Origin of the sequence: Pseudomonas sp. G166 (assembly GCF_037027455.2) — a bacterium.
Lineage (GTDB): Bacteria > Pseudomonadota > Gammaproteobacteria > Pseudomonadales > Pseudomonadaceae > Aquipseudomonas.
Map to the genome: position 1 here is coordinate 3,207,361 of NZ_CP146985.1, position 115,343 is coordinate 3,322,703.

The 115,343-nt window shown below is 60.4% G+C and carries 99 protein-coding genes (2 of these 99 only partly in view); 45 read left to right on the forward strand and 54 right to left on the reverse strand.

Annotated elements, in window-relative coordinates:
• The 6 genes from SGN16_RS13925 to SGN16_RS13950 form a co-directional block, all read right to left on the reverse strand.
• Positions 1-681, reverse strand: the 5' portion of a protein-coding gene (locus SGN16_RS13925) for a LacI family DNA-binding transcriptional regulator (protein ID WP_335944733.1). The gene continues 312 nt to the left of window position 1, outside the view; the window shows 681 of its 993 coding nt (coding positions 1-681); the start codon lies at positions 679-681; the stop codon falls past the left edge of the window.
• A gap of 75 nt (positions 682-756) precedes the next feature.
• Positions 757-2,259 carry a glycoside hydrolase family 32 protein gene (locus SGN16_RS13930; protein ID WP_335944734.1) on the reverse strand — a complete coding sequence of 501 codons (1,503 nt, stop codon included), beginning with the start codon at positions 2,257-2,259 and terminating at the stop codon, positions 757-759.
• On the reverse strand, positions 2,256-3,401 hold the full coding sequence (ugpC, locus tag SGN16_RS13935; protein WP_335944735.1) for a sn-glycerol-3-phosphate ABC transporter ATP-binding protein UgpC: 1,146 nt from the start codon (positions 3,399-3,401) through the stop codon (positions 2,256-2,258). The genes SGN16_RS13930 and ugpC overlap by 4 nt, the downstream gene beginning before the upstream one ends.
• 27 nt (positions 3,402-3,428) lie before the next feature.
• Positions 3,429-4,271 (reverse strand): carbohydrate ABC transporter permease, encoded by an 843-nt coding sequence (locus tag SGN16_RS13940; RefSeq protein ID WP_210644919.1) that lies wholly within the window; start codon positions 4,269-4,271, stop codon positions 3,429-3,431.
• Entirely contained in the window at positions 4,268-5,230 is a 963-nt protein-coding gene (locus tag SGN16_RS13945; RefSeq protein WP_210644922.1) for a sugar ABC transporter permease, read from the reverse strand. Before SGN16_RS13945 ends, SGN16_RS13940 begins: the two co-directional genes overlap by 4 nt.
• Positions 5,231-5,251: 21 nt before the next feature.
• Positions 5,252-6,526 carry an ABC transporter substrate-binding protein gene (locus tag SGN16_RS13950; RefSeq protein ID WP_335944736.1) on the reverse strand — a complete coding sequence of 425 codons (1,275 nt, stop codon included), beginning with the start codon at positions 6,524-6,526 and terminating at the stop codon, positions 5,252-5,254.
• Positions 6,527-6,693: 167 nt separating this feature from the next.
• On the opposite strand from SGN16_RS13950, the gene SGN16_RS13955 reads away from it, so the two are divergent.
• Entirely contained in the window at positions 6,694-8,256 is a 1,563-nt protein-coding gene (locus SGN16_RS13955) for a carbohydrate porin (RefSeq protein ID WP_335944737.1), read from the forward strand.
• Between the two features lie 39 nt (positions 8,257-8,295).
• Here SGN16_RS13955 and SGN16_RS13960 read toward each other — a convergent pair whose 3' ends face one another.
• A complete protein-coding gene (locus SGN16_RS13960) occupies positions 8,296-9,276 on the reverse strand; it encodes a helix-turn-helix domain-containing protein (protein ID WP_335944738.1) in 981 nt (326 codons plus the stop codon).
• A 94-nt stretch (positions 9,277-9,370) separates the two neighbouring features.
• Between SGN16_RS13960 and SGN16_RS13965 the strand changes: the two genes are divergently transcribed.
• Positions 9,371-9,829, forward strand: a complete 459-nt coding sequence (locus SGN16_RS13965; RefSeq protein ID WP_335944739.1) for a tautomerase — start codon at positions 9,371-9,373, stop codon at positions 9,827-9,829.
• 100 nt (positions 9,830-9,929) lie between these two features.
• On the opposite strand, the gene SGN16_RS13970 is transcribed toward SGN16_RS13965, so the two are convergent.
• Entirely contained in the window at positions 9,930-10,499 is a 570-nt protein-coding gene (locus tag SGN16_RS13970) for a TetR family transcriptional regulator (RefSeq protein WP_335944740.1), read from the reverse strand.
• A 193-nt stretch (positions 10,500-10,692) separates the two neighbouring features.
• Here SGN16_RS13970 and SGN16_RS13975 point away from each other — a divergent pair, with 193 nt between their 5' ends.
• The 3 genes from SGN16_RS13975 to SGN16_RS13985 all read left to right on the forward strand — a co-directional run bounded on the left by SGN16_RS13975 (position 10,693) and on the right by SGN16_RS13985 (position 13,766).
• Entirely contained in the window at positions 10,693-11,478 is a 786-nt protein-coding gene (locus SGN16_RS13975; RefSeq protein WP_335944741.1) for an SDR family oxidoreductase, read from the forward strand.
• A gap of 280 nt (positions 11,479-11,758) precedes the next feature.
• Positions 11,759-12,745, forward strand: a complete 987-nt coding sequence (locus SGN16_RS13980; protein ID WP_210644930.1) for an MDR family oxidoreductase — start codon at positions 11,759-11,761, stop codon at positions 12,743-12,745.
• Positions 12,746-12,767: 22 nt separating this feature from the next.
• Entirely contained in the window at positions 12,768-13,766 is a 999-nt protein-coding gene (locus SGN16_RS13985) for an NADP-dependent oxidoreductase (protein ID WP_210644932.1), read from the forward strand.
• Positions 13,767-13,829: 63 nt separating this feature from the next.
• Here the strand turns inward: SGN16_RS13985 and SGN16_RS13990 are convergent, their stop codons facing one another.
• The 12 genes from SGN16_RS13990 to SGN16_RS14045 all read right to left on the reverse strand — a co-directional run bounded on the left by SGN16_RS13990 (position 13,830) and on the right by SGN16_RS14045 (position 23,056).
• The gene (locus SGN16_RS13990) at positions 13,830-14,654 is read right to left on the reverse strand and encodes a DUF4198 domain-containing protein (RefSeq protein WP_335944742.1); all 825 of its coding nucleotides are present in this window, start codon (positions 14,652-14,654) and stop codon (positions 13,830-13,832) included.
• 8 nt (positions 14,655-14,662) lie between these two features.
• The gene (locus tag SGN16_RS13995) at positions 14,663-14,986 is read right to left on the reverse strand and encodes a hypothetical protein (RefSeq protein WP_335944743.1); all 324 of its coding nucleotides are present in this window, start codon (positions 14,984-14,986) and stop codon (positions 14,663-14,665) included.
• 22 nt (positions 14,987-15,008) lie between these two features.
• Positions 15,009-16,004, reverse strand: coding sequence for a zinc ABC transporter substrate-binding protein (locus SGN16_RS14000; protein ID WP_335944744.1), 996 nt, complete (start codon positions 16,002-16,004; stop codon positions 15,009-15,011).
• Complete coding sequence (locus tag SGN16_RS14005; protein ID WP_210644941.1) at positions 16,001-16,906, reverse strand: metal ABC transporter permease; 906 nt, start codon at positions 16,904-16,906, stop codon at positions 16,001-16,003. The genes SGN16_RS14000 and SGN16_RS14005 overlap by 4 nt, the downstream gene beginning before the upstream one ends.
• The gene (locus SGN16_RS14010; RefSeq protein WP_246883124.1) at positions 16,903-17,583 is read right to left on the reverse strand and encodes a metal ABC transporter ATP-binding protein; all 681 of its coding nucleotides are present in this window, start codon (positions 17,581-17,583) and stop codon (positions 16,903-16,905) included. The genes SGN16_RS14005 and SGN16_RS14010 overlap by 4 nt, the downstream gene beginning before the upstream one ends.
• A 14-nt stretch (positions 17,584-17,597) precedes the next feature.
• Entirely contained in the window at positions 17,598-18,530 is a 933-nt protein-coding gene (locus SGN16_RS14015; RefSeq protein ID WP_335944745.1) for a zinc ABC transporter substrate-binding protein, read from the reverse strand.
• Complete coding sequence (locus SGN16_RS14020; RefSeq protein WP_335944746.1) at positions 18,527-19,291, reverse strand: hypothetical protein; 765 nt, start codon at positions 19,289-19,291, stop codon at positions 18,527-18,529. The genes SGN16_RS14015 and SGN16_RS14020 overlap by 4 nt, the downstream gene beginning before the upstream one ends.
• On the reverse strand, positions 19,261-19,749 hold the full coding sequence (locus tag SGN16_RS14025) for a DUF6644 family protein (RefSeq protein ID WP_210644951.1): 489 nt from the start codon (positions 19,747-19,749) through the stop codon (positions 19,261-19,263). The genes SGN16_RS14020 and SGN16_RS14025 overlap by 31 nt, the downstream gene beginning before the upstream one ends.
• Before the next feature lie 39 nt (positions 19,750-19,788).
• A complete protein-coding gene (locus SGN16_RS14030) occupies positions 19,789-20,271 on the reverse strand; it encodes a DUF6644 family protein (RefSeq protein WP_210644954.1) in 483 nt (160 codons plus the stop codon).
• 21 nt (positions 20,272-20,292) lie between these two features.
• Positions 20,293-21,789, reverse strand: a complete 1,497-nt coding sequence (locus tag SGN16_RS14035) for an alpha/beta hydrolase domain-containing protein (RefSeq protein ID WP_335944747.1) — start codon at positions 21,787-21,789, stop codon at positions 20,293-20,295.
• Between the two features lie 44 nt (positions 21,790-21,833).
• The gene (locus SGN16_RS14040) at positions 21,834-22,598 is read right to left on the reverse strand and encodes a hypothetical protein (RefSeq protein ID WP_335944748.1); all 765 of its coding nucleotides are present in this window, start codon (positions 22,596-22,598) and stop codon (positions 21,834-21,836) included.
• A 74-nt stretch (positions 22,599-22,672) separates the two neighbouring features.
• On the reverse strand, positions 22,673-23,056 hold the full coding sequence (locus SGN16_RS14045; protein ID WP_335944749.1) for a DUF6152 family protein: 384 nt from the start codon (positions 23,054-23,056) through the stop codon (positions 22,673-22,675).
• A gap of 237 nt (positions 23,057-23,293) precedes the next feature.
• Between SGN16_RS14045 and SGN16_RS14050 the strand changes: the two genes are divergently transcribed.
• Positions 23,294-24,631 (forward strand): alginate export family protein, encoded by a 1,338-nt coding sequence (locus SGN16_RS14050; protein WP_335944750.1) that lies wholly within the window; start codon positions 23,294-23,296, stop codon positions 24,629-24,631.
• Between the two features lie 99 nt (positions 24,632-24,730).
• On the opposite strand, the gene SGN16_RS14055 is transcribed toward SGN16_RS14050, so the two are convergent.
• The 3 genes from SGN16_RS14055 to SGN16_RS14065 all read right to left on the reverse strand — a co-directional run bounded on the left by SGN16_RS14055 (position 24,731) and on the right by SGN16_RS14065 (position 28,272).
• Positions 24,731-25,294 (reverse strand): cytochrome b/b6 domain-containing protein, encoded by a 564-nt coding sequence (locus SGN16_RS14055; RefSeq protein ID WP_335944751.1) that lies wholly within the window; start codon positions 25,292-25,294, stop codon positions 24,731-24,733.
• A 106-nt stretch (positions 25,295-25,400) separates the two neighbouring features.
• Positions 25,401-26,855, reverse strand: coding sequence for an aldehyde dehydrogenase family protein (locus SGN16_RS14060; protein ID WP_335944752.1), 1,455 nt, complete (start codon positions 26,853-26,855; stop codon positions 25,401-25,403).
• A gap of 43 nt (positions 26,856-26,898) precedes the next feature.
• The gene (locus SGN16_RS14065) at positions 26,899-28,272 is read right to left on the reverse strand and encodes an aspartate aminotransferase family protein (RefSeq protein WP_335944753.1); all 1,374 of its coding nucleotides are present in this window, start codon (positions 28,270-28,272) and stop codon (positions 26,899-26,901) included.
• A gap of 215 nt (positions 28,273-28,487) precedes the next feature.
• Here SGN16_RS14065 and SGN16_RS14070 point away from each other — a divergent pair, with 215 nt between their 5' ends.
• The 3 genes from SGN16_RS14070 (at position 28,488) to SGN16_RS14080 (ending at position 31,888) form a co-directional block, all read left to right on the forward strand.
• Complete coding sequence (locus SGN16_RS14070) at positions 28,488-29,450, forward strand: helix-turn-helix domain-containing protein (protein ID WP_210644965.1); 963 nt, start codon at positions 28,488-28,490, stop codon at positions 29,448-29,450.
• 44 nt (positions 29,451-29,494) lie between these two features.
• Entirely contained in the window at positions 29,495-30,235 is a 741-nt protein-coding gene (locus tag SGN16_RS14075; RefSeq protein WP_210644967.1) for an IclR family transcriptional regulator C-terminal domain-containing protein, read from the forward strand.
• Between the two features lie 204 nt (positions 30,236-30,439).
• Positions 30,440-31,888 carry an APC family permease gene (locus SGN16_RS14080; protein WP_335944754.1) on the forward strand — a complete coding sequence of 483 codons (1,449 nt, stop codon included), beginning with the start codon at positions 30,440-30,442 and terminating at the stop codon, positions 31,886-31,888.
• Between the two features lie 168 nt (positions 31,889-32,056).
• On the opposite strand, the gene SGN16_RS14085 is transcribed toward SGN16_RS14080, so the two are convergent.
• From SGN16_RS14085 to SGN16_RS14115, 7 genes are all read right to left on the reverse strand, one after another.
• Positions 32,057-33,349 (reverse strand): methyl-accepting chemotaxis protein, encoded by a 1,293-nt coding sequence (locus SGN16_RS14085; protein WP_335944755.1) that lies wholly within the window; start codon positions 33,347-33,349, stop codon positions 32,057-32,059.
• A gap of 18 nt (positions 33,350-33,367) precedes the next feature.
• On the reverse strand, positions 33,368-34,624 hold the full coding sequence (locus tag SGN16_RS14090; RefSeq protein ID WP_335944756.1) for a GTP-binding protein: 1,257 nt from the start codon (positions 34,622-34,624) through the stop codon (positions 33,368-33,370).
• A complete protein-coding gene (nthB, locus tag SGN16_RS14095; protein WP_335944757.1) occupies positions 34,621-35,277 on the reverse strand; it encodes a nitrile hydratase subunit beta in 657 nt (218 codons plus the stop codon). The genes SGN16_RS14090 and nthB overlap by 4 nt, the downstream gene beginning before the upstream one ends.
• Positions 35,278-35,318: 41 nt before the next feature.
• Positions 35,319-35,912: a nitrile hydratase subunit alpha gene (nthA, locus tag SGN16_RS14100; RefSeq protein WP_335944758.1), complete on the reverse strand. Its 594-nt coding sequence runs from the start codon at positions 35,910-35,912 to the stop codon at positions 35,319-35,321.
• A 73-nt stretch (positions 35,913-35,985) separates the two neighbouring features.
• Positions 35,986-37,500, reverse strand: coding sequence for an amidase (locus SGN16_RS14105; RefSeq protein ID WP_335944759.1), 1,515 nt, complete (start codon positions 37,498-37,500; stop codon positions 35,986-35,988).
• Between the two features lie 181 nt (positions 37,501-37,681).
• A complete protein-coding gene (locus tag SGN16_RS14110) occupies positions 37,682-38,548 on the reverse strand; it encodes a transporter (protein ID WP_335944760.1) in 867 nt (288 codons plus the stop codon).
• 83 nt (positions 38,549-38,631) lie between these two features.
• A complete protein-coding gene (locus SGN16_RS14115) occupies positions 38,632-39,690 on the reverse strand; it encodes a phenylacetaldoxime dehydratase family protein (protein WP_335944761.1) in 1,059 nt (352 codons plus the stop codon).
• 566 nt (positions 39,691-40,256) lie between these two features.
• Between SGN16_RS14115 and SGN16_RS14120 the strand changes: the two genes are divergently transcribed.
• Positions 40,257-41,192, forward strand: coding sequence for a helix-turn-helix domain-containing protein (locus SGN16_RS14120; protein ID WP_335944762.1), 936 nt, complete (start codon positions 40,257-40,259; stop codon positions 41,190-41,192).
• A 489-nt stretch (positions 41,193-41,681) separates the two neighbouring features.
• Here the strand turns inward: SGN16_RS14120 and SGN16_RS14125 are convergent, their stop codons facing one another.
• From SGN16_RS14125 to SGN16_RS14135, 3 genes are all read right to left on the reverse strand, one after another.
• Positions 41,682-42,335: a hypothetical protein gene (locus tag SGN16_RS14125; RefSeq protein ID WP_335944763.1), complete on the reverse strand. Its 654-nt coding sequence runs from the start codon at positions 42,333-42,335 to the stop codon at positions 41,682-41,684.
• 133 nt (positions 42,336-42,468) lie between these two features.
• The gene (locus SGN16_RS14130) at positions 42,469-42,816 is read right to left on the reverse strand and encodes a chorismate mutase (protein ID WP_335944764.1); all 348 of its coding nucleotides are present in this window, start codon (positions 42,814-42,816) and stop codon (positions 42,469-42,471) included.
• Positions 42,817-42,904: 88 nt separating this feature from the next.
• Positions 42,905-44,767 (reverse strand): alpha/beta fold hydrolase, encoded by a 1,863-nt coding sequence (locus tag SGN16_RS14135; RefSeq protein WP_335944765.1) that lies wholly within the window; start codon positions 44,765-44,767, stop codon positions 42,905-42,907.
• 119 nt (positions 44,768-44,886) lie between these two features.
• On the opposite strand from SGN16_RS14135, the gene SGN16_RS14140 reads away from it, so the two are divergent.
• On the forward strand, positions 44,887-45,747 hold the full coding sequence (locus SGN16_RS14140) for a LysR family transcriptional regulator (protein WP_335944766.1): 861 nt from the start codon (positions 44,887-44,889) through the stop codon (positions 45,745-45,747).
• 1 nt (position 45,748) lies between these two features.
• Here SGN16_RS14140 and SGN16_RS14145 read toward each other — a convergent pair whose 3' ends face one another.
• Positions 45,749-47,206 (reverse strand): MFS transporter, encoded by a 1,458-nt coding sequence (locus tag SGN16_RS14145; RefSeq protein ID WP_335944767.1) that lies wholly within the window; start codon positions 47,204-47,206, stop codon positions 45,749-45,751.
• A gap of 222 nt (positions 47,207-47,428) precedes the next feature.
• Here SGN16_RS14145 and SGN16_RS14150 point away from each other — a divergent pair, with 222 nt between their 5' ends.
• Together SGN16_RS14150 and SGN16_RS14155 are read left to right on the forward strand one after the other, a co-directional pair.
• Positions 47,429-48,187 carry an SDR family oxidoreductase gene (locus SGN16_RS14150; RefSeq protein WP_335944768.1) on the forward strand — a complete coding sequence of 253 codons (759 nt, stop codon included), beginning with the start codon at positions 47,429-47,431 and terminating at the stop codon, positions 48,185-48,187.
• A gap of 79 nt (positions 48,188-48,266) precedes the next feature.
• The gene (locus tag SGN16_RS14155) at positions 48,267-48,773 is read left to right on the forward strand and encodes a nuclear transport factor 2 family protein (protein WP_335944769.1); all 507 of its coding nucleotides are present in this window, start codon (positions 48,267-48,269) and stop codon (positions 48,771-48,773) included.
• 58 nt (positions 48,774-48,831) lie between these two features.
• Here the strand turns inward: SGN16_RS14155 and SGN16_RS14160 are convergent, their stop codons facing one another.
• Both SGN16_RS14160 and SGN16_RS14165 read right to left on the reverse strand, forming a co-directional pair.
• Positions 48,832-50,226 (reverse strand): heavy metal sensor histidine kinase, encoded by a 1,395-nt coding sequence (locus SGN16_RS14160; RefSeq protein ID WP_335944770.1) that lies wholly within the window; start codon positions 50,224-50,226, stop codon positions 48,832-48,834.
• Entirely contained in the window at positions 50,199-50,894 is a 696-nt protein-coding gene (locus SGN16_RS14165; protein WP_109755453.1) for a heavy metal response regulator transcription factor, read from the reverse strand. The genes SGN16_RS14160 and SGN16_RS14165 overlap by 28 nt, the downstream gene beginning before the upstream one ends.
• A 216-nt stretch (positions 50,895-51,110) precedes the next feature.
• Here SGN16_RS14165 and SGN16_RS14170 point away from each other — a divergent pair, with 216 nt between their 5' ends.
• From SGN16_RS14170 to SGN16_RS14185, 4 genes are all read left to right on the forward strand, one after another.
• Complete coding sequence (locus SGN16_RS14170) at positions 51,111-51,722, forward strand: hypothetical protein (protein WP_335944771.1); 612 nt, start codon at positions 51,111-51,113, stop codon at positions 51,720-51,722.
• Between the two features lie 71 nt (positions 51,723-51,793).
• Positions 51,794-52,417 (forward strand): cytochrome b/b6 domain-containing protein, encoded by a 624-nt coding sequence (locus SGN16_RS14175; RefSeq protein WP_335944772.1) that lies wholly within the window; start codon positions 51,794-51,796, stop codon positions 52,415-52,417.
• Complete coding sequence (locus SGN16_RS14180; protein WP_335944773.1) at positions 52,410-53,180, forward strand: molybdopterin-dependent oxidoreductase; 771 nt, start codon at positions 52,410-52,412, stop codon at positions 53,178-53,180. Before SGN16_RS14175 ends, SGN16_RS14180 begins: the two co-directional genes overlap by 8 nt.
• Positions 53,181-54,315: 1,135 nt before the next feature.
• Positions 54,316-54,708 (forward strand): RidA family protein, encoded by a 393-nt coding sequence (locus SGN16_RS14185; RefSeq protein ID WP_335944774.1) that lies wholly within the window; start codon positions 54,316-54,318, stop codon positions 54,706-54,708.
• Between the two features lie 67 nt (positions 54,709-54,775).
• On the opposite strand, the gene SGN16_RS14190 is transcribed toward SGN16_RS14185, so the two are convergent.
• Positions 54,776-55,690, reverse strand: coding sequence for a LysR family transcriptional regulator (locus SGN16_RS14190; protein WP_246883128.1), 915 nt, complete (start codon positions 55,688-55,690; stop codon positions 54,776-54,778).
• Between the two features lie 244 nt (positions 55,691-55,934).
• Here SGN16_RS14190 and SGN16_RS14195 point away from each other — a divergent pair, with 244 nt between their 5' ends.
• The 5 genes from SGN16_RS14195 (at position 55,935) to SGN16_RS14215 (ending at position 65,111) form a co-directional block, all read left to right on the forward strand.
• Positions 55,935-56,960 (forward strand): zinc-dependent alcohol dehydrogenase family protein, encoded by a 1,026-nt coding sequence (locus SGN16_RS14195; RefSeq protein ID WP_210645032.1) that lies wholly within the window; start codon positions 55,935-55,937, stop codon positions 56,958-56,960.
• 685 nt (positions 56,961-57,645) lie between these two features.
• Complete coding sequence (locus SGN16_RS14200; RefSeq protein WP_335944775.1) at positions 57,646-59,121, forward strand: hypothetical protein; 1,476 nt, start codon at positions 57,646-57,648, stop codon at positions 59,119-59,121.
• 96 nt (positions 59,122-59,217) lie between these two features.
• Entirely contained in the window at positions 59,218-60,615 is a 1,398-nt protein-coding gene (locus tag SGN16_RS14205; RefSeq protein ID WP_210645036.1) for a PLP-dependent aminotransferase family protein, read from the forward strand.
• A 90-nt stretch (positions 60,616-60,705) separates the two neighbouring features.
• Complete coding sequence (gene pgm / locus SGN16_RS14210; RefSeq protein ID WP_335944776.1) at positions 60,706-62,352, forward strand: phosphoglucomutase (alpha-D-glucose-1,6-bisphosphate-dependent); 1,647 nt, start codon at positions 60,706-60,708, stop codon at positions 62,350-62,352.
• Between the two features lie 287 nt (positions 62,353-62,639).
• On the forward strand, positions 62,640-65,111 hold the full coding sequence (locus SGN16_RS14215; RefSeq protein WP_335944777.1) for a UvrD-helicase domain-containing protein: 2,472 nt from the start codon (positions 62,640-62,642) through the stop codon (positions 65,109-65,111).
• A gap of 46 nt (positions 65,112-65,157) precedes the next feature.
• On the opposite strand, the gene SGN16_RS14220 is transcribed toward SGN16_RS14215, so the two are convergent.
• Both SGN16_RS14220 and SGN16_RS14225 read right to left on the reverse strand, forming a co-directional pair.
• Positions 65,158-65,436 carry a DUF1652 domain-containing protein gene (locus SGN16_RS14220; RefSeq protein WP_003201764.1) on the reverse strand — a complete coding sequence of 93 codons (279 nt, stop codon included), beginning with the start codon at positions 65,434-65,436 and terminating at the stop codon, positions 65,158-65,160.
• Between the two features lie 193 nt (positions 65,437-65,629).
• On the reverse strand, positions 65,630-67,093 hold the full coding sequence (locus tag SGN16_RS14225) for an MFS transporter (protein WP_335944778.1): 1,464 nt from the start codon (positions 67,091-67,093) through the stop codon (positions 65,630-65,632).
• Between the two features lie 129 nt (positions 67,094-67,222).
• Here SGN16_RS14225 and SGN16_RS14230 point away from each other — a divergent pair, with 129 nt between their 5' ends.
• The 9 genes from SGN16_RS14230 to SGN16_RS14270 all read left to right on the forward strand — a co-directional run bounded on the left by SGN16_RS14230 (position 67,223) and on the right by SGN16_RS14270 (position 80,723).
• A complete protein-coding gene (locus SGN16_RS14230) occupies positions 67,223-68,128 on the forward strand; it encodes a LysR family transcriptional regulator (RefSeq protein WP_210645044.1) in 906 nt (301 codons plus the stop codon).
• 331 nt (positions 68,129-68,459) lie between these two features.
• A complete protein-coding gene (locus SGN16_RS14235) occupies positions 68,460-69,917 on the forward strand; it encodes a serralysin family metalloprotease (protein ID WP_335944779.1) in 1,458 nt (485 codons plus the stop codon).
• A 58-nt stretch (positions 69,918-69,975) separates the two neighbouring features.
• A complete protein-coding gene (locus SGN16_RS14240) occupies positions 69,976-70,413 on the forward strand; it encodes an AprI/Inh family metalloprotease inhibitor (protein WP_210645048.1) in 438 nt (145 codons plus the stop codon).
• A gap of 117 nt (positions 70,414-70,530) precedes the next feature.
• Positions 70,531-72,309: a type I secretion system permease/ATPase gene (locus SGN16_RS14245; RefSeq protein ID WP_335944780.1), complete on the forward strand. Its 1,779-nt coding sequence runs from the start codon at positions 70,531-70,533 to the stop codon at positions 72,307-72,309.
• Complete coding sequence (locus tag SGN16_RS14250) at positions 72,306-73,640, forward strand: HlyD family type I secretion periplasmic adaptor subunit (protein ID WP_210645052.1); 1,335 nt, start codon at positions 72,306-72,308, stop codon at positions 73,638-73,640. Before SGN16_RS14245 ends, SGN16_RS14250 begins: the two co-directional genes overlap by 4 nt.
• A gap of 14 nt (positions 73,641-73,654) precedes the next feature.
• A complete protein-coding gene (locus SGN16_RS14255; RefSeq protein ID WP_335944781.1) occupies positions 73,655-74,998 on the forward strand; it encodes a TolC family outer membrane protein in 1,344 nt (447 codons plus the stop codon).
• 183 nt (positions 74,999-75,181) lie between these two features.
• Positions 75,182-78,202, forward strand: coding sequence for an autotransporter domain-containing protein (locus SGN16_RS14260; RefSeq protein ID WP_335944841.1), 3,021 nt, complete (start codon positions 75,182-75,184; stop codon positions 78,200-78,202).
• 121 nt (positions 78,203-78,323) lie between these two features.
• The gene (locus SGN16_RS14265; protein WP_335944782.1) at positions 78,324-80,177 is read left to right on the forward strand and encodes a polyurethanase; all 1,854 of its coding nucleotides are present in this window, start codon (positions 78,324-78,326) and stop codon (positions 80,175-80,177) included.
• Between the two features lie 159 nt (positions 80,178-80,336).
• The gene (locus tag SGN16_RS14270; protein WP_335944783.1) at positions 80,337-80,723 is read left to right on the forward strand and encodes a hypothetical protein; all 387 of its coding nucleotides are present in this window, start codon (positions 80,337-80,339) and stop codon (positions 80,721-80,723) included.
• 42 nt (positions 80,724-80,765) lie between these two features.
• On the opposite strand, the gene SGN16_RS14275 is transcribed toward SGN16_RS14270, so the two are convergent.
• Entirely contained in the window at positions 80,766-80,990 is a 225-nt protein-coding gene (locus SGN16_RS14275) for a YgdI/YgdR family lipoprotein (protein ID WP_058543094.1), read from the reverse strand.
• A gap of 222 nt (positions 80,991-81,212) precedes the next feature.
• Between SGN16_RS14275 and SGN16_RS14280 the strand changes: the two genes are divergently transcribed.
• From SGN16_RS14280 to SGN16_RS14295, 4 genes are all read left to right on the forward strand, one after another.
• Positions 81,213-82,892 (forward strand): VRR-NUC domain-containing protein, encoded by a 1,680-nt coding sequence (locus SGN16_RS14280; RefSeq protein WP_335944784.1) that lies wholly within the window; start codon positions 81,213-81,215, stop codon positions 82,890-82,892.
• Positions 82,893-82,959: 67 nt separating this feature from the next.
• Positions 82,960-85,302 carry an ATP-dependent DNA helicase gene (locus SGN16_RS14285; RefSeq protein WP_335944785.1) on the forward strand — a complete coding sequence of 781 codons (2,343 nt, stop codon included), beginning with the start codon at positions 82,960-82,962 and terminating at the stop codon, positions 85,300-85,302.
• A 116-nt stretch (positions 85,303-85,418) separates the two neighbouring features.
• Positions 85,419-87,350 carry a PAS domain S-box protein gene (locus SGN16_RS14290; protein ID WP_335944786.1) on the forward strand — a complete coding sequence of 644 codons (1,932 nt, stop codon included), beginning with the start codon at positions 85,419-85,421 and terminating at the stop codon, positions 87,348-87,350.
• A 427-nt stretch (positions 87,351-87,777) separates the two neighbouring features.
• Positions 87,778-88,314, forward strand: coding sequence for a hypothetical protein (locus SGN16_RS14295; RefSeq protein ID WP_210638681.1), 537 nt, complete (start codon positions 87,778-87,780; stop codon positions 88,312-88,314).
• A gap of 31 nt (positions 88,315-88,345) precedes the next feature.
• Here SGN16_RS14295 and SGN16_RS14300 read toward each other — a convergent pair whose 3' ends face one another.
• On the reverse strand, positions 88,346-89,683 hold the full coding sequence (locus SGN16_RS14300) for a sodium:proton antiporter (RefSeq protein ID WP_335944787.1): 1,338 nt from the start codon (positions 89,681-89,683) through the stop codon (positions 88,346-88,348).
• A gap of 244 nt (positions 89,684-89,927) precedes the next feature.
• On the opposite strand from SGN16_RS14300, the gene SGN16_RS14305 reads away from it, so the two are divergent.
• The 4 genes from SGN16_RS14305 to ligD are packed head-to-tail and all read left to right on the forward strand — an operon-like array spanning position 89,928 to position 96,074.
• On the forward strand, positions 89,928-91,313 hold the full coding sequence (locus SGN16_RS14305; protein ID WP_335944788.1) for an iron-containing redox enzyme family protein: 1,386 nt from the start codon (positions 89,928-89,930) through the stop codon (positions 91,311-91,313).
• A gap of 9 nt (positions 91,314-91,322) precedes the next feature.
• A complete protein-coding gene (locus SGN16_RS14310; protein ID WP_335944789.1) occupies positions 91,323-92,324 on the forward strand; it encodes a class I SAM-dependent methyltransferase in 1,002 nt (333 codons plus the stop codon).
• A complete protein-coding gene (locus tag SGN16_RS14315) occupies positions 92,296-93,459 on the forward strand; it encodes a carboxylate-amine ligase (RefSeq protein WP_335944790.1) in 1,164 nt (387 codons plus the stop codon). Before SGN16_RS14310 ends, SGN16_RS14315 begins: the two co-directional genes overlap by 29 nt.
• A complete protein-coding gene (ligD, locus tag SGN16_RS14320) occupies positions 93,456-96,074 on the forward strand; it encodes a DNA ligase D (protein WP_335944791.1) in 2,619 nt (872 codons plus the stop codon). Before SGN16_RS14315 ends, ligD begins: the two co-directional genes overlap by 4 nt.
• A gap of 86 nt (positions 96,075-96,160) precedes the next feature.
• On the opposite strand, the gene SGN16_RS14325 is transcribed toward ligD, so the two are convergent.
• The gene (locus SGN16_RS14325; protein WP_210638687.1) at positions 96,161-96,772 is read right to left on the reverse strand and encodes a Yip1 family protein; all 612 of its coding nucleotides are present in this window, start codon (positions 96,770-96,772) and stop codon (positions 96,161-96,163) included.
• 167 nt (positions 96,773-96,939) lie between these two features.
• Between SGN16_RS14325 and SGN16_RS14330 the strand changes: the two genes are divergently transcribed.
• Both SGN16_RS14330 and SGN16_RS14335 read left to right on the forward strand, forming a co-directional pair.
• Positions 96,940-97,440 (forward strand): CinA family protein, encoded by a 501-nt coding sequence (locus SGN16_RS14330; protein WP_210638688.1) that lies wholly within the window; start codon positions 96,940-96,942, stop codon positions 97,438-97,440.
• A gap of 102 nt (positions 97,441-97,542) precedes the next feature.
• Positions 97,543-97,947 carry a VOC family protein gene (locus SGN16_RS14335; protein WP_210638689.1) on the forward strand — a complete coding sequence of 135 codons (405 nt, stop codon included), beginning with the start codon at positions 97,543-97,545 and terminating at the stop codon, positions 97,945-97,947.
• A 65-nt stretch (positions 97,948-98,012) separates the two neighbouring features.
• Here SGN16_RS14335 and SGN16_RS14340 read toward each other — a convergent pair whose 3' ends face one another.
• Positions 98,013-99,161 (reverse strand): PatB family C-S lyase, encoded by a 1,149-nt coding sequence (locus tag SGN16_RS14340; protein WP_335944792.1) that lies wholly within the window; start codon positions 99,159-99,161, stop codon positions 98,013-98,015.
• Positions 99,162-99,345: 184 nt separating this feature from the next.
• On the opposite strand from SGN16_RS14340, the gene SGN16_RS14345 reads away from it, so the two are divergent.
• The 4 genes from SGN16_RS14345 to SGN16_RS14360 all read left to right on the forward strand — a co-directional run bounded on the left by SGN16_RS14345 (position 99,346) and on the right by SGN16_RS14360 (position 103,627).
• Positions 99,346-100,815: a methyl-accepting chemotaxis protein gene (locus SGN16_RS14345; RefSeq protein WP_335944793.1), complete on the forward strand. Its 1,470-nt coding sequence runs from the start codon at positions 99,346-99,348 to the stop codon at positions 100,813-100,815.
• 408 nt (positions 100,816-101,223) lie between these two features.
• The gene (locus SGN16_RS14350; protein WP_335944794.1) at positions 101,224-102,300 is read left to right on the forward strand and encodes an alpha/beta hydrolase; all 1,077 of its coding nucleotides are present in this window, start codon (positions 101,224-101,226) and stop codon (positions 102,298-102,300) included.
• A gap of 20 nt (positions 102,301-102,320) precedes the next feature.
• On the forward strand, positions 102,321-102,827 hold the full coding sequence (locus SGN16_RS14355; RefSeq protein ID WP_335944795.1) for a cytochrome P460 family protein: 507 nt from the start codon (positions 102,321-102,323) through the stop codon (positions 102,825-102,827).
• A gap of 23 nt (positions 102,828-102,850) precedes the next feature.
• Positions 102,851-103,627, forward strand: coding sequence for an alpha/beta hydrolase (locus SGN16_RS14360; protein ID WP_210638694.1), 777 nt, complete (start codon positions 102,851-102,853; stop codon positions 103,625-103,627).
• 53 nt (positions 103,628-103,680) lie between these two features.
• Here the strand turns inward: SGN16_RS14360 and SGN16_RS14365 are convergent, their stop codons facing one another.
• The 11 genes from SGN16_RS14365 to SGN16_RS14415 form a co-directional block, all read right to left on the reverse strand.
• Complete coding sequence (locus SGN16_RS14365) at positions 103,681-105,921, reverse strand: xanthine dehydrogenase family protein molybdopterin-binding subunit (protein ID WP_335944796.1); 2,241 nt, start codon at positions 105,919-105,921, stop codon at positions 103,681-103,683.
• 12 nt (positions 105,922-105,933) lie between these two features.
• Positions 105,934-106,407, reverse strand: coding sequence for a (2Fe-2S)-binding protein (locus SGN16_RS14370; RefSeq protein ID WP_210638696.1), 474 nt, complete (start codon positions 106,405-106,407; stop codon positions 105,934-105,936).
• 201 nt (positions 106,408-106,608) lie between these two features.
• The gene (locus SGN16_RS14375) at positions 106,609-107,928 is read right to left on the reverse strand and encodes an OprD family porin (protein WP_335944797.1); all 1,320 of its coding nucleotides are present in this window, start codon (positions 107,926-107,928) and stop codon (positions 106,609-106,611) included.
• Between the two features lie 178 nt (positions 107,929-108,106).
• Complete coding sequence (locus SGN16_RS14380) at positions 108,107-108,937, reverse strand: phosphodiesterase (protein WP_335944798.1); 831 nt, start codon at positions 108,935-108,937, stop codon at positions 108,107-108,109.
• A 25-nt stretch (positions 108,938-108,962) separates the two neighbouring features.
• Complete coding sequence (locus SGN16_RS14385; protein WP_335944799.1) at positions 108,963-109,994, reverse strand: ABC transporter ATP-binding protein; 1,032 nt, start codon at positions 109,992-109,994, stop codon at positions 108,963-108,965.
• Complete coding sequence (locus SGN16_RS14390) at positions 109,991-110,785, reverse strand: ABC transporter permease subunit (protein ID WP_335944800.1); 795 nt, start codon at positions 110,783-110,785, stop codon at positions 109,991-109,993. The genes SGN16_RS14385 and SGN16_RS14390 overlap by 4 nt, the downstream gene beginning before the upstream one ends.
• On the reverse strand, positions 110,782-111,600 hold the full coding sequence (locus SGN16_RS14395) for an ABC transporter permease (protein WP_210645272.1): 819 nt from the start codon (positions 111,598-111,600) through the stop codon (positions 110,782-110,784). The genes SGN16_RS14390 and SGN16_RS14395 overlap by 4 nt, the downstream gene beginning before the upstream one ends.
• Before the next feature lie 51 nt (positions 111,601-111,651).
• Entirely contained in the window at positions 111,652-112,656 is a 1,005-nt protein-coding gene (locus tag SGN16_RS14400; protein WP_335944801.1) for an ABC transporter substrate-binding protein, read from the reverse strand.
• Entirely contained in the window at positions 112,640-113,659 is a 1,020-nt protein-coding gene (locus SGN16_RS14405; protein WP_335944802.1) for a LacI family DNA-binding transcriptional regulator, read from the reverse strand. Before SGN16_RS14405 ends, SGN16_RS14400 begins: the two co-directional genes overlap by 17 nt.
• A gap of 159 nt (positions 113,660-113,818) precedes the next feature.
• Positions 113,819-114,598, reverse strand: a complete 780-nt coding sequence (locus SGN16_RS14410; protein WP_335944803.1) for an SDR family NAD(P)-dependent oxidoreductase — start codon at positions 114,596-114,598, stop codon at positions 113,819-113,821.
• A 16-nt stretch (positions 114,599-114,614) separates the two neighbouring features.
• Positions 114,615-115,343: the 3' portion of an MFS transporter gene (locus SGN16_RS14415; RefSeq protein ID WP_210638715.1), read on the reverse strand. The gene runs 588 nt beyond the window's last position; 729 of the gene's 1,317 nt are visible here — the last part of the coding sequence; its start codon lies off the right edge, out of view — the gene reads right to left on this strand; the stop codon is at positions 114,615-114,617.

Genomic DNA, 115,343 nt, shown 5'->3' on the forward strand with positions numbered 1-115,343 from the left:
GGTTTCACCGTAGGCATCGTGATCAGAAAGGTCGTATTGCAACAGTGCCTCAGGCGCCAGCCCGAATGCCTGGCAGGCGCGCTGCAGACCTTCTTGTCGAAGGCCCCAGGCCAGGCTCTTTTTCGGCAGATTGATACACAACGGGCGCCGATAGCCTTGGCTCAAGGCATGATGCACGGCTCGATACTGCCCCGACGCATCATCTGGCACATAACTGACCAGGCGACTGTCATCGGCCAGGCAATTGGCGAGTACCAGCGGCTTGCTTTTCAAACGCTCGGGAATGCTCACCTGGCGCAACCCCATGGCACTGAAGATCAACCCGTCAGGACGATGCGACAGCATCAGGTCGATGTTCTGGTCGGTGGGCGGGTTGCTCAACAAGTTGAGGATAAATACGTTCCAACCGGCTTGCTGCGCGGTCTGTTCGATGGACAGCAGCAGCTCGACCGCGAAGGGGGTGGTCGCGGTGTCCAGTGCGAACACCCCGATGGTGCGCGACTGCAAGTTGTCGCCGCGCATCTTGCGCGCCGACAGGCTCGGTACGAATTGCAGTTCGTCAATGGCGCGGCGCACCCGCTGAAGGGTTTCGGGGCTCAGCTTTTCCGGGTTGTTGAGCGCTCGAGAAACCGTCATCAGGGATACGCCGGCCAGCTGTGCAACGTCTTTCACTGAAGTCATGCGAGGTGAGGCCAGTCAGGTTGACGCCGAATCATGACACAGGGCCCGGGCTTCTCGCGACTCGAATGACGATGCTCATAACCACCCTGAAGCCAGCGGCCAAGCGCTGCTGATCCAGACGCGCCCGCCGGCCCCACTGCCCAGCAATTTCACCCCCAGGCTGTCGGGCCGCGGATAGAGGCGGCTGCTGAGGCTGAAGAGGCCGTTTTCCTCAAACACCTCGATGGACGAGCGATCCAGGAACACTCGCAGTTGCAGGTGTGCTTGGGCCCGGTCGACCGCCACGCTGCGCTGACCGCTGACCTGCGCCCCCGAACGACTGCGGTCGAGTACCAGGCGCTGCAATGACGCATCGTAATAAAGCAGGGTTTGTTCATCGCCCTCGGCACTGCACCGCAAGGCAATGCCCAGGTGGCCTTCGGTGCAGTCGAGCAAATCCAGATGCACATGGATCTCGAGTCTGTCGCCGTTGATCTGTGGCACCCACTGGCTGCCCGATTCATCCCACGCCGGTGTGCCCGGCAGCGGCGCCTTGCGCAACGCCGCCAGTTCCCGGGCCGGAAATACTCTGAGGCGATCGGCCTGCAACTGCAGCTCACGGGGTAAACCGAGCATGCCGCACCAGTGATGAGCCTGGCTCGGCATCGGGCTTTCCCACATGTCGAGCCAGGCCCAAACCAGGCGTCGACCATCGGCGGCCACCAACGTTTGCGCAGCATAGAAGTCATGACCGTTATCCAGTTCGATAAACGGCCCGCCGCTGAAGTGCCACTGGCTATCGAGTCGGCCCACGCGATAACCGGTCTGGTACTTGTTGAGCCGGTCATAACCCTCAGGTTGCATGCCTTGGGGGGAGTACAGCAGCACATCGCGACCATCGAGGCGAAACAGATCCGGGCACTCCCACATGTAGCCATCACCCTCGCTGCCCCTGGACACATAGTCGAGGAACTCCCAGGCGTGAAGATCGGTGGAGCGGTACAACGGCAGCAGGGGGGTATCGCCCAGGCGTGCGCCGGCAATCAGGTACCAATAGTCATCTTCTTTCCAGACCTTGGGATCACGAAAATGCATGATCGCGTCTTGCGGTGCGCGCTCGATGACGGCGCCATGTTTGATGAACCGGATGCCATCGACGCTGGTGGCCAGGCATTGGACTTGACGGATCAGGCGTTCGTCACCCACTTCCCCCAGCCAGGTGTGCCCGGTGTAGATCAACGCCAGGGTGTCGCCACACACCACCGCGCTGCCGGAAAAGCAACCGTCGCGGTCAAAGTCATCGCCCGGCGCCAGCGCGATGGGCAGGTGTTGCCAATGGACCAGGTCGGCACTCTTGGCATGCCCCCAATACATCGGGCCCCATTTCGCATCGAAGGGGTGGTGTTGATAGAACACGTGATACTCGCCCTGGAAGTACACCACCCCATTCGGGTCGTTCATCCAGCCCACCGGTGGGGCCAGATGATAATCGGGGCGATAGTCGTCGGTGACGCGAGACAGGCCATCTCTCAGCGCCTGCTGCGCAAGTTCAAGGGACGCGGACATTGGAGCACTCATGGCATTTACAGACACAGTCATAGGGCGCCTGCTCGTACCGAGCGCAAGGTGGCGTCATCCGACGAGTTTTTTATGGCTTGTGGCGGGCGACCCAGGGCCGTGCCGTCGGCATCGAACAGATGCAGATTGGCGATCTCCAGCTGCAATTCGACCCGATCGCCCACCCGCCACCCGGCGTTGACCTCACAGCGACAGATCAGCGGCTCTTGCTGACCGGTATCGAGGTGCACATAGGTTTCGCTGCCCAGGTATTCGACAACGGTCACGGCAATGCCAGCGGCGCCTTGCGCCGCTTTGAGCGCAACATGCTCCGGGCGAACTCCCAGGCTCAGTTGCGTGTTCGCGGTCATGCCCGAGCTGTCGAAGGGCAGGGAAGTCCTCCCCAATACGAGGCTTTCAACCAGGCTGGTTTCACCCGGCGTATGCAGGAATGCTGGAAGGAAATTCATTTTGGGCGAACCCAGGAAGCCGGCGACAAAGCGGGTGGCGGGGCGCTCATAGAGCTCACGTGGCGAGCCGACCTGCTCGATGCGACCACCATTGAGCACGACAATTTTGTCAGCCAGGGTCATCGCTTCGACCTGGTCGTGGGTGACGTAGATCATGGTCGTGCCCAGTCGAGCATGCAGCCGGGCGATTTCGTTACGCATTTGCACCCGCAAGGAGGCGTCCAGGTTGGACAGCGGCTCATCGAACAGCAAGATGTCCGGCTCCCGCGCCATGGCCCTGCCCATGGCCACTCGCTGACGCTGTCCGCCCGACAGCTCCTTGGGTTTACGCTGCAGCAGTTTGTCCAATTGCAGGATTTGCGCGGTTTTCAACACGCGCTCACGCAGGCTGGTCTTTTCGGTCTTGGCCAGTTTGAGACCAAAACTGATGTTGTCGTAGACGCTCATGTGCGGGTAGAGCGCATACGATTGAAACACCATGCCGACGCCACGTTCGCGTGGCTCCAGGTCATTGACCCGGCGCCCGTCGATCAGCAGGTCGCCGGCGCAGATCGAATCCAGCCCGGCGATCAGACGCAGCAGGGTCGATTTTCCACAGCCCGAGGGGCCGACGAACACCACGAATTCACCGGCGGCGATATCCAGGCTGACATCACGGAGAATGCGCACGCCGCCCAATTGCTTGTTCACGTTGTCTAGCTTCAACTTGATCACGATGCTGTTCCTTGTCTTTGTTGGGCATCAACCCTTTAACGCGCCGGTAGTGAGGCCGGAAACGATTCGGCGCTGGAAGATCAGCACCAGAATCACCAATGGGACGGTGACCAGCACCGAAGCGGCCATCAACAGCCCCCAGGGCAGTTCATGGGGGCTGCCGCCGGAAATCAGGGCGATGGCCACCGGCACCGTGCGTTGTGTGTCAGTGAGGGTGAAGGTCAGGGCAAACAGGAACTCGTTCCACGCGGCAATGAACGCCAGCAGGCCGGTGGTGACCAGTGCGGGCCAGAGCAGCGGGAGCAACACGCGGGTCAGGGTGACCCAGGGCGAAGCGCCGTCCATGATCGCCGCCTCTTCCAGTTCATGGGGTAGTTGGCCCATGAACGTGGTCAGCACCCAGACGGTGAAGGGCAGGGTGAAAATCGTGTAGCTCAGGATCAGTGCCCAAGATGTGTTGTACAGGCCCAGGGCACGGATCACTTCGAACAACCCCGACAGCACCGCGACCTGGGGAAACATCGACACGCCAAGGACCATCATCAGGACCGTACCGCGGCCACGAAACTTCACCCGGCCCAAGGCATAAGCCGCGGTCAGGCTGAGGAACAGCGCCAGTGTGACCACACATAGCGCAACCACCAGCGAGTTACCGATCGCCCGCAGGAACGAGGCCTGGTGGAGCACGGCGGCATAGTTGGAGAAGTCGGGGTTGTCGATCCAGTAGCTCACTTGGAACAAGGCGCTGGAGGGCTTCAACGAAGTCACAATGGCGTAGTAGAAAGGGAACACCGCATACAGCAGCAAAATCCCGATCAGGCACCAGAAGCCGAGGCGCAACAGTGCTTTTTTCAATAGGCGTGGGCTCATGAGCGCACCTCCATTTGCCGGCGTCCGAGGTACAGATAAACCATGGCGATCACCGCAACCACCAGAAACAGCAAGGTCGAGGCCGCGCTGCCGTAACCGACGTCCTGGAACTCCACCAGGTGCTGGCGGGCATAGACCGACATGCTCATGGTGCTCGACGAGTTCGAGGTCAGCACATAGATGACGTCAAACACGCGCAATGAGTCGAGAATGCGGAAGATCGCCGCCACCAGCAGCGCGGGCATCAGCAGGGGCAGGGTGACCCGCCAGAACACCTTCAGCGGGTGAATGCCATCGACCCTGGCGGCTTCGTAGCAGTCGCCCGGCAACATCTGCAAGGCTGCCAACATCAGCAGCGTGACAAAAGGCACGGTCTTCCAGACGTCGACGATGATCACGGCCCACATCGACAGGTCGGCGTCCGCCGTCCAGGCCAGGGGGGCATCAATCAGGCCGAGGCTGAGCATCAGATGATTGATGATGCCGAACTGGTCATTGAGCATCCATGACCAGATCTTCGCCGAGACAATGGTCGGAATTGCCCAGGGAATCAGAATCAGCGCCCGCACCAGGGCACGACCGCTGAAGTTGACGTTTAGCAACAACGCCACCAGCAATCCCAGTACGATCTCCAGCCCCACTGACACCACGGTGAAATGCAGGGTGTTGCGCACCGCATTCCACCATTGAGGGTCGACCAGGATGCCGGACCAGCCGGTGCTGCTGTGGAACAGATAATTACTCAGGCCGATGAAGGTTGCATCGCCAGTGTCGGCCAGGCTGGCGTCGGTCAGGCTGAACCAGAATGTGCGCAGCAGCGGCCAGGCCGCCACCAGGGCCAGGCACAGCAACATCGGTGTCAGGAACAGCCAGGCGGCGCGGACCCGACGGCGTTGTACTGGCGTTTCCCGGACGAGCAGCAGCTCGTCACTGGGGGCCAGGGTAGTGGAGACAGACATGGTGATTTCCTTCCTTGTGGCTTACCAGTTCCGGCGTTTGATGCGCGTCAGCTCGCTTTCCAGTTCGGCCAGCGCCTGATCGACCGGCAACTCGCCGGCCAGCACGCCATGCACCTGATCGAAGAAGGCATTGGAAACCCGTGGATAGCGATCGGCGGTAATTGAGGCGGGGCGCATGACCCCATCATTGAGGATGCTGTGCAGCTGGCTGTAGTAAGGCATTGCCGCGAGCAACTCCGGATCTTGATAAAGCGACTCGATCACCGGGTTATAGGCGCCGACCAGGGCACGATGTTTCTGCTGTTGGGCGCTGCTCAGGTAGCTCACCAGTTCTGCGGCCAGCTTGGGGTTGGCGCTGTATCGCGACACCGCCAAGCCCCAGCCACCGAGGGTAGACGCGTGGGTGCCCGTCTCGCCACCGCGGGGCAGGGGGGCGACGCCGACCTTGTCTTTTACGGCGCTGTCCGGGCTTTGCACCAGCGCCCAGACATACGGCCAGTTGCGCATGAACAGCGCATTGCCCGACTGGAATACGCCACGGCCTTCTTCCTCGGTGTAGTTGAGTACGCCACGCGGGGAGATGTCGCCCACCCAACTCTTGGCCAACGTCAACGCCGCTCTTGAGGCCGCGCTGTTCACCACGATGTCGCCTTGTGGATTGACCAGCCCACCGTGCGGTTGGCTGCTGATCCACTCCAGTGCATTACACGTCAGGCCTTCGTAGGCACGGCCCTGAAAGATGTAACCCCAGGCATTGGCGTTTCCGGCGGTGCGCTCGGCCTGCTGGACATCCCGCGCGATGACAGTCATTTCCTCCCAGGTCTGGGGTACTTGCTTGTGGTACTTATCGAGCAAGTCCTTGCGGTAATACAGCAGGCCCGAATCGGTGAACCAAGGCATTGTCACCAGCCGCCCATTCACCGTGGCGTTATCCACCTGGGCTTGGAAATAGCCCTGGGTCGCGTTGGCGGGGAGCACTTCGCGCAGGTCCATCAGATGTTTGGCCAGCATCCCCGGCCACACCATATCGATTTGAATGATGTCGATGTCGCTGGACTGGGCACTGAGGATCTGTTGGTAGAACGACAACCTTTCGGTGGCCGAATTAGGTGTGGAAACCACTTCGACGTTGTTGCCGGTCTGTTTCGACCACGTCTCGACAGCCTCCTTGCACAGTTGCAGTTCGGCACCCACCGCACCGCAGGAGATCGTCAGATTGGCAGCAGTCGAAAGGGATGGAAGCCCGGCACAAAGGGCGAGCAGCGTGGCCGGAAGGAGCGATTTGAGCTGTTTCATAAAGCCCTCTTTATTTTTGTTTTTAGAAAAGTTAACGTTAACATCGCCAAATGTAGCAGTGTATTTGCGATGAGGCATCCTTTTTTTCGCGGTTTTTGACAATTCAAATACCGAGAAAAAAGACCGTTGCTGGAACAGAAAAATAAAAACAAAACAGGGAAATCCACATGCAGAAAGCATCAAGCTGGCTTCTCGCAGGCGTGCTCGGCACCTCGGCGGCCACCTCTCACGCTGCGACGCTGGAAGAGCGCATGGCTGCGTTCGAGGCCCGCGCCAGCGCCGCGGAAAAACGCGCCGCTGCCGCCGAACAGCAAACCCAGGCCCTGGCCAGGGAACTGCAACAACTCAAACTCGCCGCTCCCGCCGTCCAACCGGTGGCGTCCACTGCTAACGTTGCCGCGCCGACGCTGGACACACGACTGGCAAAGCTCGAAGCCCGTCAACAAAACCTGGAAAAACAGGGCAGTGGGGCACACCTCACGGACGGCTTCAGCTTCAAGGGCTACGCTCGCTCCGGATTGCTGGTCAATGATGGGCTGGGAGGCGGTCGTGGCGGCCCTTATACCACCCCGGCCGGTTCCGTCGGCGGGGCTGTCGGGCGACTCGGTAACGAGGACGACACCTACATGCGTATCGACCTGTCGAAAGAGCAGTACGCGCAGAACGGGACCCGCTCAAAATTCACCGTATCCATCGCCGATGGCGTGGAAAGCTCCAACGACTGGACGGCCGACGAAAGCGACCTGAACGTGCGCCAGGTGTTTACCGAACTGGACCATATCGCGGCGTTCAAGGGTAACTCGGTGTTCGAGAACTCGACCCTGTGGGCAGGCAAGCGCTTTGACCGGGACAATTTCGACATTCACTGGTTGGACTCGGACGTCGTCTACCTGGCTGGCACCGGAGGTGGCATCTACGACGTGCAGATGAACAAGAGTTGGCGCTCGAATTACTCATTGATCGGGCGTAACTACGGCGAGTTCAGTGAGGGCGGCGTCAATGCCGATGTGGAGAGCTACATCCTGACCTCCAACCAGTTTTTCGATAACGGGCAGTGGCAGTGGATGTTCAATGCCATCGGCGCCAAGGAAAACGACATCGGCACTCGCAACAATGAAGCGGGCCTGACGCCTGCCGACTCCGGCTTGCACAGCATGGTGGCCAATCACCAGAAGAACTTCTTCGGCAGGGAAGGCTTCTTCAAAACGGCATTGCTCTACGGGCAAGGTCTGGGGGCCGAGGTCAAGAACATCGGTTCGGACGGTGAACTGATCGATGATGCTCGCGCTCTGCGCCTGGCGCTGTACGGCGAAACCCCGATTGCTCCCGGTTGGCGCATCGGCCCCAGCTTGCTGGCCGAACAGAGCAAGGATCGGTACGTCAAGGGTGACGATTACCGCTGGATGACACTGAACGTGCGCTTGGCCAATGAAATCAACAGCAATTTCGAGATGGCCTACGAGATGAGCTGGCAAACCATGGACCTCGATCCCAAGGGCTACCTGCAACGGAATGCGGTCGACGGTAATTTCTGGAAGTTCACGGTCGCCCCGACCTTCAAACCTGATTTCGGGGACCTGCTCACACGTCCCGAACTGCGAGTGTTTGCCAGTGTCATGGACTGGTCTTCGGACCTGGACAGATACAGCACCTCAGATTCCTTCGGCAAGTCTGACTTCAATGCCGGCGGCGTTTGGCAATACGGCATACAGATGGAAACCTGGTTCTAAACGGCCGGGGGCATCTTCTTCGCAAGCAGAGGATGCCCCTCAACCCTCGATCAGCGCCAATCGGAACTTGCTCGGGTTGGCCCCGAACACCTTCAGCATCAACCTACGCAGGGCGGTAGCGTCCTCGTAACCCACCTGCGCGGCGACCTGTTCAATCGTCATTCGGCTGGTCTCAATCAACATGCGGGCGCGATTGAGCCGCACGCTTTGCACCAGCGCCAGCGTGCTCTTGCCCGTGGCTGCCTGCACGTGCCGTGAGAGCGTTCGCGTAGACATGGCAAATTCATCCGCCAGCGCAGCCACACTTGGAAGGTTCGGCAACGCTGATTCGATGCGTTGGGTCAGGCGGGCAATCAACTCGTTGCCGTTGGAAAGCATCATCGGAACGATGAACGGTGACTGGGCCTGGCGACCATCAATCAAGAGCATTCGGCCCACTTCGCCTGCCAGCGGGGCTCCGAAGCGCGAGCGCAACAAATGAAGCATCAAATCGGTTTGGGCGAAGGCCGCTCCCGCTGTTATGACCGGACCATCGGCGCACACCATCCGATCCACGTCGACAATGCAGCGCGGCTCGAGTCGGCGCAACTCAGCGGCCAACCACCATGAAGTTGTCACCCGACGGTCCACGAGCAACTGCGCAGCCTGTAGCAGAAAAACTCCCGTGCACGATGCCGCCACTGAGCCGCCATGAGCTCCATGCGCCTTGATGGCCCGGATCGCGCGTTGCGCATCGTCGCTCGCCAGGCGTCCTGCTACGTCACGGGCGCTCTCGACACCCAACCCTGGAACGATCCAGATGCTCTGATCGATGGACACCCTGCGGGGCATTGGTGTCGCTTCAACACTCAGTCCACCACTCAACGATACCGATTTGCCGTGCGCAGAAACGATGCGCCAGGTCGGACGAGTCACCTTAAGTCGCGGCGCTAGCGTGACCGCGGCGTTCAAGATATCCAGGGTCGCCGCGACGCTGGTCGCATAGGCTCCAGGAAGGACCAGGATGGTGAAGTCGTGCATTGTCTTAAAAGGCCTGAAAGGAGTCGAATCGGACGCTGTAAGCCTACAGGTTCTGAGCGCCTAATGCCGTACCTCTCATCCACTGGAGCTGTTCATGCCTAACATCATTTTAAAAATACCGAAGGGTTCTTTCCCTGGTGAAGCGCGAGCGACCTTGGTGCGCAGCATTAACGATGCCGCCGTCCTTGCAGAGCAGATTGCGGATGATCCGAAGAAGCGATTCTTGTGTTGGGTGGTTGTCGAGGAGGTTGAGCCAGGGGCCTGGACCTGTGGCACCGTCGATATGACCTCGCAAATGCTGCCCTGCATGGCCATGGTCTATGTCCCCGCGGGGGTGCTGGACGCGGCTTCAAGGGCCAACTACGTCGAGTTGATGCACAGCGCGTTCATGCAAGCGCTACCTGTCGATGACAAACGCCAATTGATGACGTCGATCGTGCTGCACGACGTGGCTGACGGCGCTTGGGGGGCTAATGGTGTCATCTGGAACTTGCCCCTCTTCGCTAAAGCAGCGGGGTTTGAACATCTCCAGCACCTGGCTGCGGCGATCTGACAAGCCCTCGGGCCTTCGGATCTGGCGACCTCATGCACCTTGACCTGTCTTGGGCATCCCGGATTCCAAAGAACACTTAATCCAGGGCGCTCACGGTTGCCTACGGCGCCAGGGATTCGAGTAATTGCCGATGGCAGACCTCGAGAATTTCATCTGCCAGCGGGGATTCATCCGGACAGGCTCGGGACAACACCACCGCGCCGACGGCGCGGGCCAGCCTGTCGATCATCTTGGCCCTGGCGGCTTGCCGCTGCTCATCATCCTGTTGCGCAGCTGTGCGCCCGAGGGCCGTCAAGGCGTTTTCAATGCCCTCGGCGAACGTCGCCTTGACCTCATCTGATTGGCGCGCGGCGTCCCCGCAGAGGGCCGCCATCGTACAGCCAACGCTGCGGTCATCACGATGTTCCCGGGACACGTAATGATCGAAAAATGCTGCGGCACCCAGGCCTGCATAGTTGGTCATGGACTGGGAAAGCCCGCACGCAGCAGCTTCAGCCATTAGATCGGCCTTGGAGCGGAAGTGCTTGTAGAACCCCCCATGAGTAAACCCGGCCGCCGCCATCAAATCGGCCACGCCGACGCCGTCGTATCCACGCTCACGAAACAGCCTGGACGCGGTTTCGACGATGTGTGCCCGGTTTAATTGCGCCTGCGCCTTGGTGACTCTCATAACCCGATGCCTCGTTTCTACCTTGGTTTTCAGGGGCCAATATACATTGATGTTGATCAACATCAAAACCGTTGACGATTAAGATTATGATCGTCATCCTATAATTCAGGCACCGATCACTCGAACTCAAACCGCGCCCGATCGCTGCCGCAAACCCACACAGCAGATTCCCATCGAGCAAGAGAGCAAAGTCATGAGCCATTCCCCAGCCGTCCTCATCACCGGTGCGTCCAGCGGCATTGGTGCCACCTACGCCGAACGATTTGCCCAACGCGGTCACGACCTGGTCCTGGTGGCGCGCGACAAGGTGCGTCTGGAAGCACTCGCGGCGCGTTTGCGCCAGGAGCACGACATCACCGTCAACGTCCTCCAGGCCGACCTGACCCAGCCAGTAGACCTGGCTACCGTCGAGGCACGCCTGCGCGATGACGCTCGCATCGGTGTTCTGATCAACAATGCCGGTGCAAACCACACGGGAAACTTCGTCGAGCAAACGCCTGAGAGTATTGAGCAACTGGTGGCGCTCAACATCACCTCGCTGACCCGGCTCGCCCACGCGATCATTCCCAGGCTGGTGCAGGCCGGCGAAGGGGCGATCGTCAATATCGGTTCGGTCGTTGGCCTGGCGCCCGAGCTCGGATTCACACTCTACGGCGCGACCAAGGCGTTCGTGCAGTTCCTTTCCCAGGGGCTGAGCCTGGAGCTCTCTTCCAAAGGCGTCTACGTACAGGCAGTACTCCCCGCTGCCACTCGCACCGAGATTTGGGAGCGCTCCGGCATCGACATCAATACGCTGCCCGAGGTCATGGAAGTGGGCGACTTGGTGGATGCGGCCCTGGTCGGTTTCGACCGTCGCGAAGGCGTGACCATTCCGCCCTTGCATGACGCCGCCAGCTGGGACGCCTTCCAGGCCGCGCGCCAAGGTGTCCTGGGTGGTCTGCGGCAGGCTCAGGTAGCGGAGCGGTATCGCAACCTTTGATGGGGTCCGGCGATACCCCATCGCCGGACTCAAGACCGCCCACCGAGCCAACGTCGAGCATTGAAGGGTTTTTTCAGGACGGTCAATAAATCTGTAGCGCTGCTGACGGGGGCCTCATCGGGCAAGCCACGGCTAACACGCTCGTTGCGGCAGGCTACATTTATGGCACCAGTCGAAAGGGGCCCCAGGCCCCTCAACTGGATTTTGAAAAGGCACTGCTTGCCTGATGCATCTACTAAGTGTGCAGCGGATAACCTGCTCATCCGAACCGGAGAAAACAATGACATTCAAGGCTCTGCTCGCTACCAAAACCGGCGATGCAATCGCGACTCACCTGGTTGACTTCAAGGACGAGGACCTGATGCCAGGCGACGTGACCGTTGTGATCGAATACTCGACCGTGAACTACAAGGACGCCTTGGCCCTGAGCGGCCGCTCGCCGGTCATTCGCCAGTTCCCATTGATCCCGGGCATTGATTTCGCCGGGATCGTCGAGACCTCCAGCCATCCCGGTTTCGCAGCCGGCGACCGGGTGCTGGTCAACGGTTGGGGGCTGAGCCAGACTCACCACGGTGGCTTCGCGCAGAAAGCGCGGGTGAGTGGCGACTGGCTGGTGAAGGTCCCGGAGGCATTTTCAACTCAACAAGCCATGGCCATCGGCACGGCAGGCTACACGGCAATGCTCAGCGTACTGGCGTTGGAGCATGGCGGCCTGTCCCCCGAGCGCGGCGATATCCTGGTCACTGGCGCCAGTGGCGGTGCCGGCTCGGTGGCGATTGCGCTGTTGTCGGGCCTGGGGTATCGCGTGATCGCCTCGACCGGGCGTCAAGAGGAAGCCGACTACCTGCACGCGCTCGGCGCGGAACAGGTCATCGACCGCCGGACCCTGTCCGAGGCAGGCGCCCCGATTGGCAAGGAGCGCTGGGCGGGCGTTATCGATTCTGTGGGTAGCCATACCCTGGTCAATGCATTGGCACAAACCCAATACCGGGGCGTTGTCGCTGCTTTCGGGCTGGCCCAGGGGGCAGATCTGCCAGGGTCGGTGCTGCCGTTCATCCTGCGTAACGTGACCCTGGCCGGTATCGACTCTGTCAATGCTCCCCAGAGTGCCCGCGTGCAAGCATGGTCACGACTGGCGCGTGACCTTGATGTGGATAAGCTTGCCCATACCACTCAAGTCGTGGGCTTGGCTGAAGTTCCAGCAATCGCCGGCCGAGTGCTGGAAGGGAAGGTTCGCGGGCGCACCGTGGTGGATGTGAACGCATGATTCTTTCAACGAGTCGATTCCCATGAAGGCATTTTTCATCGAACGCTATAAGGACACTGGCCACATTGGCCAGTTGCCCGACCCTGAAGTCGGGGAGGACGAGGTACTGGTCCAGGTACATGCCGCCAGTATCAACCCGCTGGATTTCAAGATAAGGAGCGGCGAGTTCAAGCTGATCCTGCCGTATTCTTTCCCGCTGGTCCTGGGTAATGACTTGGCTGGCGTGGTCGTTCGCGTTGGTCCAAAGGTTTGCCGCTTCAAGCCTGGCGACGAGGTTTACGCGCGCCTCGGCGAGGATCGTATCGGGACCTTCGCCGAGCTGGCTTGCGTGAAGGAAGATGCGCTTGCGTTCAAACCCGGCAACCTCGATATGGCGCAGGCCGCCTCTCTGCCTTTGGTCAGTTTGACGGCGTGGCAGGTTTTGGTGGAGACCGCCAAACTGACAAAAGGCCAGAGGGTGTTGATTCACGCAGGTTCTGGCGGTGTGGGAGCGGTCGCCATTCAGCTCGCCAAGCACTTGGGCGCCTTCGTCGCCACGACAACCAGCACGAGCAATGTCGATTGGGTGAAAGCCTTGGGCGCTGATCTTGTCATCGACTACAGCAAGCAAGACTTCGAATCCGTCCTGCAGGACTACGATGTGGTTCTCAACAGCCTCGGTTCCGACGTACTTGCCAAATCCCTCAAGGTCCTCAAACCCGGTGGCCACCTCATTTCCATCTCCGGCCCGCCGACTCCGCAGTTCGCTGAAGGGCAAGGATTGTCCTGGGGACTAAGGCAGGTCACGCGTTTACTGAGCTACGGCATTCGCAGCAAAGCGCGAAAACGCGGTATCAACTACACGTTCGTTTTCATGCGGGCAAGCGGCCGGCAGTTGCATGAAATTACCGCGCTCGTCGAGTCCGGGGTCATTAAACCCGTGGTGGATCGATCGTTTGCGTTGGAGGCGACGGCGCAGGCCCTGGCCTATGTCGAGAAAGGACGGGCGAAGGGAAAAGTTGTGGTCAGCGTTATCGATTGATTGCATCGGTGGCCCCCTCGGAACGTTGTCCGAGGGGCCATTGCAAATACCCACGAACGTTGATCACTTCATGTCTCTGGCCTGTACCCACAGCACCGCGTCTTGCGACAAGGGCTTGCCCATGTGGGTCTTCGTTGCACCGATGTCGAGCGCCGCGATGCCCCACCAGCCGGACCGGGGCAGGCCAATGGTCACGATGCCTTGAGCGTCCGCGTAGGTGCTCAGGGCTTTGAATGACGCTTGAGGTGCCGTCACATAGTCTTGCTGGCCGAAGGCGTTTTTTTCGAGATCAACGGAATGGTTGACGTATTCGATTTCGATTTCGGCGAACGGAACAGGCTTGCCATCGGCCAGCACCACGGCGCGGAACACGCCTCCCGTCCAGTTGGCATAAGGTTTGTTCAGTGGCTGGATCTCCACTGGCAACCCTTGTGGCTCTGACCAGTTTCCGGGGACTCCACCCACGTTCACGATCAACTTGGTGAACTGTTGGATGTAGACATCTTCTTCAGTTTCCAGGTAAGGCTCGGGTTCGAGTACGAAAATATGGTCACCCAGTGAACGCACCAACTCCCGTGGAATCGAGGCACGATAGGCCGTCGTCCGGTTGTCGCGACTCTGCCACTCGACGGGACGCAAGTATTTGCGCAGGTCGATTTTCTCCTCGCCGTGGGAGCTGCTGTGGTTGAAGGCGCGAGGTGTACCCATGGCCATGGTGGGGCCGCCGGAGAAGGGGTGGGTGAACACCAGCGCGAACTCGAGGTTTTCCGCTCGCTGTAGCGCCGTTTCTTCCACGTAGAGCATCTGGAAATGGGCGTGTGCAGCGCCGGCCAAGCCAGTGAATGTCGTAGCGGCAAGGGCTTGGAGCAGTTTTCGTTTGAACGTCATGGTCGCTTTCACCTTGAAATGTCGGAAGACTGAATCGTGAGTTCATGGCCGGCGCCACCGAGGAACACCACGGAGTAGTTTCCGGTGGGGGGCTGGAATGCGTAGGTGTTGTCCTTGCCGACTTCGCCTTCGAGCAACACCTTGTTGCTTGGGTCCTGAACATGGATTTTTCTGCCGGCGGCCGAGCTGCCATCGGTGAAGCCCGCCTCGCACTTCACCTGGTTATCGCCCTCGATGTAGCAATCGAAGACCGGGCCATGGGCGAAGCTCGCCTGGCAGAACGCCAGAGCGCCCGCCATCGTTATGCGCAGTGCTGAACCTATGGGTTTCATAACGCCTCGTCGTCAAGATCGATCATTGGGCAGGCGACTGGCCGTCGCCTCTCGTGTTGTCGTTGCCAGCTGCGGCGAAGGCCGCCAGCAAGGCTTCCAGGTTCGAGCCCAGGAGTGCTTCGTATCCGTTGGCCGTGTCGGCGAGTACTCCCGGGTTGCCCGTATCGAGTACCAACAACCGCGCGCCCCCGTCCTCGATGGCTTTGACGATCCTGGCGTCCGGTGCCCACTTGTGGACCACCACGCGAATGTCGCGCTCGCGCAGGTAGTGGGTCAGCGCGGCGTAGTCAGCGTCGCTCCAGTCGATGTCCTGTCGCACGAACCAGCCGTCGACAAATACGCTGAATTCGCCGAACAGGTAGATGAACTCATTGGCCAGCGACAGCACGCGCAGATCCGGCACCGCGTTCAGGCGGGCACCGTAGTCGGCCTTGAGCCGGCGCAAGCGGTCTTCAAGTGCGGCGAGGTTGCGCTGTATTCGCGGCGCATCGGCGGGGGCCAGGCGCGACAAGTCGGCGGCGATCAGTGCGGACATGCGCATGGCGTTGACGGGACTGAGCCAGGCGTACGGCGACGGGCTCTCATCGACATCGCTCGCCGCGGCCCAGGGAACGTCGCGCGACGGTATGCGGGTCACCGCCACGCTGGGTTTGGCCGTGTCCCATGAGTGCGAGGCATCGATCTCGATGATCCGCAGGTTGTGGTGGCGCGCCGCCGCATACAGCGGGTCGGCGCGCCAGAGACTGCTGAGGGTGACCACGGCTTCGGCTTGCTGGAACACCTTGGCATCCAGGCGTGACAGCGCGTTGGCCTGGCTTTCCATGGGCACCGCAGCTTGCGCTGGAAGACGGACGACCTCAAGGTTCGTGCCGTCGCTGAGTGCCGAGGTGAGCGCATACACGGCAGGCAGGGCGACAAGCACCTGCTGCCTTGCGTTATCGGCAAAGGCCGAAAACGGCAGGCCCAGCAACAGGGCCAGCATCGTCAGCCAGGATCTGTAGAACCCTTTCCTATTCATACGCTGGCCCCCCTGAACCGGGACGTGGTGGCGCGCATGACGGTGGTGGCGACAAATACCAGGGCGGCGACTATCACGATTGCCCCGCCCGTTGGTACGGGGATGTGGAATTGCATCGGCACCAGGATGCCAACCACGCAGGAAAAGGTCGCAATCAGGATGGCGCGCGCGACCAACCCCGGGAGCGAACGGCTGATGTTGCGTGCCGCCGCCGCCGGTATGAGCAGAAGGGCTTCGACGAGCACGGCGCCGATGATTTTCAGGCAAGCGACCGTCACCAGGGTGACCAACACCACAAACAGGTACTCGACGCTTCGCACTCGCACACCGCGAGCATGGGCCAGGCTCGGATTGAGGCTGGCCAACAACATGCCGTTGTACAACGGCAGTCCGAGCAAGGCACACAGCGCCGTTACGCCAAGCAGCACGTTCATATCGGTGTGGTCCACCGCCAGGATGGAGCCGAACAGCACGCTTTCCATCACGTGGGTGTTGATCTTTGCCGACACGAACAGCAACAGCGAGGCACCGACCGCCAGCGAGATGGACAGGAACACACCGATCAGCGTGTCATTGGCCAACGTGGTGCGATGCTGCGTGTACTTGAGCGTCAGCGCGAACAGCAGGCAGAAGCCGAACATCGAGAAGTAGGGGGAGGTGTAGGATTCGCCGATCAGCACGCCAATGGCGACGCCGGTCATTGCCGCGTTGCCGACAGACTGACTGAAAAACGCCATGCGCTTGATCATTACCATCGTGCCCAACACGCCCAGCAACGGTCCGATGAGCACTGCGCAGAGCAGGGCATTGATCACGAACTCGTACTCGAACGGTTGCGGCAGGATGCCACTGGCGGCGAGCGCCTGCAGGTGGTTGCGAATGAAGTCGTACAGGGCGTTCATTGGGCCCCCTCCAGCGAGTATGCGACTTGGTCGGGGGCGCCATGAAACAGCACCCTGCGGTTGATAACCGTCACCGATTGGGCGATGCGCCTGACTTGTTCCAGGTCATGGTTGATCCACAGGATGGTGACGCCACGGCCGTGCAACTCGGCCACCAGTGCCTCCACCAGCCGTACCCCCGACTCGTCGATGCCGGCAGTCGGTTCGTCGAGGATCAGCAACCAGGGCGCCGGACTGATCGCCTGGGCCAGCAATACTCGCTGGCGCTGGCCACCGGACAGGCTGCCAAAGGGTTTGGTGCCCATTCCTGCCATGCCGGTACGAGACAGGGCCTCGGCATTGGCCGACTTGGCGGATCGGTTGGCCCCCAGGAAGGCCGGCCGGCGTTGACCGAGAAGGGCCATGAGATCGTTGACCGTCATCGGCACGTTGCGGTCGAAGTCCGGCAATTGCGGGACATAGCCCATGGGTGTCGTGACCTGGCCCTCGAAGCGGACCGTTCCCGAATGCGGCATCTGGCCCAGCAGGGCGCGCACCAGTGAGGTCTTGCCGCCACCGTTCGGGCCGATCAGGCAGTGCAGCGCCCCGGCTTCCACCCTAAAACTGACGTCTTCAAGCACTTGCGTGCCCCCCAGTCGCAGGGAGACGTTGTCGAACACTATGGCGGGACCGCGCATTGTCTGTTTCTCCTTCATCGCTGCATGAACTCAACGGCTTCGGCCAGGGTTTCGAGGTTTTCGCGCATCGCCACCTCGAATTCGTCCGCGCTGTAGGTATCGCCGGTGATGTGAGACAGCGAGAAGACCTTCACGCCAGTGGCGGCCTCGATAGGCTTGGCGAGATCGAGGGAGAAGTTTTTCTCGGCGAACAACACCTTCACATTGGCCTTCTTGATTGCGTCGATGGTGTTGGCCAGTTGCCGCGCGGTCGGGGCGACGCCGTGACGGGGCTCGATCACGGCGCTCACGAACAGGCCGAACTCCTGCATCATGTAGTCGTAGCCGGCATGCGTGGTCGCGCAGCGGAAGGAAGACAGGTCCAGCGCGGCGAAGCGGGTCATGAAACCGGCCCGTAGCGCGCGGATGCGCGCGGCATAAGCCAGGGCGTTCTGTCGATACGCCGTAGCGTTGGGCGGGTCAAGCTCCCCCAGCCTGCGAGTGATCTCGAAGACCTGCTGTATCGCTGCCGTGGTGGAAACGAAGGTATGCGGATTGACCACCTTGGCACCGTCCTGGTCGCCGCCGATGGGAATGAGGGCCACCGAGGCATTGGCCTGGATGATCGGCAGCGTCGCCCCGCGACCGGCGGCCTTGATGATCTGGAAGGCCCATTCATCGTGGCCGATGCCGTTGACGACCAGGGCATCGAGGGTCATCGCGCGGGTGATGTCGTCGGGCTGCGGTTGATAGTTATGCGGGTTCGCTTGCGCCGGAATGAGCGCGACGACCTCGGCCCGATCACCGACGATGTTCGCCACGAAGCTGTAATAGGGGTGCAGGGTGACGCCGATCTTGAGCTTCTTGCCCAAGGGGGCCGTCGGGCCGGCGAATACAAGGGTCGGTATCAGCACCAGCAGCGCAAGGCAGCTGCGCCACAGTGCGCGGTGTCTGGTAGAAACGGTCATGGCTGGTTTCCTTTTACACGTTCGACTTCGCTGGCACCGTCGTAAGGAATGACCTGGCGCCAACCTTGGCCGACCAACGATTCGGGTTTGACGATGCCTGGGTAAGGTGCGTACGGGTCGCGGTGGATCCAGATCGTCGCCTGGTTGGCCCACATGACACCGGCGTGGGCGTGCCCAATGACGAGCAGGTAGGCGCTCTGGCCGGGCGCGCGACCGGCGGAGCCGTAGTAGACCGTGGCGCCCTGGCCCAGGGTGGCTTTCGAGACGTCGCTGGGGGGCGGGGGCGTCGGGGCGTCGTCGTGATCATCGACGGAACCGGCGTGAGGCAGGTGGGTGCCAGGCAAAATCAACTGCCAGTTCACCTCGCCATTGGTCTTCCAGAAGGCGTCTCGGTAGAACGGCGGCAGCAAGATCTTCTGGGCTTGCTCCAGGGTGATCCAACCGCCGGTGTCGTTATTGTTCCAGATGATTTCTTCACCGGCGGGCAGCAGGGCGCTGTGGATGGCCTGATCGACTGCACCGAGGCCATCGAAGGAACGCACCTGCCAGCTCAAGGGGGTTGGTGGGCCGGCGTGCTGTGGGCGCAGCAGCACATAACCTGTCACGCTGGCGATAATTGCCAGGGCTGCAAACAGCAGGGCCAGCGACTCCCAGCGGCTGGAAGCCGGGCGCACGACATGGACCGCGCCGTTTACGTCATCGCCGGGGCTGGTTCGCGACAGGTTGGCCATCAGACAAACCCGATCCAGCGGCCAAGGCATATCACGCCCATCCACAGCGCCAGCGAGCTGAATCCGGCGATACGTGCCTGGCTGGGAGGCGGCAGGGTGGTGTCCCACTCGTCGATCCGGCGATAGGCGCCCAGGTGGAATATCCCCATGTTGACGCCGGCCAGCAGCAACAGCCCCATCTTCCACCAGAAGACGCTGTTCTGCGCATAGGTGGTGGCGTTGGAGGCGAACATGAGCAGGCCGGTGATCACGCAGGCTGTGAAGGCAACCCAGGTGAATGGCAGCAGTTCCTGGATCAACCGTAGCGCGCTTCGACGGTGGGAGGCGATGCCGAGCAGGCGCAAGTCGACGACGGCGATGGTTCCGAACACGAGGGCGATGCCGATCACATGCACCGACTCCAGGTTTGGAAAAATGGAGCCCGACTCTCTGATATATGCTGCGATCGGGGTGGCCTCGAGGGCTTGCAGTATCGATTGAATGTCCATGGCGAATACCTGAGAAAACGTTCGTTGAAAACGCTGGGATCAGTAAGCAATCCAGCGACCACAGAAGATCACGCCGCACCACAGGGCGATCGACAGCCAGGCCAGCGCCTTGATGGGAGGTTTCTCGTCAGCGCCTTGTGCCTGAGCAGCGGGGCGCAGCAATGGACGTCGAATCGACCAGGCCATGGTGAACACGGCAACGACCAGGAACATCTTCAGCCAGAACGTCGTGTTGACCAGTACGCGGTCTGGCTCGCCGATGATCATCACCAACCCGGTGAGGAGCAGGACGATGAGTGCGGCGCGCATCCACGGGTAATAACGGCGAATGACGCCGCGCAAGGGTTCGTCCGTGGCGAACACACCGGCCAGCCGCAGGTCAGAGATCACGGCGGCGCCGAAGATCACCGCGATGGCAATGATATGAACGCTCTGGATGGTGGGCACGACCCAGGACAGGTCCCTGATGACGGTGCTCAACGGTGTCGCGTAGATCCAGGCGATGATGAGTTCTGGTGACATTTGCTTTGCTTCCGCGTGGGGTTAGAAGTCTTGAGGTTTTGCGATCGGACGCAGGCCCTTTGCATCCTCCGGGAGGAGATAGCCCTGCTTGATCGAGAGCTTTTTGGCCTCTTCGAATGCTTGTTCGTAGTGGCTGAAACCGCCGTAACGTTGGCCAAGCGCTTCCTTGGAATAGGGCACCTTGGTGTCGTAGATCAGGCCGCAACCGGTCTCCTGGTCCGTGAGGTAGGTCGCGCTGGGCACCTGGATCCACGGCGGGCGTACGCCGCCTTGCAGGTTGCCGGTGGCGGGGTCGCGCGCGGCGGCCTTGCCTTCGCGCAGGACTCGCGGCGCCTTCGGCATGGCTTTGCCCTCGCGCACCCATTGGTCCATGCCATCGAGCAGCGCCGAGACGACCAGCTCCGCCGGTTCGTCGTACAGCGTCCGGCACCGTGGGTCGTCGCCCTTGCCGACGTCGGCAGCTAACAGTTCGGTATGCTCCGTACCGAGGTCGGCCAGCCGCAGATGCGGTATGCCGGTCACTTCGTAGTAGCGAAGCTGCGGGCTGTCGGTATCCGGCGGCAGGTCGATGCCTTCGATCACGTCGTGCATCAGTTCGGACTGGCTGTAGACGGTCACGAATGGCACGCCGTCAGGCATCTGTCGTGGTAGCCGGATGACGTCGCCACCCACCTCGCCATAGGCCATGCGGCCTGTCATGTAGGCATCGATCAGTGGCCTTGCGTCAGGCATGCGCCATTGCTGGTGGCGGCCCTGGTCGAGGTAGTCCATCCAGACTTGCGCGGTCACGGCCCAGCTATTGACGTAGACTCGTTTCACGTCGAGGCCTGCCAACGGGCCTTGCGCCGTATTGGTCTTGAGCAGCAACGCCAGTTGCGCCGCGATGCCCTGGGACTGTGGAACGAACGGATCGGGACCTGCACCGCGCGTGAAACGCTCCGGATCGTAATAGGTGCCCAACGGCGCATAGCGTGCGTAGTCGAAGCGGCGCATGAACTCGAAGTTCACAATCCGTCCGTATTGGGCGACCTGCTCGGCCTCGGCGGCCGGGGTGTCCGAGATGAACTTGGGGTCGACGGCCGGCTTGTTCATGTTCAGCGTGTAGCCGACGTACGCGTAGCCACGCCGTAGCAAGTAATCACGGGTCAGGATCCATCCCGCGGCGCGCTCGCCAAACCAGCTGAACGGCTCGATCACCACCGTGCCGTTGAAGTGCGCGGGGTCTGCCGGCTTGCGCACCAGAATGCGCGTGGTATAGGGCGCCTCGAAGAGGGTTTTGCCCGCAGCGGTGATGGCCGGAGCGACGCCTTGCAGGTAAAACTCCTCTTCGACGTAGTCGTACATGTCGAGGTCGCTGTGTTCGGTGCCCGGTCGTTTCGCCGACGACAGCGGTGGCACGCTGGAGGGCGGCACGGCAATGATCGTGGGCATGCGGGGCACCTCGGCGAAGGTGTTCGAGGTCAGCATCAGCGACAGCAGGACGCCTTGCAGCGTTGGCCGCAGGATACTGATGGTCATCGGTCGTTCCATCCGGTCACCTCCAAGGGGTCATTGATAAGGCTTCACTCACGGCTGAGGGACGCCTTGCCCTCGCTGTCGATCACGATCTGGTTGTTCTCGCAGACATACTCTTGAATGGCGTAGTCGGAGCGCTTGTAGTCGAACGTGAAGCGATACGGGGTGTTGAGCACCTGTGGATCTTCAATCAAGACTTGGTCCTCCAAGTGGTCCGGTCCCCGCAGCCTGATGCGTTCGGTGATCTTCATGTCCGCACCATGGGGAACGTCATAGAACGTCACGTCCGTTCGCACACGTTGTGTCTCCACGACGAGCGTGTCGCCTTCCCAGTGGCCTCGCGAATGGCCCTGGTACTTGGGGTCGAGCTTCTCTTTAGGTGGCATTGCCTGGTTCAAGAGAATCCGGCGTACCTGCTGGAGGTATTCGCCAAGCACGACCACTTGCTTGTCGTCGTGAATGATCTGGATCGGGAAGAGCGCCGCCATCAACGTGGGCATGCCCTCGGGCAGGCACTTGGAACTCGTCGTGGCCAGTGGCGTCCCGGCTTCGTTCGCGGCGGCCTGTTTTTTCTTCAGCTCCGTGTATTGGCTGGCATAGGGTTCCTTCAGGTCCATCGGTCCGCCCGGGTGCACCGGCTCGTCCGGGTTTTCACCGAACCAGTCGTCCGGGGTTCTTTCCCAGGTGCCGCTGATGTCCGGGCGCTTGTCGTGCTGGGTCTTCGACGCTGCCGCGTTGCACATCCCGGCGACGGTCACGAGGACGACGCCGAGGAAGATCGTTGCTGCGCTCAAGGTTCGTGTCGGTTTCATTGAAACGTCTCCACGCTGCTGGCCTGTTTGGTTCGATTGAGTTCGGTGGTCATGAAGCGGAGGAGGGCCTTCGCCTAACCGCCGCCCGAGAGCACGACGTCACCGATCTTGATCTCCACGAGCAGTCCTCCCGGGTCACCGTTTTTCAGCGGCCTGAAGGACACCTCGGCGCTTTCGCCGGCCTTGATCGAATCAGCGTTCCAGCCTGCGCGCTGCAGCGCATTGACACTGCCTGTCTCGATCTTGAAGCGCTGGGGGGGCGGGCCGGGCGTATCGAGGTAAATCGTGATGTGCGGATTGGTCCAGGCAAAGCGCTCGACCACGCCCTGGACCGTGACCATCTTGGTCTGGTCGAAAAGCGCGAATGAATGGTGAGCGGTGGCCAGGGACGGTAGGGCACTGCAAGCGACGATGGTCAGCAGGCAAAGCCCCTGACGAAACAGCGGGGATGGGGTCATGACGGATGCCTCGTTCTTATGCGTTCTTATGGCCCCAGCATAGGGGGGACACCTGCGCAGGCCGTAGCCCAAAACGGCAACCATTCAAATCCCAGGACAGGTTTTTCAGTGGGCAGCGATGGGACCAGGGGAATAGGGGCGCCGCCCTGTGCACATGCTGATTTGGGCTACCGCATGGGCAGCCCGAGTCGGAACACTCATGACTCGCCTCATAAATATAAAAACAGGAGAGACGTCATGCGCACCCCTCACTACGCTCCATTAATTTCGCTGGTTGCACTCTGTACATTGGGGCCGCAGGCACAGGCCTACGAGCTCTACAACGAAGACGACGGTGCTACCGTCCTGAATGCCGACCTCTGGGCGGGGTTTGGTTGGTTCGGCAGTGAAAAGAATTACCTCGCCAACCCGCAGGAGGAGCCCGGCAGGATGCGATGGCAGGAAGGCTTCGCCAAGTACGGTGTAAACGGCACGACGGACAAGATCGGTCCCGGCTCGATCTACGGCGGGTTCAGCCTGATCAGCACAGGCTCATGGGGCGATGGGGACGCAGGAGCGATCACCGCCGGGAATGAAAGAAGAACGGCGGTAGAAGATGCCTATCTGGGCTGGAAGTCAGGCGATCTGATTCCCGCCCTGGGTCCGGATGGCGTTGATTTCTCCTTTGGCCGGCAGCTCGTGACGGTGGACGGTTTCCTGATCACCGACGACGGGTTCGCGCCCGGCAAGGCCTTCAGCCCCATCCCTGGTGTGGCGGACGGTCGGTTCAATCGCGGCGGCGCCTTTTACCTGGGGCCGCGGTTGGCCTTCGGCAATACGGCCGTCCTGAAGCTGGGCGGTACGCAGGGGCTTCATGGCAGCCTGATGTGGTTGAAGTCGGACAATCCCGGACAGTCGGAGACCGAAGTGGCGGCCGCCACCATCGACTACACGACGGCCATCGGCTCGATCGGTTCGACCTATGTGCACGGGCTGGATATCAATGAGCGCTATGCTTTCGCCGACCGGAGTGAGCGCAAGGGCATGGATATCTACAGCATTCGCGGCCAGGGCAATGCCGGCATCGACAATGCCGATTTCGCGTTCGAGGTGGCGCGCCAGGAAAAACGTTCGGGGTCGCAGCGGGCAATGTTCTTCGACGCGGGCTACACCTTTGCCGACGTCAAATGGCAACCGGCGGTGAGTTACCGCTATTCGCGCTATTCCGAAGGCTGGGACTTCCTGTTCCAGGGCGGTTTCCGCAAGCGTTACCAGGGTGAAGTCGCCGCGAACTACGCCGGTTCAGTGACCTCGAACATGCAAATCAACGATGTGCTGTTCTCGGTGCAGCCGACCGACAAGCTGACACTCAACGCGATGTACTTCCACTACCACCAACTCGCCGACCGGGATGCTCAAGACTTCAGTGCCCGTGAGGTCGACCTGTACCTGGACTGGATGGTGACGGACAACGTCACGCTGTCGCCGCTGGTGGGTTTCTACAAGCCAAAGAAGTGGCTCGAGGACGGTGGTTTGCAGAGCGGGAGCGCATCAACCAACACTTACTTGCAGTTCATCGTGTGGGTGACGTTCTGATCTGAGTCGCCGCTGGCGGCATCTGTTGCAGGGAGTTTGATGCACAGGCGCCACCAGCGGTGGCGCTTTCCGGCGGGAGAGGTGATTAAGACGGGACGGTCACAGCATGCGGCGCAGGACGTCGTTGCGAGGGTCCGGGTCGAAGAAGCGGTGCTTCAGAGCGCCGGCGACATGCAGCACGATCAGGCCGAGCAGGGTATAGGCGAGCACTTTGTGCAGCCACTGGAAGACGACGAACCAGTCGTCATTTTTCGGCAGTAGCTCCGGCAGGTTCACCCCAAAAAAGAATACCCCGTCGCTCATCGTGTAGGTGCTCGACATCGAGTAACCCATCAACGGCACGATCACGATAAGTACGTACATGGCACGCTGCACAAACTGTGACAAAAAACGCTCATGTCCGGCCAGTGTTTCCAGGGGCTGTGGAAGCTTGGGGGTGCGCCAGCGCAGGGTGATCTGGACCAGGACCACCAACAGCATCAACACCCCAAATGATTTGTGCCAGGGGTAATAAAGCTCGTATTTGCTTGCCACTTCATCATTCATCCCGGTCATATGCCAGCCAGCCCAGAGGAGGCCGGCGATGAGCACGGCGCGCACCCAGTGCAACATACGCAGGGACGTAGGATACCGATCAATTGTTGTTTGATTTACCGGATTCATCGCAGTCTCTCCATCGATCATCAAGGCATCGGAATGCACATTTGAACGGCCACCCTCTACGACACAGGGGCTTGGAGGGTGGTCCGGTCAGTGCTTTTTTTTGTTCTCAGTTAGGCAGTAACACGGTGATGACCTTTTCTTCGGTATAGGCCAACGCGCCGCTGAACCCGCCTTCACGGCCAATGCCGCTGGACTTGACGCCGCCCCAGGGCAGGTTGGCGTCCAGCGGGCTCCAGCAGTTGATGCCCACGGCACCGGCCTTTACCGCCGCGGCAACGCGGTGCGCTCGCACCAGGTCGCTGGTCCAGACCGTGGCCGCCAGGCCGTAGGTGGAATCGTTGGCCATTGCGATCGCCTCATCTTCGCTGTCGAACGTGATCACCGTGCCAACGGGACCGAAGATCTCGTCTCGGGCGATCGCCATGTCATTGCGGGCGTTGGCGAAGATGGTCGGCTGCACAAACCAGCCCTGCTCGGGGTTCGATACGCCGCCGGCCAGCAGGGAGGCGCCTTGTTCAATGCCCAGCTGGATGTAACGGTTCACGCGCTCGAACTGTGCTTTCTTGGCCACTGGCCCCATCTGCACGTCGGGCTGTCGAGGATCGCCCACCTTGACCGCTCGGGCGGCATCGGCAAGCGCTGCGGCGAAGCGATCGGCGATGCTGCGCTGCACCAGGATACGCGAGCCGGCGGCACAGACCTGGCCCTGGTTGACGAACAAACCGAGCGCGCAGCCGCGCAACGCGTCGTCGAAGGACGCATCGTCAAAGACAATCTGTGGGCTCTTGCCGCCCAGCTCCAGTGCCACACGCTTGAACAGCACGCCGGCGGTGCGCTGGATCTCGCGTCCGGCCTCGGGGCTGCCGGTGAAGCTGATCTTGGCCACGTGCGGGTGTTCGCACAAGGCGCGCCCCACCTGTGCACCGTAGCCGGTAACCACGTTGATCACACCGTCGGGGAAACCCGCTTCCTGGGCCAGCGCCGCCAGGTGCAGGGCCGACTGCGGGGTTTCTTCCGAAGGCTTGATGACCACGGTGCAGCCTGCCGCCAGCAAAGCGGCGAGCTTCCAGACCGTGATCATCAGCGGCGAATTCCAGGGCACGATGGCACCGACCACGCCCACCGGCTCGCGCACCGTGTACGAGAGGGTCTTGCTGCCGAAATAGCCACCGGTGGGAATGGTGCGCCCCTCCAGTTGGTTGGCCCAGCCGGCGGCGGCGCGCAGGTTGGCGACCGCGTTGGGCAGGTCCATCCGGCGCGGCTCGACCGGGGAGCGACCGATGGCGTTGGCGTCCAGATCGGCCAGCAACTCGGTGTCGCGTTCCACCAGGTCAGCCAGCTTCGACAGCAGTCGACCGCGCTGGGCGCCGTCGAGCTGACTCCAGGGGCCACCTTCGAGTTGGCTGCGCGCTGCCTCCACGGCGCGGTCCACATCCGCGCTCGTGCCGCGTGCGGAGCTACCGTACACCTGCTCTGTCACGGGGTTGATGAGGGTCATGCGCCCACCGTCGGAGGCTTCGAAGGACGCGCCTTGGATGAAGTGATTCAGGTGCTGAGTCATGTTAGGGGCCCTGCGTAATGTGAGTGATCGGGGGTTGCACGCCTCATGCTTCGAGGGAGGCCAGGGCGTCGCCAAAGATGTCCAGCGCCTTGAAAAACAGCGAACGTGTGATCGTCAGCGAGGGCATGACGCGCATCACGTTGCTGTAGCGACCGCAGGGAATCATCAGCACGCCGTGGTTCAGCAGGTAACCCATGAGTTGACCGATCTTGGCGCCCTCCAGCGGTGCTTTGGTGACCGGGTCTTCAACCAGCTCGATACCGATCATCAGGCCACGACCGCGAACCTCGCCGACGAAGGGGCTCTTGAAGCCACGGATACGTTCCTGTGCTTCCAGGCCCAGCGTGTGAGCGCGATTGAGCAGATCGAGCTCCGGGTCCTGCAGGATGCTGATGTTGGTCAGCGCCACTGCCGCAGACAACGAGTTGGCGGCGAAGGTATTGGGCATCGATCCGTCAGGAATCGCGGCCGCCAGGTCCGAACGCATGATCAGGCCCGCCATCGGCAGGTCGCTGCCAATGCCTTTGCCGAAGGTAAGCATGTCGGGCTTCACGCCCGAGTGCTCGACCGCCCACATTTTGCCGGTACGCCCCGCGCCGGACTGCACTTCATCGACGATCAACAACGCGCCGCTGAGGTCGCAGGCCTTGCGCAACAGCTGCAGGAACTCTGGCGAGGGAGGCACGTAGCCGCCTTCGCCTTGTACCGGCTCCACGATCACGGCGGCCACGTCATCGGCGGCGGTGTAAGGGGTATTCAGCAGGTAATCCACGTAGTCGCCGGCGATCTGTTCGGCGCTTTTGTGCGTGGTGTCGAAGGGGAAGCGGTAGGCGTAAGGGTAGGGGGCGTGAATGACGCCACCCATCTGGGCGCCGTAGCCCTTGCGGTAGGCCGTGCCGGTCGTCAGCGCACCGGAGGCGTTCCACACGCCGTGGTAGCCGCCGTGGAAGGCGATGATCTGGTGCCGTCCGGTGACGCGCTTGGCGAACTTGACCGCGGCCTCCAGCGCATCGCTACCGCTTTGCGTGAAGAACGTAATGCAATCGCCGCGCAAGCCGTCGGGCGCGATCTCGGAGAGTTTGGCGGCCAGCTCAGTGCGCCGGGTGCTGTTGACTTCCAGGGCGTGCATCAGCACTTCGGACTGTTCGCGGATGGCCTGCACCACTTTCGGGTGGCAGCGACCGACGCTGCTGACGCCTACGCCTGCGGACAAATCGATATAGGTGTTGCCATCGGCGTCCTTGAAGGTTGCGCCGAACGCCCGGTCCATGGCCACGGGCATGCGTCCGCCGCCGCGGGCCATCGACTCGGTACGTGCTGACAGCGCCAGGGCCTCTGTGGTCTTGGGGCCGGGAATGGTGGAAATGATCCGCGGTGCATCCGCGAAGTGGAGGGATTCAAGCTTGGTTTCACTCATGACGGTCTCTCAGGATGTCGGTTTCAGTGTCTCGATCATCCCCGTCGCTTCTGTCTGGCCGGTAGCCCGAATCGGCACATTGGGAGGCACGCCTCGAACGCTTGTTTCGAAGAGCGGCCCCTTGTATAAAGAAATTTGCATAATTCTCTTAATATGAGAATATCGCCAAAGAAGGCAACCTAAAAAGAAGAATATTGGCCGAGGCTTTCGTCATCATGAAAAAACAGAACATCAGCCACTTTCGTGATATCCATGTCCACGCCGCTACCGTCCAGGAGTGGAATCAGGACTACAGCCAGTTAACCGCTGGCTCGATCGAGAGTTCGCTCATACAGTTGACGACGGCGCGTTGCCACATATTCCGCGAGCAGATCAACCAACGCGTGGTGCAGCATGGCGTGGCGCCCCAGGGCAAGATGTGCTTTGCCGTGCCCATCACCGTCCCGGGTTCGATTCGGATGCAGGGGCGGGATGTGGACGACAGCAGCCTGTTCTTTCTTCACGGTGGCGAGGAGTTCATGTTCCACATGCCGATGGGCATGGAGCTGCTGGCCATTACCTTCGAACGTGAACTGTTCGAGCAGGCGCTGGCACAAACGGCGTCGGCCAAGGAAATCAGCCAGTTGCTGCGTCAGCCGGTGATCAGGGTCTCCCCGCAACGCTATGCTGACGCTCGACGTCGAATGCTGGCCGTATTCTCCCAGGCGCTCTCGAACGAAGATCTCGACAATACGCAAGATCGGGAGCTGGAACAGGCCATGCTCGGCGAGTTGCTGCAACTGATGACCGACCCGGCCTGCGACAAGCAGCAGCGCATTCCAAGCTCCACACGCAGCTTCATTGTCGAGAAATGCCATCGCCTGGCGACCGCGGAATTGAACAACGTGCCCAGCGTGGACGAGTTGTGCCAGCGACTCCAGGTGAGTCGACGTACCGTGCAGAACAGCTTCCGCTCGGTTGCCGAGACGACCCCCATCAATTACTTGCGCTCCGTGCGGCTCAACGGTGTACGCCGAACCTTGATGTCCACCCGGGCCGCGAACCTCTCGATCGGTGATGTCGCGGCCCAATGGGGCTTCTATCACCTCAGTCATTTTGCGGCGGAGTATCAGGAACTGTTCGCAGAATTGCCTTCCCATACCACCCGCGCGGCCATCGCCGATTGTGCGCGCGCCTGAGCATCTACCGAGCATGGTGTCGACTGCACAAGGATGTAGAAAAGATGAATAGCCTTCGCCGCCTGCTCATGGTCTTCGACTTGTTTCGCCCTGAACAGCCGGTCATTGACGTGGAGATCATTTGCCAGGAGCTCGGCTTCACGCCCGCAACCGCCTATCGCTATCTGCGCGAGCTCGGCGATGCGGGCTTCTTGAAGCGATTGCCGCGCGGCTACGCACTCGGCCCGCGAATTGTCACGCTGGAGCATCAGATGACGAAGTACGATCCCTTGCTGGCGTGCAGCCGGGACCTGGTCGATAAATTGGTCGACGATACCGGCCTGGATGCGCTGGTCAGCGAATGGCATGGCGATTCAGTGGTCAACGTGCTGATCCAGCGGGGCTCCGATGCCGGCCCGGTCGGTGGCGACAGGGGACGACCGATCGATCTGCTCCACAGCGCGACTTCACGAGTCGTATTGGCGTATCTGCTGCCACGCCAGATCCGCCGCATCTATGACGTTCACGCGAACCTGACCGAACCGCTGCAGCAGGGCTTGGCGTGGAAGCCGTTCAGCAAGAGCCTGCTCGCCATCCGCAAGCAGGGCTACTGTATCAGCGAAAGCGAGCTGCACCCGGGACGCAGTGGCGTCGCGGCGCCGATCTTCGACGAAAAGCAGCGCGTCCTTGGCAGCATGACCCTGGTTGGGCGCAGTGAGCGGTTCCGTGCGTTTCAACCAGGCTACCTGTGCAACCTGGTGACCGGCGCGGCGTCGGAACTGACGGCGCGAATCGCCTTGCAATGAGGTGATAGCGGGGGCCGGATGACAGCCCTGCGTTTTTTTTCGAGGAGCGGACTCTGGTTACCGATTTGGGATAGTGGAGCGTTCAGGGAGAGGCATAGGATCGAATCCAGCGTGCAACAAGAACAACAACGCTATTCGGTGGCAGTGAGCGGTTGACTGCATCGTTCCTACAGCGACTGCCTCATACAACAAGGTCAAGAAAACATGAGTGTATCTCTCCCGGTCAACAGCTCTACGGGGCTCAAGCGTGGGGCCCTGGGTGTCGGCTTCATCATCTTCTTCGTGGTTTCGGCGGCGAGTCCCTTGAGTGTCATCGCTGGCGGCTTCCCCATAGGCATCATGCTGGGCAACGGCGCCGGCACACCGGCCTTGCTGATCCTGGCCCTGCTGGTGTTGCTGGCGTTCTCGGTGGGCTACACCACCATGTCCCGGCATGTCACCAACGCCGGTGGTTTCTATGCATTCACGTCTCGCGGCCTGGGTGGTTTGGCCGGTGGGGCGGCGGGGGTGTTGGCGATGTTTGCCTACAACATCCTGCAAGTCGGGCTGTATGGCATGTTCGGTGGCGTAGTCAGCGGCACGATGGAGAGCGTGTTCGGCCTGATATTGCCCTGGTGGACGTATTCGCTGATGGCGATGGCCAGCATTGCGATCCTTGGCTATCGCAAGATCGACCTGTCCGCCCGGGTGTTGTCGGTCATCGTGATCGCCGAATACTTGGCGATCCTGCTCCTGGACTTCGCCATTCTCCGGACGGGCGGCGACAGTGGCATCAATCTCGACGCGTTTGATCGCCGCCACGTGTTCAGCGGCACCCCGTCAATCGGCCTACTGTTCTGTTTCGCTGCGTTCATCGGCTTCGAGGCCACCACTATCTACGGCGAAGAGGCCAAGAACCCGCAACGCACGATCCCGATAGCCACTTACTGCTCGGTACTGTTGATAGGTGGTTTCTACGCGCTGTCGGTCTGGTCGATGGTGATCGGTGTAGGGGCGGACAAAATCGTCGCCACGCTCCAGGCCTTGCAGGACCCGACGACGTTTATCTATGGCATGTCCGATCACTTTGTCGGACCACACCTGACCCAGGTCATCCGCGTGCTGTTCATGGTCAGCATCTACGCCGGGCTGTTGGCGTTCCACAATGCCGCGGCCCGTTACTTCTATGCCATCGGTCGTGACGGTTTGCTGCCGAGCCGGTTGGGGACCACCCATCGTGTGCACCAGAGCCCGCACATGGGCTCGGCGTTGCAGAGCTTGATCTCCGCTGTGGTCGTGCTGATTTTCGCGGCGATGGACGCCGATCCGATCCTGCAATTGTTCGCCTGGCTGTCCAACCTGGCGACGCTTTGCGTGATCTTGCTGATGGCGCTCACTTCCGCAGCGGTATGGGTCTTTGCCCAGCGCCACCCCGAGCTCAAGCTGGGGATCTGGCGTGGGCGGATTTTCCCCGGTTTCTCTTGCCTTGCGTTATTGGCGGTCCTGGTCATCGCAGTGGTGCATTTCGATGTGCTGACGGGCGCGAGCAAGGCCCTGTCATACGGACTCTGCGCGATCATTCCCGCAGCGCTGCTGGCGGGCGTGTTCCTGGCGGCGCGGCTGCGCCAGGTGTCGCCGGAGCGTTATATGGTGTTGGGCAGCCACAAGCTCTAAACATCCCATTTGGGCTAAATGGGTCAGAGACTGTCCGGATCCCCAAAAAACTTTTTTGGGCTCCAGACAGCATTTCAGGCAGGAAAAACTCCGATACTCCTCCAGTTTTACCCCCCCCACTCGCACCGTGTGTGCGAGCAACGTGCTTACGCAGGCGCCTGGAGGTAGCTAGTTGTCCATCATCTCGGCTGCTTGCTGGGTTGCCTGGCTGGTTCGCGTGGCCAGCTTGCGCACCTCATCGGCGACCACCGCAAACCCGCGGCCGGCTTCGCCTGCTCGCGCCGCCTCAATGGCGGCGTTCAACGCCAACAGATTGGTCTGGCTGGCAATGCCCTGGATGGTGGCGACAATCTGCGTCAGCTTGCTGAGGGTTTCCTGCATCACCCGGTGTTGTTGCGCCTGCGTCTCGCGCATCGTGCTTTCTTCATGGTGAGCATGGATATCGGTGATGGCGCCCACCACCCTTTGCGGGGAGCCATCCTGCGCGCGGCGCGTTTGCCCACGGCCGCGAAACCAGCGGTAAGTACCATTTTTGTGTTTGAGTCGATAGTCCACATCGAATGGCGTCTTGCCGCTGCGGTCGTCCACATGGGCGACGAACGCGCCGATGGCCCGTGCGCTATCGTCGGGATGCAAGCGTGAGGTCCAGCTTTCCAGTGTATTGGGGAACTCCTCAACCGTGTTGCAACCCAGCAGTCGGCGCATTTGCGAAGACCACCAAATGGTATTTTTCGGGTTCGCCGGGTCACCGGCCACCACCTCGATATCCCAGAGCCCGTCATGCAGCATTTCCCGGGAAATGTCGAAGCGCGTGGCCGCCAGTTCGAGCGCCTCGTTGTGCAGGTGTTGTTCATGAATGTCACGAACGGTCCCGCCGATGGCGAGTGCTGCGCCTTGCGCATCGCGCCGCGAGACACCATTGATCCTGCACCAGCGATAGTCATCGCCTGATGCGGACTTCATCCGCACGTCGAGCGCAAAGGCCGTCCGCCCGCTACGATCGGCAAGGTGCATGACGAGCGCTGCCAGGTGCGTTTGCTGGTCATCCGGGTGTAACTGTTCGCTCCAACTGCCGAGCTTATCAATGGCTTGGGCCAGGTTCGATGCAGAACCTGTCCACGTCATCGCACATCCCGGCGCAGGGGCAACGGTTCCATCCAGCTCCAGCTCCCAGAACAGTTCACCTGCGCCCTGTGTGATCAGTGCCCAGCGCGCCTCCCATTGGCGCAACAGCCCGTCACGGCAGGCCAGGCGCTCGTTCAGTTGGCTGATGTCCAACGTCAGTGCGCCTGCCTGCTCCTTAAGGGCTCGTCGCTCTTGCAGCAGTTCTTCGACGCTTGCCAGGATGCGACGCAATATCGGCTTGTTCGACGACAGTGGAATGCTCGCCTGGTCCGGCTGCTCCAGTCTGTCGGCGAGCTGCGCCAATACCCAACGGGTGGTTCGGCTGGTAAAAAGCATGGAACACCTCTACCTCGGTCAAATGGGATCAGCCTGCAAGGATGGCGTCGCAGCTGATAAAGCCTGGGAGTCAAAGGCTGCCGCCCCCGGCAGGGCTTGCCAGGCCGATGGGCCGGCGGTGATTTCCTGAGCACTCAGCAGGCAGTTGTCGAGCTCGCGCTGCAGCGCGTGGGTATCCAGATCCTGGCCGATAAAGACCAGTTCCTGCCGGCAATCGCCGACAATGCTGTCCCACTTGGCCATGATGCTCTGCAACCGATATTCATCCTGCGGCCATTGCGACTGCTCGATGAAGTTCCACCAGCGCCCGACATAATCCCACTGGAACTGTCGGCCGCTTTGCACCAACAGGCCAGTTTCGAGGTGCCGGCTGGCGAGCCAGAAGTAACCCTTGCTGCGCAACAGGCGCCCGTTGCGCCAGGGTCGCTGCAGAAAATCGAGCAATCGCTGTGGGTGAAACGGGGCGCGCTGGCGGTATACCCAAGACGTCACGCCATAGGTGTCCGACTCGGAGGCCGGTGCATCATTGGCCTCCATTTTTTTCATCCAGCCGGGCGATGCCGCCAGGCTGGGTAGATCAAACAGATGGGTACCGAGGATGCCTGATAGCTCAACGTTACCGTGTGCCATCGGCATGATCCGCGCAGTCGGGTTAAGGCTGGCGAGGATTGCGTGCACAGCCTGGTAACCAGGCTCATCGATCAGGTCCAGTTTGTTGACGAGAATGACGTTGGCGTACTCCACCTGCTCGATCAGCAGATCTGCCAGATGGCATTTGGGGGTGTCCTCCTGTGCGTCGTCGCGGGCTACGATGTCCGGCGATTCGAGCAACGCCTGGAAATGACTGCCATCTACCACCGTCACCAAGGTATCGAGCCGCGCCAGTTCGCTGAGGCTGAAGCCTTCTGCGTCAAGGAACGCGAACGTCTCGGCAACCGGCATCGGTTCAGAGATTCCCGTGGACTCAATGAGCAGATAGTCGAAACGTTGCTGGCGCGCCAGGGCACCGATCTGCTCGAGCAAATCGGCGCGCAGCGTGCAGCAGATACAGCCATTGCTCATCTCGATCAACTCATCGCGACCACGGTGCAGTGATACGTCGCGCTGCACCTCCGCGGCATCGATGTTGACGTCGCTCATGTCATTGACGATGACCGCCACTCTCAGGCCTTCGCGGTTGCGCAGGATATGGTTGAGCAGGGTAGTCTTGCCGGCGCCGAGGAAGCCGGAAAGCACCGTCACCGGCAATCGGGCTGTCAAGGCGCCGTTCATCATGCGTCCACCGTGCTATCGGCGTGGTCCAGATAGCTTTCGAACAGGTCGACCACTACGAAACCGTCATCGGCTGCATCTCCCCACAGGTCCTTCACGCGAAACTCGACGTGGTAGGTCGGTTGATGCGCCGCGCTCAAGTCGCCATGACCAATCGCGTCCGGGAACGGCCACTTTTCTGAGGTGCGGTGCAAGACCAAGCCTTCCTTGCCGCGCACGTAGGCCGGCATGCGGATGTGTCCGGCCACATACTCGTCTCGCACCACCACCCGGTCGCCTACTTCAAAGGGGGCGCGGCCGGTAATCGCCGGACGTCCGTTGGAATGCGCGGGGTTCGCCAGTTTGAAGTGCGACCCCAAGGCCTGATCAAGCTCGGCCTGTGTGATCACGCCTGTTTCAACCAACAGAGTCGCGGTGGCGATGATGTAGCGTTCGTAGTACTGGGTACCGACGTGTTGGCGAACGTCCAGCCGTTCGACGGCGTGGCGTACTTCGTCCACGCTGAACTTCTTCAAGTGATCGGCACCGATGAACATCAAGCTGTAGGCCAGGTGCTCCCAGTCCTGCTTGAACACGGGTTGGTAGCTGAGGCTGTTGATGGTGTGAGGGACTTTGCCAAAGCCTTGAAACCCACCGAGATCGTGAAAGCCATCCATCGTGTATACCTCTGAAAAGTGCAGGAAACAAAGTGCTCCGGTTACGCTACGTACGGTAGCGCCACGCCGATAAGGACATCCTTGGTGATCAATTTTCGAAGCGCCACTTCATCCAGGGATTCGCTCCCCTTCGGCCGCATGGGCAGCACCAGATAGCGGCTTTCCGCGCTGGTGTCCCACACCTTGATAGTGACGTCGTCTGGCAGCTCCGTGCCAAGTTCCCGCAGGACCGTACGCCCTTCGCGAACCAGGCGGGCGCGGAACTCGAAGCCCTTGTACCACTCCGGCGGCAAGCCCAGGACGGGCCAATTGGTGCAGGAGCAAAGACTGCACACAATCACGTTTTTCACACTGGGCGTGTCTTCCAGCGCAACAATGTATTCACCCTGCGGGCCGGTGTAGCCAAATTGGGTGCATGCAGCGGTACCGTCCCTGAGCAGCAGTTCGCGAAACTGCGGGTCCACCCAGGCCTTGGCCACCACCCGTGCACCGTTCTCCGGGCTCCATTGGTGGGCCATCAACTGTGTCATGTGCTCGATGTAACCGTCAGGGATCAGGTCCTTCTGCTTGAGTACTTGCAGTAACGCCTGTGCTCGCTCGCCCGGCGTCGATGTGTTGTTTTCATGCGCGGTCATAGTTGACTCCTCATCGTTGAGCTTCTAGGCAGCGCTTGGCGGCTTATTCCTTTGCGCTGCATGGGACTACCGGCTAGCTGTTTTTCCAGTCAACCGACGCCTCGAATGCCGCGGCAGCCTGGTAAATCGTGCCTTCGGCATAGTGCTTGCCAACCAGCATCAGCCCGACAGGTAAACCATCTACCAGGCCGCAGGGGATCGACATTGCCGGATGGCCGGTGATGTCCTGGGCGGACGCATTGCCGATCATTTCCAGCGCACGGGCCACGTACTCGGTGATCGAGCAATCCGGCTCCGGATGGGGCTGGGCAATAATCGGGACGGTAGGCATCACCAACAGGTCATAGCGCGCCAATGCGGCGTCATAAGCGGAGCGTGCCAGGCGACTGAGATTTTGCGCCTTGGCGTAGAAACGACCGTTGTAGCGATCCAGACCGTATTGCCCGACGAACATGCACAGCTTGAGAGAGGCAGAGAGATCATTCGCCTGATCGCGCCATCCGGCTTGCGTATCCAGCAACCCGAGGTCATACAGGCCTTTCCAGTTAAAGCCGGCCCCATTGCCGTGCATCATCTGCATCGTGAGGCCCTCACAACCGATGGGGTGCCACAGCGAACCGGCAATCTTGTGCTCAGGCACTGAGACCTCTTCGACGTGCGCGCCCAGCCGCGAAAACATTTCGATCGCATTGCGTACAGTCGATGCCACGCGCGGGTCCTGGTTGGCCAGTTCAAAGCCTTCGCGCAGGATGCCGATCTTCAGCCCGCTCACACCCCGTCCCAGGTAATCGCTGTAAGTGTCGACCCGGGGCGCGGCTTGGCGCGGGTCGAGCCCATCCGCTCCTGCCATGACCTCCAGCATCAAGGCGTTGTCGCGCACGTTTGCCGTGATGGGGCCGGCATGATCGATAGTCGCCTCGATGGCCATGATCCCGGTGTAAGGCACCAGTCCGTGGGTCGGCTTCATCCCGTAAGTCCCGCAGAATGCGGAAGGAATCCGGATTGACCCCCCTTGGTCACCGCCGACTGCCAGGTCGACCTCGCCCGCGGCAACCAGCGCTGCGCTGCCGGAAGACGACCCACCCGAGGTAAATCCGTGGCGATAGGGGTTGTGCACCGGCGCAGGATCGGAGGTGTGACTGCCACCGGACAGGCAGTAATGTTCGCACGTTGCCTTGCCGAGGATAGTTGCGCCGGCATCCAGCAATCGGGTGACGACGGTGGCATCGTATGATGGAACGAAGCCTTCAAGTGGCTTGGCTCCGTTCATCATGGATACGCCAGCCAGCGAAATATTGTCCTTGAGTGCGACCGTTTTACCCGCCAGTTTGCCTTCGCGGGCACCGCTGACTTCCGTTCGGAAGTACCAGGCATTCAGCGGATTGTGTGCAGTCGAGGGGCGATAGCCCGAGCTGCGCTCGTAAAGTACCGGTGGGATGAAGTCAGGCAGCTCGTCAATCAAGTCATAAGCGTCGAAGCTTGGCTGCATAAGAGCCAGGTATTCAAGGGCTTGCTCTGCACTGAGTTGCATGTGCAGGCTGCTTGAGATGTCCAATAGCTGTTCAAGGGTGGGGCGAACAATTGCCATGGTTGGGCTGTCCTTATCGTAAGTAGCCAAAGAGCACTGCATGCTCATCAATATCAGTGGGTCTGACGCTTAAGATAATCCGCGCCTCAAGTCGGAGGCTTGGTTGAGAAAGACATCGACTTGGCTGAGCCGGACACCCCCGCGCAAAGGCGCAAAGGGCGCGCGATCGTGGGCTCCTGCGTTAAAAAATGCGCGCGTAACGCAGGTTCAGGCGCAAGTCTTCCTTGGTGCCGTTGTCCACCGAGAGGTCCTTGCCCAATTGCAGTTGGATCTGGTCCTGTGGGGTAACGAATTTGGTGGCGGTAAGACGGAAGTTGGTGGTGCCCAGCTCGTTATCCTGACTGACGTGCTCGACGTTCGTTTCGCCTCCCCAAGTGCGTCCGAAGCCGATACCAAACGCGGTGGTGGCGTCTGGCATGTAACGGCCCATGATCTGTGCTGCATAGGAAACGTCCTGCTTCATACGGTCGGTATTTGCACCGTAATCAGTGTTGTCGCCATACCAGATAGCGCCGCCAACCAGGTCCATTGCCCATTTTTCTGTGAAGTGTTTGACGTACGCACTCTGCAGTTCGAACTTCCAGCGGTTCTCTCCGATATTGAGCGCGTCGTCCTTGTCATACGTACCAGTAGGCACATACAGGTAGGGGGCGATACTGAGGGTGTCGCGGGCTTCGTTTAACCGCCATTTGACCGGCGCGGTGAGGATCAAGTCGCCAACCCCGCGAGTATCGCCCAGCGCTGAGGCGTCACCTGCACTGGAGACGTGCCCGAAAGGCAAAAGGAATTGCGGGTCAATGGTGACTGTGTCAGTGAGTGCATAGACATGGAGCAGACGCAGGATGCCGACGTCCGAGCTCAACTTGAAGTCAGAGCTGACCTTGTGTCCGTTGGTGTAAGCCGAGTCCGTGGTGGCGTGCTGGTAATAAATCGCACCGATAGTAGCGCCAACCGGATACTGCTCATAATCGCCAGGCGCTACTTCAACGGCGTTCGCGTGAAGCACGGGCAACAGGGTGGAGAGCGTCAGCAGGCGGATCTTATTCATCATTTATTCCTCGCACAGGGAGACCGGGCCACCCAGGAAGGGTGGCAAGGAGGCAGAAGTTGGGGGGGAAACGCCGATGGCACTCAGGCTGTTGGTGGCATCGCGTCGCGCAACATGCCGGTCTGCGGGTGGCAGTTGATGTATTCGAAGACCTGGCTCTTGGCGTCCGACACCGACACTTCGTGGTACAGCCGCAACTTTTTCAAACCCGCGGCCACGCGGAAGAACGTCACGAAAATACGCAGGTGAGTAGGGTGGGATTCAGCCCAGCGTTCGAGTTTCTCCACCGAGCGCCAGTGACCGATGTTGTAACTCAGGTCGAGAAAGTTGCCGTCCATGTCGATATTGCGCACGAACCTGTTGCTGTAGCAGCCCAACGGCTGGCCGTTGTCACGCAGGAAGTCCATGCCATCCTGCAACGTCGGCAAAATTTCATCGAGGTAGAGCGAGCGTTCCTCTGCCTCGGCATCTGCCCAGTCCTGGCCTGAACGAATCAGCGTGAGGTTGTCATGCCCCAGGACCACGACCCGTCCGCCCTGGACAGGGTCACCCGAGATCACTTGCAGCTCGCTCGTGGGCTTCATCCAGTCGGTCTGGGAAATCGGGAAGCGGTCGCGCATCGATCCCCAGTAACCGTGCTCTTCGATCTCGCCACTGGTCGCATCCATCACCGCGCCGACACCGGGCAGGTTCTCCTGGAAGGCGTACAACGTCTCGAACTGCTCGGCGCGCGGGGCGGTGATTTCGCGGAAATAGCCAAGGTTTTCACCGAGGCGATCCGGCGAACTCCACCAGTCATTCACCTGAGGTGAACGCAACCAACGACAGTGGGCGGCAGGGTCTTTCCAGTACCCGACCACAATCAAGTTATCAAAGCCGCTGCTGTCGGTGTGGTGGGTCAAATCGTGGGTCTGCGGGCCATCGGCCAGACTGAAGCTGCCGACGATGTGACGCATTGCCTGCAATGCAGCCTCGCGCTGGGTGTCGCCGCGATATTGCACGCCGAGATAAGCCATCACCACTTGTTCCAGTTGTTCGTCAGCGCGCGCGACCCACATCGGGAACGGAGGTTGATACTCATCGGGTACACGGCGGGACAGGGTGCGTGGGCATTTGAGATGTGTGTCGATTGCGGATTCCATCTTGAGCTCCTCGTTATTTTCGTTCAGGCCTACGGGTGGGCGTCAGCGTGTCGGCGGCTGGTCGCGCTTGGCGATCTGCCGTCGGTGCAGCAGCTTCATGGCCCCCCACTCAATCAACCAATAAGCCGACTCTTCAGGCGCGAGGTCGCGCCTCTGCAGAAGCCAGGAGGAATCAGCCAATCGTTGTGAATAGTGTCGATGCATGGCGTGCCTCATCAGCGGGGTATGAACTGCTGTGAGGTGGAAATTAGGCTGGGCGAGGAGGGGGCGCTTTGTTCGGCGAGACAACCGCTTGGTTGGAAGAGACAGTACTGAAAATGAGTTTCACCCGTGGTTCGTGCTGGTGCATGTGAGCCGACCGGGTGACGTGCTGCGCCCTTGAATGGTGACGGCCGCGGAGGGCGATAGCCTTCGAAGCCTGGCGAAAGTCGCGCGGACATCACATGGCAACGCAGTCAAGCAAGCCTGCCACTGCGCTTGGCCTGTTAATTGCTTTTCATGGCTGAAAAATCGACGCTCATTACAACTTATCGAGCGCCTATTGCATCGTTGTCGAGGTCAGTGTCATGAACCCAAGCACTCAGTATTCGACCCTTGCCGTTCCTGCACCACGTCGGTTTGATTATTGGAAAGAAGTGGTCTGTCGTCATTGCCTGGCGGCCGATAGCATACCCTTGTCCCAGAGCAGTTTTGATGGCTCGCTCGCCATCAATACAGTCGGTGAACTGGACATCTGTTCGCTGTCTTCGCCGCTGCATCACTGGGAGCGTTCCGAGCGGCACCTGCGCAGCGGTCCGGCCGAGGATTTATGGTTGGGTTTCGCTCGAAATGGCCATGGTCAGATTGAGCAAGGCGCAAGAAAAACCAGCTTGGCAGCTGGGAATCTGTTTCTTTATGACGCAACTCAGGCGTTTCGCTTCAGCTTCGGTGGTACCGCAAACCACTTGGTCCGAATCCCGCGAGCCTTGCTCACCGAGCGGCTACCGCGTATCGCGGAATACACCGCGATGGTCCTCGACGACCGCCGCCCCGGCGTCATCCCCTTGCGTGAAATGCTGCGCCAGGCCGCGAGTACACCGGTGTCATTGCAGAATGAACACATCGCGACACGTTATTCAGCGGCATTGATCGACCTGCTTGTGATCAGCCTGGAACTCCAGGACCTCAACACCACCCACCAAGAGCTGGACCTGTACGGCCGCATCATGAAGTACATCCAGCGTCATTTGACTGAGCCGGACCTGTCGATCGAGGTCATCGCCCAGGCGCACAACGTGTCCACCCGAACCGTTACGCGGGCGTTCGCACGCTACCAGAAAACCCCCGTTGCGGAGATTTGGAAAGAGCGCCTGAATGCTAGCCGTGAGGCGATTGAACGCGGCCAGGTACGCAGCGTATCCGAGGCGGCGCTGGACTTCGGGTTTTCTGACTTCTCCCATTTCAGCCATGCGTTTCGCAAGGCGTTTGGTGTGGCGCCGAATACGCTTTTACGCCGCAATTGAATTGCCGGGGTATCGAGTCGCGAGAGGAGGGGCGCTCACGTGGATGGGCCTGGCGAAGTGCCCGAAAGGTCCAAAGCAAGCCTTCAGATGTGCCCCCTAATCTGATAATCCACTGAAAGTGGGGGAGGATTCCCCAGCCTGTGGAAAGGCAAAAAGAATTAGATGCTTAGCCTGCCTGGGCAACGTCTAAAGACTCTGACGCCTAAAGACTTTCCGGATCCTCCAAAAAACATTTTGACTGGGCTCTAGGAAGGCGTTTTCAGGTAGATAATGCTGTTATTTGCCCCCACTTTTGCCCCCAATCGCATTGAGTGTGCGAGTGATCTTGAATTGTGACCTGCGACTGACTCCAGTATGGCAGTACCTGGTATTCGGTGCGCCTTCGCGTTCTTTTGGCACGCAAGCTAAAGCGGCGCTCCCGAGCAACGCAATAAGCGTGAGCGGGGATCTTTATTTGATGAGAACCACACTGGTTTTTATGCTCGCTTCTCAGTCAGCCCTGATTGTTTCGTGAAATATTTTTGCATAAAGCCGAGCGACGGTAGGTGTGAGGTTGTGTACTGAAGGAATCAAAAAATTTGAGTCGGGGGCGAGTCGTTTTGCGTAGATGACTTCGTAAACCCTGCGCACGACTCCTGGCTCTGTTTTCTCTTGGTCGAAGCCAGGCATTATTCCTACGGCTTTGTAACCCGCATGCTCCAATGCTTGTTGCATATACGGAGCGCTGGTTGTCGCCATACCATAGATCAAGCCCGCGCCCATGAACCTTCCCATTTTTTCTCCGAGGTCTTGGGCGGCTACGGCGAGTTTGGTTTGTCTATGATGTTTGGCTACCGCGCCCACTCGCCCGAAGATGACATCAGCGCCGTCAATTTTTTCCCACGTTGCTATCGCGACGATTTCATGATTTTGGCGGACCACGATAGCGAACATTCCCCGCTCTAGGTCGTGTTCGAGCACCACGTTGTCTTCATAAAATTGCGGGGTCAGAAAAGGGCTCCCTAACCCCACCCTAATGGAAGGGAACCACGTCTGGAAGAAAATTATCGCTACATCGATCTCCTCGCATTTCAGGTAATCCCATGTGTAGCCAGAGGGTAAAACAGTGAAACTGCGAATTTGATCGATCGTTGGCCATTTCATGCGGTTCTGCTCGTCTTCATTGTCTAATTGCCTTCAGGAATTGGTCGGAGAAGGGGCTTATTCAGTCGCTTCTCTATCGAGTTGTCTGCGATCTATCGGCAATTCCAGGGCGTCTAGTGGGGTAGGTGGCGGGTTAGACGGCGGTGTTTTCAGGTTTGAGGACAGCGCCCTTGCATAATCCTGGGGCATGCCTGGCCGCAAATTGTCTGTGGCGGTCGACCACTTCACCGATGACAAACTGCATCAGCTTCTGGACGAAGGCCGTATCGAGTTTGGCCTCTTGGGCGAGGGCTGTCAGGCGTTCGCATTGAAGCAGCTCTCTGTTCTTGTCTACCGCAGGCAATTGATGTCGGGCTTTAAGCAAACCGACCTCATCAGTACAGCGGAACCGTTCAGCAAGCATGTGGATGAGCGCGGCGTCGATATTGTCGATGGTTTGTCTGAATGCCGAGAGTTGACGCGTGATGTCGGAATTTTCCATGGATAACCTCGTGGCAGTTGTTCTAAGGGTCTTGTCTGTACCCTTCCTTGGTCCTTCCATGATTGGGCGGAGAACCTGAGCAGGCGCTTTACGCGGGATCGGGCATGTTCAACGATTCCTCCAGCCACTGCATGACTACCTTGAAAGCCGAGTCTGAATTGCGTTCATAGATCAATCCGTGGCCGTTGCCGTGGATGCCCAGTGCCGGTAGATCCAGGTGTTGAATGTTGGCACCCGCATTTCGCAGGAAAGGGACGATGCTGGATGCGTAAGAAGCAAACGCTGATGTCTCACCTGTCAACAGCGCTATCGGAACACCCTGCAATCCGGGGATTTTCAGGGTTGATGGTTCTGCTGTGTGGACTTGCTCAGGCGTTTTGCGAGGTGGATCGAAGGTCAGAGGGGCGGCGGTCAGGCCCCAGTCGAGGCTGCCTATTCCCGGCGTGTGGCCAAATACCGGACCCATAGGTTCCACCGCCACAATACCTGCGACCAGGTCGGGTCGACGATCGGCGACCAACCAGCCACTGGGCCCGGAAGCGGAATGTGTAACGATGATGGCCTTGCCGATTCTGTCGAGCAGTTCGGCCAGTCGATCCGCGTCCAGGGTCTGCGAGGCCGCAAGGTCAGCCGGCATGGGGCCGTATGCTGCAATGAAGGCGTCAAACGCTGCTTCGTCATCTGGCTCAAACGGCCATTGCGTTTCTCCACCTCCCTCTGGAAAGTAGACTTCGCGGGCGCGCTCATAGGAGAACGCTGGCCCCATCGGTCCCATGATGTCGGGGTGATACGGCGATCGCCCGTGGCCGGGCCTGTCGACGCGAAAGACTGCGAAGCCTGCTTCGACGAACCGCTGGGCCCAGCCCGGACGACCATCGGGTGTATCCAGCCATTCAGTGCTTTGCAGCGTGCCACCGTGCACCAGCACCACGGGATAGGGCTGAGTGATGTGCTCAGGGGATTCCCAGGCTACGTACATCGGCCCCTTTTGGTAGCTTTTACCGTTATGGGTAACGCGGGCTCCGGTCACCCAGAAGTTGCCACGGCGCGAGCGTTTTATCGGTGCGGTTCGCCAGGGTTGCTGGGCGTGATCGGTTGATCGGATAACTGTCTGTGTAGCGAAAACCGACCAGTCCTTGAGCCCGTCTCCCCAGGTTACTGCCGACGTCATTTTCGATCGCACGACATCGGCTGCAGGCAATTCCAGGCTCTTGAGACGTGCCGCATCAATAGCCAGATTTATATCCTTGAGGCCAAGAGACAGTTTGAAACCCGGTTCAAAACGTCCGTTCACGATGTTCTGGCCATAGCGCTGATAAGTAGAGCAGGCGAACAGTGTCTGGGTCATGAGGGCGACGAAAATCGAGGGGCTCAGACCATGGCGTTGAACGAGTTCGGTTGCTTCGCCCAGCGACTGGATGGCTTGAGTGATCATCATGTTGCCGGCGATCTTCGCGATACACGCCTGTTCAGGTTGATCGCCCAGGTACCAGGTCTTTTTCCCGAGCAGGTCAAACAGCGGTTGGACCGTCGAGATCGCTCCCTGCGATCCGGCCGCCAGGATATTCAACTCGCCATTTGCCGCCACGGCAGGCACGCCGAAAATCGGCGCCGCGATCAATTCAATGCCGATTGCATCATGCACGCCCTGCAACTCCACCATGAGCGAAGGCGACAAGGTCGACATCACTATATGAACGCAAGCCCTGTCTGCTTTTTCCAGAGCTGCGCTGGATAGCAACACCTCCCTGACGGCGGCATCATCGGCAAGCATGTTGATGACGACCTCCTGCTGAAATGCCGAGGACGGGGATTCGAGAACGCTTACTCCTTCCAGATCCATAACCGCAGCGTGACTACGGTTCCATGCCGATACGTGATGGCCGGCCCGGATGAGCAACGGAATGATCGCTCTGGCCATGCTTCCCACACCGATAAAGCCAATCTTCATTTGCAGTCCCCCGGTTGGTGTTTCGACGAAGGTGTATGCGGAGAAGTATGTCGGGCCTGGGATTGCTACGGCACTGCCATTGCTGCACTCTCACTGTTCATTTTTGTACGGGGCAGAGCATGGACTGGAGTGATGTGCGGGTCTTTCTCGCGATTGCCCGCAACGGGTCATTGGGCGCTGCCGCCAAGCAGTTGGGTGTTAGCCATCCGACCGTGGGGCGGCGCTTGCAGGTGCTTGAACAGTCCAGTGGCCAGCCCATTTTTCTTCGCACCACCCAAGGACTGGTACTGACCGACAGCGGAGAGAAGCTGCTCAGCCTGGCGCAGGAAATGGAGCAAAGTGCGTTGGCAATCGAAAGGCGCCTTGCGGGGGACAGCGCACAGCCAGAAGGTGTGTTGCGCATTTCTTCCGCTGACTGGTTCGCCTGTTATGTGCTGGCCCCGGTCCTGAACGAACTGGGGCGACGTTATCCGCTGATCGTGCCCGAGGTCATCGCGGGGCATCGATTGTTTGACCTTGCTCGTCGCGACGCCGACATTGCGTTTCGGATCGTTCCTTTCACCGAACCCGATATCGTTCACCGCAAGCTGACTACCCTGAGCTATGGGTTATACGCAGCCGTCGGATCTCCTGACCCCGCGCCACAGGGTGACGGGGTTGGTTTGATTACCATGAGTATTGCCCAGTCTCATTATCCCGATGTGCAGTGGCTGCAGCGGCGTTACCCTCTGGCCCGTACTGTGTTCACCAGTAGCAGCCGCACAGTCCAGGCGCAAATGTGCGCGCAAGGGCAGGGTGTCGCCGTATTGCCCCGCGTCCTGGGCGACCAGTTAACGGCACTGCGGCTGATTGATCCGCATGAACCGCCACCGGGTCGCGACATATGGATGGGTTATCACCAGGACATGCGGCGGATGGACAGCCTTCGCGCCCTTGCCGACCTTGCCTCGAGCATGATCGGCTCGCAGGAAGGCAGTTGACTCACTCTGCTGGGTGCATGGCTGCCGTTTGCAATTGTGCAGCGGGTTGGCGCGCCAGGGTAAGGCTGAGTCCCGCGCCTAAGGCCAGGCATGCTGCGATGCAGAGTATGGAGACGGTGAAGGCGTGGGTGATGGCAGTCGCGTCCGTATCCGTGCCCAGAAGGGTGTAAAAAATGCCGCCTATTATCGCCACGCTCAGTGAGGTGCTGATTTGCAGGGTGGAACTGGCAATGCCCGCAATCATGCCGGAATACGCCGGCGCCACGCGTCCTGTGATCATTCGCATCAATGTCGGGAGGGCCAGTCCTTGTCCGAAACCGATCAGAAAGAGGATGACGGCGAGGGGCAGCGCAGGGGGCGTGACGGCCATCGGTGTGTGCGCCACGAGCCAGGCCAGGAGCACGAATCCCAACACTTCAAGTCCCATCCCGACCGGATTGACGTATGCCCCCAGAAAACGCCTGAATTGAGGGGTGGAGAGCGGTCCCAGCAAAAATCCCGCGCCGAAAGGAAGGAAGACGAGGCCTGCATTGAGTGGGCTCGTATGCAGCGCTCCCTGTAAATAAATGGAAAACAGCAAGAAAAACACGCCGATCGCGTAAAAGGTCAGGGCGACGAGCAGTGCCCGGCCCAGCCCAGGCGTGCGCAGTGCGGCAGGATTGAGCAACGGTGCGCCTTGCGCTTGGTGCAAACGGGCTTCGTAGTGCCAGAACAGCCAGGCCAGCAGCGGCACCGCCGCAAGCGACAGCCAGGCCCACAAAGGCCAGCCCGCCTCACGCCCTTCGATCAATGGAACGATCAGAGCCCCAAGCGTCACCATGGACAGTACCGTTCCGCCCAGATCCAGCTTGCTTGTATGTTGTGCGCGGGTTTCCCTGACCACGGGAATTGCGATCAGGATGACCAGCAACGCAATCGGCAAATTAACCAGAAATATCGCCCGCCACCCCAAACCCATCAGGTTGAGCGATATCAATATCCCGCCAAGTGCCTGGCCGACTACCGACGCCAGTCCAAAGACCGCGCCATAGAGACTCAGCGCCAAGGGCTTTTCGGACTCGGGAAATATAGCCTGCGCCGAAGCGAGTGCCTGGGGCGCCATGACGGCTGCCGTCACGCCTTGCAGCGAACGTCCGGCGATCAACACCCAAGGTGACTCGGCGACGCCGCAGATCAGTGAGGCAACTGCGAAACCAACCAGGCCAAGGAAAAACATTCTCATGCGACCGTAGATGTCACCAAGCCGTCCGCCGGTAATCAGTGTCACGGCATAAAGCGTCGCATACGAGGAGATGATCAACTGTTCGGCGGATGAGGCCGTGCCCAGTGATTGCTGAATCGAGGGCAGCGCCACGTTCACGATGAAAAAATCCAGAGGCGGTAAAAACGCACCGACCAATAAGATGGCGAACATCAACCAGCGCCGCGGTTCTGGTGGGGCGCCTTTTTTCTGAGGCATAAGGTCTCCTGTCTGAAACCATTCGGTTCCAGAATATTCTCGAATGCGGGTCATGCTCTGAATCAGCTGGCTCCAATCTAAACGATCAAACCTTCGCTTACGCCTCACATAATTGAACGGCCAATGTTCATTTATGGCAGTGCCGCTCAGCTCCTGACTCCTCTCAAAATGACCGCACTGTGGTTTCAGTCGATCCACACAACCGAGACTGAGGAGTCAGATATGTCAGGTAAATTCGCTAATCAGGTTGCGGTCGTCACCGGCGCATCCACCGGGATCGGGTTTGCGATTGCGCAGGGCTTGATTGCCGAGGGGGCCAGACGTGTTTACATCACTGGGCGTTCTGCAGCCACGCTGGAAGCGGCGGTGGCCAAGCTGGGCGATAGAGCGATCGCGGTCACTTCCGATGTCGCGCGCCAGGCTGATCTGGATAAGCTCAAGGCGACGATCGAGGCCCGCAACGATCAGTTGGACTCAGTGTTTGCCAACGCGGGTATTTGCGAAAAAAACCCGCTGGGCGAGACCACTGAGGCGGCTTACTTCAACATGTTCGACATTAACGTGAAGGGCGTCTTTTTTACTGTGCAAACGTTGATGCCTTTGTTGAAAAATGGCGCTTCGATCGTGCTGACGGCTTCTATCTGCTCCAGCAATGGGATGGAAGGACTGAGCCTCTACAACGCATCCAAGGCTGCGGTGCGGTCTTTCGCAAGAACTTGGGCCAACGAACTCAAAGGTCGCAAGATTCGAGCGAATGTCCTGAGCCCTGGCTTCACCCGCACCCCTCTGATGGATAACGGCTTGAAGATGAGCGAAAGCGACATTGTCGCGCTGCGCCAACATGTCGAGCAGATCACGCCGCTGGGGTATATGGCCCAGCCAGAAGAAATCGCCTCGTCGGCGCTGTTCCTTGCATCCATCGATGCGAAATATGTCAACGGTGTGGAGCTGATGGTCGACGGCGGCCTGTCGCAGATCTGAACACTCGCTCAACCGTAACGCAGCCCTCGCAGAGGGTTGCCTTCGTCGCTTTTGCGAAGCCTCAGCAGGACACCTCATCATGAACATTGAAGAACTGACCACCCGACTGGACGCCCTGGAAAGTCGCGCCGCCATCGAGTCGCTGATCAACGCCTACGCCAATGCTTTCGACCGCATCGACGCGTCGCTTCTGAGCGCGATCTGGCACGAAGAATCGACACTGGATCTACCGGGTTTCGGCCAGGCCGGAAACCGTGACGAAATCCTGGTTATGGCGCAAAACAGCTGGCGCCAGATGCCACATATGCACCACTGGATGGCCAATCCGCTGCTCCAAATCGAGGGTGACAGCGCGGTAGGTACGGTAGCTGCGGATTGCCTGTTCCATGACATTGAAAAAGGCCCGGTGCAAGTCAGCGGGTTGTACCACGACAGGTTTGAACGTCGGGACGGAAAATGGGCGTTCTTGTCACGTCGTTTTGAACTGCATTTCCTGACACCGTTGAAAGATTGGGTACCCATATCGGGTGATGAAAAGTACGCAATGGAGCAACATCAGAGCCGGAGCACGCTTTCAAAGGGATAACGTGCTTGCATGATGTTCAGTGAAGGCGCGAACGACAAACGCTGCCCGCTGATGTCGTTCAAGCTGCAGGGAATGACAGCGAAAAACGGATAATTCCGGGTTTCGGCTGTTCGACACGCACGTGCCCCCCATGCAGTTGCATGATTGCCACGACGATGGCGAGGCCAAGGCCGTAAGAGTCGGAGTTTTGGTGGCGAGACGCATCGCCACGGTAAAAGCGGTCGAAGAGTTTGCCCAAGGTTTCGTCACTCAGCACAGGCCCTTGGTTCTCCACCTCAATCCGGGCACCGCCGTGGGTTTCCATTACCCGCATCAAAATCTCGGTGCCTTCGTAGGCGTAGCGAATTGCGTTTGCCACCAGGTTGCTCAAGGCTCTGCGCAGCAGCAAGGGGTCAGCGAGCACGTTGCCATCGCCTGTTATCTGGAAGCTCATTTGCCGCTCTTCGGCCAAGCCTTCAAAATATTCGGCAATGCGCTGTGATTCGTCATGCAGCGATAGTTTTTGGCGTTCCACCACTGCCTGCGCTTCATCGGCGCGCGCAAGGAACAGAATGCTTTCGACGATGCGGGAGATCCGTTCGAGCTCCTCAAGGTTCGAAGCGATGAGTGCCTGATAGTCATCCTCGCTGCGGCGCTGGCGAAGGGCGACCTGGCAATGCCCCATCAGCGATCCCACCGGCGTGCGAATTTCATGGGCAAGGTCGGCGGAAAATTGCGTCAACCGCTGATAACCCTGGGCAAGGCGATCGAGCATCGCGTTGTAGGCGTCACTCAGCTGTTGCAGTTCAACCGGCGTATCGGCGCTGTCCATGCGGCTGTGCAGACGCTCGGGTGTAATGGCTGCCGCATGGGCGGCCATTTTGCGCAACGGGCGCAGCCCTCGACGCAGTACTAGGTAACCCAGCAACGCGGTTGCCAGAAAGGCCAGGGCAACGGCCAGGTAGATACGCTCGCGATACGCCGCGAGCATCGCCATTTCCTTGCCCATGAGGTGCGCGGCGGTCAGTCGGACTTCACGTCCACCCGACGTCGTGACGACGGTCGCGGCGCGCAGCATTGTCCCCGAGTCAGTCACGCCGCTGCGCAGGTCACTGACGCTCAGCTTTGTATCCTGGCCGATAACGGGCAGTTCAGGCAGCGTGACGTTGAGTGGGTTGACCTGGATTACCGGTGGCTGCCCTGGCTCTTCAATGATGAAGATGTCGTCTTCGCTGTCGAGCATGTTCTTGAAAATCTGCGGGCTGTCGCGCAGCTTCTCGATGGCGAGCTCGTAATGCAGCAGCTTGCGAAAGTGCTCCAGACGGCCCATGACCGCATGATCGCTGTATACCAATACCGAGGCTTTCATCGTCTGATACAGATAAGCACCCGCACCGGCCACGGCCAGCATCGCTACCATGGAAAACGCCACGGTCGATCGCAGGGTCAGAGAGGGTTGGCGTCGGGACCGCATGGCCTCACCTCGCAGACATAGCCGATACCACGAATGGTATGGATCAGTTTGATCGAATACGGTTGGTCGACTTTGTTGCGCAGACGCTTGACCGCTACGTCCACCACGTTGGTATCGCTGTCGAAATTCATGTCCCAGACTTCCGAAGCGATCTGTGTCCTGGACAGCACATCGCCTGCCCGACGCAGAAACAGATGCAGCAGGGCGAATTCCTTGTTGGTCAGCACAATCACCTGCTGTTGGCGTGTAACGCGGCGCCGCACCAGGTCCAGCTCCAGGTCGGCGAGGTGAAAATGGTCGGCTTCGCGCACTACACCGCGACGCAAAATGGTGCGGATGCGTAACAGCAGTTCGGTAAACGAAAAAGGTTTGACCAGGTAATCATCGGCGCCCAGTTCCAGACCGCGAATGCGGTCATGCAACTGGTCGCGAGCGGTGAGGAACAGCACGGGGACGTCTTGTCTGGCGCGCAAGAGCTCAATGATCTGAAACCCGTCAATCCCGGGCAACATGACGTCCAGCACGATCAGGTCGTAGCGCGTATGCAAGGCCATGTGCAGGCCGTCGGCACCATGCTGGGTCCAGTCGACGTTGTAACCGGACTCGCCGAGCCCCTTTTTGAGGTACTCACCTGTTTTGGTGTCATCTTCGATCAGCAGGATATGCATCGTGAGGCGCGCTCGGGTCTCTTCATGACGGGATTCAGCCCGCGACATCGGTATCTCGGCTGTGCAGTGTAACGAGATGAGCCGGCGCAGTTGGTTACATTTCTGTCATTCATTGGGATGGGCTGGCGAATGACAAAAATGTCATTCGGCGGTCATCGTGACGTCTCGGTCTGCGGCCGAGGATGGCGGCACATCAACCCATGAGGAATCGTCGCCATGCAACTCAAACACGCCCTGTCTACCACGTTCGGTTTGTTGATGCTCAGTGCTGCCGTCATTGCCACCGCGGCCGACATGCCGGTCATCAAACCGCTGCGTGGCACGGTGGAAAGCGTCAGCAACAATACTCTGACATTCACTGTCCGCTCCGGCACCCAGCAGACTATCGGACTGACAGACAAGACCGGTATCAACCGGGTATCGAAGGCCAATATCGACTCGATCAAATCCGACAGCTTCATTGGCTCGGCGGCCATCCCGCAAGCCAACGGAACATTGAAGGCGCTGGAGGTCACGGTATTCGACGCCAGCCTCAAGGGCAGCGGCGAAGGTCATTACGGCTGGCAGAATGCGGATGGCAGCACAGGCACCATGACCAACGGTACCGTGGGGAAACTGTCCAAAGCTGACGGCCGCACATTGACCGTCAACTACAAGGGCGGCGAGAAACAAATCGTTGTACCGGATGATGTGCCAATCGCCTACGTCGAGCCAGGCAAAGCCGATGAACTGGTCAAAGGTACGAAAATTGTCGTGTTCCCGGCCGCAGATGGAACCACCGCGCGCGGCATCGCGGTTGGCAAGGATGGCTTCCAACCACCGATGTAATTACCTGAAAAGGCAGGGGCGCTGCCGTCTGGCAACGCTCCGCTACATGGATGGCTTCCAAGGGGAAACACGTGAGACAGAAAAAGCTTCATCCCTGGCCGGTTCGCCTTACCCACTGGCTCAACGCCGTTTGCATGGTCTGCATGTTCATGAGCGGTTGGGCCATTTACAACGCCTCGCCGCTGTTCGGCTTCAGGTTTCCGGCAGCGGTGACCGTGGGCGGTTGGTTGGGCGGGGCGCTGGCCTGGCATTTCGCATTCATGTGGCTGCTGCTGATCAACGGCTCAATTTATCTGCTGTATGGGTTCGCCAGTCGGCATTTCAAACGTGAGTTGCTGCCCATCGGGCTAGCCGCGTTGAAGCATGATTTGACGGATGCTTTGCGCTTTCGGCTGGTGCATGAAAAGGGTGTCTATAACGCAGTACAGCGCCTGATGTACTGGATGGTGCTGGCGGCAGGCGTGCTCGTCGTCATCTCGGGTGTGGCGATCTGGAAACCCATTCAACCGCAAGAGTTGGTCGCGCTGCTGGGCGGCTATGACGTTGCTCGTTATGTACATTTCGGGGCGATGGCGATGATTGCTGCATTCGTCGTGATTCATCTTGCGTTGGTAATGCTGGTGCCCAGAACCCTGCTGCCAATGATTACAGGTGGTGTACGGTCTCTGGAAACCGGGAAAAAAGGCCATGATTGAACGCAAAAAAAGAACTGTTCAGCGCATCAGGCTTGAACCTGCGCAACAGCTTGAGCTGGAGAATATCCAGCGCCGCCATTTCCTTCGTGCCGGCTTGACCCTGGGCGCGATGTCGATGCTGACCGGTTGCAACCTGCAGGACGGCGATCAGGTCGATAAGGTCTTTTGGGCCATGTCGCGCTGGAACGATCGGGTCCAGGCCTGGCTGTTCAGCGGACATAAACTGGCGCCGACCTTCACCAGCGCGCAGATCACCACGCCATTTCCGTTCAACGCATTCTATGGTCAGGACGACATCCCAGAGGTGGACTTGGCAAGTTACTCGCTCGCCGTCTCCGGCCGGATCAGGGACAAGGCCCCCTGGACACTCGAAAGCTTACGCAAACTGCCGCAACGTAGCGATATCACCCGTTTGATCTGTGTTGAAGGCTGGAGCGCCATCGGGCAATGGGGAGGAGTACCGCTCAAAACCTTCCTGGAACACATCGGGGCCGACACCACAGCGAAGTTTGTCGGTTTCAAATGTGCTGATCGTTATTACTCCAGTCTGGACATGCCAACTGCCTTGCACCCACAAACACTGCTGGCGCTGGATTACGCTGACGTCGCGTTGCCGCCCGAATACGGCTACCCGCTCAGGGTTCGAGTACCCACCAAGTTAGGCTTCAAAAACCCCAAGCATGTTGTCGAAATTTTCGTGAGCAACGACAACCCGGGCGGGTATTGGGAAGACCAGGGATACAACTGGTTCAGTGGGATCTGATGAGGCAAAAAACCTAAACAATAGACATTCGATTCAAAAACCGCTCCTGACGCTTACGGCCGAATCAGTTTTCTCTTGGATGCGCGTTAACTCCCCATCTCACCCGCGCTACTAGCCACTCTTGCCCCATGGGGCAGGCAGGTCGAGGTAGCGCCGTTCCGTCCTGGTAGTGCATAGCAACGCCAGGAGCATCGGAGTGAGTGATGACATCAGCTCTGGTATGAGGTGCTCTTATGACCGGTATTTCTGCGGTACCGCCAGCTCCAACCGTGTTGCCTACTTCAGAAAACAAAATGCGAGTTCCTACCGATGGAGCCGATTTCCGCTCCCACTTGCAGGCTCAGTCCAGGTCACATGTGCAGCAGCCGGATACAACAAGCGCACAGGTGTTATCTGACTCGACCATGAACTTGTCACGCCGACCGGAGATGGAGGCAATGCTTCAAATGTTGGCATGGCGCAAGCGTACGCAGAGCGCTCCGAGCAAACCAGGTCGCACAGTGCCAGGTACGCGAGCCGGTGGCCTGGATACTACGGGCTTCAACTTCCCCGTTCGAGGCGTTTTGGCTACCAGTGGAGTTATCCAACAGATCTGCCTAAATGAGGAGGGTAGGCCGCTCTACTTGAAGTCTTTTGATGACCGGGCCGTGTGTACTTATGGTGGCGAAGAAAGCGAACTCTCCTCTGACGTTATCTGCGGAGGGGGGCTGAATGCATTCGCAATTGCAGTGGCTCTGTCCGCGATAACCCTCACCTGGATACCGATTGAGATTGTTCGAGCGCCACTACGATCGCCCAATATTCGGATTTTGCGCCGTCGCAAGCCCTCTTCAGCCGAGAGCCATCTTTTCGACCAATCAGATTCAGAGGAAGGGGGGGAAACAGACGGCTCTCGATAGCTCTTTCGCCGCAGGCTAGGATTTCTACGGGGAATGCAGCTACGGCGATTTCGGTGGGCCTTTGATTATCCTACCCATCGAAGGAAGCAGGAGGCTGGTTGAACTGTTCAGATTCCGCGTAAGCGTCCGCCTAATACCTGCCGGATTTGATTGATTAATGAGGAGTGACCCGAGTGGACGCCGCTCTGGCGCCTGGGTCAGCTTTCGTATCCGTTTATATTTTGGGCTCCACAACCATGACTGATCGTCAGATTATTGTTCCCGATGGCATGAGATTGCTCTGCGAGCATGCTGGTTATGCACCAGCTGTAAAGGTAGGAAAAACTCTTTATTGCGCTGGTCAGGTAGGCCGGACGCCAGAATTATCAGTTATCGAAGACCCCGAGCAGCAGTTTTTGGCAGCATGGGACAATCTTCGGCTCGTCTTGAAAGCCGGTGGCTGCGAATTTGAAGATGTCGTCGAAATGACAACTTATCACGTCGATATGCACCGCCATATGCCCATTTTTAGACGCGTGAAAGATGAGGTCTTTCCCAGGGGCACTTGTGCATGGACATGCATAGGTGTCGGTGAACTGGCTCGCCCCGGCCTTCTCGTGGAGATCAAATGCGTCGCCGTAGAGCGATAATTTTTCTGATGGGTACCTGAATGTACAAATCTTGGAATGATCAGATGAACAGCCCGCTCGGCGAAACCTAGAGACTCTCAGGATCCCCAAAAAACATCTGAATCCGCGAACGCAACCAGCGCTCGCCCGGATCGTTATCCTGGGACCCGCGCCAAGCCATGTGCAGCTCGAAGCTGCGCACCGGGAGCGGTGGGTCTTCGGCGCGTACGCCACCGGCGGCGGTCAGGGCGTCGGCGGTGTAGTCGGGCACGATGGCGATGATGTCAGTGCCCGCCAGCAGCGTGCTCAGGCCATTGAACTGCGGTACGGCCAAGACCACATGGCGCTTGCGGTCGAGCTTCTCCAGTTCCTCGTCGATAAAACCGCTCAAGTCACCTGCGAAGGACACCAGGGCGTGGGGGCGGGCGCAGAATTCGTCCAGGGTCAGCCGTCCTGGGGCCGTGTCGGCCCGCAGCACTTTGGGCATGCTGCGCCGCAAGACTTTGCGCTTGGCGTTGGCTGGCAGATCCTCGGTGTAGCTGACACCGATGGAGATTTCACCGGACGCCAGCAAGCCCGGCATCAGGATGTAGTTGACCCGGCGCACCACCAGGACAATGCCCGGGGCTTCGGCCCGCAGGCGCTTGAGCAGCATCGGCAGCAAGGCGAACTCGGCATCGTCCGACAGGCCGATGCGGAACACCGAGGTGCTGGTGGCTGGGTCGAATTCCGCCGCACGGCTGACCGCCGTGGAAATCGAGTCCAGGGCCGGGGAGAGCAGGGCGAAGATCTCGACCGCCCGGGCCGAAGGCTCCATGCTGCGGCCGGTGCGCACGAACAACGGGTCATCGAACAGGCTGCGCAGGCGCGACAGCGCGGCGCTGATGGCCGGTTGGCCTAGGAACAATTTCTCGGCCGCGCGAGTCACACTGCGTTCATGCATCAATGTTTCGAACACAATCAACAGGTTCAGATCGACACGCCGCAGGTCATTACGATTCATCTGGGGTCCTGGCAGATTCGGCAAGCTTGACGTGAGCGGCCATATGGGAACAATGGCCGGCATGAATCTTACGGGGAAAGGCTGGTACTCTGCACCGGCTAATTGCTTTTTCCTACAGAACGGATCCGATTTCTTGCTGCGGAATCAATGACAGGCATGTCGACTATTAATAGCCACTGATGGTCTTGGGTACAAAGCCCGGATAGAGTTCATGGCATTAGAGGTTACTTTGACGAGGTTTGCGATGTCCCGCACGATCCGTTTTCACAAGTTTGGCGGTGCCGAGGTGCTCAAATGCGAAGAGCATGCGGCGGCTCTTCCTGCCCCAGGAGAAGTGCAGGTCCGTGTCGAAGCGATCGGCATCAGTTGGTACGACACCCTGTGGCGCCAGAACCTGGCGTCGTCCCAGGCTCGCCTGCCTTCGGGCCTGGGCCATGAAATGGCCGGCGTGGTCACGGCGGTCGGCGACGGTGTCGATGATCTGGCCGTGGGCGACAAGGTCGCCAGCTTTCCTGCCGAGAGCCCGAACGATTACCCGGTGTACGGCGAGGTCATCGTGCTGCCGCGCACCGCGCTGACCCGTTATCCCGATGTTCTCAGCCCGATCCAAGCCGCGGTGCACTACACACCACTGCTGATCGCTTACTTTGCCTACATGGACCTGGCACGGGTCAAGCCCGGGCAATTTGCCCTGGTGACCGATGCCAGCCATTGCGCCGGCCCATCCTTCGTGCAACTGGGCAAGGCCCTGGGTGTGCGGGTGATCGCCGCCACCAAGACGGCTGACGAACGTGAGTATCTGCTGTCGCTGGGCGCTGAGAAAGTCATCGTCACCGAAGAGCAGGACTTGCTGATGCAAATCAACAAGCTCACCGACAACCGTGGTGTCGACGTGGTGTTCGACGGCCTTGGCGGGCCGCAAATGTCGCTGCTTGGTGATGTGTTGGCGCCGCGAGGCAGCCTGGTCTTGTATGGCCTGCAAGGCGGCAACCAGACACCGTTTCCGGCCTGTGCGGCGTTCCAGAAGAACATTCAGTTCTTTGTGCACTGCATTGGCAACTTCACCGGCAAGCCGGAACTGGGCATCGTCCAGGACCAGGTGGCTTTGCAGCGGGCGCTGCGTGATATCAATCAACTGACCGCCGACCGCGTGCTGCTGCCCCTCAAGACTCGAGTGTTTCCATTCGCCGAGTTTGTCGAGGCTCACCGCTACATGGGCGAATGCCCTTGCCGTGAACGCGTTGCCCTCCAGGTAGTCGATCCCGCTTGATCCTGTCTTGCGCAAGAGCCATCTTCCGGCTCTTGCGCTACCCTCGGCCTGACCGGCCTCCTTTCTTGCCATGACGCCACCCGCCTGACGATGATGCGCCCGTGCCTGCCTGACGAGCGCGGAAGTGGGCAGTCCCTGGTCGCTGCAAAACAGAACCCAATCTGTTTGCCCGCCGACATCTGAACTGGTTTTTGTCCCTGATCTGTATCTTCTAATCATTGTTTAAGTCCTGATAATTGAACGCTGATTTCCATCTCAAGGAAGAAATCGTGGCGCGGTATAACTTTTTCGAAGGTTTCGAGCCTTCACTGCCTGTTCAAGGCATTTCTAGCGTTACTTGGTATAAGGCTATCTGTCGACTTTGGGGAAAGCAGGGCGCGGCAGGAAGCAAACTAAAGTTCGGCTTGTTCTTTATTTCTCGTACTCATTGTCTGTGGGACGTTGTCGGAAATCTCCTAGGACATGCCGTTAATCTGTCAGGGGCCAATGGTTTAGCGGCTTCCAGGGCGATTCTGAAATGGAGCGGGCCGGCCCCTAACGTGTGTATCAAATAATTACGACAAGCAAAGCTTGAGCGTATTACTAATACTCTCTGCAGTACTAGAACACTTCACTTGATCTACACGTCGCACGCTCACGTTGGTGCGAGTGCGACGCCGATATTCGAATTTCCAGGTAAATGGCTATGAGTGCAATTCATGAGCAAGCAATGACTCACGTATATCAGCAGATATTGCAACGACTGTTGGGTTTTTATTCCCGTGCAGAACGCACCGCGTTGCAGCTTTTGATCCAGCGTTTAATTGTCGCCGCCGGAGGCATTGAACGGATTGGCGATTATCGCGTGCTGACGGTCCAGAACGGCAGTCGGGACAGTTTTTACGTGTTGACGGCCTTGCGAGCCGCGCAACTGAGCATCGCGGGCAGGCATCCGGTGACCTTTGACTTGCGCGTCGCCACGCCGCGCTTGAGTGAGACTTCCCAGTCGACCCTGGAAAACATCCACCGCTGCTACAGCGCACTATTTGTCTACGACGATCCCCGGGTCGAGCTGCTGATGGCGGATAACCGCGAAGTGATGCCGTTCAAGCACAATCAGCCGCTGTCGACAGCCGGGCATGAAGCCAGCCGCACCGACATGCTGATGCTGGGGCATCTGCGCTCGGCCGACAGCCCCCTGGAGGTGGGCGACGACGGCTACCTGACGATGGCGGAGTTCTATCAGCACATGGCGCGCTGGGAGTCGGGGGTGGATTCACTGGTCAGCAGCGATACGCCGCGCCAACAAAAACAATTCATGTCGGGCCTTCGCCGGGCAACCCGCAAGATCGGCCTGGCCACCGACAACAGCGGCGGCTTCGACAGCCTCTTTGCGCAACTCGATACCCTGGGCGGCGATCTCTACCAGCGATTCTATGGCCAGGATCGCCTCGATGCGTGGAAGCCCGAAGGTCATTTCGAAGCTTGCCGGCGGGTGGGTCATATCGGTATCGACGACCTGATAGTCGCTCGCTCGGAAGAAACCAACTGGCCGCTGTTCAACGAGTTCCTGCGGGTACAGACCGATAGCCTTGTCACCTCGGCGCCCGAAAACGAGTACGTCAGTCCACTCCTGTCAGCACATTTGCATGGCCTGCAGGCCGGTTACCTGCAAGGGCGCAGCTACGAAACGGGCTACGGTGATTATGTGCAGCGGGCGATCATGATCATGCATCGCAAGCAACTGCCAGAACATGCCTGCCTGCACACTCGGGAGCTGTTTGGCACGCCTTCGAGCATCCCCGAGCGCCGTGCTCGGGCCGCCATCGAAGCGCAAAAAAATCTGGGCCTCAACGAAACGCAACTGGTGTGCATGCTCTTCGCCCCCTTCGTGGAGCAAGGGGCAGGGCTGGAGCATTTCCTGCGTTGCTGCCACCCCGGCATGCTGGTGGCGCTGCCGGACCTGCACAAGGCCATGCAGGGCGCGACCATTGCCGACCAGGTGACGCAGTGGATGATCGACGTCAGCGGCTTGCCCATCGATCTGCTCGGCAAGCTGTACCGGGCCAGAATTGCGCCGCCGGAGCAGGACGTCGCCTCGGCGACCGACTCACAGGCCATTGATACAGCAGAAGCCGGGCAGGGCACCGATGGGCTGTGCGAACGCTCGGCCAGGCACTGAGGAGCGAGGTTTGACGGATTCATCCACCCCCTGTCCGGCTTTTGTTCCGGGTGTTCCGGCAAGGTCGGTTACTGCCGGTTCATTGGGGCTGATCCTGTGAAAGGCTGCCGGGAAACAGACTTCGCCTACCAGGCGGTTTATCGATACCTGACGACCCTGATCAACGAATTGGGTGCCGATTCGCGGGTACGCCTGCCGTCGCTGCGACAATTGGCCGAGCGCCTGGACGTGTCGATTTCCACCATCCAGTACGCCTATTCGTTGCTGGAGAAGGAAGGGCGAGTCTATTCGATCGCCAAGTCCGGCTATTACGCGCTGCCGGTGCCTTGTACCGCCACTCTGGACGGTGGTGACGATTTGCTCGAGACCTTGTATGTCAATGCGCGGCGACCGGGCATGTTGGTGCTCAGCGCGGATGAGCCGGCGTCGATGCAGCCACTCGATAGCCCATTGTTGCTGCTTGAGCGCGAACTGCTGCGTCAGTATCCGCGCTCCTGCCAGGCACTTTCGCAACCTTGGGGCGAGTTGGAGCTGCGTGCAGCACTGGCCGCCCGCTACACCTCTTCCGCAGCCCGCTGCTGGAGTGCCGATGACGTCTATATCGGCGCTGATCTGCGCGGTGTCCTGGAAATCCTCATTGCGGTACTGGCACTCAAGGGCGCTACGGTATTGATTGAATCGCCCTGTGACTGGACCGTCCTGCGCTTGCTGCAGGCCGCCGAAATCCGGGTTATCGAACTGCCATTACGGACGGGCGGGGAGTTCGATACCGATCAGTTGGCGCAACTGCTGGCCAGCGAAACGGTGCGCCTGGTGGTGTTGTCTTCGGTCTTGAGCATGCCGAGGGGGACGCTCACGCTTGACCACAACCGCCGTGCGGTGGCCCGTCTGCTGGGGCTGCACGGCACCTGGGTATTGGAGAACGACAGCTACACCGAGCTGGCATTCGAAACAGGTGTCACGCCTTTTCGGGATCTGCTCGATCCTGACCGGTTGATCGTCTATTCCACGTTCGAGAAAACCATTGGGCCAGAGGCGCCTTATGGCTATGTGTTATCGCGTCAGTTGACCCTGCAATTGCAGCGACATTTCTTGTTGCGCGCCTTTCGACTGTCGCCGATCCGCCAGAAAGCCATCGCCCGCTTGTTCAGCAACGGTCGGATCGATCAGCACTTGCTGATTTTGCGGCGCTTGCTGCGTGAAAGCGCCGTGTCGGCGACACACTTGCTCCGCGAGCGGCTGGGAGACAGCCTGCACTGGGTCACGCCTGAAGGTGGCGCGACGATCTGGATGTGCTCGGCGCGTCCGGTCGATCTGCGGCGGGTCTTCCAGCGCCTGCTGGCTCAGCGAATCGTCATCGCGCCGGGGGAACTGTTCAGCATCCATGGGTTGTATTCGCAGCATATGCGCTTGAGCCACGCCTTGAATGGTTCGGCTGACCTGGACGCTGCGCTCTGCGCGCTGGCCGATGCCTTGAGGCTCGAGCCATCCTGATGGAGCAGATGGATCGAACCCATCGCGCCATGGTCGAACTGTCAGTAAACTGCATCCCATTTCCTGAGCCACTCCACCCAGAGGTTTTGCATGACAGTCAGTCCATTTGCGGGCAAGCCGGCACCGGCGCAATTGTTGATCGATATCCCGCGACTGGTAACGGCCTATTACACCGGCCGACCCGATGCCTCGGTTGCGACCCAGCGTGTAGCGTTCGGCACCTCCGGTCATCGTGGCAGTTCCTTCGATCTGGGGTTCAACGAATGGCACGTGCTGGCAATCAGCCAGGCGATCTGCCTGTACCGTGAAGCCCAAGGTATCAACGGGCCGCTGTTTATCGGCATCGACACCCATGCGCTGTCGACCCCGGCGGGCACCAGCGCCCTGGAAGTGTTCGCCGCCAACGGTGTGACCGTGATGATCGCCGAGGGCGACGAGTACACCCCGACGCCGGCGGTTTCCCACGCCATTCTTTGCTACAACCGAGGCCGTACCACGGGCCTGGCGGACGGTATCGTCATCACACCGTCCCACAATCCACCGCAAAGCGGCGGTTACAAATACAACCCCACCAACGGCGGTCCGGCCGATACCCACATCACCAAGTGGATCGAAGCCAAGGCCAATGAACTGCTGGCCAACCAACTGGCTGGCGTCAAGCGCATCAGCTATGAGCAAGCGCTGAAGGCCGATACCACCCACCGTCACGATTACCTCAACACCTATGTGGCGGACCTGATCAATGTCATCGATTTCGATGCCATTCGCGCTGCTGGGCTGCACCTGGGCGTCGATCCGCTGGGCGGTGCCGGGGTGCGCTACTGGCCGGCCATTGCCGAGCATTACCGGTTGGACCTGGAAGTGGTCAACACCGAGGTGGACTCGACCTTCCGCTTCATGACTGTCGATTGGGACGGACAGATCCGCATGGACCCATCCTCCAGCCACGCCATGCAAGGGCTGATTGGCCTGAAGGAGCGCTTCGACGTAGCCTTCGCCTGCGACCCGGACCATGACCGCCATGGCATCGTGACGCCTTCCGGCGGCCTGTTGGCGCCGAACAACTACCTGGCGGTGTCCATCGATTACCTGTTCCAGAACCGCCCGCAATGGCGCGCCGATGCTGCCGTGGGCAAGACCGTGGTCAGCAGCGGCCTGATCGATCGTGTGGCCAAGCGTCTGGGCCGCCGCCTCTACGAAGTGCCGGTAGGCTTCAAGTGGTTTGCCGACGGCTTGTTTGACGGTTCCCTGGGCTTTGGTGGGGAAGAAAGCGCCGGCGCTTCGTTCCTGCGCAAGGACGGTGGCGTATGGAGCACCGACAAGGACGGCCTGATCCCGGCGCTGCTGGCAGCTGAAATGACTGCTCGCACCGGGCGCGACCCAAGCCAGGCCTACCGCGCCCTGACCGATGAGTTGGGTGAACCGTTCTCGGTGCGCGTGGATGCCAAGGCCAGCCCGCAGCAGAAAGCGTTGCTGAGCAAGCTGTCGCCGGACCAGGTGGCGTCCACCGAACTGGCCGGGGAGACGATCCAGAGCATCCTCAGTCACGCGCCAGGTAATGACCAGGCTATTGGCGGGTTGAAGGTGATGACCGAAAACGGCTGGTTTGCGGCGCGTCCGTCGGGTACTGAAGACATCTACAAGATCTACGCCGAAAGCTTCATTGGCGACGACCACCTCAAGCAGTTGGTGGTAGAGGCACAGACGCTGGTGGATGCAGCGATCACTGGTAAGTGATGCTCGCCCGTGACAAGGAAGCTCGCTTCCTTGTCACGGGCCTGTCGCAGTATCAACTCGAATAAATGCATTTAACTTGCTGATTTATATTGGATTGTGTCGGTTAAAACCTTCGTTGCGAGCAAGCTTGCTCGCGACAGCGGTCAGCCAGGCACCCGATGATGCCCTTGTGCTATAGCACTTTCACTTCATCGCCTAAATCCATGACTTTAAAGCTTTTGGGTGGAACCTGACGGCAAATCCAGACACCATAGCCGTCATGGTTTAGAACACCGGAGCCTCCCAGCGTGTCGCAACACACTCCCGATCTTCCCCCTGACCTGTTGCCGTTGGCCCAGATGCCGCTGTTCAAGCGCCTGGCCGCCCGATTTTTTGGCCATGGCCTTACGCGCTTGCGAGCCCAGCACAGGGCGTCCTGGCTACACGGCCAGGCCGATGGCTTTCGCAGCGGCCACACGGCCGGTTTTGACTACGGTTATCAAGAAGGCAGGACCGAAGGGCTGGAAGAGGGTCGCCAGGTCCTGTTGATCCGTGATTCGCGCAGTACCGAACACCCGGCGCCGAAGGTCGATGACCTGCTGTTCGACGACTGGCGCCTGCCGTTGTCCGCCGAACTGAAGAAACGTATCAAGGCAGACGTCGCCCGGTTGCTGCCGGCACAAGCGCAGCCCAGCGCGGCACAATGGAAGATGATTTTCAGCGATACGCCGGCGACCTCGGTAGTGGCCGGAGCGGGAGCGGGCAAATCCACGACCCTGGTGCTGCGCATCGTCCTGCTGGCTCATTACCTGGGTTACGAACTGGACTCGATGACGGTAGTGACCTTTACCCGAGAGTCGCGCAAGGACTTCATCCAGAAGCTGATTGATATGTTTGCCCTGTGGGGGCGAACGATCAGCCTCAAGGAAGCCCGGGACCTGGTGCGCACCTTCCACTCGCGCATCTTGCCCATGGTGCGTAGCCTGCCAGGCTTTGAGCGCCTCCAGGCCTTCGAGACCCTGAGCCATCGTGCCGGACCGGGCGATGACGACCCCCAGGACAACCCCTTCGATCTGCGCATCAACGATGCCCAGCGCCAGCAGCTTAACGCCTGCTATCACCGCCTCTACCAGCGAGATGAGCGTTTCCGTGAGCTGATCAAGCCGTTGTCCCGACATGCATTGCAGCTCAAGGAGTTGGAGCGCGATCACCCGGATGTGCAAAAGCGGGTAGCCGTGACCGAGTTGGCCGCCCAGCGCGATGAGGAGTTGTGCGACGCCATCGAAGACCTGTGGTTTCGTGCCGGGGCCTGGCCGATCAAAGGCATCGAGCCAAAGCGCCAAAGGTTTGAGATCAACGGTTCGACCTTCCATTGCCACGGCTACATTCCGTCCCTGGATGCCTGGGTTGTCCTGGGGTTCGACCCGCGGGAAGACGCCCGGCTAAGTCGTCCGGGCGCCAAATTGAGTCTGCGCGCGGAATGGGCAGTAAAGCGCACACTGTTTCAAGCTTTCTGTCGTAAGCCACTGATATGGCTAGAAAGTTATGAGTCGGCCAAGCGCCTGCTCGCGTCCCTGGCTGGTGACGCCAGTGCCGGTCCCGGGTTCGATTACAAGGTCAAGGGTGAACTCGGTTCAGCGCCATTGCTGGATTGTTTTGTCGCCGCCGCCGGTTTTATCGAGAACCTTGGCTTGGATGTTCCGCAGGCGGTGGGCCGGATGTGCTTTGCCCAGGATGACCCGGATCGCTATTTCTTCGAGGCCTTGAGCCGCTATTGGCGAGCGTTCGAAGATCATTTGCTCGATCAGTCGCCTCCTGTCATGACTTACAACCGGATGTTCGCGCTATTTAGCGAGCACTCGCCGGAAAATTTCAAATTGCTCAGCGATTCACTGCTGCGCCCCTTGTCACACTTAATGATCGATGAATTCCAGGACGTTTCGCCGCAGATCGTCTCCTGGCTTCGTGCAAGTCTTCGCGAGATACGCAGCCGTGGCCCTGCCATGCATGTCGGACGTGGCGCCCAGCGCTCCTCCTTATTGTGTGTGGGGGACGATTGGCAATCGATCTATGGCTGGCGCGGCAGTTCCCCAAGCTATTTCATGGGGTTCGACAAGCAATTCCCGTCGCCGACAAGCACCCGGGTGATGCTCACTGACAACTACCGCAGCCACCAGCACATCATTGACGCTGCCGAGCACGTCGTGCGTGCGGCAACAGCGATTCCGGGTAAAAAGGCCAAGGCCAGTGGCAAACCCCGTTCGCTGAACCCGGTCAACGTGCTGGATCGGGACGACGAGGGCTTGGCGAAGCGACTGGAGGAACACTACCGCAAGGGCGACTCGATCTTGATGCTGTATCGAAAAAGCAGCGATAAGCTACTGATACAAAAACATATAAGCTCAACAGTTAATGTAGATTCTAGCTTGCCATACGAAGCCCGGCGCCTCAGGCAGATGACCTATCACAGCGCCAAGGGCTTGCAGGCCGATGCGGTGTTCTTGCTGGGCGACTGCCAACATTTGACCAGCTCGCCCTACAAGAATCAGGTCTACCGAATGGCTGGGCTCGGCCAGGACGGGGATGCCGAGCCGTACGACACGGCACAAAAAGACGAAATCCTGCGCCTGGCCTACGTGGGCATTACTCGCGCGGTGCAACATTGCTATTGGTACGTTGACGGCCCAGATGGGCAAGCGGCCAATGCGCCCAAGGCCTCGGATCGGATCGGGACGGGCAAGCCGTTCTTCGCTGACCATCGCCGCACTCGCAACGGCTAAAACCAACGCCGACAAAAAAGCCCACATCGATGTGGGCTTCTTTTTGTCAGGAGGCAAATCGTCGTAAGCCCACCGGTGGTACGAAGGCTTCCAGCTCGGCCTCCACCGCTTCGATTATTCGTTCCACATCCGGAGCGTTCATCACGGTCGCGCAGGGGATACCCGCAATGGCGATCATGGTTTCGCCGCTGGCACGGTCAAACAACCTGGCGACCATACTGCCGGGCGCGTCCATGCTGGCTTCAAATCCCATGGGATGGAAGTGCCAGCGCATTAACTGGCAGGCATTGGGGAACGTAACCTTGCTGAAAGATCCTTTATTCATGTGTTGCCCGCCTTCTTCAATCGAGCGCTTCCTTTTGCTCATGTCAGGAAGGAAGAGCCGTCATGGCTCTACCAGTGAGAACTAAAAGTAGCACCTGAAAATGAAAGGCATGTGGCTTTTTTCAGTCCGTTTTGCGATTGGTTCACTTTTTTTGATCTGCATCACGACTTAAACACTATTGCTCAAAGTGCCATCATCCTTTGCAGGCGGTGTCCTGGGGTTCAATCGAAGGCTCTGGCTCACGGTATTTCAAGGCGATGCCCGCTGCGAAAATCATCAGCGCCAAGGCGCTGGCGAAGGTAATTCGCAAGCCGTTTGCAACCGCTTCAGGGGTGGCGGAAATGATGCCATTCGTCGGCAAAGCCGTCGCAAATATCGCGCCGAGCACCGAGGCACCGGTAAAGAAACCCAGGTTTCGTGACAAGTTGAGCATCCCGGCAATCACACCACGCCGTTGGGCGGGTACATCCGTCATGACCGCCGCGTTGTTGGCAGTCTGGAACAACGCATAGCCGAGGGTTGTCACCACGATAGCGGCGACATAGCCGCCTACGCCAAGGATCGGCGACATCAGCGACAGCATCAGACAGCCGAAGACCATGGTCGCCAGACCGACGAGGCGCATGGGGCGCACGCCGAAGCGGTCTGCCAGGCGCCCGGCAGGCATTCCAGCGAGCGCGGCAACGGACGGCCCGGCGGCCAGCACCAGCCCGACCAGTGCCGCGGGTAGCCCGAGGGCGATGGACAGGTAAAAAGGCCCGACCAGCAAAGTCGCCATCATGACCGCCGCGACCAGCGCACTGGTGGCCAGCCCCGAGACCAGCAGGCGATCGCGAAACAGGGCCAAGGGAATCAATGGCGAAGCCACCCGGCCTTGGGCCAGGATGAACAGCCCGGCCCCAAGGATCGCAGCCAGCAGTAGCACAATATTCGACCAACCGAAGTCCCCACGTCCTGAGGTCATGGCCAGGGCATAAGCAGCCAGTGTCGCGGCCAGCAACAGGGTACCCGTCACATCGAAGCGGATCTTTCCCGCTTTCGCCGCAGGCCGGGCGGGCAATGAACGCCATGCCAAGCAAAACGTCAGCAGCCCGAGGGGAAGGTTGACCAGGAACAAGGCCTGCCAGCCGAACCGGGCGATCAACGCACCACCGACAGAGGGCCCCAGCGCCGTGCCAACCGCCGACAACGTGGCCAGCAGCCCCATGGCGCTGCCGGTCTTATCCTTGTCGACGGTCTCGCCAACCAGGGCCATGGTCAGCGTCATCATGACGGCCGCCCCTAACCCTTGCAGTGCTCGGCCGGCAATCAGCCACCCCAGGGACGGCGCCAGGCCACACCAGGCCGATGCGAGCGTGAACAGGAGAATCCCGGCCAGCAGCAGCGCTCGACGTCCGACCACGTCTCCCAGGCGCCCGACGCTGACAATCAACGTAGTGATCGCCAGCAAGTAAGCCAGCACGACCCATTGGACTTGCTGAAAAGAGGCGTCGAAGGCTTGGGTGAGGGCGGGCAGGCCGACGGTGGCGACACTGGCGCCCAGAGACGCCAGTAGCGTCGAAAGCGCCAGGCTGGCTAACGCCCAGCGCGCTGAAACGACCCGTTGCGCCCCGGTTGCTGGCGACAGACGGTGTGGTGCATTGATTGGCTTGTTCATGTGTTCTTCTCTGCGGCTGGCGAAACGGAGCTATCAGAACGTTACGCCTGGGCATAACATGGCGGAAGACGCACCATTTGCATGTTATAGCTGCATACAACGCCATCTCTCCATGCCAGGGCCCGGCAAATGTCTACTCCCGACCTCAATCTGCTTGTCACCCTTGATGTACTGCTATCTGAAGGCAGTGTGGCCAAGGCCGCTCGACGATTGCGACTGAGCCCATCGGCCATGAGCCGGGCGTTGGCACGGTTGCGCGAAACCACTGGCGATCCGCTGTTGGTAAGGGCTGGGCGCGGCCTGGTTCCGACGCCCCGGGCCCTGGCGTTGCGCGAGCAGGTCAGCCAGTTGGTCCAGGATGCCCAAGCGGTGCTGCGCCCAGCGCTGGCCCCGGATCTGCGACGGTTGAGCCGGACCTTTACGCTGCGCACCCGCGAAGGGTTCGTGGAGAATTTCGCGGTGGACCTGATGGCCCACATCAACGCACAGGCACCCGCTGTACGCTTGCGTTTTGTGGACAAGGCAGACAGGGATAGCACGGCCCTGCGCGAGGGCACCGTGGACCTGGAAACCGCGGTGGTAGACACGGGCACCAGCCCGGAATTGCGCACCCAGGCCTTGTTTGGCGACCGCGTGATCGGTGTAGTGCGCTCGGGGCACCCGCTGAGCCAGGGAGCGGTGAGCACCGCCGAGTACCTGGCGGGCGGGCACATTGGCATTTCCCTGCGCGGCCTGGATCATGGCCCCGTCGACGAGGCCTTGGGGCCCTTGAATCTAGCACGGGACATCGTGACCACTGTCCCGGGTTTTTCCACGGCCCTGGGGCTTGCCCGCTCCAGCGACCTGATCGCCAGCGTTCCGGAACGCTACACCGCCAGTCTGCGCGAGGGCATGCACAGTTTCGCGCTGCCGTTTGCGGTGCCCGGATTCACCATCTCCATGCTTTGGCATCCGCGGATGGATGCCGATCCGGCGCATCGTTGGTTCAGAGGCTGTCTGCGGGAAGTATGCGGACGCAAAATCGCGGCGGTTTAGTAGGTATTAATTAATAGCACTTCACTGGCACTTAGTTGATAGAACTGCGACACCGCCGGCAATTCGGCATTTATCGATATTTAATATTTAAATAGACTTTTGTCCGACAATCTTAAAGCTCTTCCCCGCACGCCGGCACTAGCGCAGGCGCAATCCCATTGTTTGCGGGAGTTGTAGGTGAATTCGACTAATTGAATAAAAAAATGGCTGGACGTTTGATTTCGAATTGTGTCAGCTTTCTTACGTCCTCATTGGGCGAGTGATAGGACGATCTCGCCAGAGATTGTCTGTCTGACAAAAACTGTTCCATTGCAAACAAGGAAGTGTGTTTATGTCGAAAGTCAAATCCAACGCTATTGAGTCTTCCGAGCAATTGTTCCTGGCGCCGCAATCCTTAGCGGCTGCCAGTAGCGCATTCAACCAGATCAATAGTTTCAGCCATCAATACGACCGGGGCGGTAATCTGACCGTCAACGGTAAACCGTCGTACTCTGTCGACGAGGCGGCTACCCAGTTGCTGCGCGACGGCGCGGCGTATCAGGACCGGGACGGCAGCGGCAAGATCGAGCTGACCTATACCTTCCTGACCTCCGCCTCTTCGAGCACCATGAACAAGCACGGGATCAGCGGTTTCAGCCAGTTCAGTGCCCAGCAGAAGGGCCAGGCAGCCCTCGCCATGCAATCCTGGGCAGACGTGGCCAACGTCACCTTCACCGAGAAGGCCAGCGGTGGCGACGGCCACATGACCTTCGGCAACTATAGCGGCGGCCAGGATGGCGCTGCGGCGTTTGCTTATCTGCCGGGGACCGGTGCCGGCTACGACGGGACGTCCTGGTACCTGATCAACAGCAGTTACACCCAGAACAAGAACCCGGACCTGAATAACTACGGTCGCCAGACCCTGACCCACGAAATCGGCCACACCCTGGGCCTGGCACACCCTGGCGACTACAACGCCGGTGAAGGCAGCCCGACCTACGATGACGCCACTTATGGCCAGGACACCCGTGGCTACAGCGTCATGAGTTACTGGAGTGAAAGCAATACCGATCAGAACTTCAGCAAGGGCGGCGTCGAGGCCTATGCGTCGGGTCCGCTGATGGATGACATCGCAGCTATCCAGAAACTCTACGGCGCCAACACCAGCACCCGCACTGGCGATACGACCTATGGCTTCAACTCCAACACCGATCGCGACTTCCTCAGTGCATCCTCGTCCTCGGACAAAGTGGTGTTTTCGGTGTGGGACGCCGGCGGTCGCGACACCCTGGATTTTTCCGGTTTTACCCAAAACCAGAAAATCAACCTCAATGACGCCTCGTTCTCCGACGTTGGCGGTATGGTCGGTAACGTTTCCATTGCCAAGGGCGCGGTCATCGAGAACGCCACGGGCGGCTCGGGCAGCGACCTGCTGATCGGCAACTCGGTGGCCAACGAACTCAAGGGTGGGGCCGGCAACGATATCCTCTGGGGCGCCGGTGGTGCGGACAAACTGTGGGGCGGTTCGGGCTCGGACACTTTCGTGTTCGCCGCCAGTACCGATTCGCGACCCGGTACTGTCGATCAAATCCTCGACTTCGTCAGCGGCCTGGACAAGATCGACCTGACCGGCATCACCAAGGGCGCTGGCCTGCACTTCGTGAACGCGTTCACCGGTGCGGCAGGCGATGCGGTGCTGTCGACCTCGGGTGGTAACAGCCTGCTGTCGGTGGACTTCTCCGGCCACGGCGTGGCTGACTTCCTGGTCAGCACCGTTGGCCAGGCAGCGGTCTCGGATATCGTGGCCTGATGATCTGCTCCCGCGGGGGTAACTGCTCCTGCGGGACTCCCCGGCCAGGATGAAAGCAATGCGCAAAGAATTTACACCCTGTAGCCCCCAGGCAACCGCCTGGTTATTCGCTACGTTGATGATGTTTTGTGGAGAAACCGCCATGGCGCGCAGCCTGTTGTTAGCAGAACCCTCACAGTTGGCCGGTCAGTGGCTGGCCGTTTTGTCGGGGCCGCAGGAAAGTGCGCAAACCCAGGCGTTGCAGGACAAACCGTCCAATACCTGCCTCATCGAGCTCAGGGCAGACCAGACCCTGGGCGGGCAAACCGATTGCCTGGGCCACTGGTTGGGGGATGAGCCGGTGCATTGGTTTACCGAGCCCGACGGTCTTTCCCTGATCGGCAAGCAGAACACCAGAGTTCATCTGGGCCTGCGCCAGGAACAGCACTACCAAGTTACTTTGAAGTCAGGCCTGTTACTTATCCTTGAACGAAACAAGGCCCAGGCCCCACGTTAACGAACTCGTACAATCATTAACCCCATGCCTGTTTAACAGGCGTGGCCCGATTTAATTATTAAAGATGGGTAGTTGAGTCTGCCGGGTATCTGGCGAAGCCTATAGCAAGGACGATGCATGAATAGGGCAAGGAACGCGGCAGCAGTGCCACTCTTTAAGGCGCTGGGCGATTATAAGAACATTCTGATCAGCGTCGGTTGTTTTACTGCGCTGATTAACGTCCTGATGCTGGCACCTTCGATTTATATGCTGCAGGTATATGACCGAGGGCTTTCCTCTCAGAACGAAACCACCCTGGCAATGTTGTCCTTGATGGTGGTGGGGTTCTTTGTATTTATCGGGCTGCTGGAAATGCTGCGCAGCTTCATTGTCATCCGCATCGGCAGCCAGTTGGAAAGACGTTTCAACCTCCAGGTGTATAAAGCCGCGTTCGAGCGCAATCTGCTCCAGGGCGAGGGCAACGCCGGACAATCCCTGGGCGACCTGACTCATGTCCGCCAGTTCGTCACGGGGCCTGCCTTGTTCGCATTCTTCGACGCACCCTGGTTCCCCATCTACCTGCTGGTGATCTATCTGTTCAACGTCTGGCTCGGCGTGTTTGCCACCGTCGGCACGTTGTTGTTGATTGGCCTGGCCTGCCTGAATGAACTCATGACCAAAAAGCCCTTGGGGCAGGCCAGCGTGTACTCGCAACAGTCCAGCCAGTTGGCCACCAGCCATTTGCACAATGCCGAAACCATTCAGGCCATGGGCATGCTTGGCGCGCTGCGCAGCCGTTGGTTTGCCGTGCACTCGCGGTTCCTTGGCCTGCAGAACCAGGCCAGCGATACCGGCGCGGTGATCAGTTCCTTGAGCAAGACCCTGCGCCTGTGCCTGCAATCCCTGGTACTGGGTTTGGGCGCGCTGTTGGTGATCAAGGGCGAGATGACCGCCGGGATGATGATTGCCGGCTCGATCCTGATGGGCCGGGTGCTGAGCCCCATCGACCAGTTGATTGCCGTATGGAAGCAGTGGAGCGGCGCCAAGCTAGCCTATCGCCGCCTCGAGGCGCTGTTGCAGGCTTACCCGGCACAGGATGATGCCATGGCATTGCCGGCGCCCAAGGGCCAGGTGAGTTTCGAACAGGTGAGCGCCGGCCCGCCGGGGCAACGCAACGCGACGTTGCAACAAGTCAGCTTTAGCCTGGCGGCCGGGGAAGTGCTCGGGGTGCTGGGGGCGTCGGGCTCCGGTAAATCCACCCTGGCCCGTGTGCTGGTGGGTGTATGGCCAACCCTGGGCGGCACGGTGCGGCTCGATGGGGCCGATATCCACCGCTGGAATCGTGACCTGCTTGGCCCGCACGTCGGCTATCTGCCCCAGGACATCGAGCTGTTCAGCGGCAGCATTGCCGAGAATATCGCCCGCTTTCGCGAAGCCGACCCGCAAAAGGTTGTCGCCGCTGCGCATCAGGCCGGTGTCCATGAACTGATCCTGCGCATGCCCCAGGGCTACGACACGGTGCTGGGAGAGGACGGCGGTGGTTTGTCGGGCGGGCAGAAGCAAAGGGTGGCCTTGGCCCGAGCGATGTACGACCGGCCGAGCCTGGTGGTACTCGACGAGCCCAACTCCAACCTCGATACGGTCGGTGAGGCGGCATTGGCCAGCGCCATCGCGCAGATGAAGGCGCAAGGCACCAGCGTCGTGCTGGTGACCCATCGATCCTCGGCGCTGGCCCAGGCCGACAAGTTGCTGGTGCTCAACGAAGGCCGGCTGCAGGCCTTCGGGCCGAGCCAGGAAGTACTGCGGGCGCTGTCCGGCCAATCGGAGACGCCACAACGGGACCGGCCCCACGCAACCCCTAACGGGCTGAGCATGAGTCGCCAGTATCAGGCCACCAACAAGCCCAGCGGCGCATGAGCAAGGATCGCGACATGAACCTCGAACAACCTCAAATCCTCGAACGTCCCGAACATGGCGCTCGGTTCTTTACCCGCCTGGGCTGGGCACTGGTGATTCTTGGTGCGGGCAGCTTTTTCACTTGGGCCAGCCTGGCGCCGTTGGACCAGGGTATCCCGGTGCAGGGCACCGTGGTGGTGTCCGGCAAGCGCAAAGCCGTACAGTCGATGAGCAGCGGCGTGGTCAGCAGGATCCTGGTGCGCGAAGGCGAGTCGGTGAAGCAGGGCCAGGCGCTGTTTCGTCTCGACCAGACCCAGGCCGCCGCCGATGTGCAATCGTTGCAAGCCCAGTATCGGATGGCCTGGGCCAGCCTGGCGCGCTGGCAGAGCGAGCGGGACAACCTCGGGCAAGTGAGTTTCCCGACGCAACTGAGCCAAGACTCGGACCCGCGTCTGGCATTGGTGCTCGAAGGCCAGCGGCAACTGTTCAGCAGTCGCCGCGAAGCGTTTGCCCGGGAACAGTCCGCGTTGCGTGCCAACATCGAAGGCGCCACGGCGCAACTGGCGGGCATGCGCCGGGCCCGCAGTGACCTCACGGCCCAGGCCGACTCCCTGCGCCTGCAACTGGGTAACCTGCAACCCTTGGCGGACAATGGTTACATCCCGCGCAACCGCTTGCTGGACTATCAACGTCAATTGTCACAAGTGCAGCAGGAACTGGCGCAGAACAGCGGCGAAAGCGGGCGGGTGGAGCAGGGGATCGTCGAGTCCCGGCTGAAGCTGCAGCAACACAACGAGGAATACCAGAAAGAAGTGCGCAGCCAGTTGGCAGAGGCCCAGCTCAAGAGCGAAACCCTGCAACAGCAACTGAAATCCGCCGGGTTCGAGCTGCAACACAGCGAGATCCTCGCCACCGCCGACGGCATCGCCGTCAATCTCGGCGTACACACCGAAGGCGCCGTGGTGCGCCAGGGTGACACTTTGCTGGAAATCGTGCCCCAGGGCACGCGGCTCGAAGTGGAGGGGCACTTGCCGGTGCACCTGATCGACAAGGTCGGCGCCCATTTGCCGGTGGACATTCTCTTCACCGCCTTCAACCAGAACCGCACGCCACGGGTGTCGGGGGAGGTCAGCCTGGTGTCTGCCGACCAGATGCTCGATGAGAAAACCGGCGCGCCGTATTACGTGCTGCGCAGCAGCGTCAGCGACGTGGCGATGGAAAAGCTCAACGGACTGGTGATCAAGCCGGGCATGCCGGCGGAAATGTTCGTGCGCACCGGCGAGCGCTCGCTCCTCAACTACTTGTTCAAACCACTGCTCGACCGAGCCGGCTCTGCGTTGACCGAAGAATAAGGATGTCTGTGGGTATGAAGCGTTTTTACTGGCTCGCCGCGTTGACGGCGGCTGTCTGCAATAACGTCTGGGCCATGGGCCCGTTCGACGTCTACGAACAGGCTTTGCGCAATGACCCGGTGTATCTGGGGGCGATCAAGGAGCGCGACGCGGGCCTGGAGAACCGCGCCATTGGCCGCGCCGGGCTGTTGCCACAGCTGGGCTACAGCTACAACAAGGGTCGCAACAAGTCCAAGGTCACCTATCTCAACGAGCGCGGCGCCAGCCAGCATGATGACCGTAACTACAGCAGCTACGGTTCCAGCCTGACCCTGCAACAACCGTTGCTGGACTACGAAGCGTATGCGGCCTATCGCAAAGGTGTGGCCCAGGCGTTGTTCGCTGACGAAAGCTTTCGCGGCAAGAGCCAGGAACTGCTGGTGCGGGTGCTTAGCTATTACACCCAGGCGCTTTTTGCCCAGGACCAGATCGACATCGCCCTGGCCAAGAAAAAGGCTTTCGAACAGCAGTTTCGCCAGAACGAGCACATGTTTCGCCAAGGCGAGGGCACCCGCACCGATATCCTTGAGGCCGAGTCGCGTTATGAGTTGGCAACCGCCGAAGAAATCGAGGCCCGCAACGAGCAAGACGCCTCGTTGCGCGAGCTTGGCGCACTGATTGGCGTTCCGGCCCTGGATATCGGTGACCTTGCGCCGCTGAACGACACCTTCCAGACCTTCCCCCTGCAGCCAGCCAATTTCGACACCTGGCACGAACTGGCAGTGAGCAACAACCCCAACCTGGCGTCCCAGCGGCAGGCCGTGGACGTGGCGCGCTTCGAGGTCGAACGCAACCGCGCCGGACACCTGCCAAAAGTCAGCGCCTACGCGACGATGCGCCAGAGCGAGTCGGAAAGTGGCAACACCTACAACCAACGCTACGACACCAACACCATTGGCCTGGAAGTCAGCGTGCCGCTGTACGCCGGTGGCGGCGTCTCGGCCTCGACCCGCCAGGCCAGCCGCAGCATGGAGCAGGCCGAGTACGAACTGGACGCCAAGACCCGCGAAACCCTGATCGAACTGCGCCGTCAGTTCAGCGCCTGCGTCTCGGGCGTGAACAAACTGCGCGCCTACCAGAAAGCCCTTGCTTCCGCCGAAGCGCTGGTGGTCTCGACCCGGCAAAGCATCCTCGGCGGCGAGCGGGTCAACCTCGACGCCCTCAACGCCGAACAACAGCTTTACACCACCCGCCGCGACCTGGCTCAAGCCCGCTATGACTACCTGATGGCCTGGACCAAGTTGCACTACTACGCCGGCACCTTGGGGGAGCAGGACCTGGCCAAAGTGGATGAGGCGTTTGTGCCCCGGACCCGGTGACCGATGCATGGAAGACCGGTGCTTTTGTGATTCCTCGCCACAGGAGCCAGAGCAAGCCTCAAGAGCCAGGGCAAACCAAAGGATTTTTGCAACAACTAAGGATGGTTCGTGATGAAAATCGATAACAAAAAACAACCCAGGCAGACGGGGCGTGTGTTTCTGCCCAAGACCTTCAACCAGGCCATGCTCTGCGCACTGGCAACCCTAGGCACCGCTCAGGCCGCACCCTATGTCGAGAGCGGCAGGCCGGGCGACCCCGACAGCTGGCGCAGCAGCGAACTCAATGCCGAATGGGGCCTGGGGGCAATCAACGCGCAACAGGCCTACGCCGCAGGCTACACCGGTAAGGGCGTCAAGCTGGGGATCTTCGACCAGCCGGTCTACGCGGCTCATCCGGAGTTCTCCGGTAGCGGCAAAGTCGTGACCCTGATCACCAGCGGCATTCGCGAGTACACCGACCCGTATATCCCGGTGAAGGCCGGTGACCCGTTTCGTTACGACGGCTCACCCACCGTCGGTTCGGACGGCAAGCTCGGTTCCCATGGCACCCACGTCGGCGGGATCGCCGCCGGCAGTCGAGATGGCAGCCCGATGCATGGCGTGGCGTTCGATGCGCAGATCATCAGCGCCGACAACGGCGACCCCGGCCCCGAGGACGGCATCATCCTCGGTAATGATGGCGCGGTGTACAAGGCAGGCTGGGATGCACTGATCGCCAGCGGCGCTCGGATCATCAACAACAGCTGGGGCATCGGCATCACCGACCGCTTCGACCAAGGTGGCCGCGACCCGGCATTCCCGCACTTCACCGTGCAGGACGCGCAATTGCAATTCGACCAGATCGAGCCCTTGCTGGGCACCAAGCCCGGTGGCGCCTACGAAGGTGCCATCGCCGCGGCTCGCAGCGGTATCGTGACGATCTTCGCCGCTGGCAACGACTACAACCTCAACAACCCGGATGCCATCGCCGGGCTGGCGTACTTCGTGCCCGATATCGCACCGAACTGGCTCACCGTGGCCGCCCTGCAAACCAACCCCGACACCGCCAGCCCCGATCCGTACACCCTCAGCACCTTCTCATCGCGCTGCGGCTATACCGCCAGCTTCTGCGTGTCGGCACCGGGCACCCGGGTCTACAGCGCCGTGATTGGCGGCACCAGTGCCGATGACTTGACCGTGGGCTACGCCAACAAGAGCGGCACCTCCATGGCCGCTCCACACGTAGCCGGCAGCGTGGCGGTGCTGATGGAGCGCTTCCCATACATGACCGGCGCCCAGGTCGCCAGCGTATTGCGCAGCACCGCCACCGACATGGGCGCGCCGGGTGTCGATGCGCTGTATGGCTGGGGCATGATCAACCTGGGCAAGGCTATCGACGGTCCGTCGATGCTGGTGACCGAGCAGGACATTCCCGACGAGTTCCGAATCGACGGTGCCTACGGCTCCGGCCAATTTGTGGCGGACTTGCCAGGCATCGGCGCGGTCATCGATGCCGGCAAGCCTACGCAGCGCGTGTGCAGCGGCATCCAGTGCGGCCTGGATGTATGGCGCAACGACATTTCCGGTCATGGCGGCCTGACCAAGGAAGGCATCGGCACCTTGGTGCTCAGCGGGAATAACACCTACAGCGGGCCAACCCTGGTCAATGAGGGGCGCCTGGCGGTCAACGGCTCCCTGGCGTCGGCCGTTACTGTCAATGATGGCGGCATCCTCGGCGGCAACGGCCGCATCGCCAGCCTGACCGCCAATCGCGGCGCCAGCGTGGCCCCGGGCAATTCCATCGGCACCTTGCAGGTGGCCGGGGATGTTACGTTCCAGCCCGGTTCGACCTATGCCGTGGAAGTGTCCTCCACCTCCAGCGACCTGATTGTCGCGGGTGGCAAGGCCTCCATCGAGGGAGCAACAGTGTCGCTGTCCCTGGAAAACAGTTCGACACTGCTCACCGCTGGCGAAGTGAAAAGCCTGCTCGGCCGGCAATTCAACATCCTTCAGGCGGCCGGCGGTATCGACGGAAGCTTCGGTGAAGTCCTGCCAAACTACGCGTTTCTTGGCGGGGACCTGGCGTACTCCATCAATGGCGTTCAACTGGCGGTGGCGCGTAACGCCGCGTCCTTCAGCAGCCTTGGCCTGACGCCGAACCAGCGCTCGGTAGCGACTGCCGCCGAGCAATTGGGCGCGGGCAACGGACTCTACGAAGCCTTGCTGTTGTCACCCAGCGCCGCCGCGGCACAACAGGCGTTCCAGCAACTGTCCGGCGAAATTCACCCGGCCATCGGCACGCTGTTGATCAACGACAGTCGCTACCTGCGTGAAGCGGTGGGGGATCGATTGCGCCAGGATGCGCTGTACGACGTCAATACACCGAGCGACACCGCCAGCAACGCCTGGGTCAAGGTGCTCGGCGCCTGGGGTAAAAATGCTGGTGACCATGACAGCGCCAGTTCTACCCATTCCATCGGCGGCTTGCTGGCGGGTGTCGATGGTTTGATCAGGGAGCAGACACGCCTGGGCTTCGTCACCGGTTATAGCGACAGCTCATTGAGCCAAGGTGACGGCACACATTCCTCGGCCAAGGCTGACAGCTATCACCTGGGTGCGTACCTGGGCCATGAAATCGACGCCCTGCGCCTGACCGTCGGCGGTGCCTACAGTTGGCATCGCATCGACGTCAAACGAGACATCCAGTTCGGCGCGGTGAGTGGCCAGGAAAAAGCCAAGCGTGACGCCCAAACCGCCCAGCTGTTCAGCGAAGCCGCGTATCGCCTCGATCTGCAACCCGTGGCCCTGGAGCCGTTCGTCAACCTGGCCTACGTGCACCTGGACAGCGACAGCTTCCATGAAAAAGGCGATGCCGCGGCCCTCAGAAGTGCTGAAGACCGCCGCGATGCCGTGCTCTCGACACTGGGCGCGCGGGCCGGCCACACCCTGACACTGTCGGCGCAACGTCAGTTGCAGTTGTCCGCCACCCTCGGCTGGCAGCACAACCTGAGCAACACCCGTTCCGAACAAGACCTGGCGTTTGTCGGTGGCACGAACACGTTCGCGGTGCAGAGCGTGTCCATGGACCGCAACGCCGCCGTGATCGGCGCCCGTGCCGGCCTGGCGGTGGCCAAGGATGTGCGGGTCAACCTGGACTACAACGGCCTGCTCGGTTCTCGGGATAAAACCCATGGCGTGGGCCTGACGCTGGATTGGCAGTTCTGACCCAGGGGCAGGGCTGAACACGCACTTCTGTGGCGAGGGCGCCTGCACCCTAGGGCTGCTTGGCAGCCCTGGGGTGTACCAGCCGGTTTTAGCATTCCAACAACAAAAGCGAGCACCAACCATGGGTATCTACGACTACCAGAACTTCAACACCACCGAGTCCAAAGCATTGGTCAGCGATGCAATGGCAATCATGCTGTATTCCTACCACAACCTCGACCATGGCTTTGCCGCCGGATACCAGTACAACGGTTTCGGCACTGGCCTGCCGGCGACCCTGGTCACCGCGCTGCTCGGCGGCACCGATTCCCAAGGGGTGATCCCTGGTGTGCCATGGAACCCAGACTCGGAAAAACTCGCCCTGGAGGCGTTGCAAAAGGCCGGTTGGACGCCGATCAGCGCCTCGCAACTGGGCTACGCTGGCAAGGTGGACGGACGGGGGACATTCTTCGGCGAGAAGGCCGGCTATACCACAGCGCAGGTGGAGATCCTTGGCAAGTACGGCGCCGACGGGCAGTTGAAGGAAATCGGCGTGTCGTTTCGTGGCACCAGCGGCCCGCGCGAACACCTGATCAGCGACTCCATTGGCGATGTGATCAACGATGTGATGGCCGCGCTAGGGCCCAAGGATTACGCGAAAAACTACGTCGGCGAAGCCTTCGGCAATCTGCTCGGGGACGTCGCTAAATTCGCCCAGGCCCACGGCCTTACGGGCCAGGACGTGTTGGTCAGTGGTCACAGCCTGGGCGGGCTGGCGGTAAACAGCCTGGCAGACTTGAGCGCCAGTAAGTGGTCTGGTTTCTATGGCAGCGCCAACTACATTGCCTATGCCTCGCCGACCCAGAGCAGTACTGACAAGGTATTGAACATCGGCTATGAAAACGACCCGGTGTTCCGTGCGTTGGACGGCTCGACCTTCAACCTGTCGTCGGTGGGCGTGCACGATACACAACAGGCGTCGGCCACCAACAATATCGTCAGCTTCAACGACCACTACGCGTCGGCGACGTGGAACGTGCTGCCGTTTTCCATCCTCAATATTCCCACCTGGATTTCCCATCTGCCCACCGGCTACGGCGATGGTATGGGCCGGATCCTCGACTCAGCGTTCTACGACCTCACGGAAAAGGACTCCACCCTCATCGTCGCCAACCTGTCAGACCCGGCGCGTGGTAACACCTGGGTGCAGGACCTCAACCGCAACGCCGAAACCCACACCGGCAGCACCTTCATCATTGGCAGCGACAAGGATGATCTGATCCAGGGCGGTCGAGGCAGCGACTACCTGGAAGGCCGTGCCGGCAACGATACCTTTCGCGATGGCGGTGGCTACAACGTGATATTGGGCGGGCAGGGCAGCAATAGCCTGCAACTGCAGCAATCGATAAAGGACTTCAGCTTCGCCCACGACGGTGCGGGGACGCTGTATGTCCGCGATGCCCAGGGTGGGATCAGCATGACGCGGGATATCGGCACGCTGGTCAGCAAAGAGTCCGGTTTGCTGTGGGGATTGTTCAAGGATGAAGTGAGTCACAGCGTGACAGCCAACGGTTTGGTCACCGGCGGCCACCTGACGGCGTATGCGTCATCAGTCAAAGGCAGCGCGGCTGACGATACGCTGGTGGCGCGGGCTACGGGCGATTGGTTGTTCGGCCAGGGTGGCAACGATGTGCTGGTGGGCGGAGCGGGTAACGATAGTTTCGTCGGCGGTGTGGGCAATGACCTGATGCAGTCGGGGGGTGGCAACGACACATTTATCTTCAATGGCGAGTTCGGCCTGGACCGGATCAGCGGTTATGATGCCGGCGACAAACTGGTGTTCCTCGGTGTCGAGGGGGCTGGGGCGGGGTATGACTACAGCCAGCACATGACCCAAGTGGGCAACGACACCGTGCTCAAGGTCGGTGTCAGTTCCGTGACCCTGGTGGGTGTTGGCCTGGGGGAGGTTGGAGGCGAGGGCATCGTGTTCGCCTGAACTGAGGTTGTTTGAGTCCGTGACGAGGGTGCTTGCTCGCGCCGGGTCGCGAAGCGGCCCTAAATCTGACGTCTGTCTGGACGTTACGAGTCAAGGGCCAGCAGCGCAGCGGGAGCAAGCGTCCTCGGCACAGTTGTTAGCGTTAGGAGAAGTGAAGCAGTGAGCAGTAAACAAGGCACTATCGTCGGCCTGATGTGGGTCCTGGCGTCCAGCAGCGCACTGGCGGAGTTGCCGGATCATTCCATTCTGACCCGCTACGGTATTACGTCGGATCAGTTGCCCGCCGCCCAGGCTGACAAGGCTGTCGAGACGCCGGCGCCAGGCCCGCGTTTCCAAGTACAACCCGAAAAGCCCTGGGTCTCGATAAGCCTTGGGGAAACAAAGAAGCCGGATACAACCGGAAATATCAGCATCGATCATTCCAATCAGCAGGAATATGAACGCTGCCTGCGATTGCAAGGTGATTCGTTGCGGCGAAAAGGCGGGATGATCAGGTGCGAAGAAGGAAGTCCGACGCCAGGACTGGGCATCGGGTTTACTCGATGACTTGATAACAGGCCCTCTCCGCAGGAGAGGGCTGGCAGATGCTCAGTCTTCCTTGCGGATCGTCGCCACGTCATCGGCGCGAACCCGGACTTTCTTGCCGGAAATGTCTTCGAATTCGTAGAAGCCGTCGGCGGTGCGGGTGTTTGGGGTGTCCTTGGTCAAATATTGGGTACCGTTCTGCAAAGTCACCACGGTGGGCGAGGCGCAGCCGGCCAAAGCCATGAATGCTACGGCGGCCAGGGGCAAGCCCAAAAACCTGATGTTCATATCCATAACCTCTCAATCAAAAGTACGCGGACAGCTGATTCGACCGCGCCATCACATTAGTCAACCGCCATTGGTCTCGCTTGCCGTAGGAAAGTTCATCGCTGGCTGAGGGATTTCATCTCTAAATATAGGAGACCGCTCATCTTTTGCAGTTGCCTGGAGCGGTCGTAGCTGATATCTGTACGCATAACCAGTACTTCAGCATCCGTGGCGCTTCTTTCCGTGACAGCCAACCCGCTCGACGATCCCTTTTACTACCTGAACAACTTCCAGCGCGTGCTCGCCTGGCTGACGCAACGCTATGCCGATGTGCTCAGTTCCGAAGAGCAGCGGTTTATCGGTGAATTTGCCGCATTGCCGCGTGCATCGCAGGGTTTGCTGGTACGGATGGTGATGCGCAAAGGGTTACGGTTTCGCCACAGCAAGCTCAATTATCCGGAAATAGGTGATATTGGCCGCGCCGTCGAGCCACTGCTGGCGCTGGGTTGGGTCGAGGAGCAGGCGCCCCTGAGCCTCGTCGAGCTGTTCGAGGTGCTGCTCAAGTCGGAAATCCTTGGGTGCCTGGGCCACCTGATCGAACACCCCAAGGCGAAAAAGACCGAATGGCTCCAGGCCTTGGATGAACACTTCAACCAGCCACAACCCTTTCGCAGTTGGTGCCCGCAGCTTGAGGATCGCCTGTTCAGCCTGACGATCATGAAGCTCTGCGACCGGCTGCGGCTGATGTTTTTCGGCAACCTTTACCAGGACTGGTCGGAGTTCGTACTGGCGGACTTGGGAATATTCACCTACGAAAGCGTCGAATTCAGCAGCGAGTCCCGCGGCTTGCGCAGCCGCCAGGACGTCGACGCCTGCCTGTTTCTTCACGATTGCCAACAGCGCTTCGAAGCTGGCGAGGCGATCGCAGGCATCGTCGCCCAAGTCAATGCCCTGGCCCTGGACAACCCTTGGCTGGAACGGCGCCGGGGCAAATTGCTGTTCCAGGTCGGCCAACATGGCGAACGCATCGGCGATTTCGCCTTGGCCCTGTGCATCTACCGCGATTGCACCTATCCCGGCGCTCGGCTGCGGATGATCCGCGTGCTGGAGCGCGTTGGCGAGTACGCCCTGGCCCTGGAGCTGGGCGAAACGGCGGCGCAATCGCCGCAAAGTGCCGCCGAAACCCAGGCGCTGCTTCGTATCCTGCCCCGGCTGCGGCGCAAGCTCGGCGGGCCGCCGGTGCCGCGCGCCATGGCCCGGGAGATGGAGCGCCTGGACCTGCAGCTGCCGCGGGTCGATCCGGCCTTGTCGGTCGAGTATTACGTCCAGGCCCATTTGCACGACGAAACCGCCCCGGTGCATTACGTCGAGAACAGTCTGATCAATTCGCTGTTCGGCCTGCTGTGCTGGCCGGCGATTTTTGCACCGTTGCCCGGGGCGTTTTTCCACCCGTTCCAGCGCGGACCGGTCGACCTGCTCAACGAAGATTTCCATGCCCGCCGCGCCGAGCTGTTCGCGGCCTGCTTCGCCGAGCTGGACGACGGGCGCTATCGGGACACCATTGTCCGCCGCTATGCAGACAAGTGGGGCGTGCAGTCGCCTTTCGTGTTCTGGGGGGCGCTGTCCGAAGAACTGTTGGATCAGGCCCTCGATTGCCTGCCGGCCGCACACCTCAAACAGTGGTTCAGCCGGTTGCTGCTGGACATCAAGGCCAACCGTGCCGGCATGCCGGACCTGATCCAGTTCTGGCCGCAGCACAAGACCTACCGGATGATCGAAGTCAAAGGCCCAGGTGATCGCCTGCAAGACAACCAACTGCGCTGGCTGGAGTTCTGCCAGGAGCACCAGATGCCCGTCGCCGTTTGCTACGTGCAATGGGCCGAACAACCCAGCGCGAGCAATCTCGTTCTCACAGGGGGCTAGCAGTGACAGGACATCTCGAGCCAGCCCGGCTCAAATGTGGGAGCGAGCCTGCTCGCGATGGGCGCGCATGACCCCGACGCCGAGCTACAGCATTGCCGTGCGGGCGTTGTGTGAGTTCACCGCCAAGGTGGGCGATCTTGACCTGCGCTTCACACCGTCGCCAACGGCCCTGGAAGGCATTGCCGGCCATCGCACCGTGGCGTCGCGGCGCAGTGAGGGTTACCAGGCTGAAGTCAGCCTCGAAGGCCACTACCAAACGTTGAAAGTCAAAGGCCGGGCCGACGGCTATGACCCCGTGCGCAACTGCCTCGAAGAGGTGAAGACCTATCGGGGCGACCTGAGCAAGCAACCGGCCAATCATCGCCAATTGCATTGGGCCCAGGCGAAAATCTACGGCTGGCTGATGTGCAACACATTGCAGTTGCCACGCATTGACGTAGCCCTGGTGTATTTCGACATCATCAGCGAAAAGGAAACCTGCCTCACGCAAAGCTTCGAAGCCGCGCAACTCCGGGCTTTTTTCGAGGAACAGGGGGCGCTGTTCCTGGCCTGGGCCGAACAGGAAATGACCCACCGCCAGGCGCGCAATCGCGGTGCGCAGACGTTGGTCTTTCCCCATGCCGGCTTCAGGCCTGGGCAACGGCACCTGGCCGAGTCGGTGTTCAAGGCCGTCAGCACCGGCCGCTGCCTGATGGCCCAGGCACCCACCGGCATCGGCAAGACCGTCGGTACGCTGTTCCCGATGCTCAAGGCCCTGGCGCCGCAGCAACTGGACAAGGTGTTCTTCCTCACGGCGAAAACCCCCGGGCGCAAGCTGGCACTGGATGCCGCCCAAGTCATCACTCGCAGCGCGCCGTCAATGCCATTGCGGGTGCTGGAAATGATTGCCCGGGACAAGGCCTGCGAGCACCTGGACAAAGCCTGCCATGGCGAATCCTGCCCACTGGCCCGCGGGTTCTATGACCGTCTGCCGGCGGCCCGGGCGGCCGCGAGCCAGGTCACGCTGCTGGATCAGGCGGCGTTGCGCGAGATTGCCCTGGCCCATGACGTTTGCCCGTATTACCTGAGCCAGGAAATGGCCCGTTGGGCCGACGTGGTGGTAGCCGACTACAACTACTACTTTGACTTCAGCGCCTTGCTTTTCGGCCTGGCGCAGGCCAATGGCTGGACGGTCGCGACCCTGGTGGACGAAGCCCACAACCTCGTGGAGCGGGGCCGGCAGATGTACAGCGCGACGCTCGATCAGTCGACGCTGGCAGCGGTGCGAAAAACCGCCCCTGAACCGCTGAAAAAAGCCTTGGAGCGAGTCAATCGCCAGTGGAACGCATTGCACGCGCCGCAGGTGATGGCCTATCAGGCCTATGAAAAACCCCCGGAAAAGCTGCTCCAGGCCTTGGCAAGCTGTACCACGGCCATCGGCGATTACCTCAACGACCATCCCCAAGGCCTGGACAGCGGATTGCAGGCATTTTACTTCGACGCCTTGCAGTTTGGCCGGGTGGCGGAAACCTTCGACGAACATTTCCTGTTCGACATCCACAAGCGTGAACTCGGCCGCCAGCGCAGCCTGTCGACCCTGTGCCTGCGCAACGTGGTGCCCGCCGGCTTCCTGCGCCCGAGACTGAAAGCGGCGCGCAGCAGCGTGCTGTTTTCCGCGACCTTGAGCCCTCGGCGCTATTACGCCGACCTGCTGGGTACGCCGGCGGACACGGTGTGGATCGATGTCGAGTCGCCGTTCCAGGCCGAGCAGTTGGACGTGCAGATTGTCAGTCGGATCTCTACCCGTTTTGCCCATCGCCAGGCATCCCTGGAGCCTATCGTCGCGTTGATGGCCCGTCAGTTCAGTCAGCGTCCCGGCAATTACCTGGCGTTCTTCAGCAGTTTCGATTACCTGCAACAGGTGGCCGGGCTGTTCGCCGAGCGGCATCCGCAGATTGCTACCTGGGCGCAATCGCGCGGCATGGGGGAGGCGCCACGGCAGGCCTTTCTCGAACGCTTCATGGAGCACAGCCAGGGCATCGGTTTTGCGGTGCTCGGTGGCGCGTTCGGGGAGGGTATCGACCTGCCGGGCTCACGCCTGATCGGTGCGTTCATCGCTACCTTGGGGCTGGCGCAGTTCAATCCGGTCAATGAGCAAATGAAACAGCGCATGGCCGCGATATTCGGCGACGGCTACGACTACACCTATCTGTACCCCGGCCTGCAAAAAGTAGTGCAGGCAGCAGGTCGGGTCATTCGTACTCAACAGGACCGCGGAGTGGTGATGCTCATTGATGATCGCTTCGGTGAGGCGAGGGTGCAGCACTTGTTGCCGCGTTGGTGGTCAGTTACTCAAGAGGCGCACAAATCTCCTTGTGGGAGCGAGCTTGCTCGTGATGGAGGAATGTCAGTCTGCATCAAAGTTGACTGACTGCCCGTTTTCGCGAGCAAGCTCGCTCCCACAGGGTGTTCCGATTCGAGAGTTTTTCCTGGCGCCTGACTTGCCCCATACTCCAAAAAAAGAATCCACACGGATGCCCCGGCCAGATGCCTGATAACGCCCCCAAGACCTCACTCATAAACGAAGAACAGCGCTTTCGCCTGCTCATCGACGCGGTGGTCGACTACGCCATCTACATGACCGACCCCTCGGGCATCATCACCAGTTGGAACTCCGGCGCCAGGCGTTTCAAGGGTTACGAAAAGTCCGAGATCCTGGGCCAGCATTTTTCCCGTTTCTATACCGAGCAGGACCGCGCCGCCGGCCTACCGCAACGCGCGCTGGACACGGCCCTGCGCGAGGGCCGCTTCGAAGGCGAGGGTTGGCGTGTGCGCAAGGATGGCACGTTATTCTGGTCCCACGTGGTGATTGACCCAATCATCGATGGCCAGAGTGGCGCGTTGCTCGGTTTCGCCAAGATCACCCGTGACCTGACCGATCGCAAGATGGCCGAGGAAACCCTCAAACAAAGCGAGCAGCAGTTTCGCCTGCTGGTGCAAAGCGTCACCGATTACGCCATCTACATGATCGACCCGGACGGGCAGGTGACCAACTGGAACCTGGGAGCGCAGCGGATCAAGGGGTATCTTCCAGCGGAAGCCATCGGCCGGCATTTTTCGATGTTCTACACCCCTGAGGATCGTGAAGCCGGCGAACCGCAACGAGCGCTGGCCATCGCCGCCAGCGAAGGGCGTTTCGAAAAAAAGGGATGGCGTGTACGCAAGGATGGCACGCGGTTCATGGCGCATGTGGTCATCGATGCGATCCGTAATGACACCGGTACGCTGCTGGGGTTTGCCAAGATCACCCGCGACATCACCGACGCCACCCAGGCGCAGCAGGCCCTGGAACAGGCCCGTGAAGCGCTGTTCCAGTCGCAGAAACTGCATGCCATCGGGCAACTCACCGGCGGCATTGCCCATGACTTCAATAACCTGCTGACGGTGATTCTCGGCAATCTGGAAATCGTGCGTAAGCGCATGCCAGCTGATCCGAAACTCACCCAATTGCTGGACAACGCCACCCAGGGCGCGCTGCGCGGTGTTTCCCTGACCCAACGGATGCTGGCGTTTGCCCGCCGACAGAAACTGACCTCCGAAGCGGTCGAGCTGTCAGCGCTGGTGCGGGGCATCAGTGGCTTGCTGCAAAGCTCCATGGGCCCGTCGATTCACATCCAGACCGACTTCATCGAGGCGCTCTCGCCGGTGTGGGCCGACGTCAACCAATTGGAGCTGGCGATCCTCAACCTGGCGACCAATGCCCGCGACGCCATGCCCCATGGCGGTCGAATAGTGATTACCGCCGATGAACGCCAGGGGAGCGAGGCTGGACCGGACAAGCCGATGGCGCCCGGTCGCTACGTTTGCCTGTCGATCACCGATGAAGGCGAGGGCATGGATGAGCAGACACTGGCCTCGGCCGTGGACCCGTTTTTCACCACCAAGGGCGTCGGCAAGGGCACCGGACTGGGGTTGTCCATGGTGCATGGCCTGGCCGAGCAATTGGGCGGCCGCCTGATACTCAAGAGTCAGAAAGGCATCGGTACTGTCGCCGAGTTGTGGTTGCCGGTGGCGCAAGGTTCGGCAGTGGGCAAAGCGTTGAGTCAAGCGCCGGCCTCGCAGCTGGTAAACGAGCTGCTGGTTCTGGTGGTCGACGATGACAGCCTGGTGCTGACCTCCACCCGTTTACTGATCGAAGACCTGGGCCACCGGGTCCTTTGCGCGCCCTCGGGGTCTCAGGCGCTGGAGCTGTATGAGCGCAATCGGGACATCGATCTGGTCATCACCGATATGGCCATGCCGCAGATGGACGGTGCACAGCTGGCGAAATTGCTGCGTGAGAAGCAACCGAGTCTTCCGATTATCCTGGCCACCGGTTACGCCGAGCGTCTGGAAGGCTTCGCCAGCCAACTGCCACGACTGACCAAGCCGTTCAAACAGATCGATCTGGTGCAGATCATCGGGCAGACGATGGAGTAGACACGCACCGGTGATCTATTGCTGACGCTATGTGGCGAGGGGGCAGGTGTTTACTCGGTGTTTTTCCTGAACCCGCGCAAATTCATTGCGCACAGGCAAAACTGCAGCACGATCAACGCATACGCATCTGAGTGCAGCCCCCAGACAACCCACAGAATGTTACTGGCAATGAAACAGCTGAACCCCGCCATCCGGCGTCGCGGCTGGCGTGAGCCGATCAACCAGGCAGCCAATACGGTCACCACCATCGCCGGCCATTGCACCCATCCAAGATAATCCACATGTCCCTCCTCATACGCTTTGATGATTTAGAGACCCTTGATGGTGGTCGAGCGTTTCGTTGGACCTCTGGTCCTTTGCCTGGAACTTGCCCGGTGCCCGGTTCTTCTAACGAGTCCGAATCATCATCGAGGCGCTGCCTGCACACATGCCCAGAATACTCACCGGGCCAACCCCGGAAGAAGAACTGACTGAACACAACGCCAAGCTGTTCGGCTCCCCCAAGGAACGACTGGACTTTTATCGCCGGGAAATCCAATACGAAACCAGCATCCTGGCCAATCGAACCGATGCGTACCTGGCAGCCCAGTCCTTCCTGGTGATCGCCTTTGCCTCGTGCATGGCTAACCTGAACCCGGAGTGGGGCAAGTTGTTCACCTTGATCGTGCCGCCATTCCTGGCCCTGCTGGGATTTTTGAGTTCGCTCAACGCCTGGCCGGGTATCCGGGCGGCCTACGACATCATTGACCACTGGCATTTCAAACAAAGCGAATTGCTGCGCGCCGAACCGCTGATGGGCTTGGCCTACGATGACTCGCCGCTGTTCAGCGAGCGGGAATCGACCCACAAGGGCTACCGCAAGTCGTTGCTGTTTTCGGTGCGCACGCCGTGGATCTTTGCCACATTCTGGGTATTGCTCGGGGTGTATTCGGTTTATATCCAGATAAGCAATCCGGGTGGTTGATGAGCGGGGACGAGTTCCCTCGCCACAGGCCTCAAGCCGATTTTTTATGGCGCTCATACCACGCCAATGTCGGCTGTGTACTCAACCCATGAACCAGGATGCTCAAAGCCACCACCGACAAGGTCAGGTTAATGCACAGCTGTGCCACCCCAGGCTGCAAGTCGTGGTTCAAGGCATAGAACAGATAAAACAGGCTGCCGATACCACGTATGCCGAACCAGCCGATCAGCAGCCGTTGCGGCCCGTCCAGCAGTCGCCCCCAGGGCATCGCCAGTACACTCAACGGGCGGATGACGGCAAACAACAGGGCACCAATGGCCAAGGCCCGCCAATCCCAATGGTTGGCCAGCACGACCCCCAGCAGGGTAACCAGGAACACTTCCATGGAGCGCTCCACCAGGCTACCGAACGCGAGCATGTCGCTCATCATGACGCCAGCGGCCACCTGGCCTTCGTCGAGGGACTCGGTATCCCCCAGGACCGCTTGCCGGGGATCGATGGCTTCGTGGCCTACCACCGGTTGCACCCGGTGTTCGGCTGGCGTTGAGTCACCGTCGGTGGACTGCACTTCAGCCTGACGCAGGCCCAGCCCGGCGGCGAACACCGAAAGAAAACCATAGCCCTGGACCGCTTCGGCAGCGACATAGGCCAGGGCGATCAGCGCCAAGGCCAAGTAGTCGTTGGGTGACAAGGTGCTGTCGGCATTCTTGATGCGCATCGACAGGGTCAGCTTGCCGATACCGCGCCCCATCCAATAACCAATGAGCAAACCGGCCGGCACCGCCCACAACACACTGCGCAGGGCCCAGTCAGCGAGAAAGCCGCTGCCATCCTCGCGCAGCATCAGCAGGCCCAGGATCACAAAGGGAAAGGCCGAGCCATCGTTCAATCCAGCTTCGCCCGACAGGCCGAAACGCACTCGATCGTCATCCCGCGCATCGTTGACCTGTACCAACGCCGCCAGCACCGGGTCGGTGGGCGCGAGCATCGCGCCGATCAGCATCGACACGCCCCAACTGAGGCCAAACAGATAATGCAGCGCCAGGCACAGGCCAACGATCGACAGGATCATCACCGGCCCGGCCAACCCATAAGCCACACGCCAGGTCCGGTCCTTGAGGGGCAAGCGCAGCTTGAGGCCGCTGACGAACAACGAAAACACCACGGCAACTTCCGTGAGGTGCTCCATCCAGCCCGACGAGTCGGTGATGTCCAGCTTCAACAGCTCCAATCCCAACGGCCCGATGGCGACACCCAGCACCAGGCACATCGCCGAGGTGGTGACCGGCATCCAGCGCAAGTAGGAAGAGGTCAGGGCCAGGGTCAGCAATACGGCACCGAGCACCGCTACCCATACAGTGAAGATCATTGTGGCTCCTTGGACACGGGGAAGGCCCTGACTGACATGAAACCTGTGGCGCCACAAAATGAAGCCAGCGTTAGCACTTGCCATTCATTCGAGGGTTAGAGCGACGCAAGGGTTCCCACTAAAACGGCACGGCTCCGTTTATCCGGCGGCGTTTCAACTCAAGGGAATTTTTCGTCGCACAAAGCGCTCTGCAAAAATAGAGACGTGCTGACTCAGCGTCCTGCAAAGAACCCAAGAGGCCCTTATGACTGCGCTGACAACCCTCCAATCCCGGCCTGCCACCGTGCAACCTGTCACTGACGCCGGGACAGTGCGCCAATGCTACGAACGACTGCTCCAGGGCCCCGACGATGCTGACAAACAAGCCGTCGCCCAAGCGTTTATCGAGCAATGTGCCGAACAGGCTGCGACACTCCCTCAGGAAATGCCCGATGACCCTATGGCGCTGCAAGCCTGGGTCGAGCAACACAGCGCTGGCGTGGCCCGGCAATACGCCGAGTACCTGGAGCGGCGCAAAGGCGGCGGCCCGCGCGAATTCTTCAGCAGCAAGGCTCACGCCTTGTATTTCCTGCAAGCCGTGGCACCCACCAAACTCGTCGACGGCGCCTGGCTGTATGGGGTGCTCAAGCATTGGCACGACCACCGCTTCGAAGGGCTGCTGTGTACCTATCTGGAAGAACTGGGCGACGGTAACCCAGCACAGAACCACGTGGTGATCTACCGCAAGCTGCTCGCCGAGTACGGCCTGCAGGATGCCCCGGACATCGACGACGAACGTTACCTGCAAGGCGCGGTGCAACTGGCCTTGGGCTACGCAGGGGATGAATACCTGCCCGAGGTCATCGGCTACAACCTGGGTTACGAGCAGTTGCCCTTGCATCTGTTGATCAGCGCTTACGAACTGAGCGAACTGGACATCGATCCGTACTACTTCACCCTCCATGTGACCATCGACAACGCTAGCACCGGCCATGCCCACAAAGCTGTGCAGTCGCTGCTGCAACTGATGCCGATGGAGGCCGGCCGTGAATCCTTCTGGCGCCGGGTTACCCTGGGCTATCGCCTCAATGACCTGGGGCAGGGCAGCCGAGCGATCATCGAGTCATTCGACCTTTATCAGGAAGTACTGGACATGCTTGAGCGCAAACGCCCGTTCGGCCAGCACATGCACTCCGACTACTGCAAGTTCGAAGGCAAGACCGTCAACCAGTGGCTCTCGGCACCAGGCCAGCTGGAGGGATTTTTGACGGCAATGCAGAACAAGGGCTGGATCAAGCGTCATGAGGACCCGCAGAACAGTCGGTTCTGGACCCTGATCGAGGGTGCGGGGGCAGCTATGTTCGGGGTATTCAGCCCTTACGAAAAGCAGCTGCTGCACGACTGGATCGCCGGTGACTGGCTGAAGGAGGGCGCGCGTGGCAGCCCACGCCGCAACCTCGGCGCGGCCAGCGAGCCACACACGGCAATCGACGATCCTGATGTGCAGAACCTTCAGCAGACCCTGCGAGGCCAGGCGCCTGATGAGCAGATGCAAACCCTGATGCCCTGGCTCTCGGCCCGTTGCCACAGTCATCCGGCCGGGCTGCTGGCGACCCGAAAGTTCATCGAACTCAAATCCGTACTGCGCTAGGAGCCCTGCATGAATCAGGAAGAACGCCTGTCCGAAGCTGACCTGGCGCTGCTGCAACTGGGCCGGCGCCTGCAGGCCGACGGTTACCGTTTCATCACGCCGACGCCCCTGACCCATGAACGGGTCAACCAAAGGCCCGGCAACGAATGCGCCAAAACCCTGCGGGATGTGTTTGGCTGGTCACGGCCGTTTGCTCCGGGGCTGATCAGCGCCGATGAGCAGCGGCAATTGCAGCAAGCCCAAGTGTTGGAAGAGCGCGACGGCCTGTGGCACAGCCGGGTGCGTTGGTCGAGCCTGGATGGCTTGTTGTTCGCCCATTCGCAATTTCCCACCCAAGCCAACGATGCGGTGTTTTTCGGCCCGGACAGCTACCGCTTCGCCCAACTGATCCATACTCATCTGCAACAGAGTTTCACGGCGGTGCACCGCGCCGTGGACATCGGTTGCGGCGCGGGTGTCGGGGCCATGGTGATTGCCCGGGCTCGGCGCGAGGCCCAGGTGTTGGCCTTGGACATCAACCCGCTGGCCCTGCGCCTGAGTGCGGTGAATGCAGCGCTGGCCGAGGTGGCCAACGTCGAGATCGCCCATAGCGACGTGCTTGAGGACGTAGAGGGGAATTTCGACCTGATTGTCGCCAACCCACCCTACATGGCCGACCCGTCCGAGCGCGCCTATCGCCATGGTGGTGGGACACTCGGCGCCGGGCTGTCGCTGCGCATCATCGAGCAGGCCTTGCCTCGGCTCACACCGGGTGGCTCGCTGGTGCTCTACACCGGCGTGGCAATGGTCGATGGCCGCGACCCGTTCCTGGAAGCGCTGGGGCCGTGGCGCGACTCAACGGATTTTGGCTGGACTTATCGAGAATTGGACCCGGATGTGTTTGGCGAGGAATTGCTCACGCCGGGTTATCAGGACGTGGAAAGGATCGCCGTGGTGGCGTTGGTTGTAACCCGCATCGGCGCGGGTATCGGAGGGATTATCGATGAACAGGCGCATGAAATTCGGGATTGAAGAGGAGTATTTCATCACCGACCTGCAAACCCGCCACATGCCCGGTGAGCCGCCCACGGCGGCGGTCGCTGCGTGCCAGGAGCAGTTGGGCAAGCACTTTGCCCATGAAATGTTCCAATGCCAGATAGAGATGGCATCGCCCATCTTTCGCAGCCTGGCCGAAGCCGCCGATTACCTGAACCAGGTCCGGACCGGCCTGAACCAGCGACTGGCGCCCCATGGCCTGGGGCTGCTCAGCGCCGGTTCACACCCAATGGCCACCCAGGTCCTGCAACCGACCGATGAACTGCATTTCCAGCAACTGTTCGACGATTACCAGCGGGTGGCGCGGCGCAGTGTGCTGTCGGGCCTGCATGTGCATGTGGAGGTGCCGGCCAATCAGGACCGGGTGCGGGTCATGAATGAGGTGCTGCCTTGGCTGCCCATGTTCCTGGCGCTGAGTGCTTCTTCGCCGTTCTGGAACGGCGCCTACACGGGCTTTAGCAGCTATCGACAAGTTGCCTGCGATGAATGGCCGCGCATGGGTGTGCCGGAGTTTTTCGAGGACGAGTCGGCGTTCGCCGGTTATGTCGACCTGCTCATGCGCACCGGTTCCATACGCCAACCCAGCGACTGTTGGTGGGTGATACGACCTTCGTCGCGTTATCCGACCCTGGAATTGCGCATTTGCGATGCCTGCCCTCGGGTCGAAGACGTTCTGTGCATTGTCTCGCTGTTTCGCCTGATGGTGGCCCATGCCATCGCCCAACCGCGACCCGGTGCCCATTACAGCCCGATGTCCCAGTGGATCCTCAAGGAAAACCGCTGGCGGGCCAAGCGTTACGGGATTCTCGCGGAGTTCATTGTCCAGGGGCAGGAGCAACCCATGCTTATCGGTGAATGGCTCACTCTGGCCGAGCAAACCTTCGGTGAAACCGCGGCGCAACTGGGCGTCCAGGATGTGTTCAAGCAAGCACGCCGTATCGTGCAGGAAGGCATCAGTGCCGACCGGCAGGTCGTTCTCTATGAACAAGGGTTGTTGCTGGGGGACTCCACCGAACAGGCCTTGAGCCGAGTCGTCGATCAACTGTTGGCGGAAACCGCCGGGAGGCCTGCGGCCGACCCGGCCTTGCAACACGTAGCAGGTGGTCCATGAGTAGCAAGACCCTTGATGATTACAACCGCATGCGCGATTTCGCCGCCACGCCGGAACCAGCGGGCAAGCGCGCGGGCAAATCGGCGAAAAGCGCCCACGCCCTGCAGTTCTGCATCCAGAAGCACGATGCCTCGCGGCTACACTACGATTTCCGCCTGGAGCTGGACGGCGCGTTGAAGAGCTGGGCGGTGCCCAAGGGGCCGTCTCTGGATCCCAAGGTCAAGCGTTTGGCGGTACATGTCGAGGACCATCCGCTGGATTACGCGACGTTTGAAGGCAGCATCCCCGAAGGCCATTACGGCGCCGGCGAGGTCATTGTCTGGGACCGGGGCGTGTGGATTCCCCAGGGTGATGCCCATCAGGACTATGAAAAAGGCCGACTCAAGTTCGAGCTGCAAGGCGAAAAGCTCAGCGGCCTATGGAACCTGGTGCGCACCCACATGCCCGGCAAGCAGGAGCAATGGTTCCTGATCAAGCATCAGGATGAAGCGGCTCGGCCCGAGAGCGAATATGACGTGGTGCAGGCTGAGCCGGACAGCGTGCTCAGCGATCGCTCGATCGTGCCCAAGCATCGAGGCAAGGCCGCCTCAGCCAAACCCGTGAAGCCGCCCGAAAAAGCCCCTCGACCCAAGTCGACGAAAAGGACCGCGAAAACCACCCTCAGCGGCGCAACGGCCGGGCCGATGCCTGAGACGCTTAAACCGGAGCTCGCCACGCTGGTCGAACGGGCACCCGACGGCGAATGGCTTTACGAGATCAAGTTCGACGGTTACCGAATCATGGCCCGTATCGAAAACGGCGATGTACGGCTGATCACCCGTAACGGCCATGACTGGACCGATAAATTGCCCAAGCAAGCCAAGGCCCTGGCCGGGTTGGGGCTGGAATCGGCTTGGCTCGACGGTGAAATGGTGGTGGCCAACGAACAGGGCGTGCCGGATTTCCAGGCCTTGCAAAATGCCTTCGAGGCCGGCAGCAGTGGCAAGATCGCGTATTACTTGTTTGACCTGCCGTACCTCAACGGCATGGATCTGCGCAAAGTGGCCGTTGAGCAACGCCGGGCCGCATTGGCAGCAGTGCTGGAACGTAACAAAGACCCTCTGCTGCGGTTTTCCGATGCCTTCGAAGAAACCCCCGAGGCACTGCTCAACAGCGCTTGCCAGATGCAGATGGAAGGGCTGATCGGCAAACGACTGGGCAGCGCCTATGTTTCCCGGCGCAGCAATGACTGGATCAAGCTCAAGTGCAAGAACCGCCAGGAGTTCGTGGTGGTCGGCTTCAGCGATCCAAAGGGTGCCCGTAACGCCTTCGGCGCCTTGCTACTGGGGCTGCATGATGCCGACAGTGGTGAGTTGCGTTACGCCGGCAAGGTCGGCACCGGGTTCAACGAAATCACCCTCAAAAGCATCTACCAACAGTTGTTGCCCTTGGAGACGAAAAAGGCCGCCGTGGTCAACCCGCCCACCGGCTACGAAGCCAAAGGTGTGCACTGGCTCGAACCGACCTTGTTGGCCGAAGTGGCGTTTGCCGAGATGACCAAGGAAGGCTCGGTGCGCCACGCGGTGTTCCATGGACTGCGCAATGACAAACCGGCCAAGGAGATTACTCAGGAGCTGGCGAAACCGGTGAAAAAGCCCTCCACCCAAAAGAAAACCTCCGCGCAAGCGCCATCGAGCACATCCAAGGCGAACGCCAGACACAAAGCCAGCGAAGTGCCGGCCATGGACGGCAAAGTTCGCATCACCCATCCGGATCGCGTCATCGACGCCAGCAGTGGCACCACCAAACTGCAACTGGCTGAGTATTACGCCAGCGTTGCCGAGTTCATCCTCCCTGAACTGGCGGACCGCCCAGTGGCGCTGGTCAGGGCGCCGGACGGCATCGCGGGTGAGCTGTTTTTCCAGAAGAATGCCGAGCACTTGGCAATTCCTGGCATTACCAGCCTGGACAAGGCGCTAACAGGGCAGCCAGTGATGATCATCAATAACGCCGAGGCCTTGATTGGCGCGGTGCAGATGAGCACGGTGGAGCTGCACACCTGGAACGCCACGACGGTGAACCTGGACAAGCCCGACCGCTTTGTCCTCGACCTTGACCCGGACCCGGCATTGCCTTGGAAAAGCATGGTGGAGGCCACCCAACTGACGTTATCGGTACTCGATGAGCTGGGGCTCAAGGCGTTTCTCAAGACCAGCGGCGGCAAGGGCATTCATGTGGTGGTGCCGCTGACGCGAAAACTGGGTTGGGATGAGGTCAAGGGGTTCAGCCATGCGATCGTCAGCCACATGGCCAAGCTGCTACCGGACCGTTTCTCGGCCGTGTCCGGGCCAAAAAACCGGGTAGGGCGGATCTTCATCGATTACCTGCGCAACGGTCTGGGCGCCACCACTATCTGCGCCTATGCCGCCCGCACCCGGGAGGGATTGCCGGTGTCGGTACCGATCTTTCGCGAAGAGGTCGCCGAGCTCAAGGGGGCGAATCTATGGAATGTGCACAACGTGCATGAGCGTCTGGCGCAAGTCGGTCACGAGCCTTGGGCCGACCTCAAGAAAACCCGCCAAAGCATCACCGCCGACATGCGCCGGCGCATTGGTATGAAGAAGGCTGACAAGTAGGGCTGGCAGGGCACCCCATGGCGAAGGAGCAAGCTCCCTCGCCAAAAAAACATTCAGGTATTTCATCCGGATGCCTGGCGTGTCTGTCAGCTCGCTGGAAAACGCAGATATTCCGGCTGCAACACGTTAAACCACAGCAGGATCATCTCCACCAGGATAGTGACCAGCACCAACAACCCGACGCCCCAGACGCTGGCCGAGTACAGCAGGCCTTGTTCCTTCTTGAGACTCATGAACTTGGGCAGCCCGACAAACAGCAAAAACGTCGAATAAGCCGAGGCCAGTGCCAATACGGCGACCGCTAGCCAACGGTTAGGGTAGAGCCCGAAGATCCCGGCCAGAAAGTAAGGCGTGGCGGTATAGGCCGCGAAACCAATGCATTGGTTGACCGTTGGACGCACGTCGAAAGTGCGTGACATCCAGCGAATGAACAACCCCATGAGGGCCACGCCAGCGACGATGGTCAGGTACAGCAGCACGCACAACTGCAGTGCGCTGGCGCTGCTGAGCCGTACCGTTTCGTTTTCCGCCAGGCTCCAGCCAGTCCAGGTGGTGCCGATGAACAGGCACACCGCAGGAATCAAGGCCAGTAACAGCAAATGCCCCAGATAATGCCGTGGGTGAGCCTGCTCTTGTTCGCGGATGTCCGCCCAGGCGAACTCGGGATGAGTGAACAGTTTGACGAAAGGTGCAGACATGACGACCTCCTGATCAAGACAGCCTCCGCACGAGGCTCCTATGAATTTGAGGTACAGGAGCGGGGAGCGGTTTCATTTATTTGCCGTGTGCAGGCCATGGCGCGATAAAGGGAATGAATCACAGTGGCAAGGGTCAACCCATCAGCACCATGAAAGGACTGCTTGCCATGACCGTTGCCCACTTCATTTGTGAGTATCTGCGTGAACATGAACTTCGCCTGACCACGGCCGAATCCTGCACCGCCGGCCAGATCGTCACGTTACTGGCCGAGGTGCCGGGCTGCGGTTCGCTGATCGAGAGCGGCTATGTGGTGTATTCCCCGGAGGCCAAACAACGGCTGCTTGGGGTCAGCCCGCGCACCATCGAGATGTTCAATCTCACCAGTCGCGAAGTGGCCGAAGAAATGGCTCTCGGCGCCTTGCACGACGCTAACGCCAACGCGGCGGTGGCCACCACCGGCATTCTCGGGCCGGACGACATGGATGGTATCCCCGCCGGTACGGTGTGTTTTGCCTGGGCGTTCGATGTGAATGGCCAACGGGCACTGTTCAGTCGCCAGGAACGCTTTTTCGGCAGTCGCGGCCAGGTGCAGTTGTGGGCCGCTGAACACGCACTCGTTCAACTGCGCTATTTTCATCAACGGGCTTTGACCGGTGAACGCAGATAGGGCGGGCCGAGCAGGTTTGTGATTACGAGCGAATGGGAAGATTGGGTGATTGCCAAGGCGCCGTCCTGAGCAACCGCACCGTCGAAATACGAGGAGCACGACATGTTCAGCCACATACAGATCGGCGCGCGCGATTTGCCGAAAATGGTCGCCTTCTATGATGCCGTTCTCGGTTGCCTGGGGTTGGTGCGCATGGCGAGCGAAAACGACTCGGGGCCACCGGGGGAGGGCTGGCATCAACCTGGAAAGCCGTGGCCACAGGTCTTCGTGCAACTGCCGTTCAATGGCCTGCCTGCCACGTGGGGCAATGGCATGCAAGTGAGTTTCGCCGCAGATTCTCCGGAAACCGTGCACGCCGCCTGGGAACAGGCCATTGCCCTGGGCGGCTTCGACGAAGGTGCTCCGGGCCCCAGGCCACATTATTCGCCTGGGTACTTCGGGGCGTATTGCCGGGATCCGGAGGGGAACAAGTTGTGCTTCGTGTATACGCCAGAGATGCACGGGTAAGACGCTGAGCCAATTGTGGCGAGGGAGCTGGCTCCCACGCCACAGGGAATCTCTGGTCTGTGCAATCAGCCCCTGGCTTTCAAACTCCGCTCCATCCGCGCAATCCCTTCCTCCAGCAGCGCCCGCGGGCAGCCGAAGTTCAGGCGTACGAACTGCCCGGCATCGTCACCGAAATCCAGCCCGGCGCTCAGGCCGACCTTGGCATCCTTGAGGAAGAACCCGTGCGGGTCGTCCAGCCCTAACCCGGAGCAATCCAGCCAGGCCAGGTAAGTGCCCTGGGGCACCGTCATGGTGACGCCCGGCAGGCGAGTGTCAACGGCTTCGACCAGGTAATCGCGGTTGGCTTGCAAGTACACCTTCAGGCCGTCGAGCCACGGACCGGCTTCGCTGTAGGCCGCGCGGGTGGCTTCAAGGCCCAGGGCATTGACGCTGTCGACCATGCCGGCCCGGGCACTGTTGACCCGCTCGCGGACCTTGGCGTTCTGGATGATGGCGAACGAGGTTTTCAAGCCGGCGATGTTGTAGGCCTTGCTGGCGGACATCAGGGTGATGGTGCGCTCGGCAATTTCCGCGCTGAGGGACGCGGTGGGGATGTGCACTCGACCGTCGAAACACAGTTCGGCATGGATCTCATCGGAGATGATCCAGGCGTCCTGCTCCAGGCAAATGTCTGCTACGGCCTTGAGTTCTTCCCGGTCAAACACCTTGCCCAGCGGGTTGTGAGGATTGCTCAGCAACAGCGCGCCACCACCCTGCAACGCCTCGCGCAACGCGGCCAGCGGCGTGTGAAACTCGCCATCGACCGGGTCGAACGGCAGTTCCACCTTGTTCAGTTGCCAGTGACCCGGGGCGTTGCGCAGCGGCGGGTAGTTGGGCACCTGTACCACGACATTCTGCTGCGGTTCTACCAGCGCGTGCAGCGCCATGTTGAAACCCGGCTCGACGCCGGGCAGAAACACAATCTGCTGGGGCTCGACGCGCCAGGCGTACTTGTTCCACAGATCCGCGACGATGGCCGCACGCAGGTTGTCCTGGGCCACGCTGTAGCCCAGCATCGGGTGTTCCAGACGTTTGTGCAGTGCATCGATGATCACCGGCGGAGCAGGGAAGTCCATATCGGCCACCCACATTGGCAACACATCGGCCGGGTAACGGCTCCATTTAGTGCTGCCGGTACCGTGGCGCTCGAACACCGTATCGAAATCGAAAGTCATGGGGGTTCCATCAGTTCGGGAGTTGAGATGGCGGACATCATAAAGCAAAGGTCGCGGATAAAAGGTTAGTGGCGCAATGCCACCAATTGATGGTAATCAGTTACAGTTCCATTGCGAGATGCCGATAAGGCCTGAAACCGGCATTGGTAACGGACCCTCCAAGTATCCGAAAAGGACAGCCCCCATGACCTCGCCCGTGCGCTTCAACGATCATTACCGCAAAGCCGATCGCATTATGCTGGGGCTGCTCTGGCTGACGTTGCTGTATTCCCTGTGCCTGGCGTTCATGCATTCGACGTTCACCCAGGCGTTGCTGGTGGGGGCGAGCACCTGCGTGCTGACCACCGCCCTCTATCGCGGCTTGGGCGGCAGCCGTGCCATGCGCTGCATCATCGCCGTGGCGCTGATGGTCATGGCAGCGCTACACATCAACCAGACCCATGGCGTGATCGAGTTCCACTTCGGGATTTTCGTGCTGTTGGCGGTGCTGACGTTCTACCGGGACTGGCTGCCGATTGTCGTGGCCGCCGCCACCATTGCCGTCCACCACCTGGGTTTCCACTGGCTTCAGCATCAGGGCTATCCGGTGTTCGTCATGGATGCCCATGGCGGCTGGAACATGGTCTTGCTTCACGCGTTCTACGTGGTGGTGGAAAGCGTGATCCTGATTTACCTGGCGAACCAGAGCCTGGCCGACGCCACGAAGTTGAGTAGCAACGCCGATGCCCAGCGCAGCCAGGGTGTCAAAGTCTCCTCGGCGGAGCGTTTCGATCATTTCCTGGAGCAGGTGACCAACCTGGTGGACGGCGTGGTGCGCGATACCCGAAACCTTTCGGACCTTGGCCATGACCTGTCCCAGGTCGGCCTGACCCTGGAAAACGGCGCTCGTCACCAGTTGGACGAAGTGGCGCAGATGAGCGGTGCGATCAGCCATTTGATCCAGGCCATGGAAAACATCGCTGGCCACGTCGATCAGACGCTGCAACGCGCCGGACAGGCCAACGAGCAGGTCAACCGAGGGCGTAGCACCGTTGACCAGACCCGCGAAGAAATCGTCGAACTGGCCGGGCGTATCAACCTGACTAATGAAACCGTGCAGGTCCTGGCCGAACAGGCGCAACAGATCGGTCAGGTGCTGGATGTGATCAATGGCATCGCCGAACAAACCAACCTGTTGGCCCTCAACGCGGCCATCGAAGCCGCCCGGGCCGGCGAGCAGGGGCGCGGTTTCGCCGTGGTGGCGGACGAAGTCCGGACCCTGTCCCAAAAGACATCGACCTCCACTACGGAAATCCAGCAGATCATCGCCAAGCTGCAACAGGGCAGTCGCCAAGCCGCTGTCGCCATGCAAGACAGCCGCGACGGAGTGCAACGCTGCGTAACCGCCAGCCAACTTGCCTCACAACTGCTGCACGCCGTGGTGGAAGACATTGCGGTGATCAACCACTTCAACGACCTGATCGCCAGCACCACCCAGGAACAGTCCAAGGCGTCGATGGGCATCAATGAGCGGCTGCAGACCGTCCAGGCCGTGGCTGAGCGCAATGCCGACAACATTGGCATCCTGACTCGCAGCAGCCAGTGCTTGCCGCCGTTGGCGCAGCGGTTGGCGGTGTTGGGGCAGGCGTTTCATGGCAAGGGCGGGGCGGCCTGAGCCGAGCACGGCCCTCACACCGGTTCTCGGGTGTACGCAGGTCGGGCGGTCATCACAAATCCCCTGTGGGAGCGAGCTTGCTCGCGATAGCGGTGGGTCAGCCAGCATCCATGTTGAATGTGCCTTCGTCATCGCGAGCAAGCTCGCTCCCACACCGGTTCTCGGGTGTACGCAGGTCGGGCGGTCATCACAAATCTCCTGTGGGAGCGAGCTTGCTCGCGATAGCGGTGGATGAGGCCTTTCCCGCACAAATGTATCTCTTTGTATCCAGCCTCCCTGTCGATACGGACTGTTTCTTTCAGGCCCGTCCGTGACACATCCGGGATACCTGGCCGGCGTCAAATGGGCTCCATCGAGATAGCACAAACCGTCTCAGGGGCTCACCACCGCTAGCAAGGGAGATTCACCATGGACACGACTCTGTTGAACCACACATCCACCGCACGGCCTCGGCGCCTGTTCGGTCCATCCATCCTGATGTTCGCCATGATGCAACTGGGCGCCTTGGGCTTTGCCTCATCACAGGCGAGCGCCGCGGATGTACCTGCCAGCACCATCGCCTCCATCACGCCGGGCAGCCACACGTCTTTCGGCCCGTTGAAACACGTCAAGGCTGGCCTGCTGGACGTTTCCTATGCCGAGGTCGGTCCTGCCGATGGGCCGGTGGTCATCCTGCTGCACGGTTGGCCCTATGACATTCACAGCTACGCCGACGTTGCCCCTGCACTGGCCGAGAAGGGCTATCGCGTGCTGATTCCATACGCCCGGGGTTACGGCGATACGCGCTTCCTGTCGGCCAAGACCCTGCGCAACGGCCAGCCTGCTGCGCTGGCAAGCGATCTGATCGATTTCATGGACGCGCTGAAGATCAAGCAGGCCGTGCTCGGTGGTTACGACTGGGGCGCCCGCACCGCCGATATCGTCGCGGCCCTGTGGCCGGAGCGGGTCAAAGCCCTGGTGGCGGTGAGTGGCTACCTGATCGGCAGCCAGGAAGCCGGCAAGACGCCGCTGCCGCCGGCCGCCGAGTTGCAGTGGTGGTATCAGTTCTACTTTGCGACGGAGCGTGGCCGCCTCGGTTATGAAAAAAACACCCACGACTTCGCCAAGCTGATCTGGAAACTGGCGTCGCCGAAGTGGAACTTTGACGACGCGACGTATGGCCGAAGCGCCGCTGCTTTGCAGAACCCCGATCATGTTGCCGTCTCGATCTTCAACTATCGCTGGCGCCTGGGCCTGGTCAAGGGCGAGGCCAAGTACGACAAGCTGGAGAAGAAACTCGCGACCTTTCCGTCCATCAGCGTGCCGACCATCACCCTCGAGGGCGACGCCAACGGCGCACCGCACCCTCCGGCCGAGGCCTATGCCAAGCGTTTCACCGGCCAATACCAACATCGCCTGATCGATGGCGGTATCGGCCACAACCTGCCGCAAGAGGCCCCGCAAGCGTTCGCCCAGGCCGTGATCGACGCCGATCACCTCCAATGACGCCCGCCGGGAGAGCAACGATGAAACTCAAGCAACTGGCAGTGTCCGCTGCCATTGCGGTGGCTGCACTGACCGCGACCGGCATCGCCCTGGGCGACGCCGGCAGCGGCGAGGCGTCACCGATCTATGGCGTGAAGCTTCCCGATGGGTATCGCCAGTGGGCGCTGATAGCCCCGGCCCAGGAGGCGGAACCCCTGAACGAGCTGAGAGCGGTACTGGGTAATGACCTGGCGATCAAGGCTTATCAGGATTCAACACTGCCGTTCCCGGACGGCACGGTGCTGGTCAAGCTGGCGTGGAAACACGTCCAGTCGCCGGAGTTCGAGCCGGCTTCGATCCCCGGCGCGGCGACCACCGTGCAGGTCATGGTCAAGGACTCGAGCAAATATGCCGCCACCGGCGGCTGGGGCTTTGGTCGCTTCATCAACGGCAAACCCGCCGATGAGGCACAGCACCAGACGTGCTTCGCCTGCCATCAGGCGCGCGTGCAGAACCACGACTTCGTCTTCACCCGTTTCGCCCAATAGCCCTGTCACTCAAGGAGTTGCCAATGAAAAAAGTCATGACTGCACTGGCGTGCAGCGCCAGCCTGTTCATCGCGGCCAACGCGCTCGCACAAACTGAAAAACCCACCGTTGTCTTGGTGCACGGCGCCTTTGCCGATGCTTCAAGCTGGAATGGCGTGGCGAAGATCCTCGAAAAAGATGGCTATACCGTTGTGGCCGCAGCCAACCCGTTGCGCAGCGTGAAAAGCGATGGCACTGCCGTTTCCGCCTTGCTGGGCAGCATCAAGTCTCCCATTGTGCTGGTCGGCCATTCCTACGGCGGCAACGTCATCAGCGAAGCGGCCAACGGCCATGCCAACGTCAAGGCACTGGTCTACGTCAGCGCGTTCGCCCCCGAGGCGGGCGAAACCGTCGCCGGGCTCGCCGGCAAATTCCCCGGCAGCACCCTGGGGCCAACCCTTGCTCCACCGGTCGCACTGGCGGATGGCGGCAAGGATCTGTACATCCGACAGGACAAGTTCCACGACCAGTTCGCCGCTGACGTTCCCACCGGGCAGGCGGCATTGATGGCAGCGACACAACGTCCGGTCACTGAGGCGGCGCTGAACGAACAGGCAGGGACTCCGGCCTGGAAGCACATTCCGTCCTGGTACATCTACGGCGACAAGGACAAGAACATTCCGCCCCAGGCCATGGCCTTCATGGCCAAGCGTGCCGAAGCCAAGGCTGTGAAAGTGGTCAAGGGCGCTTCCCACGTGGTGATGGTTTCCAATCCGGAGCCGGTTGCCAGGCTGATTGAAACCGCTGCGACGGCGAAGTAACACCCCCCGCCGCATTGCCAGGAAGGGCAGTGCGGCGGGCAGCCCATGCACAGCTACGTCAACTTGAACGGCAACTCACGCAGCGGCTTACCGGTCAGGCTCGCCACGGCATTGGCAAATGCCGGGGCCAGCGCCGGCAGGCCGGGTTCACCCATCCCCGTGGGTGGTTCGGCGCTGGGCACGATGTGGACGGCGAACGCTGGCATGTCGGTGATGCGCGGCACGCTGAAATCAGCGAAATTGCTTTGCTGCACAACGCCGTCTTTCAAAGTGACGGCACCACCGGGCAGGCACATCGACAAGCCCATCAGCGCCGCGCCTTGTACCTGGGCCTCGATGCTGCGTGGGTTGACCACCAGATTGCAGTGCACGCCGGCAGTCACGTTGTGCAGCACCGGACGCCCGTCCTGTACCGAGGCCTCGACGACGTAGGCCACCACCGAACTGAACGACTCGTGGACTGCCACGCCCCAGGCGCGACCCGCCGCTAGCTGACGCTTACCGTACTCGCTCTTGTCCACCGCCAATTGCAGCGCAGCGCGATGGCGAGGGCTCTCGTCGCCAAACAGCTTCATCCGGTAAGCCACCGGATCCTGCTTGGTGGCGCGGGCGATCTCGTCGATCAGGGTTTCCATCACAAAGGCCGTATGGGTGGAACCTACGCTGCGCCACCACAATACGGGGACATTGAGTTTGGGGTGATGGACTGTCAGGCGCATCGGCAGCGGATAAGGATTACGCATGCCCTCTGTTGCGGTTGCATCGATGCCGTTCTTGATCATTCCTTCGAACGGAGTGCCACTGACGATGGATTGCCCGACCAGGGCATGGTCCCAGGCCAGCACCTTGCCGCTGTCGTCAAAACCGATGTGCGCGCGGTGCAGGTGCATGGGGCGATAGTAGCCGCCCTTGATATCGTCCTCACGGCTCCAGAGTGTGCGGATAGGCGCATCAAGCCCAGCGGCGTGCGCGGCCTTGGCCACTTCGCAAGCCAGCACGACGAAATCGTTGGTGGGCACGCCACGCCGGCCGAAACCTCCGCCCGCCGTCTGCACATTGACCTGGACTTGCTCGGGTTGCAGATTCAGGACCCGTGCAGCCGCCGCGCCATCACCGCCGGGAAACTGCGTGCCGACCCACAACTGGGCGCTCCCCTGGGCAAGTTGCACGGTGCAGTTCAATGGCTCCATGGGCGCGTGGGCCAGGTAAGGGAACACAAACTCGGCCTGCAACTGATGCGGTGCGCTGGCAAGCGGTGTCATGTCAGCGTCGAACTGTCGTGGCCCGGGTTGAGTGGCCAGCTCGCGGTATTGGATCAGTTGTTTTTCACTGTCCACTTTCTCGACGTTGGCCAGGTCCCATTCCAGCTTCAGCGCATCACGCGCCAGCTTCGCTTGCCAATAACCGTCCGCCACCACCGCAACGCCTTCGGCGCCGCGGTCCAGCGGCACCCGAAGCACCGCTTTTACCCCTTTGGTTGCCCGTGCCGCGCTGTCATCCAGAGAGGCAATCCTGGCGCCGAACACTGGCGGACGTGCCACCACGGCGGTGAGCTGCCCCGGCAGATGCATATCGATGCCGAAATCCTGCTGGCCGCTGCTCTTGGCTTTGGCATCGATGCGCGTAGTGGCCTGACCGATGATGCGGAAGTCCTTGGGATCCTTGAGCGTGACCTTTTCCGGCACCGGCATGGCCATCGCGGCTTCGGCCAGTTCCCCGTAGCTGGCTTTACGGCCCCCCGGACCCAACACCATGCCGGTTTGGGTGCTCAGGCTGGCCACGTCCACGTTCCAACGCGCGGCTGCCGCTGCCAGCAGCATGGCGCGAGCGCGGGCGCCCAGTTCGCGGTATTGGGTATAGCTGTTCTTGATCGAACTGGAACCGCCGGTGAGGTGAATGCCTAGATTCGGATCCAGGTAGGCGGCGTCGCTGTTGCCGTTGCGACTGCGCACCCGGCTCCAGTCGGCATCGAGTTCTTCGGCGAGGATCATCGGCAGGGCAGTCTGCACGCCCTGGCCGAACTCCAGGCGGTTGAGGGTGACCGTCACCACGCCGTCAGGGGCGATCTGTACGAATGCGGAGGGCTGTTGAGTCGGTTTCAGCGGCGTTGCGGCTGCGCCGTTGGCCTCCTGGGCCAGGGCCAGGTGAGGAAAAGCGCCGAGGGCCAGACCGCCAATGCCGACAATCTTGAGGAAGCTGCGACGGGGAAGGGTGGCAGGGCCATCGGCCTGATCGATCTCCAGGCTGTGTTGCAGGGCGCGAGGCAGCTCGTTGGGGAAAAATTCGTTCAACATGGTGGGCTCCGATCAGGCAAGGGCTTTGGCGGCGTCCGCCACCGCGGTGCGGATACGGGCGTAGGTGCCACAGCGGCAGATATTGCCGGCCATGGCCGAGTCGATCTCGGCGGCGGTGGGTTGCTTGCCCTTGGGTTGGGCCTTGAGGAACGCCGTCGCGCTCATGATCTGCCCGCTTTGGCAGTAACCGCACTGCGCCACGTCGTGCTTGACCCAGGCCTCATGCACGGCAGTGCCGACCGGGTCGCTGCCATTGGTCGCCGCTTCGATGGTGGTGATCTTCTTGCCTTCAGCGGCAGCGATGGGTGTCACGCAGGAGCGAATGGCCTGGCCATCCAGATGAACGGTGCAGGCACCACACAACGCTGCGCCGCAGCCGAACTTGGTGCCGGTCATGCCCAGCGTGTCGCGCAGGGTCCAAAGAATCGGGGTGCTTGGGTCTACGTCAACCGTGTATTCACGGCCGTTGATATTGAGGGCGCTCATAGGGGTACCAGCTCCAGATGGTTTGGCTCTGGTTAACTATAGAAAGCAATGTTGGGGAGCGATTGCACGATCCGGGCTGATTATTGCCTGATCATGCGAATCGCCACGCCCCATGAAGGTGCGCGCGGTTATTTCAACGCGGCAAGGGCAGAAGGAAAGGAGCCGCTGTGGGCGTACTGCCGGCTCCTTCCTTCTGCACGGTTACATCAACGGAATGCTATAGCTCACAATCAGGCGATTCTGGTCCTGGTCGCGGGCAATATCGCTTCGCGACATGCCGTTGCGCCAGCCGAAACCGACGTTCTTCAACGCACCGCTCTGGACCACATAGTCCAGGGAGATGTCACGTTCCCATTCACTGGCGTCATTGCCGCTGGTGGTCTGGATATTGTCGCCCTTGAGGTACATCACCGATGCCTTCAAGCCCGGAACACCGAGCGCTGCAAAGTCATAGGCATACTGGGCGAATGCCGTGCGTTCACCGGCCTGGATGAACGTCTGGATGGTGCGGTCGGTGTAGAGATACAGGCTGGCGCCACCTTCGCCCTTGCCCACCAGGCCACCCTGGTTGAGTTGGGCAAAGTTGCTGTCTTCGGACACGCGTTGATAACCCGCGGTAATGGCGTGGCCGCCCAACGAGTAAATGAACGCCGCGCTCCAGGTATCGTTGTCGATTTCACCGCTACCGTCCTTGGTATAGCCGCCGAGTTTGTAGCCACTGGCGCGACCGGCTGCGCTGCTGTTCTTGCCGTCGGAGGTGGTCTTGAAGTAACGCAAGTCGGTTTTCAGCGAGCCGTATTCACCCAATGGCAAGACGTGCAGCAAACCGGCGAAATGCTGCTGGTAATAATCTTCAAGATTGGCGTAGTAATACTGGGCGGTCAGATCCTTGGTCAGTTTGTAATCGCCACCGGCGAAGGTGAACTTGTTGCTTTCCTGGCTGGCGCCCGCCACGGCGAGGCCGGCGCTGTCGCTGGATGCCCGGCCGGTGGCGTGTTCCAGTTGGCCGGCGGTGAAGGTCAAGTTGTCGATTTCATTGCTCGTGACTTGGCCACCCTCGAAGGTTTGCGGCAGCAGGCGGCCATCGTTGGAAACCAGGATCGGCAGTTTCGGTTGCAACGTGCCGTAGCGCAGTTCGGTCTTGGAGACGCGCATCTTCGCCGTTGCACCAAGCCGAGACCATTGGTCCGCCGCCTTGTCACCGTCGTTGGGAAACATCGAGCTGCCAACATGACGACCCTCGCCGCTGTCGAGCTTCAAGCCCAGCAACCCGATCGCGTCCAGGCCGAACCCCACGGTGCCGTCGGTAAATCCCGACTGATAATTGAGCATGAAGGCCTGGCCCCATTCTTCGGTCTTCGAAGGGGCGGCGGCTCCGTCACGGTTATCGTTGTTGAAGTAAAAGTTGCGCAAGTTCAGGTTGGCTTTGCTGTCGTTGATAAAATCGGCAGACGCCAACGGGCTGAGGACAAGCGTCATACCACCCGTTAAAACACTCAGTACTTGAAATAGGGCTTTCATCAGGACGCACTCCACCGCGGAATCTCTGTTCCGGGCATGTTGAAAAGGCAGCAGGAAGCTCTCGGCCGATCACATGATTGGCCGATGCGTTAAGTAACTCGTTAGAAAAACTTCAATGTATAGAGTGGGGTAGGGGTTAAATCTCCAAAGAGTGTCATGAGTGAAAGTCCTTGGGTTATCAGTCGATCAATCCATGAGCGTCATAAAATGGGTACGGCCCCGGATATTCGCCAAACACGCCGTTATGGGTCACCAGGCCCTCTCCATGCCAGTGGTGCAACAAGTACCCCGCAGGTTCCAGGTTGAAATGCGCGGGAGCGCTTGGCTGTAGATCCAGGACGATTTGATGGGAAGTACCGGGGCACACGCAGCTCAGGCTACCGCCGAAGCGCCGTTGCATCGGCCGATGCAAATGCCCGCACAGCAAGCGCTCCACCTGTGGATGGCGGGCGATGACCTGCTCCAGTGCCTGCGCGTTGATGAACGGCTCGCGGTCCATGTGGCCAATGCCGCTGATAAATGGCGGATGGTGCAGGACCAGCAGCGTTGGCACCTCGGGCCGACAGGACAATTGTTCATCGAGCCAGCGCAATTGGCTGTCCAGCAACTGACCGCCGTGGCCGCCGGGAATGGTGCTGTCCAGGCCGATCAGGCGCAGCGGATGCTCCTCCACCACCCAATCCAGGGGAGCACCGGCCAAGCTTGGCAGGTAGTGGTGATCGGCAAATGCCGCCCGCAAATGTTCGCGGTTGTCATGGTTACCGGGCACCAGGTAGCAAGGCATGTGCAGGCGCGCCAGTTCGGGGTGCAGCACGGCATATTCATCAGGGCGGCCAAAGTCCACCAGGTCGCCACTGACCACCACGATGTCGGGACGCGGCACCTGGGTATTCAAATGATCGACCGCACGACGCAACGCGGCGAGGGTATCAACAACGCCATAGGTCAGTTTTTCCCCGGCCTTGAGATGCAGGTCACTGATCTGCGCGATGAGAAACGGATGATTCAAAATAAGCCCTCTGAAAACACGAATATCACGATGACAGGGTAAACAGCACTTGCGGCTCGACGGCCAAGGCGATCAAGGCGCCGGGGGCGTGGATGACGCTGTCGGTGCTGTCCACCAGCAGTGGCTGGGCGGCGCCGACGTCCACCAACAGGCGGCTTTGGGCGCCCTGGAAAAACTGGCCCACCAGGCGCCCACGCAGATGCCCCTCGTTGTCCATCACCCGCAAATGCTCGGGGCGGCAGTAGACGGTGGCAGGCAGACCGCCCCCACGCCACGGCAACTCTCCGCCATTGACCTTCAAGCCCAGGGGCGTGTGTTCAAGTACCGGGAAAGCGTTGAGGTTGCCGACAAAACCGGCGACGAAAGCGTTGGCCGGTTGTTGGTAAATGTCCCGTGGGCTGGCCAACTGCGCGACGCGACCGTGTTCCATGACCAGGATCCGATTGCCCAGGGCCATGGCTTCGCCCTGATCGTGGGTGACGAACACCGCGGTAATGCCCAGATGGCGTAGCAATTGATCCAACTCGCTGCGCAAGCGTTCACGCAACTGCGCGTCCAGTGCCGCCAACGGCTCATCAAGCAGCAATACCCGGGGCTTGGGCGCCAGGGCGCGGGCGAGGGCGACTCGCTGGCGCTGACCGCCGGACAACTCGTGGATGCTGCGTTTGCCGTGATCCTGCAGACCGACCAGTTCCAGCAACTGCGAGCAACGCTTGTTGCGTTCAGCGGGCGCCATGCCGCGAATTTTCAAGCCATAGACGACGTTGCCGGCCACATCCAGGTTGGGAAACAACGCATAGTTCTGGAACACCATGCCCACGTCACGACGTTCGATGGGCAGGCGAGTGACGTCGGTGTCGCCAAAAAATACCTGGCCCACATCCGGGCGCTCAAGCCCGGCAATCAGCCGCAAGGTCGTGGTTTTACCGCAACCGGAAGGGCCAAGGATCGCCAGGGTTTCTCCGGCGTCGATGGTCAGGTCCAGGTCATGTACGGCAACGGTGCCGTCCGAGAACGCCTTGCGGCAACCCGCCAGGCGAATGGTGGTTCCGCTCATCGTTTTTCTCCACGGGAAAGGCGCGCGCTGATGGCCTGCAACGCAATCAGCAGCGGCACGATCATCAACAGAAATATCAGGGTGTAGGCGCTGGCGACTTCCAGCCTGGCCGAGGCATAGCTGTCAGCCAGGCCCACCGGCAAGGTCTTGGTCATCGGGGTGTGAAGCATCCAGGTCAGGTTGAACTCGCCCAACGACAGGGTGACGACCATCAGTACCCCGGCGAGGATTCCCGCCCGGCAGTTGGGCACCACCACACTGAAGAACCGCCGTAGCGGCCCGGCACCCAGGCTGGCGGCAGCCTCTTCCAGAACCGGCAGGTGCTGGCGTTGCATCACCGCCATCACCGGACGCACCAGAAACGGCAGGGTGAACAGCACGTGGCCGACGAGAATAAACAGCCAGCTGCTGCGAAATCCGCCGAACTGACCGTAAGTGAGCAGCAACGCCAAGGCGCTGGCCAGGCCCGGCATTGCCACCGGCAGCACCATCAATTCCTCGAACGCGCGACTGAAGCGGTTGTTCATCCGTACCAGCGCGTAAGCCGCCGGAACCCCCACCACGCAGACGCACAGTGCGCAGGCCACGGCCAGTTGCAGGGATAGCCAGACCGTCGGCGAATAGGCCTGCCAGACCTGCGCCAGCCAATCGAACGTCAGGCCGCTGGAGACGCCCTGGAAATAATTGCGGGTCAGCCCGGCCAGCAGCGACATCAACACAGGCACCAACATGAAGGCGCAAACCAGCAAAGTGAACAGCAGTTGCCCGACAAACAGCGTTGAGCGCCTCACAAGACCGTCCTCGAATTGTTCGCCAGACGCCTGGCCAGTAGCAGCACCGCCCAGGTCAGTGCGCCCAGCACCACCGACAGCGCGGCGGCAACGGCGAAATTGGCGTAGTTGGTGAACACGTTGTAGATCGCTACCGGGGTCACATTCAGCCGGGTGCCCAGGGTAAACGCCGTACCGAACGCCCCCATGGAAGTCGCAAAACAGATCGCTCCGCACGAGACCAGTGCCGGTGCCAGGCCGGGGACGATGACATCGCAGACCACCCGCCAATGTCCGGCGCCCAGTGATTGAGCGGCTTCTTCCAGGCTGCGATCCAGGGTTTCGCAAGCGGCCATCACCGTGAGGATCACCCGCGGAATCGAGAAGTACAGGTAGCCGATGCACAGGCCCATCAATGAGTAGGCAAAAATCCAGCGTTCCCCCGCCAGCTCAAGACCGAGACTGGCGAACAAGCCTTGGCGACCGGCCAGCAGAATCACCAGGAAGCCGACCACCACGCCGGGGAATGCCAGCGGGAAGGTCAACAAGGCGACCAGTAGCGATCGACCGAAGAAGCGCTGGCGACTGAGGAAAACCCCACTGATGCCACCCACCAACAGCGCCGCGAGGGTCGTTGCCAAGGCCAGCAGGCAGGTCTGCGCCAGGCTACCGAGGTATTGCGCACTGCTCAGTACCTGCCAGTAGCCACTTTCGCTACCCTCACGACTTTGTCCACCCAGCACGATCAGGTGCGCCAGGGGCAACAACCAGAACGCGAACAATACCGCTGCGGCAGGCGCCAGGGCCCAGGCCGCGGTCAGCCGCAAACGCGGCACCGTGGCCCGGCCCGAACGGACTGCCCGGGCTTTTATTACCGAGGCGGTCACTTACTTGACCTCACGCAGATAGCGTGCGGAAAAGGCTTCCTGCGCCGCCGCCATTTGCTCGTAGTTGACCACCCCGGCCCGGGCGTAATCGCTGTCGGGCAGGAACTGCGCGGCGATCTCGGCAGGCATTTTCATTGCCCGCACCGGCCGCAGATACGCCTTGGCCCATAGCGCCTGGCCTTGCTCGGACAGAACGAAATCCAAGACCTTTTCGGCGTTGGCCCGATGCGGTGCGTTACCGACGATGCTCATCACGTAAGGCACACTGATGCTGCCTTCCTTGGGAATCACGAAAGCTACGTTGGCCTTGTCCTTGTAACGCGCCCGATAGGCGTTGAAGTCGTAATCCACCAGGATCGGCAGCTCACCGGACAGCACCCGCGCATAAGCCGTTTGCTTGGGCACGATGGGCGAGTTTTTCGCCAGTTTCTGGAAGTAATCGATAGCCGGGGCGAAGTTATCCAGGCTACCGCCCATGGCCTGGTTGATCGCGACGGCAGAGACGTAGCCGACGAACGCGCTGGACGGATCCAGGTAGCCGACCATGCCTTTGTACTCAGGCTTGAGCAGGTCGCCCCAGCTTTGCGGCACGGGCAGCCCGCCCAGTGCGTCGACGTTGACCATCAGGCCCAGAGTGCCGGAGTGAATGGCAAACCAGTGCCCTTGCGGGTCTTTCAAGCCTGCCGGGATCTGCTCCCAGCCCTTGGGTTTATAAGTGCCAACCACCCCGGCTTTTTGCGCCTGCAAACCGAACGTCACGCCGTAATACACCACATCCGCCACCGGTGCGGCCTGCTCGGCGACCAGTTGCGCCAACGCCTGCCCGGAGTTCTTGTTGTCCAGCGGGACCTGCACGCCGGTGGTGTCGGCAATCGCCTTGAGCTGAGTGCCCCAGTCGGCCCATTCCGGCGGACAGTTGTAGCAAATCGCCGTTTCGGCGGCCTGGGTCAGGCTGGCAACGCCGCACAGCAGCAACGTCGCCAGGGTTTTACGCAAGCGGATCATCAAGAGTCTCCTCGTAGGGTTGAGTACTTTCGCCCGGCCGGATATGGCAGGGCAGGCAATGGGAAACCGCAGGGGCACCAGCGATTTGCGCCAACAACTGATCAATCACCGTGCAAGCCAGCGCCTCGATGGGCTGAACGACGCTGCACAGCGTCGGGTGCATCTGGGTGCCGAGGGCAATGCCGTCAAAGCCGATGACCGAGAGTTGCTTGGGCACGTGCCAGCCGTTGCGGCGTAACTCGGCAATCAGGCTGATGGCGAGCAAATCGTTGGAGCAAACCAGCGCACTGAGCGCCTGTGGGCCTTGCAGCAGCGGCTCGATGGCGGCGAAGTCGGCTTGGGTATGGGCGGGCATTTCAATCACCGGCAAGCTGTCGAGCCCCGCCTCACGCATGGCGTCGCAATAACCGGCATAACGCTGGCGAGCGCGGTCGGACTGCAGGGCGGGGCCTGCGACCATGCCAATGCGCCAATGCCCGGCTTCCAGCAGATAACGGGTGGCGAGGGCCATGCCGGCGCGGTTGTCTACCGACACGGCGCTGTAGTCCGGGTTGCCCGGCTGGTGATAGGCCAGCACAAAGGGCGTGTCCTCGTTGTCCAGGCTTTGCAGCACGCGGTTGCTCTCGGCGTCGGTCACCGTGAGGACCAAGCCATCGACGCGCTGTCGCAACAACTCCTCGACCACTACGCTTTCGCGCTCGCTGCTGTAGTCGGTCGTGGCCAAGAGCAGGTTGTAGCCGCGCAAGCGCGCCGCACGCTCCATGGCCTGGAATTGCTCGGCGAACACCGGGTTGAGCAGGTTGGGCACCACGACGCCGATCAGCTTGGTCACTTGCAGACGCAGTTGGCGGCCGAGACGGTTAGGCCGAAAACCCAGCTCGCGCGCAGCGGCGAATACCTGCTCCCGGGTGGCCGGACGTACCACCTCAGGGGAGGCAAAGGCACGCGCCGCAGTCGCTCGCGATACCCCAGCCAACTGTGCTACTTCTTTCAAATCAGTCATTGTCACTCGCTTGAGATCGATCTCATTGGCGAGGACATTACTCAGCGGATATGGCGGTTTGGCGATGGAGAGATGACGGTTTGATGTCAGTGATGATGTTTATAGGTGGCGAAGAGAGGCGCCGATAGCCTCTCTCCGCGAACAGAACGTGTGCTCAGATCAAGGGGCCTTGTTCTCGACCAGACAATTTCCGCCATCCACCACGATGACTTCGCCGCTCATGTAACTTGCGTCTGGCGATGCAAGGAAAGCAACCAGCGCAGCCACTTCTTCGGGGCGTCCCGCCCGGCCCATCGGCGTGTACCGTGCGGCCTCGACTTCCTCGGGAGAACTCGACCCCGTAGCGATCCAGCCGGGAGCCACGCTGTTGACCGTGATCCCTTGCCGGGCGACTTCCAGAGCCAGGCCCATGCTCATCCCTACCATCGCGGCCTTCGCAGCGCTGTAGGCCGCCTCGCCGGGGTTACTGCACCGAGTGCCGGTAGTGGAACTGATATTGACGATGCGCCCGTAACGGCGCGCCTGCATACCGGGCAGAACAGCCCGTGTAAGCAGAAAAGCCGTCGTCAGATTTCGAGCCAGCGAAAGGTTCCAGGCTTGCAGATCCATGATCGCCAGCTCAGAAAGAACCTCTGGGGAACCTTGCATGGCCATGCCCGCGTTGTTCACCAGGATATCGATCCGCCCCCAGCGCGACTCAGCCCAAAGGCTAAACTCGCGTACCTGGTTTTCATCGGTCAGGTCGACAGGCCGCCCTTCGACTTCGAAGCCTTCGGCACGCAGTTCTTCGACTCGATCGAAGACCCGAGCGCTGCTGGCGGTGATGATCAATCTGGCTCCGGCCAGACCAAGCCGGCGTGCGATTGCCATCCCAATGCCGATCTCACTTCCAGCGCCACTGACGATTGCCACATGATCCTGCATTACAGCGTTTGGCATGGTGCTCTCCAAATGATCAGCCAGGTTCGGCCACGACCTGGGTGGATGCAACCCACCCAGGCTCAAGCCGACGAAACGGTGCGATGGTCAATCCCAGGCCGGCCAGCAGTACATACAGCAGGCCGGCGACTGCAAAGAGCAAACTCAAGCCGCCGACCTTGCCGATACCGAGCACGGGGGCCAGCCAGGCTTGCAGCTCGCTGCCTTGGCTCATCAATGGAATCGCCCAACCGTCGGCCAGCGCGCCCGCGCCCAGCGCCCCGAGCGGCAGGGCCAGCAGGCAGACGATCTGCCGGGCTGACAGTACCCGACCGAGGATGGCGTTGGGCAGGCTGCGCTGCCAAAAGCTCTGGTCGCTGCTGGTGCTCAGTGAAAAGCAGCCAAAGGCGACGAATGCCGCCGCATACAAAACCACCGGCGAGGTACTGATACCTATGCCCAGGATGCTGACGCCGAGCATCAGGTCCGCGAGCAATACCGTGCGGATCAATCGCTGTGGTGGACGGGCGACCACCCACAATGAGCCGCCCAGCATGCCCAGGCCGCCGCAGGTCATCAGCGTGCCCAGCACCAATACCGAATAACGTTCCAAAACCATGGGCGCCAACAGGACCGAGGCCAGCCCGAGCATCAAATGCTCGACGCCCAGGTAGGCAAGCAACGCGCAAAACGCCGGACGCCCGCGCAGCACCGCCAAGACGGGTGCCAACCCGCCCACGGCCACGACACGCTCCTGGCCGGTGGC

Coding starts and splice junctions, on each gene's coding strand:
- SGN16_RS13930 (WP_335944734.1), bottom strand. CDS start 2,259: ATGACTGTGTCTGTAAATGCCATGAGTGCTCCAATGTCCGCGTCCCTT.
- SGN16_RS13940 (WP_210644919.1), bottom strand. CDS start 4,271: ATGAGCCCACGCCTATTGAAAAAAGCACTGTTGCGCCTCGGCTTCTGG.
- SGN16_RS13945 (WP_210644922.1), bottom strand. CDS start 5,230: ATGTCTGTCTCCACTACCCTGGCCCCCAGTGACGAGCTGCTGCTCGTC.
- SGN16_RS13950 (WP_335944736.1), bottom strand. CDS start 6,526: ATGAAACAGCTCAAATCGCTCCTTCCGGCCACGCTGCTCGCCCTTTGT.
- SGN16_RS13955 (WP_335944737.1), top strand. CDS start 6,694: ATGCAGAAAGCATCAAGCTGGCTTCTCGCAGGCGTGCTCGGCACCTCG.
- SGN16_RS13960 (WP_335944738.1), bottom strand. CDS start 9,276: ATGCACGACTTCACCATCCTGGTCCTTCCTGGAGCCTATGCGACCAGC.
- SGN16_RS13965 (WP_335944739.1), top strand. CDS start 9,371: ATGCCTAACATCATTTTAAAAATACCGAAGGGTTCTTTCCCTGGTGAA.
- SGN16_RS13970 (WP_335944740.1), bottom strand. CDS start 10,499: ATGAGAGTCACCAAGGCGCAGGCGCAATTAAACCGGGCACACATCGTC.
- SGN16_RS13975 (WP_335944741.1), top strand. CDS start 10,693: ATGAGCCATTCCCCAGCCGTCCTCATCACCGGTGCGTCCAGCGGCATT.
- SGN16_RS13980 (WP_210644930.1), top strand. CDS start 11,759: ATGACATTCAAGGCTCTGCTCGCTACCAAAACCGGCGATGCAATCGCG.
- SGN16_RS13985 (WP_210644932.1), top strand. CDS start 12,768: ATGAAGGCATTTTTCATCGAACGCTATAAGGACACTGGCCACATTGGC.
- SGN16_RS13990 (WP_335944742.1), bottom strand. CDS start 14,654: ATGACGTTCAAACGAAAACTGCTCCAAGCCCTTGCCGCTACGACATTC.
- SGN16_RS13995 (WP_335944743.1), bottom strand. CDS start 14,986: ATGAAACCCATAGGTTCAGCACTGCGCATAACGATGGCGGGCGCTCTG.
- SGN16_RS14000 (WP_335944744.1), bottom strand. CDS start 16,004: ATGAATAGGAAAGGGTTCTACAGATCCTGGCTGACGATGCTGGCCCTG.
- SGN16_RS14005 (WP_210644941.1), bottom strand. CDS start 16,906: ATGAACGCCCTGTACGACTTCATTCGCAACCACCTGCAGGCGCTCGCC.
- SGN16_RS14010 (WP_246883124.1), bottom strand. CDS start 17,583: ATGCGCGGTCCCGCCATAGTGTTCGACAACGTCTCCCTGCGACTGGGG.
- SGN16_RS14015 (WP_335944745.1), bottom strand. CDS start 18,530: ATGACCGTTTCTACCAGACACCGCGCACTGTGGCGCAGCTGCCTTGCG.
- SGN16_RS14020 (WP_335944746.1), bottom strand. CDS start 19,291: ATGCCTTGGCCGCTGGATCGGGTTTGTCTGATGGCCAACCTGTCGCGA.
- SGN16_RS14025 (WP_210644951.1), bottom strand. CDS start 19,749: ATGGACATTCAATCGATACTGCAAGCCCTCGAGGCCACCCCGATCGCA.
- SGN16_RS14030 (WP_210644954.1), bottom strand. CDS start 20,271: ATGTCACCAGAACTCATCATCGCCTGGATCTACGCGACACCGTTGAGC.
- SGN16_RS14035 (WP_335944747.1), bottom strand. CDS start 21,789: ATGACCATCAGTATCCTGCGGCCAACGCTGCAAGGCGTCCTGCTGTCG.
- SGN16_RS14040 (WP_335944748.1), bottom strand. CDS start 22,598: ATGAAACCGACACGAACCTTGAGCGCAGCAACGATCTTCCTCGGCGTC.
- SGN16_RS14045 (WP_335944749.1), bottom strand. CDS start 23,056: ATGACCCCATCCCCGCTGTTTCGTCAGGGGCTTTGCCTGCTGACCATC.
- SGN16_RS14050 (WP_335944750.1), top strand. CDS start 23,294: ATGCGCACCCCTCACTACGCTCCATTAATTTCGCTGGTTGCACTCTGT.
- SGN16_RS14055 (WP_335944751.1), bottom strand. CDS start 25,294: ATGAATCCGGTAAATCAAACAACAATTGATCGGTATCCTACGTCCCTG.
- SGN16_RS14060 (WP_335944752.1), bottom strand. CDS start 26,855: ATGACTCAGCACCTGAATCACTTCATCCAAGGCGCGTCCTTCGAAGCC.
- SGN16_RS14065 (WP_335944753.1), bottom strand. CDS start 28,272: ATGAGTGAAACCAAGCTTGAATCCCTCCACTTCGCGGATGCACCGCGG.
- SGN16_RS14070 (WP_210644965.1), top strand. CDS start 28,488: ATGAAAAAACAGAACATCAGCCACTTTCGTGATATCCATGTCCACGCC.
- SGN16_RS14075 (WP_210644967.1), top strand. CDS start 29,495: ATGAATAGCCTTCGCCGCCTGCTCATGGTCTTCGACTTGTTTCGCCCT.
- SGN16_RS14080 (WP_335944754.1), top strand. CDS start 30,440: ATGAGTGTATCTCTCCCGGTCAACAGCTCTACGGGGCTCAAGCGTGGG.
- SGN16_RS14085 (WP_335944755.1), bottom strand. CDS start 33,349: ATGCTTTTTACCAGCCGAACCACCCGTTGGGTATTGGCGCAGCTCGCC.
- SGN16_RS14090 (WP_335944756.1), bottom strand. CDS start 34,624: ATGATGAACGGCGCCTTGACAGCCCGATTGCCGGTGACGGTGCTTTCC.
- nthB (WP_335944757.1), bottom strand. CDS start 35,277: ATGGATGGCTTTCACGATCTCGGTGGGTTTCAAGGCTTTGGCAAAGTC.
- nthA (WP_335944758.1), bottom strand. CDS start 35,912: ATGACCGCGCATGAAAACAACACATCGACGCCGGGCGAGCGAGCACAG.
- SGN16_RS14105 (WP_335944759.1), bottom strand. CDS start 37,500: ATGGCAATTGTTCGCCCCACCCTTGAACAGCTATTGGACATCTCAAGC.
- SGN16_RS14110 (WP_335944760.1), bottom strand. CDS start 38,548: ATGAATAAGATCCGCCTGCTGACGCTCTCCACCCTGTTGCCCGTGCTT.
- SGN16_RS14115 (WP_335944761.1), bottom strand. CDS start 39,690: ATGGAATCCGCAATCGACACACATCTCAAATGCCCACGCACCCTGTCC.
- SGN16_RS14120 (WP_335944762.1), top strand. CDS start 40,257: ATGAACCCAAGCACTCAGTATTCGACCCTTGCCGTTCCTGCACCACGT.
- SGN16_RS14125 (WP_335944763.1), bottom strand. CDS start 42,335: ATGAAATGGCCAACGATCGATCAAATTCGCAGTTTCACTGTTTTACCC.
- SGN16_RS14130 (WP_335944764.1), bottom strand. CDS start 42,816: ATGGAAAATTCCGACATCACGCGTCAACTCTCGGCATTCAGACAAACC.
- SGN16_RS14135 (WP_335944765.1), bottom strand. CDS start 44,767: ATGAAGATTGGCTTTATCGGTGTGGGAAGCATGGCCAGAGCGATCATT.
- SGN16_RS14140 (WP_335944766.1), top strand. CDS start 44,887: ATGGACTGGAGTGATGTGCGGGTCTTTCTCGCGATTGCCCGCAACGGG.
- SGN16_RS14145 (WP_335944767.1), bottom strand. CDS start 47,206: ATGCCTCAGAAAAAAGGCGCCCCACCAGAACCGCGGCGCTGGTTGATG.
- SGN16_RS14150 (WP_335944768.1), top strand. CDS start 47,429: ATGTCAGGTAAATTCGCTAATCAGGTTGCGGTCGTCACCGGCGCATCC.
- SGN16_RS14155 (WP_335944769.1), top strand. CDS start 48,267: ATGAACATTGAAGAACTGACCACCCGACTGGACGCCCTGGAAAGTCGC.
- SGN16_RS14160 (WP_335944770.1), bottom strand. CDS start 50,226: ATGCGGTCCCGACGCCAACCCTCTCTGACCCTGCGATCGACCGTGGCG.
- SGN16_RS14165 (WP_109755453.1), bottom strand. CDS start 50,894: ATGCATATCCTGCTGATCGAAGATGACACCAAAACAGGTGAGTACCTC.
- SGN16_RS14170 (WP_335944771.1), top strand. CDS start 51,111: ATGCAACTCAAACACGCCCTGTCTACCACGTTCGGTTTGTTGATGCTC.
- SGN16_RS14180 (WP_335944773.1), top strand. CDS start 52,410: ATGATTGAACGCAAAAAAAGAACTGTTCAGCGCATCAGGCTTGAACCT.
- SGN16_RS14185 (WP_335944774.1), top strand. CDS start 54,316: ATGACTGATCGTCAGATTATTGTTCCCGATGGCATGAGATTGCTCTGC.
- SGN16_RS14190 (WP_246883128.1), bottom strand. CDS start 55,690: ATGAATCGTAATGACCTGCGGCGTGTCGATCTGAACCTGTTGATTGTG.
- SGN16_RS14195 (WP_210645032.1), top strand. CDS start 55,935: ATGTCCCGCACGATCCGTTTTCACAAGTTTGGCGGTGCCGAGGTGCTC.
- SGN16_RS14200 (WP_335944775.1), top strand. CDS start 57,646: ATGAGTGCAATTCATGAGCAAGCAATGACTCACGTATATCAGCAGATA.
- pgm (WP_335944776.1), top strand. CDS start 60,706: ATGACAGTCAGTCCATTTGCGGGCAAGCCGGCACCGGCGCAATTGTTG.
- SGN16_RS14220 (WP_003201764.1), bottom strand. CDS start 65,436: ATGAATAAAGGATCTTTCAGCAAGGTTACGTTCCCCAATGCCTGCCAG.
- SGN16_RS14225 (WP_335944778.1), bottom strand. CDS start 67,093: ATGAACAAGCCAATCAATGCACCACACCGTCTGTCGCCAGCAACCGGG.
- SGN16_RS14230 (WP_210645044.1), top strand. CDS start 67,223: ATGTCTACTCCCGACCTCAATCTGCTTGTCACCCTTGATGTACTGCTA.
- SGN16_RS14235 (WP_335944779.1), top strand. CDS start 68,460: ATGTCGAAAGTCAAATCCAACGCTATTGAGTCTTCCGAGCAATTGTTC.
- SGN16_RS14240 (WP_210645048.1), top strand. CDS start 69,976: ATGCGCAAAGAATTTACACCCTGTAGCCCCCAGGCAACCGCCTGGTTA.
- SGN16_RS14245 (WP_335944780.1), top strand. CDS start 70,531: ATGAATAGGGCAAGGAACGCGGCAGCAGTGCCACTCTTTAAGGCGCTG.
- SGN16_RS14250 (WP_210645052.1), top strand. CDS start 72,306: ATGAGCAAGGATCGCGACATGAACCTCGAACAACCTCAAATCCTCGAA.
- SGN16_RS14255 (WP_335944781.1), top strand. CDS start 73,655: ATGAAGCGTTTTTACTGGCTCGCCGCGTTGACGGCGGCTGTCTGCAAT.
- SGN16_RS14260 (WP_335944841.1), top strand. CDS start 75,182: ATGCTCTGCGCACTGGCAACCCTAGGCACCGCTCAGGCCGCACCCTAT.
- SGN16_RS14265 (WP_335944782.1), top strand. CDS start 78,324: ATGGGTATCTACGACTACCAGAACTTCAACACCACCGAGTCCAAAGCA.
- SGN16_RS14275 (WP_058543094.1), bottom strand. CDS start 80,990: ATGAACATCAGGTTTTTGGGCTTGCCCCTGGCCGCCGTAGCATTCATG.
- SGN16_RS14285 (WP_335944785.1), top strand. CDS start 82,960: ATGACCCCGACGCCGAGCTACAGCATTGCCGTGCGGGCGTTGTGTGAG.
- SGN16_RS14290 (WP_335944786.1), top strand. CDS start 85,419: ATGCCTGATAACGCCCCCAAGACCTCACTCATAAACGAAGAACAGCGC.
- SGN16_RS14295 (WP_210638681.1), top strand. CDS start 87,778: ATGCCCAGAATACTCACCGGGCCAACCCCGGAAGAAGAACTGACTGAA.
- SGN16_RS14300 (WP_335944787.1), bottom strand. CDS start 89,683: ATGATCTTCACTGTATGGGTAGCGGTGCTCGGTGCCGTATTGCTGACC.
- SGN16_RS14305 (WP_335944788.1), top strand. CDS start 89,928: ATGACTGCGCTGACAACCCTCCAATCCCGGCCTGCCACCGTGCAACCT.
- SGN16_RS14310 (WP_335944789.1), top strand. CDS start 91,323: ATGAATCAGGAAGAACGCCTGTCCGAAGCTGACCTGGCGCTGCTGCAA.
- SGN16_RS14315 (WP_335944790.1), top strand. CDS start 92,296: ATGAACAGGCGCATGAAATTCGGGATTGAAGAGGAGTATTTCATCACC.
- ligD (WP_335944791.1), top strand. CDS start 93,456: ATGAGTAGCAAGACCCTTGATGATTACAACCGCATGCGCGATTTCGCC.
- SGN16_RS14325 (WP_210638687.1), bottom strand. CDS start 96,772: ATGTCTGCACCTTTCGTCAAACTGTTCACTCATCCCGAGTTCGCCTGG.
- SGN16_RS14330 (WP_210638688.1), top strand. CDS start 96,940: ATGACCGTTGCCCACTTCATTTGTGAGTATCTGCGTGAACATGAACTT.
- SGN16_RS14335 (WP_210638689.1), top strand. CDS start 97,543: ATGTTCAGCCACATACAGATCGGCGCGCGCGATTTGCCGAAAATGGTC.
- SGN16_RS14340 (WP_335944792.1), bottom strand. CDS start 99,161: ATGACTTTCGATTTCGATACGGTGTTCGAGCGCCACGGTACCGGCAGC.
- SGN16_RS14345 (WP_335944793.1), top strand. CDS start 99,346: ATGACCTCGCCCGTGCGCTTCAACGATCATTACCGCAAAGCCGATCGC.
- SGN16_RS14350 (WP_335944794.1), top strand. CDS start 101,224: ATGGACACGACTCTGTTGAACCACACATCCACCGCACGGCCTCGGCGC.
- SGN16_RS14355 (WP_335944795.1), top strand. CDS start 102,321: ATGAAACTCAAGCAACTGGCAGTGTCCGCTGCCATTGCGGTGGCTGCA.
- SGN16_RS14360 (WP_210638694.1), top strand. CDS start 102,851: ATGAAAAAAGTCATGACTGCACTGGCGTGCAGCGCCAGCCTGTTCATC.
- SGN16_RS14365 (WP_335944796.1), bottom strand. CDS start 105,921: ATGTTGAACGAATTTTTCCCCAACGAGCTGCCTCGCGCCCTGCAACAC.
- SGN16_RS14370 (WP_210638696.1), bottom strand. CDS start 106,407: ATGAGCGCCCTCAATATCAACGGCCGTGAATACACGGTTGACGTAGAC.
- SGN16_RS14375 (WP_335944797.1), bottom strand. CDS start 107,928: ATGAAAGCCCTATTTCAAGTACTGAGTGTTTTAACGGGTGGTATGACG.
- SGN16_RS14385 (WP_335944799.1), bottom strand. CDS start 109,994: ATGAGCGGAACCACCATTCGCCTGGCGGGTTGCCGCAAGGCGTTCTCG.
- SGN16_RS14400 (WP_335944801.1), bottom strand. CDS start 112,656: ATGATCCGCTTGCGTAAAACCCTGGCGACGTTGCTGCTGTGCGGCGTT.
- SGN16_RS14405 (WP_335944802.1), bottom strand. CDS start 113,659: ATGACTGATTTGAAAGAAGTAGCACAGTTGGCTGGGGTATCGCGAGCG.
- SGN16_RS14410 (WP_335944803.1), bottom strand. CDS start 114,598: ATGCCAAACGCTGTAATGCAGGATCATGTGGCAATCGTCAGTGGCGCT.